105 protein-coding genes, 3 rRNA genes and 1 riboswitch (2 of these 109 only partly in view) are annotated in these 113943 nt (G+C 71.6%); of the genes, 22 read left to right on the forward strand and 86 right to left on the reverse strand.

Translation table 11 applies throughout. The features are described 5' to 3' along the window. A protein-coding gene (locus tag H9X71_RS12530) for an aldose 1-epimerase family protein (protein WP_191147389.1) crosses the window boundary here: on the reverse strand, positions 1-252 show its beginning. Its footprint begins 669 nt before the window's first position; only the first 252 of its 921 coding nucleotides appear in the window; it begins with the start codon at positions 250-252; its stop codon lies beyond the left edge, outside the window. 10 nt (positions 253-262) lie between these two features. Beyond that, complete coding sequence (locus tag H9X71_RS12535) at positions 263-1087, reverse strand: DeoR/GlpR family DNA-binding transcription regulator (RefSeq protein ID WP_191147390.1); 825 nt, start codon at positions 1085-1087, stop codon at positions 263-265. 93 nt (positions 1088-1180) lie between these two features. On the opposite strand from H9X71_RS12535, the gene galT reads away from it, so the two are divergent. From galT to H9X71_RS12555, 4 genes are read left to right on the forward strand one after another with little or no spacing between them, the layout of a single operon-like run. After that, on the forward strand, positions 1181-2323 hold the full coding sequence (gene galT, locus H9X71_RS12540; RefSeq protein ID WP_191147391.1) for a galactose-1-phosphate uridylyltransferase: 1143 nt from the start codon (positions 1181-1183) through the stop codon (positions 2321-2323). Continuing rightward, positions 2320-3480, forward strand: coding sequence for a galactokinase (gene galK / locus H9X71_RS12545; RefSeq protein WP_191147392.1), 1161 nt, complete (start codon positions 2320-2322; stop codon positions 3478-3480). The genes galT and galK overlap by 4 nt, the downstream gene beginning before the upstream one ends. A gap of 40 nt (positions 3481-3520) precedes the next feature. After that, positions 3521-4438, forward strand: a complete 918-nt coding sequence (locus H9X71_RS12550; RefSeq protein WP_191147393.1) for a GNAT family N-acetyltransferase — start codon at positions 3521-3523, stop codon at positions 4436-4438. A 23-nt stretch (positions 4439-4461) separates the two neighbouring features. Beyond that, the gene (locus H9X71_RS12555) at positions 4462-5055 is read left to right on the forward strand and encodes a gamma carbonic anhydrase family protein (protein WP_191147394.1); all 594 of its coding nucleotides are present in this window, start codon (positions 4462-4464) and stop codon (positions 5053-5055) included. A 63-nt stretch (positions 5056-5118) separates the two neighbouring features. Here the strand turns inward: H9X71_RS12555 and H9X71_RS12560 are convergent, their stop codons facing one another. Beyond that, the gene (locus H9X71_RS12560) at positions 5119-6021 is read right to left on the reverse strand and encodes a bifunctional methylenetetrahydrofolate dehydrogenase/methenyltetrahydrofolate cyclohydrolase (protein WP_191147395.1); all 903 of its coding nucleotides are present in this window, start codon (positions 6019-6021) and stop codon (positions 5119-5121) included. Next, a complete protein-coding gene (gene glyA / locus H9X71_RS12565; RefSeq protein WP_191147396.1) occupies positions 6018-7295 on the reverse strand; it encodes a serine hydroxymethyltransferase in 1278 nt (425 codons plus the stop codon). The genes H9X71_RS12560 and glyA overlap by 4 nt, the downstream gene beginning before the upstream one ends. Before the next feature lie 32 nt (positions 7296-7327). Beyond that, positions 7328-7411: riboswitch (ZMP/ZTP riboswitch) on the reverse strand. A 190-nt stretch (positions 7412-7601) separates the two neighbouring features. Here glyA and H9X71_RS12570 point away from each other — a divergent pair. Both H9X71_RS12570 and H9X71_RS12575 read left to right on the forward strand, forming a co-directional pair. Beyond that, positions 7602-9215, forward strand: a complete 1614-nt coding sequence (locus H9X71_RS12570; RefSeq protein ID WP_191147397.1) for an alpha-amylase family glycosyl hydrolase — start codon at positions 7602-7604, stop codon at positions 9213-9215. A gap of 40 nt (positions 9216-9255) precedes the next feature. Beyond that, on the forward strand, positions 9256-9762 hold the full coding sequence (locus H9X71_RS12575) for a hypothetical protein (protein ID WP_191147398.1): 507 nt from the start codon (positions 9256-9258) through the stop codon (positions 9760-9762). Positions 9763-9789: 27 nt separating this feature from the next. Here the strand turns inward: H9X71_RS12575 and H9X71_RS12580 are convergent, their stop codons facing one another. Then, entirely contained in the window at positions 9790-10647 is an 858-nt protein-coding gene (locus tag H9X71_RS12580) for a LysR substrate-binding domain-containing protein (RefSeq protein ID WP_191147399.1), read from the reverse strand. Between the two features lie 152 nt (positions 10648-10799). On the opposite strand from H9X71_RS12580, the gene H9X71_RS12585 reads away from it, so the two are divergent. Continuing rightward, entirely contained in the window at positions 10800-12269 is a 1470-nt protein-coding gene (locus tag H9X71_RS12585) for an MFS transporter (protein WP_191147400.1), read from the forward strand. Here the strand turns inward: H9X71_RS12585 and H9X71_RS12590 are convergent. Then, a complete protein-coding gene (locus H9X71_RS12590; RefSeq protein ID WP_191147401.1) occupies positions 12178-13209 on the reverse strand; it encodes an aldo/keto reductase in 1032 nt (343 codons plus the stop codon). The two genes, H9X71_RS12585 and H9X71_RS12590, sit on opposite strands and share 92 nt — an antisense overlap. Positions 13210-13313: 104 nt before the next feature. Here H9X71_RS12590 and H9X71_RS12595 point away from each other — a divergent pair, with 104 nt between their 5' ends. Further along, complete coding sequence (locus tag H9X71_RS12595; RefSeq protein ID WP_191147402.1) at positions 13314-14009, forward strand: metal-dependent transcriptional regulator; 696 nt, start codon at positions 13314-13316, stop codon at positions 14007-14009. A 22-nt stretch (positions 14010-14031) separates the two neighbouring features. Here the strand turns inward: H9X71_RS12595 and H9X71_RS12600 are convergent, their stop codons facing one another. The 3 genes from H9X71_RS12600 to H9X71_RS12610 form a co-directional block, all read right to left on the reverse strand. Next, complete coding sequence (locus H9X71_RS12600; RefSeq protein ID WP_191147403.1) at positions 14032-15279, reverse strand: Nramp family divalent metal transporter; 1248 nt, start codon at positions 15277-15279, stop codon at positions 14032-14034. A 158-nt stretch (positions 15280-15437) separates the two neighbouring features. After that, positions 15438-16358 (reverse strand): hypothetical protein, encoded by a 921-nt coding sequence (locus H9X71_RS12605; protein WP_191147404.1) that lies wholly within the window; start codon positions 16356-16358, stop codon positions 15438-15440. Between the two features lie 75 nt (positions 16359-16433). Continuing rightward, on the reverse strand, positions 16434-17747 hold the full coding sequence (locus H9X71_RS12610) for an MFS transporter (RefSeq protein WP_191147405.1): 1314 nt from the start codon (positions 17745-17747) through the stop codon (positions 16434-16436). A gap of 78 nt (positions 17748-17825) precedes the next feature. Between H9X71_RS12610 and purU the strand changes: the two genes are divergently transcribed. After that, positions 17826-18698: a formyltetrahydrofolate deformylase gene (gene purU / locus H9X71_RS12615; RefSeq protein ID WP_191147406.1), complete on the forward strand. Its 873-nt coding sequence runs from the start codon at positions 17826-17828 to the stop codon at positions 18696-18698. Between the two features lie 125 nt (positions 18699-18823). On the opposite strand, the gene H9X71_RS12620 is transcribed toward purU, so the two are convergent. The 3 genes from H9X71_RS12620 to H9X71_RS12630 all read right to left on the reverse strand — a co-directional run bounded on the left by H9X71_RS12620 (position 18824) and on the right by H9X71_RS12630 (position 27801). Next, positions 18824-22441: a S8 family serine peptidase gene (locus tag H9X71_RS12620; protein ID WP_425321402.1), complete on the reverse strand. Its 3618-nt coding sequence runs from the start codon at positions 22439-22441 to the stop codon at positions 18824-18826. Between the two features lie 307 nt (positions 22442-22748). Then, a complete protein-coding gene (locus H9X71_RS12625) occupies positions 22749-26339 on the reverse strand; it encodes a S8 family serine peptidase (protein WP_191147408.1) in 3591 nt (1196 codons plus the stop codon). Between the two features lie 247 nt (positions 26340-26586). Next, positions 26587-27801 carry an NADP-dependent isocitrate dehydrogenase gene (locus H9X71_RS12630; protein WP_191147409.1) on the reverse strand — a complete coding sequence of 405 codons (1215 nt, stop codon included), beginning with the start codon at positions 27799-27801 and terminating at the stop codon, positions 26587-26589. Positions 27802-28036: 235 nt separating this feature from the next. Between H9X71_RS12630 and H9X71_RS12635 the strand changes: the two genes are divergently transcribed. The 3 genes from H9X71_RS12635 to H9X71_RS12645 all read left to right on the forward strand — a co-directional run bounded on the left by H9X71_RS12635 (position 28037) and on the right by H9X71_RS12645 (position 29468). After that, positions 28037-28489, forward strand: a complete 453-nt coding sequence (locus tag H9X71_RS12635; RefSeq protein WP_053775213.1) for a GNAT family N-acetyltransferase — start codon at positions 28037-28039, stop codon at positions 28487-28489. 3 nt (positions 28490-28492) lie between these two features. After that, positions 28493-28813: an MGMT family protein gene (locus H9X71_RS12640; protein WP_191147410.1), complete on the forward strand. Its 321-nt coding sequence runs from the start codon at positions 28493-28495 to the stop codon at positions 28811-28813. 145 nt (positions 28814-28958) lie between these two features. After that, positions 28959-29468 carry a hypothetical protein gene (locus H9X71_RS12645; protein WP_244961621.1) on the forward strand — a complete coding sequence of 170 codons (510 nt, stop codon included), beginning with the start codon at positions 28959-28961 and terminating at the stop codon, positions 29466-29468. A 65-nt stretch (positions 29469-29533) separates the two neighbouring features. On the opposite strand, the gene H9X71_RS12650 is transcribed toward H9X71_RS12645, so the two are convergent. The 11 genes from H9X71_RS12650 to sucC form a co-directional block, all read right to left on the reverse strand. Then, entirely contained in the window at positions 29534-31342 is a 1809-nt protein-coding gene (locus H9X71_RS12650; RefSeq protein ID WP_191147412.1) for an ABC transporter ATP-binding protein, read from the reverse strand. Beyond that, positions 31339-33186: an ABC transporter ATP-binding protein gene (locus H9X71_RS12655; RefSeq protein WP_191147413.1), complete on the reverse strand. Its 1848-nt coding sequence runs from the start codon at positions 33184-33186 to the stop codon at positions 31339-31341. Before H9X71_RS12655 ends, H9X71_RS12650 begins: the two co-directional genes overlap by 4 nt. A 558-nt stretch (positions 33187-33744) precedes the next feature. Continuing rightward, on the reverse strand, positions 33745-35100 hold the full coding sequence (gene ddaH, locus H9X71_RS15045; RefSeq protein ID WP_280527972.1) for a dimethylargininase: 1356 nt from the start codon (positions 35098-35100) through the stop codon (positions 33745-33747). Positions 35101-35706: 606 nt separating this feature from the next. After that, a 5S ribosomal RNA gene (rrf, locus tag H9X71_RS12665) occupies positions 35707-35823 on the reverse strand. Between the two features lie 119 nt (positions 35824-35942). Next, positions 35943-39062: ribosomal RNA gene (locus H9X71_RS12670) — 23S ribosomal RNA — on the reverse strand. A 428-nt stretch (positions 39063-39490) separates the two neighbouring features. Next, positions 39491-41011 (reverse strand): 16S ribosomal RNA (locus H9X71_RS12675). The 16S, 23S and 5S rRNA genes sit together here, the layout of an rRNA operon. A 574-nt stretch (positions 41012-41585) precedes the next feature. Continuing rightward, a complete protein-coding gene (purH, locus tag H9X71_RS12680; RefSeq protein WP_191147414.1) occupies positions 41586-43211 on the reverse strand; it encodes a bifunctional phosphoribosylaminoimidazolecarboxamide formyltransferase/IMP cyclohydrolase in 1626 nt (541 codons plus the stop codon). Continuing rightward, on the reverse strand, positions 43208-43807 hold the full coding sequence (purN, locus tag H9X71_RS12685) for a phosphoribosylglycinamide formyltransferase (protein WP_191147415.1): 600 nt from the start codon (positions 43805-43807) through the stop codon (positions 43208-43210). The genes purH and purN overlap by 4 nt, the downstream gene beginning before the upstream one ends. Before the next feature lie 3 nt (positions 43808-43810). Next, on the reverse strand, positions 43811-45091 hold the full coding sequence (locus H9X71_RS12690) for a cell division protein PerM (RefSeq protein ID WP_191147416.1): 1281 nt from the start codon (positions 45089-45091) through the stop codon (positions 43811-43813). 160 nt (positions 45092-45251) lie between these two features. Then, positions 45252-46139 (reverse strand): succinate--CoA ligase subunit alpha, encoded by an 888-nt coding sequence (gene sucD / locus H9X71_RS12695; protein ID WP_160447835.1) that lies wholly within the window; start codon positions 46137-46139, stop codon positions 45252-45254. A gap of 27 nt (positions 46140-46166) precedes the next feature. After that, entirely contained in the window at positions 46167-47330 is a 1164-nt protein-coding gene (gene sucC / locus H9X71_RS12700; protein ID WP_191147417.1) for an ADP-forming succinate--CoA ligase subunit beta, read from the reverse strand. 248 nt (positions 47331-47578) lie between these two features. Between sucC and H9X71_RS12705 the strand changes: the two genes are divergently transcribed. Both H9X71_RS12705 and H9X71_RS12710 read left to right on the forward strand, forming a co-directional pair. Further along, the gene (locus H9X71_RS12705; RefSeq protein ID WP_191147418.1) at positions 47579-48400 is read left to right on the forward strand and encodes an oxygenase MpaB family protein; all 822 of its coding nucleotides are present in this window, start codon (positions 47579-47581) and stop codon (positions 48398-48400) included. A gap of 95 nt (positions 48401-48495) precedes the next feature. Then, the gene (locus H9X71_RS12710; protein ID WP_191147419.1) at positions 48496-50475 is read left to right on the forward strand and encodes a hypothetical protein; all 1980 of its coding nucleotides are present in this window, start codon (positions 48496-48498) and stop codon (positions 50473-50475) included. Here the strand turns inward: H9X71_RS12710 and H9X71_RS12715 are convergent. After that, positions 50447-52894, reverse strand: a complete 2448-nt coding sequence (locus tag H9X71_RS12715; RefSeq protein ID WP_191147420.1) for an ATP-dependent helicase — start codon at positions 52892-52894, stop codon at positions 50447-50449. The two genes, H9X71_RS12710 and H9X71_RS12715, sit on opposite strands and share 29 nt — an antisense overlap. 132 nt (positions 52895-53026) lie before the next feature. Further along, complete coding sequence (locus tag H9X71_RS12720; RefSeq protein WP_191147421.1) at positions 53027-54085, reverse strand: glycerophosphodiester phosphodiesterase family protein; 1059 nt, start codon at positions 54083-54085, stop codon at positions 53027-53029. A 132-nt stretch (positions 54086-54217) separates the two neighbouring features. Here H9X71_RS12720 and H9X71_RS12725 point away from each other — a divergent pair, with 132 nt between their 5' ends. Then, positions 54218-55021: a Bax inhibitor-1/YccA family protein gene (locus tag H9X71_RS12725; protein WP_191147422.1), complete on the forward strand. Its 804-nt coding sequence runs from the start codon at positions 54218-54220 to the stop codon at positions 55019-55021. Positions 55022-55122: 101 nt separating this feature from the next. On the opposite strand, the gene guaA is transcribed toward H9X71_RS12725, so the two are convergent. The 8 genes from guaA to guaB all read right to left on the reverse strand — a co-directional run bounded on the left by guaA (position 55123) and on the right by guaB (position 64312). After that, positions 55123-56703 (reverse strand): glutamine-hydrolyzing GMP synthase, encoded by a 1581-nt coding sequence (gene guaA, locus H9X71_RS12730; RefSeq protein WP_191147423.1) that lies wholly within the window; start codon positions 56701-56703, stop codon positions 55123-55125. Continuing rightward, a complete protein-coding gene (locus H9X71_RS12735; RefSeq protein ID WP_191147424.1) occupies positions 56700-57251 on the reverse strand; it encodes a DUF3817 domain-containing protein in 552 nt (183 codons plus the stop codon). Before H9X71_RS12735 ends, guaA begins: the two co-directional genes overlap by 4 nt. 9 nt (positions 57252-57260) lie before the next feature. Next, complete coding sequence (locus H9X71_RS12740; protein ID WP_191147425.1) at positions 57261-58241, reverse strand: SURF1 family cytochrome oxidase biogenesis protein; 981 nt, start codon at positions 58239-58241, stop codon at positions 57261-57263. After that, on the reverse strand, positions 58241-59779 hold the full coding sequence (locus tag H9X71_RS12745) for a cation:proton antiporter (protein WP_191147426.1): 1539 nt from the start codon (positions 59777-59779) through the stop codon (positions 58241-58243). Before H9X71_RS12745 ends, H9X71_RS12740 begins: the two co-directional genes overlap by 1 nt. Before the next feature lie 3 nt (positions 59780-59782). Then, the gene (locus H9X71_RS12750; RefSeq protein ID WP_191147427.1) at positions 59783-60316 is read right to left on the reverse strand and encodes a cation:proton antiporter regulatory subunit; all 534 of its coding nucleotides are present in this window, start codon (positions 60314-60316) and stop codon (positions 59783-59785) included. A gap of 82 nt (positions 60317-60398) precedes the next feature. After that, positions 60399-61517, reverse strand: coding sequence for a GuaB3 family IMP dehydrogenase-related protein (locus tag H9X71_RS12755; protein WP_191147428.1), 1119 nt, complete (start codon positions 61515-61517; stop codon positions 60399-60401). Further along, a complete protein-coding gene (locus H9X71_RS12760; RefSeq protein ID WP_191147429.1) occupies positions 61510-62643 on the reverse strand; it encodes a hypothetical protein in 1134 nt (377 codons plus the stop codon). The genes H9X71_RS12755 and H9X71_RS12760 overlap by 8 nt, the downstream gene beginning before the upstream one ends. Positions 62644-62809: 166 nt before the next feature. Then, complete coding sequence (gene guaB / locus H9X71_RS12765) at positions 62810-64312, reverse strand: IMP dehydrogenase (protein ID WP_043668920.1); 1503 nt, start codon at positions 64310-64312, stop codon at positions 62810-62812. A 276-nt stretch (positions 64313-64588) separates the two neighbouring features. Between guaB and H9X71_RS12770 the strand changes: the two genes are divergently transcribed. Genes H9X71_RS12770 through H9X71_RS12785 form a run of 4 tightly spaced genes read left to right on the forward strand, consistent with a single transcriptional unit; the run spans position 64589 to position 68665 of the window. Further along, positions 64589-66016 (forward strand): branched-chain amino acid ABC transporter permease, encoded by a 1428-nt coding sequence (locus H9X71_RS12770; protein ID WP_244961623.1) that lies wholly within the window; start codon positions 64589-64591, stop codon positions 66014-66016. 6 nt (positions 66017-66022) lie between these two features. After that, positions 66023-66994 (forward strand): branched-chain amino acid ABC transporter permease, encoded by a 972-nt coding sequence (locus tag H9X71_RS12775; RefSeq protein WP_191147431.1) that lies wholly within the window; start codon positions 66023-66025, stop codon positions 66992-66994. Next, complete coding sequence (locus H9X71_RS12780) at positions 66987-67910, forward strand: ABC transporter ATP-binding protein (protein ID WP_191147432.1); 924 nt, start codon at positions 66987-66989, stop codon at positions 67908-67910. Before H9X71_RS12775 ends, H9X71_RS12780 begins: the two co-directional genes overlap by 8 nt. Then, entirely contained in the window at positions 67907-68665 is a 759-nt protein-coding gene (locus H9X71_RS12785; RefSeq protein WP_104289943.1) for an ABC transporter ATP-binding protein, read from the forward strand. Before H9X71_RS12780 ends, H9X71_RS12785 begins: the two co-directional genes overlap by 4 nt. Positions 68666-69032: 367 nt before the next feature. Here the strand turns inward: H9X71_RS12785 and H9X71_RS12790 are convergent, their stop codons facing one another. The 3 genes from H9X71_RS12790 to groES form a co-directional block, all read right to left on the reverse strand. Next, positions 69033-70316, reverse strand: a complete 1284-nt coding sequence (locus H9X71_RS12790) for an ABC transporter substrate-binding protein (RefSeq protein WP_191147433.1) — start codon at positions 70314-70316, stop codon at positions 69033-69035. 178 nt (positions 70317-70494) lie between these two features. After that, positions 70495-71448: an EamA family transporter RarD gene (rarD, locus tag H9X71_RS12795; protein WP_191147434.1), complete on the reverse strand. Its 954-nt coding sequence runs from the start codon at positions 71446-71448 to the stop codon at positions 70495-70497. A 181-nt stretch (positions 71449-71629) separates the two neighbouring features. After that, entirely contained in the window at positions 71630-71926 is a 297-nt protein-coding gene (groES, locus tag H9X71_RS12800; protein WP_012039257.1) for a co-chaperone GroES, read from the reverse strand. 144 nt (positions 71927-72070) lie between these two features. On the opposite strand from groES, the gene H9X71_RS12805 reads away from it, so the two are divergent. Further along, a complete protein-coding gene (locus H9X71_RS12805; RefSeq protein WP_191147435.1) occupies positions 72071-73273 on the forward strand; it encodes a THUMP-like domain-containing protein in 1203 nt (400 codons plus the stop codon). Between the two features lie 83 nt (positions 73274-73356). Here H9X71_RS12805 and H9X71_RS12810 read toward each other — a convergent pair whose 3' ends face one another. From H9X71_RS12810 to glmS, 7 genes are all read right to left on the reverse strand, one after another. Beyond that, on the reverse strand, positions 73357-73761 hold the full coding sequence (locus H9X71_RS12810; protein ID WP_191147436.1) for a DUF4190 domain-containing protein: 405 nt from the start codon (positions 73759-73761) through the stop codon (positions 73357-73359). Positions 73762-73862: 101 nt separating this feature from the next. Continuing rightward, the gene (gene tsaD / locus H9X71_RS12815) at positions 73863-75497 is read right to left on the reverse strand and encodes a tRNA (adenosine(37)-N6)-threonylcarbamoyltransferase complex transferase subunit TsaD (RefSeq protein WP_191147437.1); all 1635 of its coding nucleotides are present in this window, start codon (positions 75495-75497) and stop codon (positions 73863-73865) included. After that, entirely contained in the window at positions 75494-76111 is a 618-nt protein-coding gene (tsaB, locus tag H9X71_RS12820) for a tRNA (adenosine(37)-N6)-threonylcarbamoyltransferase complex dimerization subunit type 1 TsaB (RefSeq protein ID WP_191147438.1), read from the reverse strand. The genes tsaD and tsaB overlap by 4 nt, the downstream gene beginning before the upstream one ends. A gap of 9 nt (positions 76112-76120) precedes the next feature. Beyond that, positions 76121-77821: an alanine racemase gene (gene alr / locus H9X71_RS12825; protein ID WP_191147439.1), complete on the reverse strand. Its 1701-nt coding sequence runs from the start codon at positions 77819-77821 to the stop codon at positions 76121-76123. Continuing rightward, positions 77818-78975, reverse strand: coding sequence for an alanine racemase (alr, locus tag H9X71_RS12830; RefSeq protein WP_191147440.1), 1158 nt, complete (start codon positions 78973-78975; stop codon positions 77818-77820). Before alr (H9X71_RS12830) ends, alr (H9X71_RS12825) begins: the two co-directional genes overlap by 4 nt. Next, positions 78972-79331: a holo-ACP synthase gene (locus tag H9X71_RS12835; RefSeq protein ID WP_191147441.1), complete on the reverse strand. Its 360-nt coding sequence runs from the start codon at positions 79329-79331 to the stop codon at positions 78972-78974. The genes alr (H9X71_RS12830) and H9X71_RS12835 overlap by 4 nt, the downstream gene beginning before the upstream one ends. 10 nt (positions 79332-79341) lie before the next feature. After that, complete coding sequence (gene glmS / locus H9X71_RS12840) at positions 79342-81192, reverse strand: glutamine--fructose-6-phosphate transaminase (isomerizing) (RefSeq protein ID WP_191147442.1); 1851 nt, start codon at positions 81190-81192, stop codon at positions 79342-79344. Positions 81193-81292: 100 nt separating this feature from the next. Between glmS and coaA the strand changes: the two genes are divergently transcribed. Then, a complete protein-coding gene (coaA, locus tag H9X71_RS12845; RefSeq protein ID WP_191147443.1) occupies positions 81293-82252 on the forward strand; it encodes a type I pantothenate kinase in 960 nt (319 codons plus the stop codon). Positions 82253-82297: 45 nt separating this feature from the next. Here coaA and glmM read toward each other — a convergent pair whose 3' ends face one another. The 17 genes from glmM to H9X71_RS12930 all read right to left on the reverse strand — a co-directional run bounded on the left by glmM (position 82298) and on the right by H9X71_RS12930 (position 96217). Continuing rightward, a complete protein-coding gene (glmM, locus tag H9X71_RS12850) occupies positions 82298-83647 on the reverse strand; it encodes a phosphoglucosamine mutase (protein ID WP_191147444.1) in 1350 nt (449 codons plus the stop codon). A 23-nt stretch (positions 83648-83670) separates the two neighbouring features. Further along, the gene (gene rpsI, locus H9X71_RS12855; protein WP_012039268.1) at positions 83671-84156 is read right to left on the reverse strand and encodes a 30S ribosomal protein S9; all 486 of its coding nucleotides are present in this window, start codon (positions 84154-84156) and stop codon (positions 83671-83673) included. Between the two features lie 50 nt (positions 84157-84206). Next, complete coding sequence (rplM, locus tag H9X71_RS12860) at positions 84207-84653, reverse strand: 50S ribosomal protein L13 (RefSeq protein ID WP_191147445.1); 447 nt, start codon at positions 84651-84653, stop codon at positions 84207-84209. 151 nt (positions 84654-84804) lie between these two features. Further along, positions 84805-85794 (reverse strand): tRNA pseudouridine(38-40) synthase TruA, encoded by a 990-nt coding sequence (gene truA, locus H9X71_RS12865; RefSeq protein WP_191147446.1) that lies wholly within the window; start codon positions 85792-85794, stop codon positions 84805-84807. A 30-nt stretch (positions 85795-85824) separates the two neighbouring features. Further along, positions 85825-86916, reverse strand: a complete 1092-nt coding sequence (locus tag H9X71_RS12870) for a GNAT family N-acetyltransferase (RefSeq protein ID WP_244961625.1) — start codon at positions 86914-86916, stop codon at positions 85825-85827. Between the two features lie 104 nt (positions 86917-87020). Beyond that, positions 87021-87584 (reverse strand): 50S ribosomal protein L17, encoded by a 564-nt coding sequence (gene rplQ, locus H9X71_RS12875; RefSeq protein ID WP_191147447.1) that lies wholly within the window; start codon positions 87582-87584, stop codon positions 87021-87023. A 51-nt stretch (positions 87585-87635) separates the two neighbouring features. Further along, on the reverse strand, positions 87636-88631 hold the full coding sequence (locus H9X71_RS12880; RefSeq protein WP_043668849.1) for a DNA-directed RNA polymerase subunit alpha: 996 nt from the start codon (positions 88629-88631) through the stop codon (positions 87636-87638). 161 nt (positions 88632-88792) lie between these two features. After that, the gene (rpsK, locus tag H9X71_RS12885; protein ID WP_012039274.1) at positions 88793-89191 is read right to left on the reverse strand and encodes a 30S ribosomal protein S11; all 399 of its coding nucleotides are present in this window, start codon (positions 89189-89191) and stop codon (positions 88793-88795) included. Positions 89192-89235: 44 nt separating this feature from the next. Continuing rightward, entirely contained in the window at positions 89236-89610 is a 375-nt protein-coding gene (gene rpsM, locus H9X71_RS12890) for a 30S ribosomal protein S13 (RefSeq protein ID WP_015491172.1), read from the reverse strand. A 155-nt stretch (positions 89611-89765) separates the two neighbouring features. After that, a complete protein-coding gene (gene rpmJ / locus H9X71_RS12895) occupies positions 89766-89879 on the reverse strand; it encodes a 50S ribosomal protein L36 (protein WP_077055107.1) in 114 nt (37 codons plus the stop codon). 72 nt (positions 89880-89951) lie between these two features. Beyond that, a complete protein-coding gene (gene infA, locus H9X71_RS12900) occupies positions 89952-90173 on the reverse strand; it encodes a translation initiation factor IF-1 (RefSeq protein ID WP_012039277.1) in 222 nt (73 codons plus the stop codon). Between the two features lie 233 nt (positions 90174-90406). Continuing rightward, positions 90407-91576 carry a mannitol-1-phosphate 5-dehydrogenase gene (locus H9X71_RS12905; protein WP_191147448.1) on the reverse strand — a complete coding sequence of 390 codons (1170 nt, stop codon included), beginning with the start codon at positions 91574-91576 and terminating at the stop codon, positions 90407-90409. Beyond that, positions 91573-92010: a PTS mannitol transporter subunit IIA gene (locus H9X71_RS12910; RefSeq protein ID WP_191147449.1), complete on the reverse strand. Its 438-nt coding sequence runs from the start codon at positions 92008-92010 to the stop codon at positions 91573-91575. The genes H9X71_RS12905 and H9X71_RS12910 overlap by 4 nt, the downstream gene beginning before the upstream one ends. A gap of 115 nt (positions 92011-92125) precedes the next feature. After that, positions 92126-93655 carry a PTS mannitol transporter subunit IIBC gene (locus H9X71_RS12915; RefSeq protein ID WP_191147450.1) on the reverse strand — a complete coding sequence of 510 codons (1530 nt, stop codon included), beginning with the start codon at positions 93653-93655 and terminating at the stop codon, positions 92126-92128. A 92-nt stretch (positions 93656-93747) separates the two neighbouring features. After that, complete coding sequence (ptsP, locus tag H9X71_RS12920) at positions 93748-95418, reverse strand: phosphoenolpyruvate--protein phosphotransferase (RefSeq protein WP_191147451.1); 1671 nt, start codon at positions 95416-95418, stop codon at positions 93748-93750. Next, complete coding sequence (locus tag H9X71_RS12925) at positions 95415-95681, reverse strand: HPr family phosphocarrier protein (RefSeq protein WP_191147452.1); 267 nt, start codon at positions 95679-95681, stop codon at positions 95415-95417. The genes ptsP and H9X71_RS12925 overlap by 4 nt, the downstream gene beginning before the upstream one ends. 158 nt (positions 95682-95839) lie before the next feature. Next, positions 95840-96217 carry a PTS sugar transporter subunit IIB gene (locus tag H9X71_RS12930; RefSeq protein ID WP_191147453.1) on the reverse strand — a complete coding sequence of 126 codons (378 nt, stop codon included), beginning with the start codon at positions 96215-96217 and terminating at the stop codon, positions 95840-95842. Positions 96218-96424: 207 nt separating this feature from the next. Here H9X71_RS12930 and H9X71_RS12935 point away from each other — a divergent pair, with 207 nt between their 5' ends. Then, positions 96425-98404, forward strand: coding sequence for a BglG family transcription antiterminator (locus H9X71_RS12935; RefSeq protein ID WP_191149188.1), 1980 nt, complete (start codon positions 96425-96427; stop codon positions 98402-98404). 67 nt (positions 98405-98471) lie between these two features. Here the strand turns inward: H9X71_RS12935 and map are convergent, their stop codons facing one another. The 26 genes from map to fusA form a co-directional block, all read right to left on the reverse strand. Next, the gene (gene map, locus H9X71_RS12940) at positions 98472-99308 is read right to left on the reverse strand and encodes a type I methionyl aminopeptidase (protein WP_191147454.1); all 837 of its coding nucleotides are present in this window, start codon (positions 99306-99308) and stop codon (positions 98472-98474) included. 3 nt (positions 99309-99311) lie between these two features. Next, on the reverse strand, positions 99312-99914 hold the full coding sequence (locus tag H9X71_RS12945) for an adenylate kinase (RefSeq protein WP_191147455.1): 603 nt from the start codon (positions 99912-99914) through the stop codon (positions 99312-99314). Then, on the reverse strand, positions 99911-101233 hold the full coding sequence (gene secY, locus H9X71_RS12950; protein WP_043584314.1) for a preprotein translocase subunit SecY: 1323 nt from the start codon (positions 101231-101233) through the stop codon (positions 99911-99913). The genes H9X71_RS12945 and secY overlap by 4 nt, the downstream gene beginning before the upstream one ends. Before the next feature lie 124 nt (positions 101234-101357). Continuing rightward, positions 101358-101936 carry a 50S ribosomal protein L15 gene (gene rplO, locus H9X71_RS12955; RefSeq protein WP_191147456.1) on the reverse strand — a complete coding sequence of 193 codons (579 nt, stop codon included), beginning with the start codon at positions 101934-101936 and terminating at the stop codon, positions 101358-101360. Further along, positions 101936-102118, reverse strand: coding sequence for a 50S ribosomal protein L30 (rpmD, locus tag H9X71_RS12960; RefSeq protein ID WP_012039289.1), 183 nt, complete (start codon positions 102116-102118; stop codon positions 101936-101938). Before rpmD ends, rplO begins: the two co-directional genes overlap by 1 nt. Next, positions 102118-102783 carry a 30S ribosomal protein S5 gene (gene rpsE / locus H9X71_RS12965; protein WP_012039290.1) on the reverse strand — a complete coding sequence of 222 codons (666 nt, stop codon included), beginning with the start codon at positions 102781-102783 and terminating at the stop codon, positions 102118-102120. The genes rpmD and rpsE overlap by 1 nt, the downstream gene beginning before the upstream one ends. A 35-nt stretch (positions 102784-102818) precedes the next feature. Next, positions 102819-103190 (reverse strand): 50S ribosomal protein L18, encoded by a 372-nt coding sequence (gene rplR / locus H9X71_RS12970; protein WP_012039291.1) that lies wholly within the window; start codon positions 103188-103190, stop codon positions 102819-102821. 2 nt (positions 103191-103192) lie between these two features. After that, on the reverse strand, positions 103193-103729 hold the full coding sequence (gene rplF / locus H9X71_RS12975; RefSeq protein ID WP_191147457.1) for a 50S ribosomal protein L6: 537 nt from the start codon (positions 103727-103729) through the stop codon (positions 103193-103195). Between the two features lie 4 nt (positions 103730-103733). Next, the gene (gene rpsH, locus H9X71_RS12980) at positions 103734-104132 is read right to left on the reverse strand and encodes a 30S ribosomal protein S8 (RefSeq protein ID WP_012039293.1); all 399 of its coding nucleotides are present in this window, start codon (positions 104130-104132) and stop codon (positions 103734-103736) included. Between the two features lie 129 nt (positions 104133-104261). Then, complete coding sequence (gene rplE, locus H9X71_RS12985) at positions 104262-104858, reverse strand: 50S ribosomal protein L5 (protein ID WP_191147458.1); 597 nt, start codon at positions 104856-104858, stop codon at positions 104262-104264. A 2-nt stretch (positions 104859-104860) separates the two neighbouring features. After that, positions 104861-105220, reverse strand: a complete 360-nt coding sequence (gene rplX, locus H9X71_RS12990) for a 50S ribosomal protein L24 (RefSeq protein ID WP_043668810.1) — start codon at positions 105218-105220, stop codon at positions 104861-104863. Between the two features lie 2 nt (positions 105221-105222). Next, a complete protein-coding gene (gene rplN / locus H9X71_RS12995) occupies positions 105223-105591 on the reverse strand; it encodes a 50S ribosomal protein L14 (protein ID WP_012039296.1) in 369 nt (122 codons plus the stop codon). 28 nt (positions 105592-105619) lie between these two features. Next, positions 105620-105916 (reverse strand): 30S ribosomal protein S17, encoded by a 297-nt coding sequence (gene rpsQ, locus H9X71_RS13000; RefSeq protein WP_063070795.1) that lies wholly within the window; start codon positions 105914-105916, stop codon positions 105620-105622. Positions 105917-105918: 2 nt separating this feature from the next. Next, positions 105919-106245 (reverse strand): 50S ribosomal protein L29, encoded by a 327-nt coding sequence (gene rpmC, locus H9X71_RS13005; protein ID WP_012039298.1) that lies wholly within the window; start codon positions 106243-106245, stop codon positions 105919-105921. Then, entirely contained in the window at positions 106245-106664 is a 420-nt protein-coding gene (gene rplP / locus H9X71_RS13010) for a 50S ribosomal protein L16 (RefSeq protein ID WP_191147459.1), read from the reverse strand. Before rplP ends, rpmC begins: the two co-directional genes overlap by 1 nt. Before the next feature lie 2 nt (positions 106665-106666). After that, positions 106667-107464 carry a 30S ribosomal protein S3 gene (gene rpsC / locus H9X71_RS13015; RefSeq protein ID WP_012039300.1) on the reverse strand — a complete coding sequence of 266 codons (798 nt, stop codon included), beginning with the start codon at positions 107462-107464 and terminating at the stop codon, positions 106667-106669. Beyond that, positions 107464-107856 (reverse strand): 50S ribosomal protein L22, encoded by a 393-nt coding sequence (rplV, locus tag H9X71_RS13020; RefSeq protein ID WP_116054425.1) that lies wholly within the window; start codon positions 107854-107856, stop codon positions 107464-107466. Before rplV ends, rpsC begins: the two co-directional genes overlap by 1 nt. Before the next feature lie 25 nt (positions 107857-107881). Beyond that, entirely contained in the window at positions 107882-108163 is a 282-nt protein-coding gene (gene rpsS, locus H9X71_RS13025) for a 30S ribosomal protein S19 (RefSeq protein ID WP_012039302.1), read from the reverse strand. Between the two features lie 12 nt (positions 108164-108175). Then, on the reverse strand, positions 108176-109015 hold the full coding sequence (rplB, locus tag H9X71_RS13030; RefSeq protein ID WP_191147460.1) for a 50S ribosomal protein L2: 840 nt from the start codon (positions 109013-109015) through the stop codon (positions 108176-108178). A gap of 22 nt (positions 109016-109037) precedes the next feature. Continuing rightward, positions 109038-109337, reverse strand: a complete 300-nt coding sequence (gene rplW / locus H9X71_RS13035) for a 50S ribosomal protein L23 (protein WP_191147461.1) — start codon at positions 109335-109337, stop codon at positions 109038-109040. Continuing rightward, on the reverse strand, positions 109334-109990 hold the full coding sequence (rplD, locus tag H9X71_RS13040; RefSeq protein ID WP_191147462.1) for a 50S ribosomal protein L4: 657 nt from the start codon (positions 109988-109990) through the stop codon (positions 109334-109336). Before rplD ends, rplW begins: the two co-directional genes overlap by 4 nt. 2 nt (positions 109991-109992) lie before the next feature. Next, positions 109993-110646: a 50S ribosomal protein L3 gene (gene rplC / locus H9X71_RS13045; RefSeq protein WP_094116588.1), complete on the reverse strand. Its 654-nt coding sequence runs from the start codon at positions 110644-110646 to the stop codon at positions 109993-109995. Positions 110647-110654: 8 nt separating this feature from the next. Then, positions 110655-110963, reverse strand: coding sequence for a 30S ribosomal protein S10 (rpsJ, locus tag H9X71_RS13050; protein ID WP_012039307.1), 309 nt, complete (start codon positions 110961-110963; stop codon positions 110655-110657). A gap of 437 nt (positions 110964-111400) precedes the next feature. Further along, a complete protein-coding gene (locus H9X71_RS13055) occupies positions 111401-112369 on the reverse strand; it encodes a DNA topoisomerase IB (protein ID WP_191147463.1) in 969 nt (322 codons plus the stop codon). A 155-nt stretch (positions 112370-112524) separates the two neighbouring features. After that, a complete protein-coding gene (tuf, locus tag H9X71_RS13060; RefSeq protein WP_191147464.1) occupies positions 112525-113718 on the reverse strand; it encodes an elongation factor Tu in 1194 nt (397 codons plus the stop codon). Positions 113719-113832: 114 nt separating this feature from the next. Beyond that, positions 113833-113943, reverse strand: the final stretch of a protein-coding gene (gene fusA, locus H9X71_RS13065) for an elongation factor G (RefSeq protein WP_191147465.1). The gene runs 2004 nt beyond the window's last position; only the last 111 of its 2115 coding nucleotides appear in the window; its start codon lies beyond the right edge, outside the window; it ends in the stop codon at positions 113833-113835.

Genomic DNA, 113943 nt, shown 5'->3' on the forward strand with positions numbered 1-113943 from the left:
CTCGGAGACGTCGAGCGCCTGGGACCTCCCGTCGAGCTCGTAGCGGGCGCCGCGGATGCGGTTCGGCCACGGCACGAGCACCATGCCGGCGCCCATGGGGGCGACGAGGTCCTCGCCGTAGGGCTCGACGAGGTCGACGCCGTCGAGGGTCAGGCCGCGGATGGCGGCCGCGAGCTGCACGACGGTGGCGCGTAGCTCGCCGGACGGGCCGGCGTGGACGAGGTGGTGCTGCTCTCCGGTGACGGGTCTCATGGGATCCACGTTACGGCCGCCCGGCCCCGGACGACCCGCCCGCCGCGACGACGCGCAGGCCCGCGTCGCGCAGCCGGGCGACCTCGTGCGGGTCGGCGTCGGCGTCCGTGAGCAGGGTGTCGACGAGGTCGAGCGGCGCGACGGCGCCGAGGTGCGTGCGGCCGAGCTTGGCGCCGTCCGCGACGACGACCGTCCGGGCGCTGGCCGCCACCATCCGCCGCTTCACCTCGGCCTCCGGCAGGTTCACGTTCGTGACGCCGCGGTCGACGTCGATGCCGTTGCAGCCGATGAACGCCACGTCGGGGTGCAGGCGGTCGAGGACGACGGTGGCGAGCGGATCCACGAGGCTGTGCTGCAGCGCGCGCAGGGTGCCGCCCGTGACGACGACGGTGAAGCGGGGCATGGCGCGCTCGAGCTCCAGCGCCAGGGTGAGGCCGTTCGTGATGACCGTGACGTCGACGAGGTCCTCTCGCGCGACGAGCGCCCGGGCCACCTGGAGCGTCGTGCTGCCGACGTCGAGCAGCACGCTCTGCCCGCTCTCGACGAGGTCGGCGGCGGCCCGCCCGATGGCGCGCTTGGCGTCGGCGGCGGACTCGAGCGTCACCTCGAGGCTCTGCTCGCGTGCGGCGAGGCCCGCGCGGAGGACCGCGCCGCCGTGCACGCGCTGCACCGCGGCGGAGTCGGCGAGCGCGTCGAGGTCGGCGCGGATCGTCACCGCGGAGACGCCCGCGTCGGCCGCGAGCTCGGAGACGGTCGCGAAGCCGCGGTCGGCGAGCCGCTCGAGGATGCGGGAGCGGCGGGTCGCCGCGGGGACGGAGGCGGTGTCGTCGGCCATCCGGCGAGCCTCCCGCACGCGGTTGCCGGAACGCAAGCGCGGCCTTTCGCGAGCGCAGATCCGAGCCGCGCGAGCCCGTAGGATCGAGGGATCATGCATGCCGACCAGACCGTCACGACGTCGCCGTCCGGGATCACGCAGCGTCGCACGCTGCTGTCCGACGGCCGCGAGCTCGTCTACTTCGACGACGCCGACACGACCCTGCCGCCCGAGCGCGCCGTCGACGCGCGCCCCGCCGCGCCCCGCCCGCCCACCGCGACGATGCGGCAGGACGTGCTCACGGGCGAGTGGGTCTCCATCGCGGCCGCGCGCCAGAACCGCGCGCACCTGCCGCCGGCGGAGCTGGATCCCCTCGCCCCGGCGAGCCCGACCAACCCGTCCGAGATCCCGAGCATGTACGACGTCGCGGTCTTCGAGAACAAGTCGCCGTCCTTCGGCCCGGCGCTCGCCGACACCGCGGGCGTGGACGCGCCCGTCGACGACGACGACCTCACCTCCGTCGGCGTGGAGCGCACCCGCACCTCAGTCGGCCGCTGCGAGGTCGTCTGCTTCAGCCCCGCGCACACCGGCTCGTTCAGCGGCCTCACCCCCTCGCGCGCCCGCACCGTGGTGGAGGCGTGGGCCGAGCGCACGCGCGCCCTCTCCGCGATGCCCGGCATCCGCCAGGTCTTCCCGTTCGAGAACCGCGGCGAGGCCATCGGCGTCACGCTGCACCACCCGCACGGGCAGATCTACTCGTACCCCTACGTCACGCCGCGCACGCGCCGGCTCGTCGAGTCGATCGAGCGGTTCGGGCCGGGCCTGTTCCAGCGGATCCTCGAGACCGAGCAGGCGTCCGAGCGCGTCGTGCTCCGCGGCGAGCACTTCACCGCGTTCGTGCCGTTCGCGGCGCGCTGGCCCGTGGAGATCCACCTGCTCCCCCACCGGCACGTGCCCGACCTCGCCGAGACGACGGACGCGGAGCGCGACGAGCTGGCGACGATGTACCTGAAGCTGCTGCAGGGGATGGACCGGCTGTACGACACCCCCACGCCGTACATCGCGGCGTGGCACCAGGCGCCCGTGGACGCGCACCGCGACGAGATCCGGCTGATGCTGCAGATCACGTCGCCGCGCCGCGCGGCCGACAAGCTCAAGTTCCTGGCCGGATCCGAGGCGGCCATGGGCGCCTGGATCGGCGACGTGCCGCCCGAGAAGGCGGCCGAGATGATCCGGAAGGCAGTGGAGGACGCATGACCGACATCCGAGACGACGTGCGCGAGGGATTCCGCGCCAGCTTCGACCGCGAGCCGCACGGCGTGTGGTCATCGCCCGGGCGCGTGAACCTCATCGGCGAGCACACCGACTACAACGCCGGGTTCGTGTTCCCGTTCGCCATCGACCGGCGCACGGTCATCGCGCTCGCACCGCGGGACGACGACCGTATCCGCCTGGCCAGCTCCTTCTCCGACGACGTCGTGGAGGCGCGCCTCGCCGACCTCACGGGCGAGCGCATCGAGGGGTGGCAGGCCTACCCGCTCGGCGTCGCGTGGGCCCTCGGCCAGCGCGGGGCCGACCTCGCCGCCGTGCCCGGCTTCGACGTGTTCATCGACAGCGACGTGCCCGTGGGCGCCGGCCTGTCCTCGTCGGCCGCGCTCGAGGGATCCATCGCCCTCGCGCTCGACGACATCTGGCGGCTCGGCCTCGACCGGCAGACGCTCGCCGCGGTGGGGCAGCTCGCGGAGAACGAGATCGTGGGCGCGCCGACCGGGATCATGGACCAGTCCGCGAGCCTCCTCGGCCGGCAGGACGCGGGCGTGTTCCTCGACTGCCGCTCGCTCGAGGCGGAGGTCATCCCGCTCGGGCTCGAGGCCGCCGGCCTCACCATCGCCGTGATCGACACCCACGTCGCCCACGCGCACGCCGACGGCGGCTACCGCGCGCGCCGCGAGTCGTGCGAGCTGGGCGCCCGCCTCATGGGCGTCGCGACGCTGCGCGACCTCTCGGTCGACGACCTGGTGCGCGCCCGCGAGGTGCTCGACGACGAGACGTTCCGCCGCGTGCGCCACATCGTCACCGAGAACCAGCGCGTGCTCGACACCGTGCGCGCGCTCCGCGAGGAGGGCCCGCGCGCCATCGGCGAGCTGCTCGACGCGAGCCACCGCTCGATGCGCGACGACTTCGAGATCAGCGTCCCGGAGCTCGACCTCGCGGTCGAGGTCGCGCAGAACGAGGGCGCGATCGGCGCGCGGATGACGGGCGGCGGCTTCGGCGGATCGGCCATCGCGCTCATCGACGTCGACTCGCTCTCGCGGCTCCAGGTCGCGATCGACGGCGCCTTCGCGGAGCACGGCTACACGGGACCGACCGTCTTCACGGTCACGCCGTCGGACGGGGCGAAGGCGGAGCAGTAGGGCGCGGCCCGCTCGGTTGGGGCGCCGTAGGCTCGGCGGCATGACACGAGCTCCCGCGGGCCTGACCGAGATCACGGGCGACCTCGACGACGCCGTCCGCGACATCGCGCTCGCGCTGTCCACGTGGTTCCCCGCCTCCACGCACCCCGGCGGATTCGCGTGGGAGGCGTCCACCGGGCAGCTGTCCGAGCGGATCGCCGTGGTGCGCGACGACGCCGGTGCGCCGATCGGCTGGGCCGCCTCCTCGCCGGACGACGCGCGCGTCGAGTGCGCGCCCGGCGACGACGCCACCACCGACCTGCTGGCCGGGTGGCTCCTCGACGCAGCCGGCGACGGGCGCACGAGCGTCGCCGTCCACCGCGGGCAGGACCGGCTGCGCGGGATCCTCGCCGGCCGCGGCTTCGTCGACGAGGCCGTCCCGCTCGCCGGCCTCCGCCACGCCGCTCGCGACACGGGCGCGCGGCCGCCCGCGGGCTACCGCATCCGCCCGGTCGCGGAGGGCGAGGAGCAGGCCAAGGTCGACGCGCACCGACGGGCGTGGAAGCCGGTCGAGCTGCCCTTCACCGACGGATCCGGCGAGGGCATCGACCCGGCTGCCGAGAGCCGCTTCGACGCGGTCGGCTACGCGGCCATGCAGACCGCGGCCGTCTACCGGCGCGACCTGGACCTCGTGATCGAGGCCCCCGACGGATCGCTCGCCGGCACCTGCACGGCGTGGCTCGACCCGGCGACCGGCTGGGCGGAGCTCGAGCCGCTCGGCGTCGTGCCCGCGCACCGCCGCAGGGGCCTCGCGCAGACCCTCGCGCTCGACGTGTGCCGCCGGGTCGGCGAGCTGGGCGGCCGCGACGTCTTCATCAACGCCTCCCCGCTTCCCTACTACCGCGCGCCGTGGGACGCGTACGTCGCCGCGGGCTTCACGCCGATGGAGCGCGGCACGCGGATGCACCGCCTCGCCTGACGCCCGCGGCCTACCCTGGCGGCATGACCGTCGACCCCCAGGCCACCGTCCGCGCGCTCCCCGGATCGCCCGCGCCCGACATCGCCCCCGACGCCCTCGTGGCGGCGGGGGCGCGCGTCGTCGGCCGGGTGACCCTCGCGGCGGGATCCAGCGTCTGGTTCAACGCCGTGCTGCGCGCCGAGGCCGCGGACATCGTGATCGGCGCGGGCTCCAACCTGCAGGACAACGTGAGCTGCCACGTCGACGCGGGCTTCCCGCTCACCGTCGGCACGGGCGTGAGCGTCGGCCACAACGCGGTGCTGCACGGCTGCACCGTCGAGGACGACTGCATCGTCGGCATGTCCGCCACCGTGATGAACGGCGCGGTCGTGGGCCGGGAGTCGCTGCTCGCGGGCGGCACGGTGGTGTTGGAAGGGCAGAGCATCCCGCCGCGCTCGCTCGTGGCGGGCGTGCCCGGCAGGGTGCGGCGCGAGCTCACGGACGAGGAGGTCGCGGGGCTCCGGGCGAACGCCGCGCACTACGTGGAGAACGCGCGGCTGCACTCCGGCACGATCCCGACGCCGGCCGTGCTCCTGGCCGCGTCGACGGACCCCGGACGCGAGGAGGGGACGGCCTGACCGGCCGTCCCCTCCTGCATCGCCGCCGCACGGTCGAGTCGAGCGTCGTCGCGGCGAGCGCCGTCAGCCGCGCAGCTCGGCGGCCAGGCGCGCGTCGCGCTCGGCGGCCAGCACCACGTTGACGAGCAGCATCGCGCGCGTCATCGGACCCACGCCGCGCGGGTTCGGCGACAGGTGCCCGGCGACCTCGGCGACGGCCGGGTCCACGTCGCCCGTGAGGCGCGCCGTGCCGGTCTCGGGATCCACGACGCGCGTGATCCCGACGTCGAGCACCGCGGCGCCCGGCTTCACCCACTCGGGCCGGATGAGGTGCGCGACGCCGACGGCCGCGACCACGATGTCCGCCCGGCGGACCTCCTGCTCGAGGTCGCGCGTGCGCGAGTGCGTGAGCGTGACGGTGGCGTCGAGGCCCTTGCGCGTGAGCAGCAGGCCGAGCGGGCGCCCGACCGTGAGGCCGCGGCCGACGACGACCACGTGCTGGCCGGCGATGGGCACGTCGTAGCGCTGGAGCATCTCGACGATGCCCGCGGGCGTGCACGGCAGCGGCGAGGTCAGCTCGCCCTGCACGCCGAGCACGAGGCGCCCGAGGTTCGTCGGGTGCAGGCCGTCCGCGTCCTTCGACGGGTCGATGAGCTCGAGCATCGCGTTCTCGTCGATGCCCGCGGGCAGCGGCAGCTGCACGATGTAGCCGGTGACGGCCGGGTCGGAGTTCAGGCGCTCGATGGCCTGGCGCACGTCGGCCTCGCTCGCGTCGGCCGGGAGGTCGACGCGGATGGACTCGATGCCCACCTCGGCGCAGTCGCGGTGCTTGCCCGCGACGTACGAGCGCGATCCGGGGTCGTCGCCCACGAGCAGCGTGCCGAGGCCGGGCACGAGGCCCTGCTCCCGGAGCGCGCGGATCCGCACGGCCAGCTCGGACTTGACGGCCGACGCGGTGGCGACGCCGTCGAGCACGACCGCGGTCACTGGGTGAGGCCCTCGTAGAGCGGGAAGCCGTCGGTGAGCGTGAGCACGCGGGCGCGCAGGCTCGCGAGGTCGCTGCCGGGCTTCAGGGTCTCGGCGATGACGTCCGCGACCTCGGTGAACTCCGCCTCGCCGAAGCCGCGGGTCGCGAGCGCCGACGTGCCGATGCGGACGCCGGAGGTGACCATCGGCGGGCGCGGGTCGAACGGCACCGAGTTGCGGTTGACCGTGATGCCGACCTCGTGCAGCGCGTCCTCGGCCTGCTTGCCGTCGATCTCGGAGTGGCGGAGGTCGGCGAGCACGAGGTGCACGTCGGTGCCGCCGGTGAGCACGGAGACGCCGGCCTCGGTGGAGTCGGCGGCCGTGAGGCGCTCGGCGAGGATCTGCGCGCCCTGGATGGTGCGGCGCTGGCGGTCCGCGAACTCCTCCGTGGCGGCGATCTTGAACGCCGTGGCCTTGGCCGCGATGACGTGCATGAGCGGCCCGCCCTGCTGGCCCGGGAACACGGCCGAGTTGAGCTTCTTGGCGAGCGCGGTGTCGCGGCTGAGGATCACGCCCGACCGGGGACCCGCGAGGGTCTTGTGCACGGTGGAGGAGACGACGTCCGCGTAGGGGACGGGCGAGGGGTGGACGCCGGCGGCGACGAGCCCGGCGAAGTGCGCCATGTCGACCCAGAGCTTCGCGCCGACCTCGTCCGCGATGGAGCGGAACGCCGCGAAGTCGAGGTGCCGGGGGTACGCCGACCAGCCGGCGATGATGACCTGCGGGCGGTGCTCGAGCGCCTTCTCGCGCACGACGTCCATGTCGATGAGGAAGGTGTCGGGGTCCACGCCGTAGGCCGCGGCGTCGTAGAGCTTGCCGGAGAAGTTGAGCTTCATGCCGTGCGTGAGGTGGCCGCCGTGCGCGAGCTCGAGGCCGAGGATCGTGTCGCCGGGCTGCGCGATGGCGGCGAGGACGGCCGCGTTCGCCGTGGCGCCCGAGTGCGGCTGGACGTTGGCGAACTCCGCGCCGAACAGGCTCTTCGCGCGGTCGATAGCGAGCTGCTCGGCGACGTCGACGAACTCGCAGCCGCCGTAGTAGCGGCGGCCCGGGTAGCCCTCCGCGTACTTGTTGGTGAGCACGGACCCCTGCGACTGCAGCACCGCGCGCGGCACGAAGTTCTCGCTGGCGATCATCTCGAGGGTGCCGCGCTGGCGGCCGAGCTCCTGCTCGAGCACGGCCGCGATCTCGGGATCGACCTCGGAGAGGGGGGCGTTGAAGGACTGGTCGACGGGCATGGGACTCCTTGAGCACGGTGGACGAATGGATGCGTCGTGGCCCAGGCGTACGGCCACCAACCGTGTGAGTCGCTCCCCGATGGTGACCCATCCGAACGCCAGTCGCGACGTCGTCGAGCCTACCCGGGCGGGCGCGCGGGCGCGAGGCGCACGGGCGTGCGACCGGTGCCCGCTCGGGCGCGCGCCTGGCCGCCGAGCGAGGAAAAGCGAAGGGCACGAATGGATGGGCCGGTCACGAGCGCCCCTCGCCCGTAGGATCGAGGGGTCGGGCGACGGTGCCCGCCGTATGCGGAGGAAGGACCGAGCATGGGGAGCGCAGCGCTCACGACCGATCCCGCGGCAGGCGGACACGACCGCGACGACGACGCGCACGCGGACGGCGCCCCCGTCGACGCGCCCCCGGTGGACCGCGACGCGCTCGCCGCCGACCTCCGCCCGCTCGTGGGCGACGAGGCCGACGCCCTCGCCGACGCGCTGGCCGCCGACCTCCGCGAGGTGCGCGCCCGACGCGCCCCCGCGGCCGGATCCCCCACCGACCTCGACCTCGACCGCCGCACCGGCGGCGTCTGCTACGTCGACCGCTACGCCGACGACCTGCGCGGCCTCGCCGCCCGCGTCCCGTACCTCCGCGAGCTCGGCCTGACGCACCTGCACGTGACGCCCGTCGCGGCGCCGGCCGACGACGACACCGACGCTCTGCTCGCGCCGGGCGTGCGCGTGCGGCCGGGCCTCGGATCCGCCGCCGACCTCGCCGACCTCGCCGACGCGCTCCACGACGCGGGTCTCACGCTCGCGGTCGACCTCTCCTCCGGGCTCACCGACGCATCGCGCGCCGACCGGATCCGCTCCGCCGCCGTCGAGGCCGTCGCCCTGGCCGCCTCGGGCGCCGACGTCGTGCGCGTCGACGCGGCCGCCGTCCTCGGCGGACGCGACGACGCCGCGGGCGCCGCCCTCCTCCGCGCGATCGGCGTGCTCGGCCGCCGCCTGGCCCCCGCCCTCGCCCTGGCGGTCGCCGCCGACGCCGACCCGCACGCGCCCGCCGCGCTCCTCGACGGCGACGCCGTGCGCCTCGCCGACGACCCCGCCCTCCCCGCGCTCGTCTGGGAGGCCCTCGCCACCCGCTCCCCCGCGCTGCTCGCCCGCGCCCTCGAGCGCCGCGGCGAGGCGCCGGCCGGATCCGCGTGGGTCGCCCGCGTCCGCAGCCACGACGCCCTCCGCTGGACCTTCGACGACGACGACGCGCGCGCCCTCGGCATCGACCCCGACGAGCACCGCCGCTTCCTCGCCGATTACCACGTGGGCCGCTTCCCCGGCAGCCACGCGCGCGGCGTCCGGCACGCCGACGGCGCGGTCGCCGGCACCACCGCCTCCCTCGCGGGCCTCGAGCAGGACGACCCGGGCGCGGTCGAGCGGATCCTCCTCGCCCACTCCATCGCCCTCAGCACCGGCGGCCTCCCGCTGATCGTGCTCGGCGACGAGGTCGGCCAGCTCAACGACTACGGCTACGACGACGTCGAGGCGCACGCCGAGGACAGCCGCTGGGTCAACCGCCCGCTCTACCCCTTCGAGCGCTACGACCAGCGCGACGACCGCACCACGAGCACGGGCGTGATCCACGCCGGGCTCCGCCGGCTCGTCGCGGTCCGCCGCGCGACGCCCGCCCTCGCCGGCACGCGGATCCTCGGCTTCCACGCCAACGACCCGCACGTCCTCGGCTACCAGCGCCCGCACGAGGACGGCACGGTGCTCGTGCTCGCCAACCTCGGCGACGAGCCCGCGACGGTGTCCGCCGAGACGCTCGGCGGGTTCGCGGAGCACGCCGTCGACCTGGTGCGCGACGAGCGCCTCCGCCTCACCAAGGGCATCGTCCTCAGCCCGCGCACCTTCGTCTGGCTCCAGGCGGCTCTCGACCTGCCGTGACACACTCGCAGTCACAGGCGGGTCGGCACGGAGGAACGGCATGAGCGACGAGGGACGCGGCACGGGTCGGCCTCCGGGGAGCCCACGCGGCGCCGGCGGCTTCGCCTGGCCCATGTGGGTCAACATCGGCTGGATCGCGCTCGGCGCCTGGCACGTGCTCGCCCCCGTGAACGACGCGTCCGGCTGGCTCGGCATGTTCCAGATCGCGGTCGGCGTCTTCGGGATCCTGGCCGCGCGTCGCCGCGCCCGCCGCCTCGCCGAGGCCGAGGCCGACGCGATGCCGCTCGACGAGGCCACCCGGGTGCCCGCCGACGTCGACGAGGAGCGCGTGCGCCTCGACCAGGCCACCGCCGCGCACGCCGAGATGGACGAGCGGCTGCGCGCCCTCGCCCTGCAGCTCGAACAGCCCGGCGACCCCGCGGCGGACCCCGACAAGCCCGAGCCCCCGCACCAGCCCGGCACCCGCGGGCGCGGACGCCGCGGACGCGCCCGCACCCGCGACGCCGGGCTCGCCGACGACGGCCTCCCGCCCGTCGCCCGCTGGTAGCGGACCCGGCGGGTCGCGCGTCCCGCGTCAGCTGGCCCGCGCCACCCCGCGCGACATGATCGCCGAGGTGAGCGCGTCGATGGAGGCCCGCGGCCCCGCCAAGTTGTCCATCAGCACGTAGTCCACCTCGTCGAGCTCCGGCAGGCCGAGGCGCGCGGTGACCTTCACGAGGTCGGTCGGGATCAGCGCCTGCGGCAGCACCGCGACGCCCATGCCGGCACGCACGGCCGCGAGCACGCCGTTCACGTCGCGCGTGCTGCACGTGATGCGCCAGGTGCGGCCCGCGCGCTCGAGCGCGTCCATCGCCATCTGCCGGCTGATGCTCGGGGCGCGGTACGCGATGAGCGGCACGGTCGCGCCCGCCTCCACGAGCGTGCGCTCGAGGCCCACCCACACCATCCGGTCGCGGCCGACGAGCTGCGCGCCGGGCTGCTCGTCGACGGTGGTCTTGGTGAGGATCAGGTCGAGCTGGCCCGCCAGCAGCCGCCGGTGCAGCGGCCCGCTCTGCGTGACCGTGAGCTCCAGCTCGATCTGCGGGTGCAGCTGCCGGAAGTGGCGCAGGATCCGCGGCAGCTGCGTGATCGCGAGGTCGTCCGCGGTGCCGAAGCGCAGGCGGCCGCTCACCGCGGATCCGCCGAAGTAGCTCTCCGCCGCCTGATGCGCGGCGAGGATCGTGCGCGCGAACCCGGCCATGGCGTCGCCCGCGTCGGTGAGGCGCATGGCACGGGTGTCGCGCGCGATGAGGGTGCGGTCGACGGAGCGCTCGAGCCGGCGCACCTGCTGGCTCACGGTCGGCTGGCTGATGCCGAGGCGCGCGGCCGCCTGCGTGAAGCTGCGGGTGTCGGCGACGGCGAGGAAGGTCCGCAGCAGGGTGGGATCGAGCACGGCGCCTCCCGGCCATTCGAATGCGTGATGCCACTCATCATGTCGAGACGGGATCCGAATGGGAAGCCCGCGGGTAGCGTCGGAGTCGGCCCACGGAGGGCCGCACCCATGCAGAACCGATCCGCTCATACGCAACGCACCCCGCAGGACACATGACACCCCCGCCGAACGCCTTCCCCCCGACCGCCCCGCTCCCGATCCAGACCCGCCGCCCGCCGTGGCGCCACACGCTCATCGCCCTGAGCGTGCCGAACTTCCGCCGGTTCACGGCCTCCAACGTCATCGCCATGACCTCGGGCTGGATGCAGCGCATCGCCCAGGACTGGCTCGTGCTCGAGCTCACCGGCAGCGTCACCGCGGTCGGCATCACGGTCGCGATGCAGTTCGCGCCCATGCTGCTGTTCGGCCTGCTCGGCGGCGTCATCGTCGACCGGTGCTCGAAGCGGATGCTGATGATGATCACCCAGGGCACCTACGCGCTCCTCAGCGCGCTGCTCGCCGTGCTCACCCTGTCGGGTGCGGTCGAGGCGTGGCACATCTTCGCCATCGCGTTCGCGACCGGGCTGGTGACGGTGATCGACAACCCGGCGCGCCAGGTGTTCGTCACCGAGATCGTCGGGCAGCAGCACCTGCGGAACGCCATCAGCGTCAACTCGTCGGTGTTCCAGCTCGGCGGCATGGTGGGTCCGGCGCTCAGCGGGGTCCTGCTGCTCGCGGTCGGCGCCGGCTGGTCGTTCGCGATCAACGCGGTCGCGTGCGTCGTCGTGGTGCTCACGCTGTGGAGCCTGAGGACGCGCGACCTCATCCGCATCCCGCCCGCCCCGCGCCGCCGCGGCCAGCTCGCGGAGGGCCTCCGGTACGCGCGGTCGAAGCCGACCATCCTCTGGCCCGTCGTGCTCGTGGCCGTGTTCAGCGTCTTCGGGCTGACCATGCCCGTGCTCCTCGCGGCGTTCGCGAGCGACGTGTACGACGTGGGTGCCGGCGGCTACGGCCTCTTCAACTCGATGGTCGCGATCGGCGCGCTCACGGGCGCGCTGCTCTCGACGCGGCGGGCGACCGTGCGGCTGCGGACCATCGTGGTCGGCGTCGGGATCACGGGCCTGCTGCAGGCGACGGCGGGCCTCATGCCGGGGATCGCGCCGTTCGCGGCCGTGCTCGTGACGGTCGGCATGGCGTCGCTGCTGTTCCAGACCGCGGCGAACTCGCTCGTGCAGCTCTCCAGCAACGTCGCCATCCGCGGCCGGGTGATGAGCGTCTACGTGCTCGTGCTGCTCGGCGGCCAGGCCGTCGGCGGTCCGCTCATGGGCGGGATCGTCGAGGCGTGGGGAGTGCACGTCGGCATGGTCGTCTCGGGCGGCGTGCCCGCCGTCGCGGCCGTCGTCGTGGCCGCGGTCCTCGCCCGGCGCGGGCAGCTGACCCTCGAGGTCGTGGTGCGGCGGCACGTGCCGCGGGTGCGGATCACGCCGCGGGCGCCCGGGGCCGGCCGCCCCCGTCCCGCCGGAGCGGACGCGGGGACGACCGGCGGCGGGATCAGCCGCGCACGTCGATCGCGCGGTGGCGCTGCTGCACGCCGGCCGGGCCGTACGGGTACTCGGACACCACGGGTGCGCTCACCGCGCTGAGCGACGCGATCTCGTCGGCCGTGAGCGCGAGGTCGGCGGATGCCATGTTGTCCTCGAGCTGCTCGACCGTGCGGGCGCCGAGGATCACGCTGGTCACCGCCGGCTGCGCCTCCAGCCACGCGAGCGACACGCGGGCGGAGCTGGACCCGTGCGCGTCGGCGATCCGCCGCACCTCGTCGAGGATCGCCCACGTGCGCTCCTGGCCGTTCCGCGGCGTGAACGCCTCCATGCCGCGCTCCGGGTCCTCGCCGAGGCGGGTGGCCCCGGTCGGCGTCTCGTCGCGGCGGTACTTGCCGGTGAGCCAGCCGCCCGCGAGCGGCGACCAGGGCAGCAGGCCGATGCCGGCGTCGAGCGACGCGGGCACGATCTCCGACTCGATCTCGCGCACGAGCAGGCTGTACTGCGGCTGCAGCGTCACGGGCGGCGTGTACCCGAGCGCCTTCGCGAGCCCCACGGCCTTCGTCAGCTGCCAGCCCAGGTAGTTGGAGAAGCCGTAGTACGAGATCTTGCCGGCGCGCACGGCGTCGTCGAGGAAGCGCAGGGTCTCCTCGAGCGGCGTCACGGCGTCCCACGCGTGCATCTGGTACAGGTCGATCGTGTCGACGCCGAGGCGCCGGAGCGAGTCGTCGAGCGCGCGGGTGAGGTGGCGGCGCGAGGTGCCGACGTCGTTGTTCCCCTCCCCCATCGGGAAGCGGCCCTTCGTGGCGACGACGAGCTGGTCGGCCTCGGCCGGGTGCGCCTTCAGCCAGCGCCCGACGATCTCCTCCGAGACGCCCGACGTGTAGACGTCGGCCGTGTCGATGAACGTGCCGCCGCCTTCGACGTACGCCTCGAGGATGCGGCCCGAGGTCTCCTCGTCCGCCTCCGCGCCGAAGGTCATGGTGCCGAGCGCGTAGGTCGAGACGACCGCGCCGCTGTTCCCGAGATTCCGGTACTGCATGTGGTTCCTCCATCGGATCCGCCCGGGGCGTCGCTGCCCGGGGTCCCGTCCAGCATGCTCCGCGCGCGCCCGGGCGGCCGGATCGCCGTCGGTACCATGGGCGCATGTCCGTCGACGAGCTCTCCAGCGCCGCGCAGGACTACCTCAAGCTCATCTGGACCGCCACCGAGTGGTCCGAGCAGCCCGTCACCGTGACGCGCCTCGCCGAGCGGCTCGGGATCCGTCCCGCCACCGCGTCCGACGGCCTCCGCCGCCTCACCGCGCAGGGCCTCGTCGAGCACCGGCCGTACGGCAGCATCGAGCTCACCTCCGACGGCCGCCGGCACGCGATCCAGATGGTGCGCCGCCACCGCCTGCTCGAGACGTTCCTCGTGGAGGCGCTCGGCTACGGCTGGGACGAGGTGCACGACGAGGCCGAGGTGCTCGAGCACGCGGTCTCCGACGACTTCGTGGCGCGCATCGACGCGCACCTCGGGCACCCGTCCAGGGATCCGCACGGCGACCCCATCCCCTCGGCCGACGGCGAGCCGCACCTGCCCGACGCGACCGTGCTCGCGGACGCCGTGGCCGACCGGCCGCTGCGCGTGCGCCGCATCTCCGACGAGGACCCGCGGCTCCTGCGCGAGCTCGCCGAGCACGGCATCGGGCTCGACGCGACGCTCGTGCGGTCCGCCTCCGCCGACGCGTCGACGCCCGCCGCGTCGACGCCCGCCGCCGTGGTCGTCACGGTCGACGGATCCGCCGGCCGCCCGCTCACGGCCGCCGCGGCGTCCGCGGTCTGGGTCTCCGACGCGGGCTGATCCGCGGGTCCGGCCGGCGGCGTCAGCCCGTGACGGTCAGCACCACGAGCGCCACGTTCAGCACCACCACGAGCGACACCGCGACCCACGCCGCGATCCGCGTGAGCGGCCGGTCGACGTGGTCGCCCATCACGCGGCGGTCGCCCGTGAGGCGGATGAGCGGCACGAGCGCGAACGGGATCCCGATGCTCAGCACCACCTGGCTCACGACGAGCGCGGTGGTCGGCTCGACGCCGATCGCGAGGATCGCGAGCGCCGGGATGAGCGTCACCACGCGGCGCGCGAGGAGCGGCACCTTGACGTGCAGCAGCCCGCCCATGATCGCCGCGCCCGCGTAGGCGCCGACCGAGGTCGACGCGAGGCCCGACGCGAGGAGCCCCACCGCGAACACGACGCCGACGACCGGCCCGAGGGAGGCCGTGATGGCCGCGTGCGCGCCCTCGATCGAGTCGGTGCCGGGCACGCCGCCGAGGCTCGCGGCCGCGATGAGGAGCATCGAGATGTTGACGGCGCCGGCCACGGCGAGCGCGGTGATCACGTCCCAGCGCGTCGCGCGGAGCAGCCGCCGGAGCACGCCGTCGTCCGTCTGGACCCCGTGCCGGTCGCGGCTGAGCGAGGAGTGCAGGTAGACGGCGTGCGGCATCACGGTCGCGCCGAGCATGCTCGCGGCCAGCAGCACGCTGTCCGGCCCGTCGAAGCGCGGGAGCAGCCCGCCGGCGATGCCGGACGCCGACAGCGGGCTCACGACGAGGCCCGTGAGGAACCCGACCGTGATCACGAGCAGCAGCGCGCCGATCACGAGCTCGAACGGCCGCTGCCCGTGCCGGGACTGCACGGCGAGCAGGCCGATGGAGACGAGGCCGACGATCACGCCGCCCGCCACCAGCGGGATCCCGAACAGCAGGTGCAGCGCGATGGCCCCGCCGATGACCTCCGCGAGGTCGGTGGCCGCGGCGATCAGCTCCGCCTGCACCCAGAACGCGCGGCGGCGGGCGGTCGGCAGCCGCCGGCCGAGGAGCTCGGGGAGGCTGCTCCCCGTGACGAGGCCGAGCTTCGCCGACTGGTACTGCACGAGCACGGCGATGAGGTTGGCCGCGACGAGCACCCACACCAGCAGGTAGCCGTAGCGCGCGCCCGCGGTGAGGTTCGCGGCGACGTTGCCGGGATCCACGTACGCGATGGCCGCGACGAACGCCGGCCCGAGCAGGAGCACGAGCCGCGGACCCGTGACGGGCCGGCGCACGCGGCGCTCGGGGGCGGTGCGGGTCATGGCGGCCTCTCCGTCGAAGTGTTAGCCGAGGCTAACATCCGTTCGCGCACACAAGGAAGGGCCCGTCCGGGATCGGACGGGCCCTCGGGTTCCGCGGCGAGCGGGGCGGGCGCGGCGAGCGCGACGAGCGCGACGGCCGCGGCGGCCGTCCGAGCGGATCAGCTCGCGGAGCGCCCCGGCGCGAGGAACGCGGAGTCGTCGTCCGCCTCGCCGCGCACGATGCGCACCCACTGCGCGAGCAGCGCGGCGCCCGCCTCGTCGTGGATCAGGTCGCCGGCCGTGAGCACCGGGTACGGCGTCGCGGGGATCCCGTCGGCCGGGCGCACGTCGACGTGCGCGACCTCGTGCCCGTTCTCGTGCAGCCAGCCGGCCATCGCGTAGTCGGTGCGCGAGTCGCCGACCGTGCGCCAGCGCAGCGGCAGCGGGCCGCTGTCGGCGAGCAGCTCGAGCGCGCGGGCGGCGCCGAGGTCCTTGCCGAGGCGGACGGACTCGACGTCGGTCGAGATGATGGTGGGATCCACGCGCACCTGCACGTTCCCGTCGGCGTCGGGCACCTCGACGCCCTCGAGCACCGAGCCGAGCCCGTGCGCCGTGAGCATCTCGACCGCGCGCGCGTCGAGGTCGGGCTGCACCCGGAGGTAGTCGGCGGAGGCGACGCTCGTGAGCTGCTCGAGCGAGACCATCGCGTGCTTGGTGGTGTCGAAGAACATCCAGTCGGCGAAGCGCTCGGCGACGAGCCGCTCCATGTCGCGCATGTACGCCTCGGGCAGCGCGAGCGACCGGTCGACGTGCACCTCCCCCGCGCCCTCGGGCGTGATGGAGAACCACGACGCGCCCTTCTCGCACACCGCGTGCACGCGCGCGCCCTGCGGCAGCCCCGCGTCGATCAGCGGGCCGACGACCTGCGCGCGGATGAAGGCGTCCGAGCGCCCGGTGTTGAAGACGATGGGCACGCCCGCGGCGGCGAGCTCGACCAGGTCGGTCGCGATGCTCGGGATGGCGAGGGTGCGGGTGATCGGGCTGGCGATGGGGCCGTCGACGTCGAGGAGGAGGCCGAGGTGCGCGGGGGTCGTGGTCACGGCTCCATCCTCCCGCAGGCGACGTGCGCCCCGCCGCGGACGACGCCGCCGCCGCGGACGACGCCGCCGCGGAGGTCAGCCGGCGGTGCGCGCGGAGGCGGCGCGACCGCGGGCGGCCCGGCCCGCGGATCCGACGACGAGCACGGCTGCCACCGCCATCACCACGAGGTACGCGCCGGGCAGCGACGCGATCCCGAGCCCGTCGAGCAGGGCTCCGCCCACGAGCGCGCCGCCGCCGATGCCGACGTTGAACGCGGTCGTGTAGAACGCGCTGGCCGTGTCGCGGAAGGACGCGTGCGCCGCGTGCAGCATGCGCGTCTGGAGGAGCGACGGGATCGCGCCGAACGCGAGGCCCCAGAGGAGGAAGCCGGGGATCGCGACCGCCCAGAGCCCGGGCACGAGCGCCAGCGCGCTGACCCCGAGCGCTGCCGCCGCGAGCCCCGCGAGCACGCCCAGCTGCGGCCGGCTGGCGAACACGGTGCCCGCGAGGAGCAGGCCGAACGCGCCCGCGATCCCGTAGCCGAAGAGCATGGCGCTCAGCTGCTCCGGGGGGATGCCCATCACGCGCGTGACGAACGGGTCGACGTACGTGTAGAAGCCGTACTGGCCGATCATGATGACCATCGCGGTGAGGCACACGAACAGCACGCCGCCGACGCCCTGGCCCGCCATGCGCTGCCGGATCCCGACCCGCCCCGACGCGGACGCCGCCACGGGCGCCTCCCGCGCCGGCCGCCCGACCGCGGGCAGGAAGCGCCAGACGAGCACGATCCCGAGCAGCGTGAGCACGCCGATCCCCGCGAAGGCCGCGCGCCAGCCGAAGGCCTGCCCGGCCGCGGTGCCGAGCGGCACGCCGAGCACGAACGCGAGGCTGCCGCCGCCGACCGTGAGCGCGACGGCCCGGCCGATGAGCGCGGGCGGCACGAGGTGCGCCGAGTAGGCGCCGACGACGGCCCAGAACAGGCCGTGCGCGAGGCCGCCGAGCACGCGCGTCGCGACGACGAGCTCGAACGTGGGCGCGAGGGCGGTGAGCAGGTTGCTCGTCGCGAAGACCGCGAGCACCGCGAGGAGCAGCGCGTGCCGCGGCACCCGGCGGGTGAGGGCGGCGAGCGGCGCGCTGGAGAGGACCACGGCGATCGCGAACACGGAGACGAGGAGGCCGACGCGCGACTCCTCGACCCCGAGGTCGCCGCTCATCTCGCTGAGGAGCCCGGTGGGCAGCGTCTCGCTCGTGACGCTGAGGAACACGCACGCGGCGAGCGTGAGGATGCCGACCCAGGGGAAGCGGAAGGCGGGGTCCGCCGGGTCGTGCGGCGGCACCGGCGAGCGCCGGCCGGCGTGCGCGGCGCGGTCCGGATCGGGCAGGAAGATCGGGGAGGTGTTCGTCATGGAGACCCACAGGACGTCGACGGCGGGAGAGCTCCCGGGGCCGGCGGGATCCGCGCAGCCAGGCAATAGCCTAGACGGATGACCGACCAGGCCACCCGCGCGCAGCCGCCGCATCGCGTCCTCAGCTTCTCCTGCGACGACCGCCCCGGGATCGTGCACGCCATCGCCGGCGCGATCGTCGAGGCCGGCGGCGACATCACCGAGTCGCAGCAGTTCTCGAGCGCCGACACGGGCCGCTTCTTCATGCGCCTGCAGATCCAGACGGCCGCCGACGACGACCGGCTGGCCGACGCCCTCGCCGCCGTCGTCGAGCGCTACGACGCCAGCTGGCACCTCGACGAGGTCGGCCGGCCGCTGCGCACGCTCGTGCTGGGATCCACCGCCGAGCACTGCGTGAACGACCTGCTGTTCCGCCAGCGCGCGGGCCAGCTGCCCGTCGAGATCCCGCTCGTGCTCAGCAACCACGGGAAGCTGGCCGACCTCGCGGGCTTCTACGGCGTGCCCTTCGAGCACGTGCCCGTCACCGACGACGCGTCGAAGCGGGCGTTCGAGGAGCGGGTGATCCGCGCGGTCGAGGAGCACGACGTCGAGCTGGTGGTGCTGGCGCGCTACATGCAGATCCTCTCCCCCGAGCTGTGCGCGCGGCTCAGCGGCCGGATCATCAACATCCACCACTCCTTCCTCCCCGGCTTCAAGGGCGCGAACCCCTACAAGCAGGCGCACGCACGCGGCGTGAAGCTCATCGGCGCGACCGCGCACTTCGTCACGAGTGACCTCGACGAGGGCCCGATCGTGGAGCAGAACGTGGTGCGCGTCGACCACTCCCGCAGCGCCCGCGAGCTCATGGCCATCGGCCAGGACGAGGAGTCGCGCACCCTCACGCAGGCCGTGCGCTGGTTCGCGGAGCACCGCGTGCTGCTCGACGGGGCGCGCACGATCATCTTCCGCTGACGCCGTCGGCGCGCCTGACACCGTCGGCGCGCACCGCGTCGTCGGCGGGCACCGCCCCGGGCATGCGAGAGGGGCGGGCGCCTCCCGGCGCCCGCCCCTCGAGCGGTGGTCCTACGTCAGCCGGATCAGCGGCTCACGTAGAGGTACTTCGGCGCGCTGGTCTTCGCCGCGTTCGCGTCGTCGCCCGCGTACTCCGCGGTCACCGCGTAACGGCCCTTCGTGTACGCCGGCAGCTCGACGCGGCCGGTGCCGGACGCGTCGAGTGCGACCTCGAACGAGTCCGAGCCGACCTTGACGGTGACGATGCCGGTGGGCGCCGCCTTCGCGCGGCTGTCGACCTTGACCGTGACGACGGCCTTCTGCGCGCTGGTCAGCACGGGCGGCTTGACGCTCACCGTCACGGTGCTGGCCAGCTTGATCACGACGGGCTCGCTGGTCGCGGTGCCCGAGGGCCCCGTCGCGGGCTTCGCGGTGACGACGACCGTGATCTCCTTGCCCGACACCGACGGCGAGACCCGGTAGGTCGCGCGCGTCTGGCCGGCGATCGGCTTGCCGTCCGCGAACCATCGGTACGAGAACGCGAGGCCCTCCTGGTCCCACGTGCCGGTCGACGCCGTGAGCGTCTGGCCGGCGACGGGCGTGCCCGTGATCACGGGCGGCGCGGTCGCGACCGGGGCCGGGATCGCGCCGGACTCGATGCGCACGTACGTCGACGCGTCGGTTCCCGCGTAGGCGACGCGGCCGAGGTACGCGGTCTCGGGGGCGAGCCCGCTCCACGAGGCCGTGTAGGTGACCGGTCGGCTCTGCACCGCGTCGAGCGGGTTCGGGGACACCGTGAAGGCGCCCTCGTCCGTCGACTCGGAGAGGTCGAACTGCGTGACCGTGAAGTCCTGCGTGGTCTGGCCCGCCGGGATCGAGAAGACCGACACGACGACGACGTAGTCGCCCGCCTTCGGCGTCTCGATGGTCACGGACTCGTCGGCCGACTCGGTCGCCGAGGAGAACTCCTCGACCGGCTTCCCGCCCTCGAGGCGGAACACCGAGAGGTCGAGGTCCGCCTCGTCATCCGCCGAGTCGAGGTCGATCCGGGTGGCGAGCTGGCCCGCCGGGACGGTCGTCTCGTACTCGAACTCCGCCTTCGCGGGGCCCGTGCCGGAGATCGGCGAGGACGCGTCGGCCGGGTTCGCGTAGACGCGGCCGGCCGCCAGGCCCTCCGCGGCGAGCGCGATCGGGCCGGTGGTGCCGGGCGTCACGGTGACGTCGACGGATCCGGTGATCCCCTTCCCCTGCACCTCGTCGGGCGCGGCGATGGAGACCGGGTTCACCGCGATCGGGCTGCGCACCGTGGTGGCGCCGCTCGTCCAGGTGAGCGATCCGGTGGCGTACGCGTCGACGGGCGCCGTGGTGCGCGTGAACGCGACCTCGAACGACTTCGTCTGGCCCGCCTCGGTGAACTCCAGCGTCTTCGGGGTCACGTCGGCCGTGACGCCCTCGAGGCCCTGGATGCTCGCCGTGTAGGTGCCGGCGCGCGTGGAGGTGACCTCGCGCGTCACGGTCTCGGAGCCGGTGAGGGCGCCGATCGCGATGCTCGCCAGGTTGAGCTCCGAGGGGTCGACCGGGTCGACGCCCGTCGCGTAGCCGGTGGCCGCGAGGTAGGCGACCCAGTCGTCGTAGCCGTTGAGGTACAGCAGGCCGGCGTCGAGGTAGCGGCGCGCGTCGACGTGGCCGGCGCCCTGGGCGAACGGATCCGTGACCGGGTCGCCGTCCGCGTCCTTCGTGTCGTACGCGGTCGTCATGAGCGCGGACTTGATCTCCGAGACGGGCGCGTTCGGGCGCTCGCCCAGGTAGAGCAGCGCGAGGCCGGCCACGTGCGGGGCCGCCATCGACGTGCCCGACAGGAGCGCGAAGGTCGGCTCGGCGCCCTCCGCGTTGTTCGTCGCCGCGATGATCGAGACGCCGGGCGCCGTGACGTCCGGCTTCAGGATGTCGCTGCCGTCCGCGAGGACCGGGCCGCGCGAGCTGAAACCGGCGACCTGGGGGGTCGGGGCGGAGACGCCCGTCGTGTTGTCCGGCACCAGGGTGACGGTGGCGCCGGGCGTGGCCGCGTACGCGGAGACCGCGGCGTAGACGTCGGCGTCGAGGTGGACGGTCGGCACGGCGTGCGTGTCGGCGTCGATCGAGTTGGGCGTCGGGTTCACGAGCACCATGCCGATGCCGCCCGCGCGCTCGACCTCGGCCGACTTGGCGACGCGATCGACGACGCCGCGCTCGCACAGGACGATCTTCCCGGCCGTCTTCGCCGGGTCGAGGGTTCCGGGTCCGCACAGGGCCGGCGTGGTCGCACCCGCCGCGGCGACGGAGGCCGCGGTCACGAAGGCGCCCGAGACGGGCTCGGTCACGGTGATCGACGAGCCCGCGAACTGCTGCCCGTCGCCGAGCTGGGCCGTGGCCTCGAAGTTGCCCGCGACGGTGCTCGCGGCGACCGTGGTGATCCACGGCGACGCGTTGTCGAGGGTGGAGGCGCCGGGGCCGGAGTTGCCCGCGGAGGCGGAGACGAAGATGCCCGCGCTGGCCGCGCCGAGGAACGCCTTGTCGGTCGCGGAGAACGTGGTCTGCGCGGATCCGCCGCCGATGGAGTAGTTGATGACGTCGACGCCGTCCTCCGTCGCCTGCTCGATGGCGGCGACGAGGTCCGCGCCGGCGCAGCCGTCGTCGTCCTGCGAGGAGTTGTCGGGGCCCGACCAGCAGACCTTGTACGCGGCGATCTTCGACGCGGGCGCGACGCCCGAGATCTCGCCGAGCGGGTTGCCGTCGACGGTGGCCTCCACGCCGGCGTTGCCCGCCGCGGTGGATCCGGTGTGCGACCCGTGGCCGTCGCCGTCGCGCGGGGAGACGTACTCGCCCGTCGCGGCGGTGCCGATGTTCTTCTTGCCGAAGCCGTCCACGAAGTAGCGCGCGCCGACGATCTTGGTGCTGCAGTCGGCCGCGGTGAACTGCTCGCCGGTCTGGCAGACGCCGGCGAACTGCGTGCCGTCGCCCTTGTCGAAGCGGATCGTGGATCCGTCGAGGTAGGGCGCGTCCCCCGCGGCGGTGCCGAGCGGCTCGCCCGCGAAGGACGGGTTCTCGGGCGCGATGCCCGTGTCGATGACGCCGATGACGGCGCCCTCGCCCGCGTTCTCCTGGCCGCCCGTCCTCGCCCAGACGCCGTCGGCGCCGGTGAGGCCGAGGAAGTCGGCCGCGGGGGTGGAGGTGGGGTGGTAGATGCGGTCGGGCTCGACGCTCAGGACCTTCCGGTCGCTGGAGAGCTCGGCGGCCTGCTCGGCGGTGAGGTCGGCGGAGAACCCGTTGACCGTCAGGGAGTAGGAGTAGTCGATGTCGGCGCCGACGCTGGCGGCGACGTCGCGCTGCTGCTCCTCCAGGTAGTCCGTGTACTCGGCGACGGGGGCGGATCCCGCGTCGAGCTGCGTGCCCGAGCGGGCCTCGGTGGCGGCGAGCCCGGAGACGCCGCCCTGGTAGGTCGCGGCGGCCTCGTCGGCGAGGGTCACGATGTAGCGGCCGTCCTCCAGCTCGGACGACGGCGTCGCGATGCTCGGCGCGGGGGCGGCGAGCGCGCCCCCCGCTCCGAACGAGACGAGGCCGGCGGCGACGAGGGCGGTGGCGGCGACGGAGGCCGTCGCCCGGCGCAGCGAGGATGCGCGGTCCGACTCCGGGTGGAGCCGAGGGAAGCGTGGGATCACGAACACGTCCTTCAGATGGGGATCAGTGGTCCGAACGCGCCCCTTGCGACGCGCACGAAACCTCAACATACCCCGGGTATTCGCCCTGAGAAAGGCTCCGTGTTACCGCCGTGTAACACTTCCAGACCGGCTGCGATCGCCGCGCTGCCGGGCATCCGCGCGCGGTTGCTCGCTGCCCGGCGTCCAGCTCCACCACCTACCACCAGGCTGTCTTTCAGCCTCTTCCGCGCCGTCCCGTGCATGGGCATCTGCCGCGCGCACGACGGAGGGCGGGTGCCACCGGCACCCGCCCTCCGTCGTCACCTCGCGATGATCAGCGCACGAGGATCCTCTGCGCGCGGCTCGTGCCCCCGCTGACGAGGTGATCGCCCGCGTAGGAGGCCTGCACCGTGCGGGTCCCCGGTGCGACGCCCGTGATGTCGGCGCCGCCCGCGCCGGATCCGTCGAGGGGCACGTCATGCGCCTCGCCGTCCACGCTCACCCGCACCACCCCGGTCGCCGCCTGCGCCGCGGCCGACGTCACCGACACCTGCACGTGCACGGTCCCGCTCGCCGTACCCCGCGGTCGCGTCACCTGCAGGTGCACCGTCGCCACGTCTCGCGCGGTGACGGTCGGGCTCGTGGCGACGCCCGTCCGCCCGTCGGACGCGGTGGCCGTCACCCGCACGGCGAGCGCCGCCCCCGCGACCGCCGGGGTCACGCGGAACGCGGATCCCGTCGCCCCCGCTATCGGTGTGCCGTTCGACAGCCACTGCGTCGCGAGCGTGACGCCCTGCGGCGTCCACTCCCCCGTCGACGCCGTGAGCGTCTGGCCGACGTCCGGCGTGCCGGTGATGGCGGGAGCCGTCGCCGCGGCGGGCGCGGCCGACGCGGCGGGCGTCGTGACGCCCACGAGGGTGGTGGCGGTGGTCCCGCCGTAGCTCACGAGCCCCACGTACGACGTCCCCGCGGCGAGACCCGACCACGAGGCCGTGTAGGTGGCCTTCTTCCCCGCGGTGACGGGGAGCTGGGCCGGCGAGACCTGGAAGGATCCCTCCCCGCCCGTGCCCTGCACGTCGTACCGCGTGAGGTCGTAGTCGACGCTCGTCGCCGAGCCCGCGAGCTTCGATGCCCCCACGGAGACGATGTAGTCGCCAGCCTCGGGCGCCGGCACGACGATGCGCTCGGACAGCGAGGCCGTGTCCTGCAGGGCGACCAGCGTGCGGTCGTCGTCGGTCGTGCCCGCCTTCTCCAGCTGCATCACGAGATCGGAGGCCCCGTCGACCGGTACCGCGTCGAGGACGAGCGCCTTCTCGCCCGCCTTCACCGTGATCTTGTTCTCGTCGCCCTCGGTGGTGCTGACGGTGCCCGTGTGACCGGTCTTCCCGTCGCCCAGCAGCTGGCCGCGCGCGAGCCCGGCGGTCGTCAGCGGGATCTTGCCCGTGATGCCTGCGTCGACGGACACGTCGACCTTCCCGCTCGTGCCGGTGACGTCGACCGTCGCCGGGGCGGAGACCGCGGTCGGCCGCACCGCGATGGGGCTGCGGACGGTGCCGGCGGATCCGCTCCAGGTGAGCGAGCCGGTCGACCACGTGTCGGACGGCGCCCCGCGCTTCGCGGTGATGCGCACCTGGAAGGACTTCGTCTGGCCCGGAGCCGTGAACGTCAGCCGCGCGGGCGTGACCTTCACGTCCGCCTGGGACACCCCCTGGACGGATGCCGTCCAGGTGCCCGCGGTCAGCGACGTCACGGTGCGCGTGACGGTCGTGGATCCCAGGAGCTTCCCCACGCCGATGCTCGGCAGGTTCAGCTGGGACGGGGCGATCGGCGCCACCGGGTGCGGCAGCGCGAGCCCCGTGGCCGCGGCGTAGGCGGCCCAGTCCTTCGCGCCGCTCGGGTAGAAGAGGCCGGGCTGCAGGAACCGGTCCGGGGCGATCTGCCCCGCTCCCTGGGCGAAGGGATCGGTGACGGTCTTGCCGTCCGCGCCGACCGTGTCGGTCGCGGTCGTCATGATCGCCGACTTGACCTCCGCCGGCGAGGCCTTCGGGTGGACGCCGAGGTAGAGGAGCCCGAATCCCGCGATGTGCGGCGAGGACATGGACGTGCCCGAGTACGCGGCGAATGCGGGCTTGCCGCCGTCGTCGCTGATCGCGGCCAGGATGCCCACGCCCGGGGCCGTGACGTCCGGCTTGATGGTGTCACCGCCGTCGACCGCCTCGGAGGGGCCGCGGGAGCTGAATCCCGCGACCTGGGGCGCGGGCCGCTCGACGCCCGTCGTGTTCCCCTTCGTCAGGGTGGCCGTGGCACCGGCCTTCGCCGCGTACGCGTCGATCGCGGCGTGCGAGTCGGCGTCGAGGTGCACCGTGGGGACGCTGTGGAGGTCGAGGTCCTCGGAGTCGGACGTGACGTTGCTGAGCACCATGCCGATGCCGCCCGCGCGCTCCACCTCCGCGCTCTTGTCGACGCGGGCGACCACGCCCCGGTCGCACAGCACGATGCGGCCGCGCACCTTGGCCGGGTCCAGCGTGCCGTCGCCGCACAGCTCGGGGGACGCGGCGCCCTTCAGCCCGGAGTCCGCCGACCGCACGAGGGGCCCCGTCACCGGGGACCCCACGGTGACGGAGGCGCCGCTGTAGCTCGCCCCACTGCCCAGCGTGACCGTCCCGGAGTAGTTGCCCGGCACGCTGCTGGCGGCGACGGTGGTGATCCACGGCTCGGAGTTGGAGACCGTCCCGGCGTCGGGGCCGCTGTTGCCCGCCGACGCCGCGACGAAGACGCCGGCGTTCGCGGCGCCGAGCAGGGCCCGGTCGTACGTGTCCTCCGGCTTGCCCGCACCGCCGAGCGACATGTTGATCACGTCGACGCCGTCCGCCGTGGCCTGCTCGATCCCGGCGACGATGTCCGACGTGGCGCAGCCGTCGTCGGTCTCCTTCTCCGGGTCGGGCCCGCTCCAGCACACCTTGTACGCCGCGATCTTCGCCGCGGGGGCGATGCCGGCGATGGTCTCCTGGACGGCGCCCGTGGTCGCCGTCACGCCCGCGTCACCCGCGGCCGTGCTCGTGGTGTGGCTCCCGTGCCCGGCGGTGTCGAGCGGGGAGACCTTCTCCTGCGGCCCGATCGGGCTGCCGCCCGCGGCCCAGCCGGCCTCGAACGCCCGGGCGCCGACGATCTTGGTGGAGCAGTCGTCGGCGGTGAACCCGTCGCCCGTCTGGCACGTCCCGTGGAAGACGCTGCCGTCGCCCTTGCGGAAGTCGATGCGGGATCCGTCGCGGTACGGCTCCGCCCCGGGCGTCGACCCGAGGGGCGTGCCCGCGAAGGAGGGGTTGTCCGGGGCGATGCCGGTGTCGAGGACGCCGATCACCGTGCCCTTGCCCGCCTCCCCGACGCCGCCCACCTTCGACCACAGGCCGTTCTCGGCCTCGAGACCGAGGAAGCGGGAGTCCGGCGTGGACGTGGGATGCAGGATCCTGTCGGGCTCGACGCTCAGCACGCGGCTGTCGTGCGCGAGCGCCTGGACCTGGGCCGCCGTGAGCTTCGCCGAGAACCCGTCGACCGTGAGCGAGTACCGGTCGGTCGGGGTGACGCCCACCGCGGTGGCCGCGGAGTCCTGGAGGTCCGTGAGGTGCTCGGAGTAGCGCTGCACGGCGTCCGACTGCGCGTCGAGTCGGGCGCCCGGATCGGCCTCCGTGCGCGCGAGCCCGTCGAGGGTGCCGTCGTAGGCCGCGGCGGGCTGGTCCCGCAGGGTCACGAGGTAGCTGCCGTCCTCGGCGCGGACGGGCACGGACGCGGTCGGCGCGTCGTCCGCCGTGGCGGTCGTCGTGCCGGCGGCGACGAGCGCGAACGCCAGGGCGCACGCGGCGAGGGGCCGAGCCGCGTGCAGCACGCGCCTCCTGCCGGGCGGGAGCGGGTCTCGATGGATGGGCATGGTCGTTCCCTCCTGTCACCGGCGGGCCGGCGTGCGGATCCGCGGTGCACCACGTGCGCTGCACGGCGGTCGCCGCCGTCGCGGACTCGCGTCGTCGACGCGATGGGGAGAACCGTAGGGAGGAGTCCACAGCCCGCGTCGGCCCTCTGCACACGCGATGCGCACCCGGGCATGCGAGAGGCCCCGCCCCCGTGTCGGGGGCGGGGCCTCTCGGCGTGCGGCGGCGTCGCGGACGACGCCTGCGGGATCAGGCCAGGCGCGCCTGCAGGTTGTCCGCGAGCGACGCGAGGAACTCCTCGGTCGTCTGGTACGGCTGGTCCGGGCCGACGAGGAGCGCGAGGTCCTTCGTCATCTTGCCGGACTCGACCGTCGTGATGACGACGTCCTCGAGGGTGTCCGCGAACTCCTTGAGGGCGTCGTTGCCGTCGAGCTTGGCGCGGTGCGCGAGGCCGCGGGTCCACGCGTAGATCGACGCGATGGGGTTCGTCGACGTGGGCTTGCCCTGCTGGTGCTGGCGGTAGTGGCGCGTGACCGTGCCGTGCGCGGCCTCCGCCTCGACGACCTTGCCGTCGGGCGTGGTGAGCACGCTGGTCATGAGGCCCAGCGAGCCGAAGCCCTGCGCGACGGTGTCGGACTGGACGTCGCCGTCGTAGTTCTTGCAGGCCCAGACGTAGCCGCCCTCCCACTTGAGCGACGCGGCGACCATGTCGTCGATGAGGCGGTGCTCGTAGGTGAGGCCGGCGGCCGCGAACTGGTCCGCGTACTCGGCCTGGAAGACCTCCTCGAACAGGTCCTTGAAGCGGCCGTCGTAGGCCTTGAGGATCGTGTTCTTGGTGGAGAGGTACACCGGGTAGTTGCGGGCGAGGCCGTAGGAGAGCGAGGCGCGCGCGAAGTCGCGGATCGAGTCGTCGAGGTTGTACATGCCCATCGCGACGCCGGATCCGGGGCTCTGGAACACCTCGAACTGCTGCGGCTCGGAGCCGTCCTTCGGCGTGAAGGTCATCGTGAGCGTGCCCTCGCCCTCGAAGCGGAAGTCGGTGGCGCGGTACTGGTCGCCGAACGCGTGGCGGCCGACGATGATCGGCTTGTTCCAGCCGGGCACGAGGCGCGGGATGTTGCTGATGATGATGGGCTCGCGGAAGATCGTGCCGCCCAGGATGTTGCGGATGGTGCCGTTCGGCGAGCGCCACATCTTCTTCAGGCCGAACTCCTCGACGCGCGCCTCGTCGGGCGTGATCGTGGCGCACTTGACGCCGACGCCGTGCTTCTTGATGGCCTCGGCCGCGTCGATCGTGATCTGGTCGTCGGTCTCGTCGCGCTTCTCGATGCCCAGGTCGTAGTACTCGAGGTCGATGTCGAGGTATGGGTGGATGAGCGTGTCCTTGATCGACTGCCAGATGATGCGCGTCATCTCGTCGCCGTCGAGCTCGACGACGGTCCCCTCTACCTTGATCTTCTCCACGAAGTCCTCCTCATGCTCGTCGGTGCCCGCCGTGAGCGCGTCTCCGTCGGCGCGCCCCGGGTCCGGCTCGTCGCCGGTGGATCCGTGGGCCAGCCTACCCGCCGGGCCCGGTCTCTCGACATCGAGAGATCGCGCGCGTCCTCATCCCGCCGCCGTCCGATCGGCCGTGCGCCCGAGCCCGCGGACGCTCCGCCGGTCCCTGGCCCGGGACACGCCCGCCCGATACCCTGTGCCCATGAGCGACATGAGACTCGAAGAGCTGAGCGCCCGGACGATCGTGGCGGCGAACACGTTGACGCTCAAGCCGGGGCAGGAGAACTACGTGGCCCCCGTCTCGCACTCCATCGCCGAGGCCTACGTGAACCCCACCACCGCCTGGCCGCGCGTCGTCATCGAGGACGAGGAGGTCGTCGGCTTCATCATGGGCAACTTCGACCCCGAGGCCCACGAGGAGATCTTCCGCAGCTGCATCTGGCGCATCAACGTCGACGCCGACGCGCAGGGCCACGGCGTCGGCCGCTTCGCGGTGCTCTCGCTCGCGGACGAGGCGCGCTCGCGCGGGTTCGACCGCCTCACCGTCGTGTGGGAGCCCGGCGAGGACGGGCCCGAGGAGTTCTTCACCCACGTCGGCTTCGAGGTCATCGGCGAGACCCAGTACGGCGAGGCCATCGGCGCTCTGGCGCTCTGACGCGTGGCCGTCTTCGCGACGCCGGGCGAGTTCACCGACCGCGTGCTCGAGGTCGTGGCCGAGATCCCGTCCGGCCGCGTCATGACCTACGGCGACGTCGCGGCCGTCTTCGGCCGCCGCGGCGCACGGGCCGTCGGCATGGTGCTCCGCTACCACGGCGCCGGCCTGCCCTGGTGGCGGGTGCTCCGCGCGGGCGGCCATCCGCCCACTGGCCTTGCCGACGAGGCCCGGCCGCGCTACGAGTCCGAGGGCACGCCGCTCCTCGACGCGCCGACGGACGCCGGGTACCGCGTCGACCTCGAGGCGGCCCGCTGGTTCCCCTGATCGGCTGACCGCCGCCCGACCGGCAGGCCAGCCGCTCGATGCCGCGCGGGGTCCTCCGTCCGGCCGGACGCGGATCATGCTGCAGGACCATGCGCGGGGCCTCGCGGCCGATGCGCCCGGGGCGCCGCTCGGCTGGACTGGGGGCATGCCCCGTCGCGCGTCCGTCCGCCCCGCCGTCCCCGTCCCGCCCGCCGCCCTCGTGACCGCTCGCGGGCCCCGGTCGGCCCGACGGCCCGCCTCCCGACTCGCCGCGGTGCCCCTCGCGGGAGCGCTCGTGCTCGCCCTCGGCGGCTGCGGCGCGGCGGGCGCCGTGGGCCGCATGACCACGCCCGCCGACGCGCGCGTCTACGAGACCGCGGCGGAGGCGGACGGCCGGATCCCCGCGTGGATCCCCGCGGACGCGACCGGCATCCGCATCAAGACCTCGCTGCGCGGCGACGGCGCGATCCTGGAGTTCCGCTCCCCCACGCCCGCGGACCGGCTGGGCTGCGACGCCGCGCCGGCCGACGTCCCGCCGCCCGCCGTGCAGGACACGTGGTGGCCGGATCCCTCGCCCGCCGCGTCCATGTCGTGCGGCGACCGCTGGCTCGCCGCGGCCGAGGGCGACGCCGTGCGCGCCTGGCTGCCGCAGGGATCGCCCGCGCTCGACCTCTGACGCCGCGCGGACGCGACGGGGCCCGGACGCCGCGCCGTCGCGCGGACGTCCGGGCCCCGTCGTCGTCAGACCAGCGACTCCCGCCAGGCCGCGTGCAGCTGCGAGAAGCGGCCGGTGCCCTGGATCAGCGCCTCGGGCGTGCCGTCCTCGACCACCCGGCCCTGCTCCATGACGAGCACGCGGTCGGCGATGGCGACCGTCGAGAGGCGGTGGGCGATGATGATCGCCGTCCGGTCGGCGAGCAGCGTCGTGAGCCCCTGCTGCACGAGGCGCTCGCTCGGGATGTCGAGCGAGCTCGTGGCCTCGTCGAGGATGAGCACCGCCGGATCCGCGAGGAACGCGCGCGCGAACGAGATCAGCTGGCGCTGGCCCGCCGACACGCGGCCGCCGCGCTTGTTCACGTCGGTGTCGTACCCGTCCGGCAGGGACTCGATGAAGGTGTGCGCCCCCACCGCCTCGGCCGCCTCCCGGATCTGCCGCCTGGTCGCGTCGGGCTTGCCGATCGCGATGTTGTCGGCGACGGATCCGGAGAACAGGTACGCCTCCTGCGTCACCATCACGATGGCGCGGCGGAGGTCCTTCGGGTGCAGGTCGCGGAGGTCGACCCCGTCGAGCGCCACGCGGCCCTCGGAGGGGTCGTAGAACCGCGAGATGAGCTTGGCGAGCGTCGTCTTGCCCGCGCCGGTGGATCCGACGAGCGCGATGGTCTGCCCGGCCGGGAGGTCGAGGTCGAACCGCGGCAGGATCGTCCTGCCCTTCCCGTAGCCGAACTCGACGCCCTCGAAGGACACGTGGCCCGTGGACTCCCACAGGTCGACCGGCTGCACGGGGTCCGGCACGCTCAGCTCCTCCTCGAGCACGCCCGAGATCTTCTCGAGCGCGGCCGAGGCCGACTGGTAGCTGTTGTAGAACATGGCCATGTCCTGCGCCGGTCCGAAGAACTGGCGCGTGTAGAGCACGACCGCGAGCAGCGCGCCGATGCCCAGCTGCCCGTCCGCGACGCGCAGGCCGCCGACCAGGAGCACCACGGCGACGGTCACGTTTCCGATGAGGATGAGGCCGGGGTCGAAGACGCCGAAGACCTGGATCACGCGCATGTTGGTGTCGCGGTACCCCTCGACGTGCTCGGAGAACTCCTCGGCGTTGCGCCTCTCCTTGCGGAACGCCTTCACCGCGCGGATGCCCGTCATCGTCTCGACGAAGTGCACGATGAGCCGCGCCGACTTCACGCGCGTCTGCCGGAACAGCGCCTGCGACTTCACGGCGAACCAGAGGCTCAGGAAGAACAGCGGCACGAGCGCGGCGAGCAGCACGAGGCCCGACACCCAGTCGAAGGAGAACAGCGCGATGGCGGTGAACGCCATGTAGAGCGCGCCCTGCACGAGCTGGTTGATGCCGCCGTTGAGCAGCTCCCGGATGGAGTCGAGGTCGCTCGTCTGGCGGGAGATGATCCGGCCGGACGTGTACGTCTCGTGGAACTCCAGGCTCAGCTTCTGCGTGTGCAGGAACATGCGCTTGCGGAGGTCGATGAGGATCTCCTGCGCGATGCGCGCCGACATCACCTGGTACTTCGCGACGAGCACGGCGCCCGTGACCGCGACCAGGACGTAGGCCCCGATGACGAGCGCGAGCAGCGTGGGATCCCCCGTGTCGAGCAGCGACGGCAGCGCGCGGTCGAGGCCGACGCCGATGAGCGCGGGCCCGGCGACGTTCGCGGCCGTGGCCACGAGGATCGTCGCGCCGGTGAGGATCAGCGTCCGCTTGACCGGCTGGATGGTGCTGACCAGCAGCCGCGTCGACCGACGGCGGATCTGCCTGCTCTCGGCGCGGGAGAAGTCGTCCCTCTCCTCGCCGGTGACCCCGGTGACGCTCATGCTGAGGCCTCCTCGCGCACGGTGTTCCCTTCCACGTCCAGGCTCGAGATGACGAACCGGTAGTGCTCGCTGGTGGCGAGCAGGTCGGAGTGCCGGCCGACCGCGGTGATGCGGCCGTCCTGCATGAGCGCCACCCGGTCCGCGAGCATCACGGTCGAGGGGCGGTGCGCCACGATGAGCGCGGTGGTGGAGGCGAGCACGCGGCGCAGCGCCGCCTCCACGAGCGCCTCCGTGTCGACGTCGAGCGCGGACAGCGGGTCGTCGAGGACGAGCACGTCGGGCGCCGCGGCCACCGCGCGCGCGAGCGCGAGCCGCTGGCGCTGGCCGCCGGAGAGGCTGAGCCCCTCCTCGCCCACCGTCGTGTCGACGCCGTCGGGGAGGTCGCGCACGAAGCCGGCCTGGGCGATGTCGAGCGCCTCCTGCAGCACGCGCTCCGCCTCGGGTCCGCCGTCGGCGAGGTCCGGCCGACCGAGCAGCACGTTGTCGCGGACGCTCGAGGAGAAGAGCGTCGCGTCCTCGAACGCCATGGCGATCCTGCTGCGCAGCTCGTCGAGCCGCAGGTCGCGGATGTCCACGCCATCGAGCTCGATGCTGCCGCCGGTCACGTCGTAGAGCCGCGTGGTCAGCGCCGTGAGCGTGGACTTGCCGCAGCCGGTGACGCCGACGAGCGCCATGGTCTCCCCCGGCCGCAGGTCGAGGTCCACGCCGTCGATGAGGTCGGGCTGACCCGCGACCGCGTCCTGGTAGCGGAAGTGCGCGCCCCGGAACACGAGGTGGCCGCGGGGCTCCGCGATGCGCACGGGCGTCGCGGGGTCGGTGATGTCGTCCTCCTCGTCCATGACCTCGAAGTAGCGGTCGATGGCCGTGCGCGCGTCGAAGGTCATGGACAGCAGGAAGCCCACCGACTCGATCGGCCAGCGCAGCACCGCCGCGGTGGCGAAGAACGCCACGAGGTCGCCCACCGAGATCTCGCCGGCGGACGCGAGCAGCACGCCGCCGAGGAGCGCGAGCGCGAAGGTCAGGTCGGGCACGAGCAGCAGCCACAGCCAGATCCCGGCGATGGCCTTCGCCTTCTTGATCTCGGTACCCCGCAGCTCCTCCGCCTGCTCGGCGAACGCGTCGTGCATGTGCTTGCCGCGACCGAACGCCTTGAGCACGCGGATCCCGTGCACCGACTGCTCGACGCTGGTCGCGAGGTCGCCGGACTGGTCCTGGCTGAGGCGCGCGACGGACGAGTACTTCTGCTCGAAGAGGTAGCCGTACACCCACAGCGGGATCGAGCAGACGAGGAAGCCGAGGCCGAGCCGCCAGTCGATGGACACGAGGAAGCCGATGCCGACGAGGATCGTGAGGATGTTCACGACGAACAGGACCAGCCCGAACGCCATCCAGCGGCGGATGAGGTTGAGGTCGCTCACCATGCGCGACAGCAGCTGGCCGCTCTGCCAGCGGTCGTGGAACGCGACCGGCAGCCGCTGGAGCTTCCGGTAGAACGAGTTCCGCATGTCCGCCTCCATGAGCGTGCCGGGCTTCAGCACGAACCAGCGGCGGAGGGCGATCATCGCGGCTTCGAGGATCCCGAGCCCGAGGATGAGGAGCACCGCGGGCACGACGGCGGCGGAGTCGCCGTCACCCAGCGGTCCGTCGACGAGGCCGCGGAGGACCTGCGGGATCACGAGCGCGAGCAGCGAGCCGACGAGCGCGACGACCATGCCCGCGATGATGCTGGGCATGGCGGGCCGGGCGAACGGCAGCAGGCGCATGAGCACCGCGATGGTGCCGGGCCGGGGGCCGTGCCGCTCGGACGGCGCCGGTTCGGGCGATGCGGACGGGGAGGTGGACACGTGTCATTCCTTCGGTGGGACCGGTCGATGCGCGACCGGACGTGCTCGGCGGCCGCGGGCGTGGGGGCGCGCGGCGGAGGATCGGGGTGGGGACGGGGGCGGAGGGACGGGCGGGATCGCGGAGGAGCCGCTGCGGCGGGGGGGCTGCCGTGATCCGGGACGGGACGACGACCCGGATGTCCTGCGGCCCGCCGCCCGTGCGTTACGGCCGAGACGACCGAAGCGTGGGGATGCCTGCGAACTCGAGATCGCCTTCGACGAGCCGGGCTCGGCGCAGTTCGCCGGACGGTCCCGCTCTAGCGGGCGCGGGACGAGCGCACGATGCGCGCGGCCCGCACGCCGATCCGGATCGAGGTCGTGCGTGCGTCTGTCGTCGATGTCGTGGTCATGACACCCTCCCTGGCTGCGTATGCGATTCACGTGGGCCGCATCGAGGGGCCACGTGGGTGGCCGCCCCAGGCAGCCTTCCAGGATAGGGACCCCCGAGGTGCGAGCACAAGAGCCCGGCCCGCATCCGAGGACGCGGGCCGGGCTCTCGGTCCGTGCAGGGCGAGGAGGTCAGCCGATGCGCACCGACAGGCAGGTCACGCAGCCCTCGAGCTTCTCGAACTCGCTGACGTCGACGGCGACGACGTCGTAGCCGAGCCCGCGCAGCAGGTCCGCGGTGCGCGGAGCGGACGCGGACACGAGGAGCGTGTCGTCGTCGAGGGCGACGACGGCGGTGCCCTCCGCCTCGGGGACCGCCAGGAACGACGGGAACAGCCGCGGCTCGTCCACGAGCGGCTCGAACCCGATGACCGTGCCGTCCGGCAGCGCCGTCACCTGCGACTTGAGGTGGAGGGTGCTCCGGACGGGGACGGCGACGACCTCGTAGCCGAGGGGCCGGGCGATCTCGCGCAGCCGCCGGATCCCGGCGGCGTTGGTCCGTCCGCTGGCACCGACGTAGAGGGTGCGGCCCACCTCCAGGACGTCACCGCCGTCGACGGTCGCGGGCAGGTCGATGGAGACGACCTCGAGGCGCATGTCGGCCAACGCCTCCTCGACTCCGGTCCGCTCGCCACGACGGGACTCCGCACCGGAGGTGAGCACCACGGCGGTGCCGCCGAGCACGACGACCGCGTCCTCCACGAAGACGGAGTCCGCGTGGTCGTCGGCGGGCGGGACCTCCCGGGTCGACCACCCGTGCTCCTCGAGCGCGAGGACGTAGCGCTCCCACTGCTGGTCGGCGAGCTCGGCGTCGACGGGCTCTCGATCGCGGTGCGTGAGCTCCCCGTCGGCGAGACGGGAGGAGGGGATGCGCACGAGGGCGACGCGCTCGCGTGTCGTCGCGGCGTCCTCCCGCACCAGCCGCTGCCACAGGCGCCGTCCCAGCAGGATGGACGCGAGGGAGACCCCGATGACGAACATGAGGTTCAGCCCCAGCAGCGTCTCGAGCAGCGGGCCGACGATGTCGCCCGTGAGCGTGGCGCCCTGTCCGAGCGCCCCGATGAGGCTGCCCACGAGCGCACCCAGGATGCCTGCCGCGACGGATCCGACGATGGAGCTCCACACCCGTCGGTACATGCCCACGCCCGCGAGGGCCGCAAGGAGCACGAACGCGACGAGGGCGTGGATGCTCCAGTAGTCGAGCAGCGTCACGAGGACCGCGGCGCCGGGCTGGTTGGCGCTGAAGAGGGTGAGCACGCTGAAGAGCAGGCCGAGCACGGCCGAGACCGCGGCGGCGACCAGGGCACCCGAGAGAGCCCGCCCGAGCGGGGTGCCCACGGATGTGGCGGGCGCGCGGCGGCCGGCGGCGTCTCCGCGGACGCTCGCCGGCGCGGCGGTGGCCGCTGCTGCGTCACCGGGTCGTGACGTGGTGGCGTCGGGATCGTGGGGCTGGACGTGGCTGTTGTCGTTCTCACGGGGATCGGTCACGAGCCACGACGATAACGCGAGGGCTCCCCACGGCGATGTGAAGGGGCTGACAAGGCGGAGCCAGGAATGCACGGATTCCCTATGACGTGCGTCTCCTCGCACGGCTCGGCCGTCGGGAGCCCGGCGCCCATCCGTCGGGAGCCCGGGAATGCCGGTGCACCACTGCACCATCCGATCGTGCACAGCCGGCGGATCCGCCCGTGGAGCGCATCGCGGCTCAAGCCACGAGCGGGGCGCGCGCACGCTCATGTCACGGCACCTCATCCCCGGCCGCCCGAGACCCGGGTCCTCCTGCACGCAGGGTGCGTGTGCCGCCGGTGGCGGCGCCGATGGCTCCTTCGAACTGCCCCGACGACACGGTCCGTGCGGCACGACGCGGGCATGAGGCCCGACCACCACCCCAGAGCTGCTGGTGGATGCGATGGCCGCGTCCGCAGAACGCCGTGGATGCAGCCCGGCATGGAGAGCCCTGCGTGCGTGCGTACGTGCGTGCGTGCGTGCGTGCGCGTTCGCTCTCGAGGGCGCGCCTGCAGGCGCACGCCGTGTTAACGCAGAAAGGCCCGTCGCACGATGTGCGACGGGCCTCCCCGATCATTCTCAAGTTAAGTCCGGCGGTGTCCTACTCTCCCACAGGGTCCCCCCTGCAGTACCATCGGCGCTGAGAGTCTTAGCTTCCGGGTTCGGAATGTGACCGGGCGTTTCCCTCTCGCTATGGCCGCCGAAACACCTCATACACACCCCACAAGAGGGCATGAAATCTGTGATGAATCGACCAGTCAAGCTGGTTGTTCAATTAGTACCCGACCGTATATCGGGAACCACATAGTGGACGCAAGCAAAGTGTTTTCAAGATATCGGCTTATTAGTACAGGTCAGCTCCACGAGTCTTTAGTCCTCGCTTCCACATCCTGCCTATCAACCCGGTAGTCTAGCCGGGAGCCTTCACCCTGAAAGGGATGGAAATCTCATCTCGAAGCCGGCTTCCCGCTTAGATGCTTTCAGCGGTTATCCGTTCCGAACGTAGCTAATCAGCGGTGCTCCTGGCGGAACAACTGACACACCAGAGGTTCGTCCATCCCGGTCCTCTCGTACTAGGGATAGATCTTCTCAAATTTCCTACGCGCGCAGCGGATAGGGACCGAACTGTCTCACGACGTTCTAAACCCAGCTCGCGTACCGCTTTAATGGGCGAACAGCCCAACCCTTGGGACCTACTCCAGCCCCAGGATGCGACGAGCCGACATCGAGGTGCCAAACCATGCCGTCGATATGGACTCTTGGGCAAGATCAGCCTGTTATCCCCGAGGTACCTTTTATCCGTTGAGCGACAGCGCTTCCACAAGCCACTGCCGGATCACTAGTCCCGACTTTCGTCCCTGCTCGACTTGTCAGTCTCACAGTCAAGCTCCCTTGTGCACTTACACTCGACACCTGATTACCAACCAGGTTGAGGGAACCTTTGGGCGCCTCCGTTACTTTTTAGGAGGCAACCGCCCCAGTTAAACTACCCACCAGGCACTGTCCCTGAACCGGATTACGGTTCGAAGTTAGATATCCAGAGTGACCAGAGTGGTATTTCAACAATGACTCCACCCGAACTAGCGTCCGAGCTTCAAAGTCTCCCACCTATCCTACACAAGCCACACCGAACACCAATACCAAGCTGTAGTAAAGGTCACGGGGTCTTTCCGTCCTGCTGCGCGTAACGAGCATCTTTACTCGTAGTGCAATTTCGCCGAGTTCGCGGTTGAGACAGCTGGGAAGTCGTTACGCCATTCGTGCAGGTCGGAACTTACCCGACAAGGAATTTCGCTACCTTAGGATGGTTATAGTTACCACCGCCGTTTACTGGGGCTTAAATTCTCAGCTTCGCACTTGCGTGCTAACCGTTCCTCTTAACCTTCCAGCACCGGGCAGGCGTCAGTCCGTATACATCGTCTTGCGACTTAGCACGGACCTGTGTTTTTAGTAAACAGTCGCTTCCCACTGGTCTCTGCGGCCTTCAAACGCTTCAGGAGTAAATCCCTACACGCCTCAGGCCCCCCTTCTCCCGAAGTTACGGGGGCATTTTGCCGAGTTCCTTAACCACGATTCTCTCGATCTCCTTAGTATTCTCTACCTGACCACCTGAGTCGGTTTGGGGTACGGGCGATTGGAACCTCGCGTCGATGCTTTTCTCGGCAGCATAGGATCACTGATTTCGTCCGTGAGGACTACCCATCGGGTCTCAGGCTTAATAGAAGACGGATTTGCCTATCTTCTGCCCTACATCCTTAGACCGGGACAACCATCGCCCGGCTCAGCTACCTTCCTGCGTCACACCTGTTAATACGCTAAACGCCCCAGCGTAGGGTCGTGTGCTAGGCCAAGACCGTCACCCCGAAGGGATCGAATCAAGGATTCAGACACTTAGCATTACTGGATTGTCTTGGGCGGTTCTTCATCGGTACGGGAATATCAACCCGTTGTCCATCGACTACGCCTGTCGGCCTCGCCTTAGGTCCCGACTTACCCAGGGCGGATTAGCCTGGCCCTGGAACCCTTGGTCTTTCGGAGGACGGGTTTCTCACCCGTCTTTCGCTACTCATGCCTGCATTCTCACTCGTGTGGCCTCCACGGCTGGTTCACACCGCCGCTTCGCTGGCCACACGACGCTCTCCTACCCATCCATACGGCTGGACCACGAAGGCCTGCCTGTAATATAAATGCCACAACTTCGGTGGCGTGCTTGAGCCCCGTTACATTGTCGGCGCGGAATCACTTGACCAGTGAGCTATTACGCACTCTTTCAAGGGTGGCTGCTTCTAAGCCAACCTCCTGGTTGTCTATGCAACTCCACATCCTTTCCCACTTAGCACGCGCTTAGGGACCTTAGATGGTGGTCTGGGTTGTTTCCCTCTCGACGATGAAGCTTATCCCCCACCGTCTCACTGCTGCGCTCTCACTTACCGGCATTCGGAGTTTGGCTGAAGTCAGTAACCTTTTGGGGCCCATCGTCCATCCAGTAGCTCTACCTCCGGCAAGAAACACGCAACGCTGCACCTAAATGCATTTCGGAGAGAACCAGCTATCACGAAGTTTGATTGGCCTTTCACCCCTATCCACAGCTCATCCCCTCCATTTTCAACTGAAGTGGGTTCGGTCCTCCACGACGTCTTACCGTCGCTTCAACCTGGCCATGGATAGATCACTTCGCTTCGGGTCTAGAACATGCGACTCATACGCCCTATTAAGACTCGCTTTCGCTACGGCTGCCCCTCACGGGTTAACCTCGCCACATATCACTAACTCGCAGGCTCATTCTTCAAAAGGCACGCTGTCACACCAACAAGGATGCTCCAACGGTTTGTAAGCAAACGGTTTCAGGTACTATTTCACTCCCCTCCCGGGGTACTTTTCACCTTTCCCTCACGGTACTTGTCCGCTATCGGTCATCTGGGAGTATTTAGGCTTATCAGGTGGTCCTGACAGATTCACACGGGATTTCTCGGGCCCCGTGCTACTTGGGATACTCTCCGGACAGGCGACGACATTTCGACTACGGGGTTCGCACCCTCTATGACTGGCCTTTCAAGACCATTCGTCTATATCGCGCTCATTGCCCTCACAGCTCGGTAGAACTGTACGGAAAGTCCCGCAACCCCGACCATGCAACTCCTACCGGATATCACACATGATCGGTTTGGCCTCTTCCGGTTTCGCTCGCCACTACTAACGGAATCGCTTTTGCTTTCTCTTCCTGTGGGTACTGAGATGTTTCACTTCCCCACGTTCCCTCTACCCGCCCTATATATTCAGGCGGGAGTCACCAGGTCACCCAAAGGGCCTGGCGGGGTTTCCCCATTCGGAGATCCTCGGATCAAAGCTCTATTATCAGCTCCCCGAGGCTTATCGCAGATTTATACGTCCTTCTTCGGCTCCAGATGCCAAGGCATCCACCGTTTGCTCTTAGAATCTTGAAATCACATGAGATTGAATCGTTTCGCCTCCCCTAGAGGAGACAGAATTGACCAATGATCTATAAATAGATCTTTGTGATCCACCGGAAAACCGGTGAATCTAAGATGCTCGCGTCCACTGTGTAGTTCTCAATATACGGGCGGTACCCCACCACCATCCATGGAAGGACGACGGAAAGGGTCCGACAAGAAACCAGACACACCAGCAAAGGTGCGGCCCGGTCCCTCAGGACCCAACAGCGTGCAACATGCCCTCGACAAACCGCACCACGTTCCCACCCCACAAGGAGGCGTACTAGCAGCACGGCACATCAGCCGGCATCAATGTCAATGTTCCACCCATGAGCGCCACCGCCAGGACGAACGCCTGACGCGTGACTTGGCACCCTTGATCTCCCTGTATACAGAGGAGAGGTGCACATGCTCCTTAGAAAGGAGGTGATCCAGCCGCACCTTCCGGTACGGCTACCTTGTTACGACTTAGTCCTAATCACCGATCCCACCTTCGACAGCTCCTCCCTTGCGGTTAGGCCACTGGCTTCGGGTGTTACCGACTTTCATGACTTGACGGGCGGTGTGTACAAGGCCCGGGAACGTATTCACCGCAGCGTTGCTGATCTGCGATTACTAGCGACTCCGACTTCATGAGGTCGAGTTGCAGACCTCAATCCGAACTGAGACCGGCTTTTTGGGATTCGCTCCACCTTACGGTATCGCAGCCCTTTGTACCGGCCATTGTAGCATGCGTGAAGCCCAAGACATAAGGGGCATGATGATTTGACGTCATCCCCACCTTCCTCCGAGTTGACCCCGGCAGTCTCCTATGAGTTCCCACCATTACGTGCTGGCAACATAGAACGAGGGTTGCGCTCGTTGCGGGACTTAACCCAACATCTCACGACACGAGCTGACGACAACCATGCACCACCTGTATACCGACCTTGCGGGGCACACATCTCTGCATGTTTCCGGTATATGTCAAGCCTTGGTAAGGTTCTTCGCGTTGCATCGAATTAATCCGCATGCTCCGCCGCTTGTGCGGGCCCCCGTCAATTCCTTTGAGTTTTAGCCTTGCGGCCGTACTCCCCAGGCGGGGAACTTAATGCGTTAGCTGCGACACGGAGACCGTGGAATGGTCCCCACATCTAGTTCCCAACGTTTACGGCATGGACTACCAGGGTATCTAATCCTGTTCGCTCCCCATGCTTTCGCTCCTCAGCGTCAGTTACGGCCCAGAGATCTGCCTTCGCCATCGGTGTTCCTCCTGATATCTGCGCATTCCACCGCTACACCAGGAATTCCAATCTCCCCTACCGCACTCTAGTCTGCCCGTACCCACTGCAGACCCGAGGTTGAGCCTCGGGATTTCACAGCAGACGCGACAAACCGCCTACGAGCTCTTTACGCCCAATAATTCCGGACAACGCTTGCACCCTACGTATTACCGCGGCTGCTGGCACGTAGTTAGCCGGTGCTTTTTCTGCAGGTACCGTCACTTTCGCTTCTTCCCTACTAAAAGAGGTTTACAACCCGAAGGCCGTCATCCCTCACGCGGCGTTGCTGCATCAGGCTTTCGCCCATTGTGCAATATTCCCCACTGCTGCCTCCCGTAGGAGTCTGGGCCGTGTCTCAGTCCCAGTGTGGCCGGTCACCCTCTCAGGCCGGCTACCCGTCGTAGGCTTGGTGAGCCATTACCTCACCAACAACCTGATAGGCCGCGAGTCCATCCCCAACCGAAATTCTTTCCACGACCAGACCATGCGGCCAGTCGTCATATCCGGTATTAGCTACCATTTCTAGCAGTTATCCCAGAGTCGGGGGCAGGTTACTCACGTGTTACTCACCCGTTCGCCACTGATCCGCCGGAGCAAGCTCCGACTTCACCGTTCGACTTGCATGTGTTAAGCACGCCGCCAGCGTTCGTCCTGAGCCAGGATCAAACTCTCCATAAATGCTTAAACGCACGACCACCCGAAGGCGACCGGCACATCTAAAGCCGGACGTGAACGGGAATCGAACACGAACCAGCAAGTTTGAAACCGACAGAACAAATCATTACTGACTTGCTTGTTTGTTTAAATGTTTTCCAAAGGAATCCGGACATCATCCCAAAGGGACGATGCCACGGGTATTTGGCATTTGACATTGTGCACGCTGTTGAGTTCTCAAGGAACGGACGCTCCCGACACCGACCATCACAGCCAGCCATCGGAGCTCACACTCCACCGCTCCCCGTGGGAGTGATCCAGACCCAGAAGGCCCAGCACTCACGTCGGAAGCAGAATCAGACCCTAGCTCAGTTGGTGGTACACACGCAACCCGTAAGCCGCGGCAACTTCTGTTTCACCAGGATCATCACCCGCCAGAACAGCTCCGGAAGCTTTTCGCTTCCCGCCCGTTCCGGCGACAAGAGGAGACATTACGCGGACCACCCCACCCCCGCAAAACAACCCGCATCCCGGGCGTGTCGCGACGGCGTCCCGCACGGGGACGCGGGCGACGACGACGTTGCCGTCGCCGACCCGCTCAGTGGAAGAAGTGGCGCTCGCCCGTGAAGTACATGGCGACCCCGGCAGCGCGGGCCGCCTCGACGACCTCCTCGTCGCGGACCGATCCCCCGGGCTGGACGACGGCGCGGACACCGGCGTCGAGCAGGACCTGCAACCCGTCGGCGAAGGGGAAGAACGCGTCGGACGCCGCCACGGAACCGGTCGCCCGGCCACCGGCGCGCTGCACCGCCAGCTGGCAGGAGTCGACCCGGTTGACCTGGCCCATTCCCACCCCGACCGATGCGCCGTGGTGCGCGAGCAGGATCGCGTTCGACTTCACGGCGCGACACGCCTTCCATGCGAACTCCAGGTCGGCGAGGGTCTGCTCGTCGACCGGGTCGCCGGTGGCCAGGGTCCACCCGTCGGAGAGGCGGGTGCCGTCGGCGGGGAAGGAGTCCCCGGACTGGACCAGGTACCCGCCGGAGATCTGCCGGGCCTCGAGCTCCTCACGGCGGTACCCCTCCGGGAGCGTCAGCAGCCGCAGGTTCTTCTTCGACCGCAGCAGCGTGAGCGCATCGTCGTCGAACCCGGGCGCCACGAGCACCTCGGTGAAGATCTCCTTCACCGTCTCGGCCATGCCGAGCGTGACCGTGCGGTTGGCGGCGATGACCCCGCCGAACGCCGACACCGGATCGCAGTCGTGCGCGCTCCGGTGGGCCGCGGCGATCGCGTCGACCGCGCGCGGCGGGGCGACGGCGATCCCGCATGGGTTCGCGTGCTTGATGATGGCGACGGCCGGCTCGGCGAAGTCGTACGCGGCGCGGACCGCGGCATCCGCGTCGACGAAGTTGTTGTAGGACATCTCCTTGCCGTGCAGCTGCGTCGCCTGCGCGATGCCCGCCCCGTCCGGGCGCCGGTACAGCGCGGCGTCCTGGTGCGAGTTCTCCCCGTATCGGAGCACCTGCGCCAGCTCCCCCTCCACGCTCCAGCTCGTCGGCCAGGCGGAGGCGTCCGGCGCGCCGTCGTCGGCGCCCACCACCGACCGCTGGAAGTACCCGGCGACGGCCCGGTCGTAGTCGGCGGTGTGCGCGAAGGCGGCGGCGGCGAGCCGCCGGCGCTGCGCGAGGGTCGTGCCCCCGGAGCCCAGCGCCTGGATCACCTCGCCGTAGCTCGACGGCGAGACGACGATGGCGACGTTCGCGTGGTTCTTGGCCGACGCCCGCACCATGGCGGGCCCGCCGATGTCGATCTGCTCGATCACGTCCGACGCGGGGGCACCCGACGCCACCGTCTCCACGAACGGGTAGAGGTTCACCACCACCAGCTGGAACGGCGAGATGCCGAGCTCCGCGAGCTGGGCCTCGTGCGACTCGAGCCGCAGGTCGGCGAGGAGGCCCGCGTGCACCGACGGGTGCAGGGTCTTGACCCGCCCGTCGAGCGCCTCCGGGAACCCGGTCACATCCTGGACCGGGGTCACCGGGAAGCCCGCGTCGGCGATGGTGCTGGCCGTGGATCCGGTCGAGACGATCTCGACGCCCGCTCCCGCCAGGGCGGCGGCCAGATCGAGGAGGCCGGTCTTGTCGCTGACGGAGACCAGGGCGCGTGCCACCGGGATGCCGTCGCGATCGCGGAACAGGGACGGGTCGTGTCGGGGTCCGCTCATGCCGGGGACAGCTCCTTGAGGTCGATGGTGCCGAGGGAGATGGCGCGCACCGTGTCGACGAGGAGCCTGCGCTCCACGACCTTGATGCGCTCGTGCAGGGTGTGCTCGGTGTCGCCCGGCTCCACGGGCACGCGCTCCTGCGCGAGCACGGGTCCGGTGTCGACGCCGGTGTCGACGACGATGATGGACGCCCCGGAGCTCGTGGCCCCGGCGGCGATCGCGTCGCGCACGGCGTGCGCGCCGGGGAACTCGGGCAGGTACGCGGGGTGCGTGTTGACGATCCGCGGCGCGAAGGCCTCCACCGCGCGCGGCGGCAGCAGGCGCATGAAGCCGCTGAGCACGACGAGGTCGGGTTCCCATCCGGCGATGGCGGCGGCGAGCTCGTCGCCCCAGGACGCGCGGTCGGGGAAGCTCGCGAACGGGACCGTGAAGGTCGGGATGCCGCGCTCCTCGGCGAACAGCAGGCCGTCCGCGTCGCGGTCGGCGCCGACGGCGATCACCCGCGCGGGGTAGTCGGCGTGGTCGGCCGCCTGGAGGAGGGCGTGGAGGTTGGTCCCGCTGCCGGAGATGAGGACCACCACGTTGAACACGCCCACAGCCTATCCGCGTCCTTCGGCGCTCCGCCGGACCAGCGGGGCCATGAGGCCGGACACGAACATGCCCGCCACGGAGGCGACGCCGATCTCGAGGAAGGCGACCAGGAGGACCCACCCGGCGGCCGGACCGACGTCGACCAGGCGCCCGGGGCCGGCCGCTCCGCCGGACAGGAGGGCGAGCAGGGACAGCACCACCGCGCCGACCACGCCCATCCCCAGCCCCGCCGCGAGGAACCACGGCCAGCGCCGCGCCTCGGGTGCCGGGACGCGGGCCACGCGCGGCGACAGGGCCACGGCCGCGACGAAGGAGACGACGACCGGCGCGAGGATGCCGAGGTACCCCAGGTCCAGCGCGCCCTGCGGGAGGATCCCGAGCACGGGCACGGACGGGATGGGCCCGACCGTGGTGCCGAGGGGCGAGACCGAGGATCCGGTGCCGAGCGCGAACCCGGGCCCGATGAGCCAGGACGAGGCCCACAGCACGAGGTTCGGCAGGAGCGCCAGCTGCCCGAGCGTGAGGGCGACGCCGCCGACGATCCCCGTCTGCAGCGTCTCGTAGAGCGTGATGACGGTGGCGTACTGGAGCCCGAGCAGCACGGCGACGACGACCGCGGAGAACCCGACGACCCCGAACGCGGCGGCGGCGCCTCCGCGGACCGCTGTGCCGGCGACGGATGCCGCGCCCTCGGGGAGCCGGTCGAGCGCATCCCGCGCGCCGCGCACGATGCCGGCGACGCGACCCGTCGACAGGGACGCCCACCAGCGGGAGGCCCGGGCACGGTCGACGCGGGCGATGCCGCCGATGAGCAGTCCGAGGGCGAGGACGAGCGTGGGCAGGATCGCGCCCCGGACGAGCGCCGGTGCGACGCCCTCGTGCTGCGCGACGAGCGCGAGCCCGAAGGAGAGGACGGCGGTCGTGACGACGGCCGCGAGGACCCCGACGCCCGGATGGTCGGTCTCCACGATGCGGCGGCCGGCGCGGATGCCCAGCAGGAGCGTGAGGAGCGCGAAGCCGAGGGGCGCGAGCGTCAGGGCGAACGGCGCGTCCACCCCGGGCAGGCCGAGGGCGGCCGCGAGCCCGGGATCGAGGGACGCGGTGAGGGTCACGCCGTGGCCGAGCAGCCACAGGTCGATCCCCGTGCGCGCGAACACGCCCCAGTCGATCTGGAGGCCGTACTGGCCCGCCCAGAGCGCCGTGAGCGGCACGAGGGGCAGGGCGACGCCGACCCCCACCACCAGGAGCGCCTCGAGTGCCGCGAACAGGGCGGTTGCGTGTCGGTTCATGCCTCGACGACCCTACCGGCCGGGCCCGGGGCGGCCGGTCCCGCGGCGGGCGCGGCGGGCATCCGGCAGGGGATCCGCCTGTGGAGGGCGGTGGCACGACGACGGCCCGCATCCACGGGGGATGCGGGCCGTCGGGTCGGCGCTCGGGAGCGCGTCGTCGCTACAGGGCGGCGAAGACCTCGCGGAGGAGGTTGGCCGTCTCGGTCGGCGTCTTGCCGACCTTGACGCCGGACGCCTCGAGGGCCTCCTTCTTGCCCTGCGCGGTGCCGCTCCCGCCGGAGACGATGGCGCCGGCGTGGCCCATCGTCTTGCCCTCGGGTGCCGTGAAGCCCGCGACGTACGCGACGACCGGCTTGGTGACGTGCGCCTTGATGTACTCGGCCGCGCGCTCCTCGGCGTCGCCGCCGATCTCGCCGATCATGACGATGGCGCGCGTCTCGGGATCCGCCTCGAACGCCTCGAGGGCGTCGATGTGCGTGGTGCCGATGATGGGGTCGCCGCCGATGCCGATGGCGGTCGAGATGCCGAGGTCGCGCAGCTCGAACATCATCTGGTAGGTGAGCGTGCCCGACTTGGAGACGAGGCCGATGGGGCCGGCCTCGGTGATGGTGGCGGGGATGATGCCGGCGTTCGACTTGCCGGGGCTGATGATGCCGGGGCAGTTCGGGCCGACGATGCGCGTCTTGCCGCCCGTGCTCTTCGCATGCGACCAGAACTCCGCGGAGTCCTTGACCGGGATGCCCTCGGTGATGACGACCGCGAGCGGGATGGCCGCGTCGATCGCCTCGACCACGGCGCTCTTCGCGAACGCCGGCGGGACGAAGATGACCGACACGTCGGCGCCCGTCTCCGTCATGGCCTCGGCGACCGAGCCGAAGATCGGGAGCTCGACGCCCTCGATCGTGACGGTGCTGCCGGCCTTGCGCGGGTTCACGCCGCCGACGACCTTGCTGCCGGACGCGAGCATGCGGCCCGCGTGCTTGGTGCCCTCGGACCCGGTGAGGCCCTGGACGATGATCCTGCTGTTCTCGTCGAGAAGAATCGACATCTATCTGTTCCTGTTCTCTCTCGGGAGTTACGCGGCGGCCAGCTCGGCGGCCTTGTCGGCCGCCTCGTCCATGGTGCCGACGACGGTGACGAGGGGGTGGGCGCGCTCCTCGAGGATGCGGCGGCCCTCCTCGACGTTGTTGCCGTCGAGGCGGACGACGAGCGGCTTGGTGGCGGCGTCGCCCAGCTTGTCGAGCGCGCCGACGATGCCGTTCGCGACCGCGTCGCACGACGTGATGCCGCCGAAGACGTTGACGAAGACGCTGGTGACCTGCTCGTCGCCGAGGATGACGTCGAGACCCGCGGCCATGACCTCGGCGGACGCTCCGCCGCCGATGTCGAGGAAGTTCGCGGGGCGGACGCCGCCGTGCTGCTCGCCCGCGTAGCTGACGACGTCGAGCGTGGACATGACGAGGCCCGCGCCGTTGCCGATGATGCCGACCTGGCCGTCGAGCTTCACGTAGTTGAGGTCGGACTCCTTGGCCTTCGCCTCGAGCGGGTCCGCGGCGGCCGCGTCCTCGAGGGCCGCGTGGCCCTCGTGGCGGAAGCCGGCGTTCTCGTCGAGCGTGACCTTGCCGTCGAGCGCGATGATGTCGCCCGACTCGGTGAGCACCAGCGGGTTCACCTCGACCAGCGTGGCGTCCTCGTCGCGGTACACCCACCAGAGGCGCTCGAACACGGGCGCGACCTTGGCGATGAGCTCCTCGGGGAACGACGCGGCGCGCGCGATCTCCTCGGCCTTGGCGGCGTCGATGCCGATGACCGGGTCGATCTCGATGCGGGCGAGGGCCTCGGGGCGCGTGACCGCGAGCTCCTCGATCTCCATGCCGCCCTCGTAGCTCGTGAGCGAGAGGTAGGAGCGCTCGGCGCGGTCGAGCAGGATGGAGAAGTAGAACTCCTCCTTGATGCGGGCGCCGGCCGCCACCATCACGCGGTGCACGGTGTGGCCCTTGATGTCGAGCCCGAGGATGGACTGCGCCGCCTCGTATGCCGCGTCGGCGCTCTGGGCGACCTTCACGCCGCCGGCCTTGCCGCGGCCGCCGGTCTTCACCTGCGCCTTGACCACCACGGTGCCGCCCAGCTTCTCGGCCGCGGCGCGCACCTCCTCGGCGGTGTCGGCGACGATCCCCGGGAGGACCGGGACGCCGTAGGACTCGAAGAGGTCCCTGGCCTGGTATTCGAAAAGATCCACGCGTGTCATCCCATCCGCACCCGCGCTCGGCGGTTACGTGCGTCGTTCGAGGCTGCGGTGCCGCGACCGTCTGGTGGCGGCACCCGGTGTCTTGCGGCTGATCGACCCGGACGGCGCCCACCGGGGTGAGCCGGCCCGCCGCGTCGACGACCGTGGAGAGCCTATCGGGTCGGGCGTCGGGCGGTCCGGGCGCGCCGCAGCCGTGCGCTCCCGCGCGGACCACCGCGCTGGGGAGGGAGACTGGGCGGATGAGGCCGAGGACGCATCCCGTGCGGCGGAGCGACGCGTCGATCCGCGACATCGCGGGCGAGGCGATACTCCTGGCCGCGGGGGGCCGGGCGATCCTGCTGCAGATCGCCGACCCGTCCGTCGCCCGGGGCGTCGCCGAGCACAGCGACTTCGCGTCGCGGCCGTTCGACCGCCTCGAGGGCACGCTCGGCTACATCTACGCGGTGGTGTACGGATCGCCCGCCGACGTCGCGCGCGCCCGGCGGATCGTGGGGCGCGCGCATGCATCCGTGCGGTCCGCGGCACCGGCCGCCGACGGATCCGCGCCCGCCTACTCCGCCTACGACCCCGGCCTGCAGCTCTGGGTCGCCGCGACCATCTACGACAGCGCGATCCGGATGGCCGAGTTCGCGTACGGGCCGCTGCCGGAGGAGGCCGCCGACCGCGTGTACCGCGAGTACGCCGTGCTCGGGACCGCGCTGCAGGTGCCGGCGGAGCGGTGGCCGGCCGATCGCGCCGCCTTCCGCTCCTACTGGGACGAGCGGATCGCCGCGCTCGAGCCCACCGCCGACGCCCGGCGGGTGGCACGCGCGCTGCTGGGCGCGAGGACCTGGCCGCGGCCCCTCCACCCGGCCATGCGGGTCGTCGCGCTCGTCACGGCCGGGCTCCTGCCGCCGCGGGTCCGGACGGGCCTCGGCATGCGCTGGGACGCCCGGCTGCAGCGGCGCTTCGACCGCATGCTGCGCGTGCTCGTGGCGGTGAACCGCGTGCTGCCGCAGGCGGTCCGGGACGCGCCGCGGTCGGTCGTCACCCGGCGGTACCTGCGCCGCGACGTCGGCTAGCCGCCCGCTCCTGCACAGGCGCCGGATCCGTCCGCCCCTCCCCGTGTCGCCGTCCGACGTCGACCGGCGGACCCGCCGGCGCGCATGGTGCGGCCATGACATGGATCCCCTCCCTCCGTCCCTCCCCTCCCCCGCGACCGCACCTCCATCCGCGGGCCGGGAGGCTGGTCTCCGCGCTCGTCGGCATGGGGCTCGCCCTCGGCCTCGCGGCGAGCGCCGTCCCTCCCGCGCAGGCGCTCAGCGCGGTCTCCCACGGCATCGGCTACGCCTCGGGAGGGGACGGTCGCTGGCTCGGCTCCTACCGCATGGACGACGGCCGGCTCGGCTTCTGCATCGACGTCGGGCTCGCGGCCCCGCCCGGCCACGAGTACGCGCCGTCGGACGACGCGGGCCGCTCCCCCGACGACCGCGCTCGGCTCGCCTACATCTCGAGGACGCGGGCGGGCTCCGCGGATCCCGACACGGCGGCCGCCGGCCAGCTCGCGACGTGGAGCATCACGGGCCTCGGCGGGCACGACCTCGCCTGGTACGCGGCACGCGCCGGGGACCGAGCCGGCGTCGTGGAGTCCCGCGCCCGGGAGATGCTCGCGGAGGCCGGATCCGCATCCGGCGCCTCGCGCTCCGTGACGGCCGCCGCATCGGTCGCCCTCGGCGACGACGGCCACGGGACGGTGCGCGTCGACCTGCGCGCCGACTTCCTCGCCACCGGTCCGGCGGACGTCCCCGCCGGATCCCGGACCGGCACGGTCACGCTCGTGGGAGCCGTGTTCGACGGCGGGGGCGCGAGCGCGCAGGTGCCCAACGGCGCACCGACGGCCATCACGGCGACGGGATCGGCCGCGACGGTGCACGTCACGGCGAGCGCCGCATTCCGCGACCTCCCCTACGGCGACGCCCTCGACGTCGTCGGGGACGGTGGCGCGTCGCAGGGCATGATCCTGGCCCGCCCTGCCGACGCGCGCGCCGAGGCGCAGGCGGATGCCCGCGCTCCGAGCCCGCTCCCCTTCGCACCGCGGGTCGTCACGCGCGCATCGCGGGCGGTCGCCGCGGCGGGCGACGAGGTCACGGATTCCCTCGAGGTGTCGGCGGACCCCGCCGCCCCGGCGTCGGGCGGGCGACCGGCCACCTCCGACGGCTGGGGGCTACTGCGACGTGAGGGCGGGAACCTCGTCCCCGTGCCCGTCACCGTGCGCAGCCGACTCCTCGGGCCGTTCCCGGAGCAGGTCGGGCCCGAACGCGACGACGCGCCTGACGGCGCACCGCAGGTCTGCGAGGTCACCACGCGCGTCGACCGCGGGCCCGGCGCCTACACGACTCCGGCCTGCCGCCTCCCTGCCGGGGGCTTCTACACCTGGGTCGAGTCCATCTCGCCGGACGACACCCCCGCCGCGGAGGGACGCGACCGCGTGCTGCCGTGGCGGTCGACCTTCGGCGCCGCCACCGAGACCACCCAGGTGCCGCACCCGCCGACCATCACGACGACCATCGGGGCGCGGGAGATCACGACGGGCGGGTGCGAGACCGACACCCTGCACGTGAGCGGCTTCGTGGGCACGGGACCCGTGCCCGTGCAGGTCCGGCTCGCGGGTCCGTTCTCGTCCGCACCCGCCGAGGGCGAGGCCGTGACCCTGCCCGACGACGCGGCCGTCCCCGCGGCCGACGTCGTGCTCACGGACGACGGCGAGGCGACCACCCCCTGCATGCGCGTCGACGCGGCCGGGTGGTACGTCGCCGTGCTCGACAGCGAGGGCCGACCCTCCGGCGATGCCGACGGAGCCGCCATCGCCCCGTTCGCGGACCTCGTGGCGCACGCCGCCGAGACGTTCCACGCCGGTCTACCGCCGGTCGCGGCGCCGCCCTCACCCGGCGGTCACGCGGAGCTCGCGATGACGGGAGGGGCGCCGGGCATCGACATGCCGGTCGCAGCCGGGCCGCTCACCCGGCTGGGCGCCGCGCAGGTGGCGCGCGCGGCCGCGGCGATCGGCGCGCTCGGCGTGCTCGGCATCGGCGCTCGCCGCGCAGGACGTCGGCGCGCCCCGGGGACCGCTATAGCTTCTCGATGGGCGCGATCTTGATCAGCAGCCGCTTCCGCCCGGCGGGACCGTCGAACTGCACCTCCGCGATGCGCTTGCGCCCCTCGCCCGTGACCCCGGTGACGCGGCCGTCGCCGAAGTCGGTGTGCCGGATCCTGTCGCCGAACGCGAGCTCCAGGTCGCCGTTGTCCCGCACCTGGCCGGTGACGGTGTTCGCCCACTGGGTCTTCGGACGCGGAGGCGGCGGCAGCGCCGGATCCTCGAAGGCGCTCGTGGATCGCGACCGCCCGTACCCGCCGCCCTCGCGCCGGGCGTTGAGGGCGCGCGGTTGAGTGCCGCCGCGGGAGGTCGCCATCCCCGGCGACTGCTTCCAGTCGATGAGCTCGGCCGGGATCTCCTGCAGGTACCGGCTGGGCATGGCCACGTTGACCTCGCCGAACTGGGCGCGGGTCATCGCGAGGGAGATGAAGAGGCGACGACGGGCGCGGGTGATGCCGACGTAGAACAGCCGGCGCTCCTCGGCGGGGCCGCCTGGCTCGTTCGCGGACATCCGGTGCGGGAGGAGATCCTCCTCCACGCCCGTGAGGAACACCGAGTCGTACTCGAGCCCCTTCGCGGTGTGAAGGGTCATGAGGGACACCGTGCCGCTGGAGTCGTCGAGCTCGTCGGCCGCGGCGACCAGCGAGACCTCCGTGAGGAAGTCGACCAGCTGACCCTCGGGGTTGTTGCGCGAGAACTCCTTCGTCACGGCGACGAGCTCCTCGACGTTTTCCGCACGCGCCTCGTCCTGCGCGTCCTTGCTCGCGCGCAGCGCCTGCACGAGGCCGCTCCGTTCGAGGAGCGTGGTGACCAGGTCCCCCACGGAGGTGCGGCCCTCCGGCCGCTCGGGATCGAGGAGCAGCGCCACCTCGTCGAGCATGCGCGACAGCGTCGTGATCGCCTGCGTCACCTTGGGCCCGAGCCCGAGCTCCGACGCGCGACGCATCGCCTCGCGGAAGGTGACGCCGTGCGCCTCCGCGAAGTTCGCGAGCGCCGTCTCCGTCGCCGGGCCGATGCCGCGCTTCGGGGTGTTGAGGATGCGGCGCAGCGCGAGCACGTCCGCCGGGTTCGCCACGGCGATCAGGTACGCCATAGCGTCCTTGATCTCGGCCCGCTCGTAGAACTTCGTGCCGCCCATGATCCGGTACGGCACGGCCGAGCGGATGAGGATCTCCTCCAGCGCGCGCGTCTGCGCGTTCGTGCGGTAGAAGACGGCGATCTCCGAGTACGCGGTGCCCTCCTCGTGCAGCTTCTGGATCTCGTCGGCGACGAACTGCGCCTCGTCGTGTCCGGAGTAGCCCGTGAAGCCGATGATCTTGTCGCCGTCGCCGATGGACGTCCACAGCTTCTTGTCCTTGCGGTCGAAGTTGTTCGAGATGACGGCGTTGGCGGCGGTGAGGATGTTCTGGGTCGAGCGGTAGTTCTGCTCGAGGAGCACGACCTTGGACTGGGGGAAGTCGCGCTCGAACTCGGTGATGTTGCGGATGTCGGCGCCGCGGAAGGCGTAGATCGACTGGTCGCTGTCGCCGACCACGGTGAGCGACGCCCCGTCGATGCCGCCCATGCCGTTCGTCGACATGCGCGTGTCCACGGGCACGTCCTCCGGAGCCACCGCGCGGGTCAGCTCCCGGATGAGCGAGTACTGCGCGTGGTTGGTGTCCTGGTACTCGTCGACGAGCACGTGCCGGAACCGCCGCTGGTACAGCGCCGCCACCTTCGGGAACGCGCGGAAGAGGAACACCGTCTGGCCGATGAGGTCGTCGAAGTCGAACGCGTTGGCGGCGGCGAGCGAGCGCGTGTACTGCCGGAAGATCTCGACGAACATGGCCTCGGCCGGGTCGTTGAAGTTCGCCGTGCGGGCGAACGTGTCCGCGTCCGACAGCTCGTTCTTGAGCTTCGAGATGCGTCCGGAGACCGACGAGACCGTGAAGCCGAGCGTGTCCGCGTCGAGCTGCTTGATGATCCGCTTGATGAGGACGCGGCTGTCGGCCGAGTCGTAGATGGTGAAGTTCTGCGTGAAGCCGAACGCCTCGGCCTCGCGGCGCAGGATGCGCACGCACGCGGAGTGGAACGTCGAGATCCACATGCCCTCGGACGCCTGGCCGAGGAGCGACTCGACGCGCTCGCGCATCTCCGCCGCGGCCTTGTTCGTGAACGTGATGGCCAGGATCTGGCTCGGCCACGCCTCCCGCGACTCGATGAGGCTCGCGATGCGATGGGTGAGCACGCGGGTCTTCCCGGACCCGGCGCCGGCGACGATGAGGAGGGCCGGCCCCCGGTAGACGACGGCCTCGCGCTGCTCCGGGTTGAGGCCCTCCAGCAGCGGATCGGACGAACCCCCGGGCCCTCCGCCGGCGCCCCCGTGTCCGTCGAGGATGATCGGCGTGCTGGAGGGGGGAACGGCGGCGGGGTCGGCACTCATGTCGGCATCGATCCTAGGCGCTGCCCCCGACGCGAGACCCGGCGCGGAGCGGTCCGCGCCACGGCAGGGGACCCGCACGCGAGGCCGCACGCGACCCCGGGCGAGGCGCCCCGGCGGAGGCCCGCGGACGCGCTAGCTCGCGGCCGCCCCCCGCTCCCCGACGAGCGCCACCGCGAGATCCGGGTGGTCGGCGAACACGCCGTCGACGCCCGCGTCGAGGAGCCGACCCCAGTGGGTGCGGAAGTCGCCGTGGGCGGACTTCGGGCCGGGGCCTCGGAGGGGTCGCGGCAGGAAGGCGTTCTCGGGGCGCAGCGTCCAGGTGAAGACCGAGAGGCCGGCGACGTGCGCGCGCGCGACCAGGTCGGAGACAGGGGCGGCGGCCTCGTCCGCGGCTCCGAAGCCCGCCGCCGGGCAGATGCGCTCGATTCCCACGCTGATGCCGTCCACCTCCGCGGCGAGCGCGGTCAGCCCACGGTCGGTCAGCTGCTCGTCGAACGTGACCGCGGCGTCGCCGTGGCGCGCGACCTCGTCGACCGCCGATCCGCGACCCTCCAGGAGGTAGACGAGCCGCGCCTGCACGCCCCTCGCCCGGACGGCCAGCAGCACGTGCCGCTCGAACGACTCGACGGTGAGGCGCGACGCGTCCGTCGCCCAGCCATGCGCGTCGAGGTCGCGCGCGAGCAGCTCGTCGAGCGGCATCCCCAGCCCCGCGAAGTGGGTGGCGTGCTTGATCTCGGCGACCATGCCGAGCGGCCGACCCCGGCGGGCGGACTCCTGGTCGACGATCCGGAGCAGATCGGGGAGCGAGAGCACCGTCTCCTCGTCGTCGTGGGACGCGCTGTCCGGCCGCGCCGCGGGGATCCGCTCCCGGCAGCGGAGCGTGCGGATCTCGGCCCACGTCATGTCCTCCGTGAACCACCCCGTGCGCTCCACGCCGTCGACGACGCGCGTGACCCGGCGGTCGGCGAACTCGGGACGCTCGGCGACGTCCGTGGTGCCCGACAGCTCGTTCTCGTGCCGGATGACGAGCACGCCGTCCGAGGAGGCGACCAGGTCCGGCTCGACGGCGTCGGCCCCCTGGGCGAAGCCGAGGCGGACGGCCGCGGCGGAGTGCTCGGGGCGGTAGCCGCTGGCTCCGCGATGGGCGATGACGAGGGGGCGGGGGCGGGGGGCGTGATCCACGCCGCGCACGCTACAGGCGCCGGGTGGACGGCGCGCGCGTACTCATCTGGGGAAATACACGGCCGACGCGAGTCGTCTCCCAGCCTGGTCAGCTAAATTGAGGCTCGATCACGTTCAACCACCACTGAGAGTAGAAGGACCATGGCCAACCCCACGTTCTCCAACAACCCGGTCTTCAACGGCCGGGGTGCGACGCCCACGAGGGATGTGACCCCGGAGAGCCTCGACGAGCTGTACAACCGGCCGTCGGCCGGTGCCTCCGAGACCGACCGGATGACCTACGAGGACACCTCCGTCAAGACGGTCAGCCTCCTCGCCATCGTCGTGGTGCTGGGCGCGGTCGCCTGGTTCTCCGGCCCGCTCGCCGGCCCCCTCGCCCTGCTCGGCGGACTCGGCGGCCTCGTGCTCGGCCTCGTCAACTCCTTCAAGAAGGAGCCGTCCGTCCCGCTCATCGTCGCGTACGCGGCGTTCGAGGGGCTCTTCGTCGGCGGCATCAGCCGGGTCTTCGAGAGCGTCGCACCCGGCGTCGCCACGCAGGCGCTCCTCGCGACCGCCGCCATCTTCGCCACCGTCCTGATCCTGTTCCGCAGCGGCAAGATCCGCGCCTCCAAGCGGGCGACCAAGATCTTCATGATCGCGATGGTCGGCTACCTGCTGTTCTCGGTGCTCAACTTCGCGCTCGTGGCCTTCGGCGTCCTCGACAGCCCGTACGGCCTGCGCACGGAGACGATCGCCGGCATCCCCCTCGGCGTCATCCTGGGCATCTTCGTCATCCTGCTGGCCTCGTACTCGCTGGTCCTCGACTTCGACTTCATCCAGCGCGGCGTCCGTGCCGGCGCCCCGCGTCGCTACGGCTGGACCGCGGCCTTCGGCCTGGTCACGACCATCGTGTGGCTCTACGTCGAGCTGCTCCGCCTGTTCGCGATCCTGCGCGGCAACAACTAGCACCACGCGGGTCCGCGGCACAGCACCGCGGACCAGCAAGACGACGAAGGCCGCTCCCCTTGGGGGAGCGGCCTTCGTCGTCCACGGCATGCGCGGGAGGATCACTCCCACTCGATGGTGCCCGGCGGCTTCGACGTGACGTCGAGCACGACGCGGTTCACGCCGTCCACCTCGTTCGTGATGCGGTTCGAGATGCGCGCGAGCACGTCATACGGGAGGCGGGTCCAGTCGGCGGTCATCGCGTCCTCGCTCGAGACCGGGCGCAGCACGATGGGGTGGCCGTAGGTGCGGCCGTCTCCCTGCACGCCGACCGAGCGGACGTCCGCGAGGAGCACGACGGGGCACTGCCAGATCTCACTGTCGAGGCCCGCGGAGGTGAGCTCGGCGCGCGCGATCGCGTCCGCCTTGCGCAGCAGCTCCAGGCGCTCGGCCGTGACCTCGCCGACGATGCGGATCCCGAGGCCGGGGCCGGGGAACGGCTGGCGCCCCACGATGACCTCGGGCAGGCCCAGCTCGCGGCCGATGGCGCGCACCTCGTCCTTGAACAGGGTGCGGAGCGGCTCGACCAGCTCGAACTTGAGGTCCTCCGGGAGGCCGCCCACGTTGTGGTGGCTCTTGATGTTGGCGGTACCCGTGCCGCCGCCCGACTCCACCACGTCCGGGTAGAGCGTGCCCTGCACGAGGAAGCGGATCGGCTCGCCGTCGGCCTTCGCCTCGAGCACGAGCGCCTCCGCCGCGCCCTCGAACGACCGGATGAACTCGCGGCCGATGATCTTGCGCTTGGCCTCGGGATCGGTGACGCCCGCGAGGCCGTCGAGGAACTGCTCGGCCGCGTCGACCGTGACGAGGCGGACGCCCGTGGCGGCCACGTAGTCCTCCTCGACCTGACGGCGCTCGTCCTGGCGGAGCAGGCCGTGGTCGACGAAGACGCAGGTGAGCTGGTCGCCGACCGCGCGATGCACGATCGCCGCCGCGACGGCGGAGTCGACGCCGCCGGACAGGCCGCAGATGACGCGGGCGTCGCCGACCTGGGCGCGGATCCGCTCGACCTGCTCGGCGATGACGTTGCCGCTGTTCCAGTCGCCGGGGATGCCGGCCGCGCGGTGCAGGAAGTTCTCGAGCACGGCCTGGCCGTGCGCGGAGTGCTTGACCTCGGGGTGCCACTGCACGCCGTAGAGGCGGCGCTCGTCGCTCGCGAAGGCGGCGACGGGGGTGGACGCGCTGGAGGCGAGGACCTCGAAGCCCTCGGGGGCCTTCGACACGGAGTCGCCGTGGCTCATCCACACGGTCTGGTCGTCGGGCTGGCCGTCGAGCAGGGTGCTGCCCGGCGTGAGCGTGACCGCGGTGGATCCGTACTCGCGCTGCCCGGTGTGCGCGACCTCGCCGCCGAGCGCGCGGGCCATGACCTGGAAGCCGTAGCAGATGCCGAGCACGGGGACGCCGAGGTCGAGGATCCCCTCGTCGAGGCCGGGCGAGCCCTCCTCGTAGACGCTCGACGGGCCGCCGCTCAGGACGATGCCGGACGGGTCCTTCGCGCGGATCTCGTCGGCGGTGATCGTGGACGGCACGATCTCCGAGTAGACGTTGGCCTCGCGGACGCGGCGGGCGATCAGCTGCGCGTACTGGGCGCCGAAGTCGACGACGAGGACAGGGCGCTGGTTCGTGGGGTTGTCGACGCTCAAGTGGTGGCCTCCGTGGTGGTGGTCGGGTCGATGGGTCGGGGATCGCGGTCGTCGCGCTCGTCGGGGCCGGTCGTGCTCGCGGCCGGGCGACGCGGCGCCTCGAGCTTCGCGATGACCTCCCGCACCTGGCGGGCGATGCGCGCCTCGACCACGAAGGAGAGGAACGGCACGACGCCGCCCGCCGCGACGAGGATGAAGCGCGTGAACGACCAGCGCATCTTCTGCCAGAGCAGGAAGTCGCTGATGAGGTAGACCACGTAGATGTTGCCGTGGACGATCTGGATGATGAGGCTGAGGTTCGTGCCCGTGAGGGTGTCGGCCGGCGACAGGGCCAGGAAGCCCGAGGGGCCGTTCAGCTCGAGCTCGTAGCCGGCGCCGGCGAGGTACTGCAGGGATCCGTCGACGAACTGGAAGCCGGGCAGGTACTTGAAGCCCATCTCCACGACGAGGAGGAGCAGGAACGCGCCGGTGATGAACGCCATGACGCGGTAGAAGCCGAGGACCCTCCGGATCTGCGGGACGTCGGAGCGCTTGAGTCCGTAGGCCATGCGTGGATCCTACCGGTCGGCGTCTGCGCGGCTCCCGCGCCGGGGAGCGCCCGCGGGGGCGGCGGCGGGGTCGTCGAGGTCGTCGTCCGGGAGGTCGTCCTCGTCGTCGTCCTCGCGGTAGCCGGGCTGCTCGCGGGTCCACGTGTCGCGGACCGTGCGGTACCAGATCACGATCGCGAAGATCGCGAAGACCGCCCACTCGGCCGCGTAGAAGATGTTGAGCCAGTTGAGCTGCACGGCCTCGCTCGGCGGCGGCGAGTAGATGGGCGCGAGGCCCGCGACCGGCGTGGACGCCACGATGAAGCCGTTGTAGACGTCGCCCACGTCGCCCTGCCAGGTGTTCACGAGGGCGGCGGTGCTCAGCCGGGTCATGCGCTGGGGGTCCTGGCCGGATCCGGGCGGCTCGGGCTGCTCGCTCGGCAGGAACCGGCCGACGACCTCCTGCACGCCCGCGCTCGGCGCGTCGCCCGCGTCGAGCGCGGCGGCGACCGCGGCCGCCTCGTCGTCCGTCGCAGCCCAGCCGAGCGCGACCGGCACGCTGACGGGGAGCGCGTCGGGCGCGGGATCCGTGGCCGATCCGTCGTCGGTGATGGCCAGGTGGCCGACGACCCAGGCGCCCGTGCGGCCGTCGTCGAGGCGATCGGACACGACGAGGAAGTCGCCGGGGACCAGCGAGCCGGTGACGGTGACCATGTGCCCCGCCGACCGGTCGGTGACGTAGCCCTGGGGCGCGGCGAGGGTGCCCAGCGGCAGCGCGGTCTCGGTGTCGCGCTCGATGACGACGCCGGACTCGACCGCGCGCGCCAGCTGCCACTGCCCGAGCGCCGCGAAGCCGGCGGCGATGACGAGGGCGAGCGCGAGCAGGGCGATCGAGCGCGGGCGGCGCGCGACCTGCCCGATGGTGGGACCGGACGCCCCGGCGGGGGCGCCCTCGGATCCCGGAGCGGCGGTGCCGGCGACGGCGGGGCGGTGGTCGGGTGCGTGCGTCATCAGTAGTCGGGTTCCCGTTCGCGGGTGGGCGGTGTCCAGGTGTCGTGGTCGGACTGCTGTCCGGCCTGCTCCGCGCGGCGGCGGTCGGGGGCGGGATGCGCGTCGTCGCCGTCGACCGCCCCGCCGTCGTCGACCCGGGCGCCGCCGCGCGCGCCCTCGGCCTCGGGTCCCGTGCCCGGCGTCGTGCCGCGCGCGGCCGTGCCCGGGCGGGATCCGGTGACCTGCAGCCCGTCGTCGTACGCGTCGACGACCGCCTGGTCACCGCGCTCCGCCGACTCGAACAGCGCGAGGGCGCCGGCCCGCTCGGCGTCGCGCGCCGCCTTCTCGGCCGCCCGCTTGGTGGCGGAGCGGTAGCGCGTGGGCAGCACGGCCGTGCCGATGCGCACGGAGTTGGCGGCGAGGAGCGGCCCCATGATCGCCATCACCAGCACGTAGAGGCCGGCGAACGGCTGGATCCGCTCGTCGAGCCCCGCCGACAGCGACAGCGTCGCCAGGATGAGCGCGAACTCGCCGCGGTTCTGCAGGATGAACGCCGTGTTGATGCCGGCCTGCGCGCCGTGCCCGTTGAGCCAGGCGACGAACTGGCCGGCGATGAGGTTGAGCGTGACCGTCATGACGACGGCGACGAGCACCGGGATCACGACGGTGGGGAACTCCCGCGGGTCGAGCGCGAGCCCGAAGTTGAGGAAGAAGAACGCGCCGAACACGTCGCGCAGCGGGATGGCGATCTGCTCGATGCGGTTGCGCACGCGCGTGGCGCCGAGCACGAGGCCGATGAGGAAGGCGCCGATGGCGTCGGTCACGCCGAGCACCTCGCCGATGCCGCCGAAGAGGATGGCGAGGCCGAAGAAGAGGATGGCGAGGCCGAAGAAGAGGACCGTGAACAGCTCGACGTCGCGCGTGCGCAGGAAGCGCGACAGGAACGCGCCGCCCTTCCGCGCCACCGTGAACATCACGACGAGGAACGCGAACGACACGGCCAGCTGGCCGACCACCGCCCAGGGCTCGGTCTGGCCGCTCAGCACCACGGAGACGATGGCGAGGTAGACGGCGATGAAGATGTCCTCGACGACGGTGACGCCCAGGATCATCGGCGTCTCGTCGTTGGCCAGCCGGTTCAGCTCGATGAGGAGCTTCGTGACGATGGCGCTCGAGGAGGTCGCCGTCATGCCCGCGATGATGAGCGCCTCGCGCGTGCCCCAGCCGAGCGCGAAGCCGAACGCGAACCCGACGCCCATGTTGATGAGGACGTATGAGCCGCCGGAGACGATGAGCTTGCCCGCGTTGCCGAAGAACTCGTCCTGGTCGAACTCCAGGCCGAGGTTGAACAGCAGGAGGATCAGGCCGAAGACGGCGATGAGCTCGATGTCGCCCGAGGCGAAGTCGAGCGGGAACCAGTCGACGTTCGGGCTCGCGAGGAGACCGACCAGCATGTAGATGGGGATCGCCGGCAGGCCGACGCGCTTGCCGAGCTGGCCGAACGCGTAGGCGAGGACGAACAGCAGGCCGAGGACGATGAGGTCGGGGCCGTGGTGCACCCGCTACCCTCCGTCCGGCGCGGAGCCGGATGCGGGACGGTGCGGGAACTCGCCCGTCCGGTAGAACGCGAAGGCCTTGGCGACCTTCTCCGGCGAGCCCGCGACCACGAGGGTGTCGCCCGGGTAGACCGTGAAGTCGTCGGAGGGCGCCGGGTTCGCGGACTCGCCGCGCACCACCGCCACGACCGTGAGGCCGACGACGCCGCGCGAGGCGAGGTCGCCGAGCGCCTGCCCGGCGATGTGGTCGTCGTAGTCGACGGTGAACCAGTCGATGCTGAGGCCGGGGATCTGGTCGAGCTTGTCGAGCGACTCCGTGATGCGCGTGCCGCCGAGCAGCTCCGCGAGCGTGTGCGCCTCGTCCTCGCTGAGCCGGAGCGAGACCTTCTGCGTGTCGGGCCCGTCCTGCTCCTCGGAGAAGGTGATCAGGTCGCTGTGGCCGGAGCGGTGGGCGATGACGCCGACCTTGCCCCCGTCGTCGGTGATGAAGGTGTGCAGCACGCCGACACCCGGCAGCTTGACGCGTCGGACCTCCGCCATGCGCGCACCTCCCTCTTCCTCTGGATCACAACGCGGGCCGCTCCCCGCATGTTCCCGGACCGCGGTGGGCGGGCCGGGCGGACTACTTGCCGTACGGCGCGACGACGACCTCGACGCGCTGGAACTCCTTCAGGTCGGAGTAGCCGGTGGTGGCCATGGCGCGGCGCAGCGCGCCGACCAGGTTGGCGCTGCCGTCGGCCGTGGTGGACGGGCCGTAGAGGATCTGCTCGAGCGGCGCGACCTGGTCGACCCGGACGCGATGCCCGCGGGGCAGCTCGGGGTGGTGCGCCTCGGCGCCCCAGTGGAAGCCCTGGCCGGGTGCGTCCGTGGCCCGCGCGAGCGTCGAGCCGAGCATGACCGCGTCGGCGCCGACCGCGATGGCCTTGACGATGTCGCCCGAGCTGCCGAGGCCGCCGTCGGCGATGACGTGCACGTAGCGGCCGCCCGACTCGTCCATGTAGTCGCGGCGAGCGCCGGCGACGTCGGAGAGGGCGGTGGCCATGGGCGCGTGGATCCCGAGGGTGGAGCGCGTGGTGGACGCCGCTCCCCCGCCGAACCCGACGAGCACACCCGCCGCGCCCGTGCGCATGAGGTGGAGCGCCGCCGTGTAGGTGGCCGCGCCGCCGACGATGACGGGCACGTCGAGCTCGTAGATGAACTTCTTGAGGTTGAGCGGGGCCGCGCCCTTGGAGACGTGCTCCGCGGAGACGGTGGTGCCCCGGATGACGAAGAGGTCGATGCCCGCGGCGACCACGGTCTCGTAGTGGTCGGCGGTGCGCTGCGGCGACAGGGCCGCTGCGACGACGACGCCGGCCGCGCGGATCTCGGCGATGCGCGCGGTGATGAGCTCGGGCTTGATCGGCTCGGCGTAGATCTGCTGCATGCGCGCGGTCGCCGACTCGGGCGGCAACGAGCGGATCTCCTCGAGCAGGCGCTCGGGGTTCTCGTACCGGGTCCAGAGGCCCTCGAGGTCGAGGACGCCGACGCCGCCGAAGCGGCCCATGGCGATGGCCGTGGCCGGGGAGACCACGGAGTCCATGGGCGCCGCGAGGAACGGGATCTCGAACTGGTACGCGTCGATCGACCACGAGACCGACACATCCTGCGGGTCGCGCGTGCGCCGGGACGGGACGATGGCGATGTCGTCGAACGCGTACACGCGGCGGGCGCGCTTGGCGCGGCCGATCTCTACATCACTCACCCGCACAGCCTAGCGGCGGGCTCCTGAGCGACCGGCCGCGCGCCGGATCCGCTCCGACCCGCGAGCCGGACGGCGTTGCACGGCGCTCGGCGCGGCGCTCGGGCTCGAGGCCCGCGGCGAGGAGGAGCGTCCGCAGACGGCCTGCGGCGAGCACGTCGCGCTCCGACACCTCGACGACCCGCCATCGACCGGACCCGTGCGCGACCTCCCCGGGGGAGGCCGCGCCGGCCGACGGGCCCGAGCGCGGCGCGGCCGCCGCCCCCGCCGCCCCGCGGACCCGCAGCCCGACGCGATCCCGCGGCCACGCCAGCGCGAGCCGCCCCTGCCCGTCCGCGGCCGCACCCACGACGGGCGGCGCGAGCCCCGCCTCGTGGGCGACGCCGCGCGCGACGGACTCCACCGGGCAGGCCGCGCCGCCGTCCGCCGCCTCGACGAGGATCCCCGCGCGCCGGCTCCACGCGCCGGGCCCGCGCAGCGCCCGCTCGGCGTCGAGGTCCGCGCGCGTCACCGGGGACGCCCGAGCCGGGGCCAGCACGTGGTCGAGCGCGACCAGCCCGTGCGCGTACCACCCGGGCCCGTGGTTCCAGGCGGCGCGCACGGCGTCCATCGCCGCCTCGTGGGACGCGGCGAGCGCCGTCGCCGCGAGGCCCGGCAGGAGCACGCCGTCGGCGGTCCGGACGAGCGCGGACCGTCCGCGCGCGGGATCCCGGAGCACGCGGGTACCCGCCCTCCTGCCGGGCGGCGCCCCCGCCACCTCGAGCAGCGTCACGAGCGCGGGCCACGGGGCGAGGCGCGGCAGCCCGTGGACGGCCGCGGCGGAGGCGCCGCCCAGGATGATCGGGGCCCGGGACATCCGGGCGAGGGCGCGGATCCGCAGCAGGTGCCGGTCCCGAGCGGACACGGCCTCCCACGCCTGCCGCTCCACGTGCACGCCCGCCCGCACCCGGACGAGCGCGCCCCGCGCCTCCGCCCGCGCGGCGACGGCCGCGTCGATCCGCTCCTCCTCGCCGGCGTGCGCCTCCGCGGACGCGCCTGCGGGCTCGGAGAGGAGCAGGACGACGCCGGGCGGGCCGAGCGCCGGCAGCGCGGGCGGATCGGCGGGCGGGGACGAGGGGAACGGGGGCATGCGGCGAGTGTCGCCCGGCGACCGCTCGCGACCGCCGCCCCGGGACGACCCCGCGGACGCGTGCCCCGAGGACGCTCCTGTGAGGGAGCGCCGCATGCACGAGGGGCCGGTGCGATCCGCACCGGCCCCTCGTCCCCACCGCGCGTCGCGCGCGCGGCTCCCTGCGTCAGCGCCGGTAGTTGGGCGCCTCGACCACCATCTGCACGTCGTGCGGGTGCGACTCCTTGAGCCCGGCCGCGGTGATCCGCACGAAGCGGCCGCGGTCCTTGAGCTCGCCGACCGTGCGCGCACCGACGTAGAACATCGACTGCCGGAGGCCGCCCGTGAGCTGGTAGACCACGTTCGCGAGGGACCCGCGGTAGGGCACCTGGCCCTCGATGCCCTCGGGGATGAGCTTGTCGTCGCTCGGGACGTCCGCCTGGTAGTAGCGGTCCTTGGAGTAGGACGTCTTCGTGCCGCGCGTCTGCAGCGCGCCGAGCGAGCCCATCCCGCGGTAGCTCTTGAACTGCTTGCCGCCGACGAACATGAGGTCGCCGGGGCTCTCGTCGCAGCCCGCGAGGAGGCTGCCGAGCATGACGGTGTCGGCACCGGCGACGAGCGCCTTCGCGATGTCGCCCGAGTACTGGAGGCCGCCGTCCGCGATGACCGGGATGCCCGCCGCGCGCGCCGCGAGCGACGCCTCGTAGACCGCGGTCACCTGCGGCACGCCGACGCCGGCGACGACGCGGGTGGTGCAGATGGAGCCCGGGCCGACGCCCACCTTGATGGCGTCCGCTCCCGCGTCGATGAGCGCCTGGGCACCCGAGCGGGTGGCGACGTTGCCGCCGATGACGTCGACGTGCGAGGTCGCCGGGTCGGTCTTCAGCCGGCGGATGATGTCGAGCACGCCCTTGCTGTCGCCGTTGGCGGTGTCGACCACGAGAACGTCCACGCCCGCCTCGACGAGCGCGAGCGCGCGCTCCCAGGCGTCGCCGAAGAAGCCGATGGCCGCGCCGACGCGCAGGCGCCCCTCGGCGTCCTTCGTCGCGTCCGGGTACTGCTCCGACTTGTCGAAGTCCTTGACGGTGATGAGGCCGCGCAGCTTGCCGTCGTCGTCCACCAGGGGGAGCTTCTCGATCTTGTGCTCCGCGAAGATCGCGATGGCGTGGTCGGGGTCGATGCCGACGCGGCCGGTGATGAGCGGGGTGCGGGTCATCACGTCGCGCACGAGCGTGGTCGCCGCCTGCACGGGCGAGACGAAGCGCATGTCGCGGTTGGTGATGATGCCGACGAGCGTGCCGTCCGACTCGACGACCGGGAGACCGGAGACGCGGAACTGGCCGCAGAGCGCGTCGACCTCGGCGACCGTGGCGTCGGGGCGCGTGGTGACGGGGTTCGTGATCATCCCCGACTCGCTGCGCTTCACCTTGTCGACGAAGGCGGCCTGGTCCTCGATGGAGAGGTTGCGGTGGATGACGCCGAGCCCGCCCTGGCGCGCCATGGCGATGGCCATGCGCGCCTCGGTGACGGTGTCCATGGCGGAGGAGAGGAGGGGAGCGGCGACGCTGATGTTGCGCGTCAGGCGGGACGTGGTGTCCGCCTCGCTCGGGATGACGTCGGTGTGCCCCGGCAGGAGCATGACGTCGTCGTAGGTGAGGCCGATGACGCCGAACGGGTCGGACTGATCCAAGTTCCCTCCAGGGGGATGAGAGGCGGATGGTGGGGCCGGGGGACCGCGTCGGCAACCGGTGTCTCGATGTTAACGGGCGTGATCGCGGGCTATTCCCGCCGTAGCACGCCGCCACGCGGCACGGGTCGGAAACATCCAGGACATAATCAGCACGTACTGTCAACCAACGTCGTCCTGACGGTAGTCGCGGCGCCTGCGCGGAACTCACCATCCGCCGGCTCCCCCTATGGAGGTCTAGTGATAGCCACTGGTTCGGCCGGAGCACGCGCGCAGCGCTTGTGGGCCCTGATTCTCGCGGTGGCGTTCGCCTGCACCGCACTTCTCCTCTCGGCCCCGACGGGCGCCCACGCGGATCCACGCGCGGCGCCCCAGGCGGTCGACCCGGCCGCCGCCGAGCAGTCGCTGCTCGTCTGGGTGCGGGCGGACGCCGACAAGACCGGCATCGCCGGGGTCACCGTCACGGTCTCGGGCGGCGGCGTCGACGCCACGGGCGTCACGGGCCCGGACGGCAAGGCCGAGGTCGGGCTCAGCGCCCCGGGCTCGTTCACCGTCCAGGTCGACGAGTCGACCGTCCCCGAGGGCGCCGGCGTCCCCCGCGCGGGCTCCAGCCCCCGGGAGATCGACGTGTCCGCGGGCAACAAGAACGTCCCCGCCTTCTTCTTCCTCTCGCCCGACGGCGCGGCGGCCGGATCCGGCGGCGCGAGCCCCGCGCCCAGCGCCAGCACCGGGGCGGGCACCTCCACCTCCACGGGAGGCGAGACCGCGGCGCCCGACACCGAGACGGGCACCGTCACCGCCACCGCGGAGCCGGTGACCGAGAACAACTTCTGGAAGATCTTCTGGCCCAAGGTGGTGACGGGCCTCATCTTCGGCCTCCTCCTCGCCCTCGCGGCCATCGGCCTCTCCCTCATCTACGGCACCACGGGCCTCAACAACTTCGCCCACGGCGAGCTCGTCACGTTCGGCGCGCTGATGGCGTACCTCTTCAGCAACGTGCTGGGCCTCAACCCGGTGCTCGCGATCGCGATCACGGTGGTGCTCGGCGGCGCGTTCGGCTTCGTGCAGGACGCGGCGATCTGGAAGCCGCTCCGGCGCCGCAGCCTCGGCCTCGTGCCGCTGATGATCGTGACCATCGGCCTGTCGCTCGCGCTCCGCTACCTGTTCCAGTTCATCTTCGGCGCCGACCGCCTGACGCTCCCCAACAGCCCGGCGCCGTTCCTGGTGGTCGGGCCGGTGAGCCTCAAGTTCACCGACGTCGCCGGCGCGGTCGTCTCGATCGTGCTGCTCCTGGCCGTCGCGTACGTGCTGCTCTACACGAAGATCGGCAAGGCCACCCGCGCCGTCTCCGACAACCGCTCGCTGGCCGCGGCGTCCGGCATCGACGTGGAGGGGGTCATCCGCGTGGTCTGGATCGGCGGCGCCGCCCTCGCCGCGCTCTCCGGCGTCTTCATCGCCTACTACCAGTCGCTGCGCTGGGACACGGGCGCGTCCATCCTGCTGCTCGTCTTCTCGGCCGTCGTGCTCGGCGGCCTCGGCACGGCGTTCGGCGCGCTCATCGGCTCGATCGTGATCGGCGTCTTCATCAACGTCAGCACCATGGTCCTGCCCGAGAACATGAAGTACGTGGCCGCTCTCGTGGTCATGATCGTCATCCTGCTCGTGAGGCCCCAGGGCATCCTGGGCCGGAAAGATCGGATCGGTTAGCCGCGCATGAACACCAACTTCATCTTCCTGGCCATCGGCGAGATCTTCTCGCCCACCACCGCGGCGTACGCGCTCGCGACGGTCGGCCTCGTGATCCACTTCGGCTTCACGGGCCTGCTCAACTTCGGCCAGGCCGGCTTCATGGCCATCGGCGGCTACGCGTTCGCGATCACCGCGGTCATGTACGACTGGCCCGTCTGGGCGTCCCTGCTCGCGGCGATCGTCGCGAGCACCGTGTTCGCGCTGATCCTCGGCATCCCGACCCTCCGGTTGCGGGCCGACTACCTGAGCATCGTGACGATCGCGGCCGCGGAGATCATCCGGCTGAGCGTGAAGACGCCGGAGTTCTCGGACGTCACCGGTGGATCCGAGGGCATCAACGGCGCGGCCATCGGCTTCAACGAGCTGAACCCGCTGCCCGAGGGCCGCTTCGGCGCCGGCGTGCTCACGTACTCCTCCGACCAGTGGTGGATCCGCATCGTCGGCTGGGGCCTCGTCGGCATCGCCTGCCTCCTCGTGTTCCTCCTCATGCGCAGCCCCTGGGGCCGCGTGCTGAAGGGCGTGCGCGAGGACGAGGACGCGGTCCGCGCGCTCGGCAAGAACGTGTACTCCTACAAGATGCAGGCGCTCGTGCTCGGCGGCGTGTTCGGCGGGCTCGCGGGCGTGGTCTTCATCCTCCCGAGGTCGCTGCAGCCCGACAACTACGGCACGCAGCTCACGTTCTTCCTCTACACGATCATGCTGCTGGGCGGTGCCGCGACGATCTTCGGCCCCGTCATCGGCTCGATCATCTTCTGGGTCACGCTGTCGCTCTCGGACGGCCTGCTCAGCCTCGCGGTGTCGAACGACTGGCTGCCCATCTCGAGCACCCAGCAGGGCCCGATCCGCTTCATCATCGTGGGCGTCGCGCTCATGCTGCTCGTGATCTTCCGACCACAGGGCATCTTCGGGAAGAAGAAGGAGACGCACTTTGCCTGACAAGACCCCGGTCTCGGCCATCCTCGACGGCGACGCCGGTCCGGGCTGCGCCAAGAAGGACCCCATCATCGTCGCGCACGGCGTCAGCCGGCAGTTCGGCGGCCTGAAGGCGGTCGACGTCGACCACCTCGAGATCCCGCGCGGCTCGATCACCGCGCTCATCGGCCCGAACGGCGCCGGCAAGACGACGTTCTTCAACCTGCTCACCGGGTTCGACAAGCCGAACACCGGCAAGTGGGAGTTCTCGGGCCGGAACCTCGCCGGGATGAGCGCGTTCCGCGTCGCCCGCCTCGGCATGGTCCGCACCTTCCAGCTCACCAAGGCCCTCGGCGGCATGACGGTGCTGGAGAACATGCGCCTCGGCGCCACGGGCCAGGGCGGCGAGAACTTCTTCTCGGCGCTCATCCGGCCGGTGTGGCGCAAGAAGGAGGACGAGATCACGGAGCGCGCCCGCGGGCTCCTGAGGAAGTTCAAGCTCGACGCCAAGGAGGAGGACTACGCGGCCAGCCTCTCCGGCGGCCAGCGGAAGCTCCTCGAGATGGCGCGCGCGCTCATGACGAAGCCCGACCTCGTGATGCTCGACGAGCCGATGGCCGGGGTCAACCCCGCGCTCACGCAGTCGCTGCTCCACCACATCCTCGACCTCAAGACCGAGGGCATGACGGTGCTGTTCGTCGAGCACGACATGCACATGGTCAACGAGATCGCCGACTGGGTGGTCGTCATGGCCGAGGGCCGCATCGTCGCCGAGGGACCGCCCTCGACGGTGATGAGCGACCCGGCCGTCATCGACGCCTACCTCGGCGCCCACCACGACACCGACCTCGGCACCCTCACGGGCCAGCGCGAGGTGGCGAAGGACATGGAGTCCGACCTCGTCAAGGACGAGATCGAGAAGGAAGCGGCAGAGAAGTGACGGTAGAGCGGGTCCTCCAGACCACCGACCTCCACGCGGGCTACCTGCCCGGGGTCAACATCCTCAACGGGTGCAACGTGCACGTCGACAAGGGCGAGCTCGTGGGCATCATCGGGCCGAACGGCGCCGGCAAGTCCACGCTGCTCAAGGCGATCTTCGGGCAGGTGAACGTGCGCGGCGGCAGCATCGAGCTGAACGGCCAGGACATCACCGGGCTCAAGGCCGACAAGCTCGTCTCGCGCGGCGTCGGCATGGTGCCGCAGAACAACAACGTGTTCCCCACGCTCACCATCGACGAGAACCTCCAGATGGGCGTGTACCAGAAGCCCCGCATGTACAAGGAGCGGCTGGCGTTCGTCACCGACCTGTTCCCGGAGCTCGGCAAGCGGCTCAAGCAGCGCGCCGGATCCCTCTCGGGCGGCGAGCGCCAGATGGTCGCCATGTCGCGCGCGCTCATGATGGACCCCACGGTGCTGCTCCTCGACGAGCCGTCCGCGGGCCTCTCCCCCGTGCGCCAGGACGAGACGTTCATCAACGTCGCGCAGATCAACCGCGCGGGCGTCTCCGTGATGATCGTGGAGCAGAACGCCCGACGCGCCCTGCAGATCTGCGACCGCGGCTACGTGCTCGACCAGGGCAAGGACGCGTACGAGGGCCGCGGGCGCGAGCTCATGAACGACCCGAAGGTCATCGAGCTGTACCTCGGCACGCTCGCGGCCGACCAGGAGAAGGCCAAGGCGGCGCCCCAGCCCTGATCCCGGTCCCGGCACCACCACGACGCGGCATCCCCTCGGGGGTGCCGCGTCGTCGTGCACGGGACGGAGCCGGTCCCGTGCGGCGTCCCCGCGGTGAGGGCGACGGCGGAGGAGCGAAGGCGTGACGGGCGGCGGAGGAGCCCCGTGGGGCGGCAGACGGCAGACGGCCCACCGCCCACCGCGCGCAGCCCACAGCCCACAGCCCACAGCCCACGAGCCTCCGCCCACGGCCCACGGTGCCCACCGTGCCCGCCCTGCCCGCCCCGCGCTCGTGGGATCCGCTGAGCGCCCGCCACCCGGATCCCCCGGGCACGCCGAAGGGCCCGGTCCATGCGGACCGGGCCCTCGGGCGTGCGTGGTGCGGGTGCTAGTCGAGCTTGCCGTAGACCTGCTCGGAGAAGGTGCGCGTGTTGCCCTCGCCGTACTTGTAGACGGAGACGTACGCCTCGGTCGGGTCGCCGTTCTCATCGAACGTGATCGGGCCGGAGAGGCCGTCGTAGTCGACGTCGGTGCCGTCGGCGATCAGCTTCGCGCAGTCGGCGAAGGTCTCGCACTTGGTGCCGCCCTCGGAGACCGACTGCAGGTTCTCCTTGAGGGTCGCGCCGTCGGTCGCCTTGCCCTGGAGCGCGGCGAGCGCGAGGAGCACGGTGCCGTCGTACGACTCGGCCGAGTAGCTGAAGACCGTGAGGGCGGGGTCGCCGTCCTCCTTGACCATGGCCTGCAGGCGGTCCTGGAAGTCGGACTTGGCCTCGACGCCGGGGTTCGTGAACTGCGCGCCCGCGATGTCGACGTTGGTGTCCTCCTCGGTGATGACGCCGTAGTTGCCGTCCGTGCCGTAGAGGTTGTTGAAGTCGAAGCCCTTGGACGCGAGCTGGTCGGCGATGGTCTTGATCTCGTCGAACGAGATGACGACCAGGGCGTCGGGGTTCGGGGCGAGCACCGAGGTGATGGCGCTGTTGAAGTCGGTTGCGGAGGGCTCGAAGACCTCCTCGGCCGCGATGCTCGCGCCGCCGGCCTCGAGCGTCTTCTTGATGTTCTCCTCGAGGCCCGTGCCGTAGGCGTCGTTCATGTAGAGGATCGAGACGTTGGTCTTGCCGTCCTGCAGGATCTTGTTGCCGAGGATGCGGCCCTGGAGCACGTCCGAGGGGGCGGTGCGCCAGAAGTAGCCGTCGTCCGCGTAGTCCGTGAAGTCGGGCGAGGTGTTCGCCGGCGAGAGCTGCACGACGCCGGCCTGCGTGACCTGGTCGATGAAGGTCTTCGAGACGCCGGAGGACGCGGCGCCGATGATGGCCGTGTTGCCGTCCGCGATGAGCGACGTGGCCGACTGGCTCGCGATGTCGGTCGTGGTGTCGCCCGAGTCCTTGTCCGTGGCGGTCACCGTGATGCCGGCCTTGGCGTCGTTGATGTCCTGCTCGGCGAGGTGCACGCCCGCGAACTCGGGCGGGCCGAGGACCGCGAGGGTGCCCGTCTGGGGGAGGATCGTGCCGACCTTGAGCTCGAGGCCGCCGTCGGCCGTCGTGCCCCCCGTGCTCCCGCCGCCGCCGGAGCAGCCGGCGAGGACGAGGGCGCCGGCCACCGCGACGGTGACGGCGCTGAGGGCGGTGCGGGCGGATCGTGAGCGGGAGGTCGAGACCCTGCCGAATGCGCTCATGGTGCTCCTTATGGATGTGTGTGGTGACGCTCGGGAATGTGGTGCATGAGGCACGCGAATGCGCGCCTCGCCTGGTGCGACCCTATGGCGCGGATGAGACGGGCACAATGCATCGGCATTTCCGTCGTGTAACGCGACCTGATCGTTACCATTCGCGGAATGCGCGACGGGATCCGCATCAGATCCCCCGGGCGACCGCCGGATCCCTCTGCGCGACCGGCAGGCGCGGAGCCGGGCGGCGCGCGTTCCGGAGCATGTCGATCGTGAGGAGGACGAGCGCCGCCCACACGATCGCGAATCCGGTCCAGCGCTCCGGGGGCATTGCCTCGTGCATCACGAACACCCCGAACGCGAACTGCAGCAGCGGCGCCAGGTACTGGGTGAGGCCGATCACGGACAGCGGCAGGCGGCCGGCCGCGAACCCGAAGAGGAGGAGCGGGCCGGCCGTCACGACGCCGGTGCTCACGAGCAGCAGCGTGTGCTCGAGGGAGACCGTGCCGATGGTGAGGCCGGCGCCCGCGCCCGTGATCACGAGCATGACGGTGGCCGCGGGCACGAGCCACGCGGTCTCGAGCGCGAGGCCGGACAGCGCGTCCGCTCCCCCGCTGACGCGCTTCTTCACGAGGCCGTAGAGGCCGAAGGACCCGGCGAGGGCCAGCGAGACCCACGGCAGCTGGCCGTAGCCGACGGCGATGACGGCCACCGCGACCGCGGACAGGCCGACGGCCGTCCACTGGAGCGGACGCAGGCGCTCGCGCAGGAGGATCACGCCGAGCAGCACCGTGACGATGGGGTTGATGAAGTAGCCGAGGGCGGTCTCGACGACGTGGCCGGAGAGCGTGCCGTAGACGTAGACGGTCCAGTTGACGAGGATCAGGTGGCCGGCGAGGCCCAGGCCGAACAGCAGGCGGGGCTGCCGGGCGATCGCGACGAGGCGCGGCCACCGACGCGTGAGCGTGATGACGAGCGCGCAGACGACGAGCGAGAACAGGATGCGCCAGCCGACGATCTCGAACGCGCCCGCAGGCACGAGCAGGAGGAAGAAGACGGGGAGGACGCCCCACAGCCCGTACGCGCCGACGGCGGCGATCAGGCCGGTGCGGGTCGAGGTCTCCGGGGCGGGGCGCGTCACCTCACGAGGCTAGCGCCGCGGCGGGCGCGCGGGACCCGGGTGCCGGGCGGGAGGCCGCGGCGCACGGGCCGCCCTGCGGACGCGATGCGGACGCGATGCCGGATGCGCGTGGACGCACGAGAGCCCGGCCGAACGGATCGGCCGGGCTCTCGGAGGTGCTGTGGTGCTGCGGCGCGGAGCGTCAGCGCTCGATGACGGCGAGCACGTCGCGCGCGGAGAGGACGAGGAGGTCCTGGCCGTCGTACTTGACCTCGGTTCCGCCGTACTTGGAGTAGATGACCTTGTCGCCCACGGCGACGTCGAGCGGGACGCGGTTGCCGTTGTCGTCGATGCGGCCGGGGCCCACGGCCACGACCTCGCCCTCCTGGGGCTTCTCCTTGGCGGTGTCGGGGATGACCAGACCAGACGCGGTGGTCTGCTCGGCTTCGACCTGCTGGATGACGATGCGATCCTCGAGCGGCTTGATGGAGACCGACACGGTTGACCTCTTCCTTCTCACTTACGGGACAAGACTGATTGGCAATCCCCCGGGGAGAGTGCCAGGTGAGATTCTACGGGCCGCGCTTGCACTCGCGCAACGCGAGTGCCAATCCGTGGGGAGGCGCCCCGGTACGGTGGGCGGATGGATCAGACCGACCTCCGCGAGGTGCTGTCGCTCGAGGGGCTCCGCCTGCTCGACTCCCTGCCCGAGCCCCGGCCGGGCGACGACATGGTGCGCGTCGTGAGCGCGCTGCGCGGCGAGGGCCACTCCCCCGCGCTCGTGAGCGCGGTGCTCACGCAGGCTCGCCTGCGTGCCCGCGCGCGCGTCAAGTTCGGCGACTTCGCCGAGCGCATGCTCTTCACCGAGGCCGGGCTCGAGCAGGCCACCCGGCTGGCGGTGGCGGCGCAGCACGCGGGCCGGTTCCAGCAGGCCGGCGTCGCGCACGTCGCCGACCTCGGCTGCGGCATCGGCGGGGACGCGATGGCGATGGCGGCCATCGGGATCCGCGTCACGGCCGTCGAGCGCGACGAGGTGACCGCGGCCGTCGCCGGCTGGAACCTCGCGCCGTTCCCCGAGGCGGAGGTCGAGCAGGGCACGGCCGAGGCGTTCGACGCCGGGCGCGTGGACGGCATCTACCTGGACCCCGCGCGACGCACCGACGGGCACGCGTCGACCCGGCGCATCTCCGACCCGGAGGCCTACTCCCCCACGCTCTCCGCGGCGTTCGCGCTCGCGGCTGGCCGGGCGGCCGGGATCAAGCTCGGGCCGGGCCTCGACCGCGACCTCATCCCCGCGGACGCCGAGGCGCAGTGGGTGTCGGTCGACGGGCAGGCCGTCGAGATGGGCCTGTGGTTCGGGCCCACCCGGCGCGACGGCGTGGGGCGGGCCGCTCTCGTGATCAGCGGCGGATCCTCCGCGGAGCTGACCTCCGCGGCCGACAGCGAGGACGCGGAGCTCGGCGAGCTGGGCGCGCACCTGTACGAGCCGGACGGCGCGGTCATCCGCGCGCGGCTCATCGGCGACGTCGCGCGGTCGCTCGACGGGCGCATGGTCGGCGAGGGCATCGCGTGGATCACGTCCGACCGCGAGGAGGCGACGCCCTTCGCGCGCGGGTTCCGCGTGCGCGAGGTGCTGCCGCTCGACGAGCAGCGGCTGAAGCGCGAGCTGCGGGCGCGCGGCATCGGCACGCTGGAGATCAAGAAGCGCGGCGTCGACGTGGATCCGGCCCGGCTGCGCACGCGGCTGCAGCTGAAGGGCGAGGGCTCGGCGACGCTCATCGCGACGCGCGTCGGCGGCCGGCGGGTGGCGATCCTCGCGGACCGGCACGCGGTCGACGCGGGCTGAGGCCGTCGGGGCCCGCGCGGCCCCGGACGCGACGACGCGGCCGCCCCCGAGGGGACGGCCGCGTCATCGTGGTGCGGGTCGAGCTACTGCGTGGTGTAGCCCTGCTCCTGCAGCGCGGCCAGCGCGATGAAGCCGACGATGGCGAGGCCGACGGCGAGCACCAGGCCCACGATGCCGGTGATGATGCCGGTGAGCCAGAAGCCCTTGGCGTCGGGGTTGCGCTTGCGCCCGAGGATGCCGGTCACGATCGCGGCGATGCCGAGCGGGGCGGAGAGGAACCAGAAGAGGATCGTCACCACGGACACGATGCCGAGGACCATGGACGTGATGCTGAGGCCCTTGGAGACCGGCGCACCGCCCTGGCCGGGCTGGTAGGGCGCCGCGTACGGCGAGCCGGATCCCGCAGCGGGGGCCGCCGGGTAGGACGGCTGGCCGGGTGCGGGCGGGAAGTCGTCGGAGGAGCGGTCCGGGTTCTGCGGATCGGTCATTGTCGTTCCTTTCGTCCCTGGGAACATACCGTGCATCGCGCTCCAGATTCCGAGGCACGCGGAATTGTCCCCGGACGGGGGCCGCGCGACGAGGGCGAGGGTCAGCCGACCTGGACGACGGTGACGGGCAGGGTCGAGTCGGCGCCGAAGGCGAGGCCCGACGGCGCCCGGCCGGACTCGATGAGGCGGGCGCCGAGGGCCGCGATCATCGCGCCGTTGTCGGTGCACAGCGACAGGGGCGGGATCCGCAGCTCGATCCCCGCGGCCCGGCACCGCTCGGCCGCGAGCTCGCGGACGCGCGCGTTCGCGACCACGCCGCCGCCGAGGAGCAGGCGCGGGATCCCGTGGTCGACGCACGCGGCGACGGCCTTGGTGAGCAGCACGTCGACGACGGCCTCGCGGAAGCTCGCGGCGACGTCGGCGACGGGGACGGGCTCGCCGGCGTCCTGGCGCTTCTCGACCCAGCGGGCGACCGCGGTCTTCAGGCCGGAGAAGGAGAAGTCGTAGCGGTGGCGCTCCATGTCCTTGGGGAGGGACAGGCCGCGGGGGAAGCGGATCGCCCGCGGGTCGCCGTCGGCCGCGACCCGGTCGATGTGCGGGCCGCCGGGGTACGGCAGACCGAGCACGCGCGCCACCTTGTCGAAGGCCTCGCCCGCCGCGTCGTCGATGGTCTCGCCGAGGAGCTCGACGTCGTCGACGAGGTCGCGCACGAGGAGGAGCGACGTGTGGCCGCCGGAGACGAGGAGCGCGATGCTCGGGGTCTCGAGCGGGCGGCCGGATCCGCCGTCGACGCTGAGGAGGTCGGCGCCGACGTGGCCGACGAGGTGGTTCACGCCGTGCAGCGGGATGTCGAGGGCCACGGCGAGCGCCTTGGCCGCGCCGACTCCCACCATGAGCGCGCCCGAGAGGCCGGGGCCCGCGGTCACGGCGATCGCGTCGAGCTCGCGGAGGGTGACGCCCGCCTCCTCGAGGGCCGCGTCGATGGCCGGGGTGAGCGCCTCGAGGTGCGCGCGGGCGGCGACCTCGGGCACCACGCCGCCGTAGCGCGCGTGCTCCTCCATGGAGCTGGAGATGACGTTGGCGAGCAGGGTCTGACCGCGGACGATGCCGATGCCGGTCTCGTCGCAGGAGGTCTCGATCCCGAGGACCAGGGGGCCGGCCGTGGCGTCGCACTCCGCCTCGTCCGCGCAGGGGCGGTCGTCGGCGGCGGGATCCGCGTCGTCGTCGGCGGACGGGGCGGGCGCGGCGTCGCGCGGCTCCGCGACGGGCGGCGCGGTCTCGGCGAGCGGGGCGCGCATCACGACGGCGTCCACGTCGTCGGGCTGGTAGTAGTGCGGGCGGACGGCGATCGGCTCGAAGCCGAGCGAGGCGTACAGGCCCTGGGCGACCGGGTTGTCCGCGCGCACCTCGAGCAGCACCTCGCGCGCGCCGCGCTCGTGCGCCGTGCGGAGGAGGCGCGTGAGGAGGGCGCGGCCGATGCCGCGGCCGCGGGCGGACTCGGAGACGGCGATGGTCTGCACGTCGGCCGCGTGGGCGCCGCGCGGGCAGGACAGGCCGGCGTAGCCGAGGATCGCGCCGTCGGCCTCGTCGACCGCGACGACGTACCAGCCGTGACGCGCCGCGAGCTCGCCGCGCATCGCGTCGACCGACCAGGCGTCCGTGACGAAGGTGGTCGTCTCCAGGTGCATGAGCGCGCCGAGGTCGTCGAGCGCGGCGGTGCGGAAGACGACGCTCACGAGGTCACGCGCTTCGGGCCGGCGGAGACGGTGACGTCGGGCGAGCGGAGGTACAGGGCCTCGTCGGCGGCGAAGGGCAGCTCGAGCTGGTCCATGCGGCGGGCGACCTGCGCGAGCGCGGCCGCGCGCACGCCGGCCGCGTCGATGCGGTGGTCGGCGGTCGGCACGTCGTCCGGCTTGCTGAGGCCGGGGCCCGCGGTGCGCTCGGCCACGCCGTCGGCGGCGGGCTCGCGGTAGACGGACCAGTACAGCTCGCGGCGGCGCGCGTCGGTGACGACCACGAGGGATCCGGTGCCGCCGGCCGCGTAGTGCTCGTGGGCGACGGCGTCGTGGCTGACCACCGGGATCACGCGCACGTCGAGGCCGGTGGCGAGGACGCGGGCCGCGGCGATGCCGACGCGCAGCCCGGTGAAGGGACCGGGGCCCATGCCCGCGACGACGGCGCGGATGTCGCAGCGGTCGACGCCGGACGCGGAGAGGCACTCGTCGAGCAGGGTGCCGATGACCTCGGCGTGCCGCATCGTGTCGGACTCCTGGCGCTCGGCGAGCACGCGGCCGTCGGGGTCGATGACGGAGACGCCCGTGCCGGCGGAGGTGTCGATCGCGAGGAGCACTGGTCGAGTCTAGGCGCGGGGGCGCGCGCGGAGCCGCCGGATGCGGACCGTGCGGGGCTCCTCGGGGGCGGCGTCCGGATCCGGCTCGTCGGCGCCGTCCTCGACGTCCGCGTCGCCGGCGCCCGTGGGCCGCGCGATCGCGAGGTCCCACCACTCCTCCGCGATGCCGTCGAGCTTGCCCTGGCCCCACTCGACCACGACGACGGAGCGCGCGAAGTCGATGTCGAGGTCGTCGAGCTCACGGGCGTCGGCCAGGCGGTAGGCGTCGACGTGCACGAGCGGCGGGCCGTCGACGAGGCTCGGGTGGGTGCGCGCGAGCACGAAGGTGGGGCTCGTGACGGGGCCGCGGACGCCGAGGCCCTCGCCGAGGCCGCGCGTGAACGTGGTTTTGCCCGCGCCGAGCGGGCCCGAGAGCACGACGAGGTCTCCCGCGCCGAGCTCGCGCGCGAAGGCGCGGCCGAGCTCCTCCATGTCGTCGGGGGTGGGGACGGGGACGAGCTCGTCGGAGAGGATCTCATCGGCTGCGGCGGTCGCGCGCTCGTCGGCGGTCGCGCGCTCGTGCAGGTGGATCCGCACCACCCGCGGGCCCACGCGCGTCACGATCTCGTCGCCGATGGTCTCGGCCCAGCCGGCCCAGTCCTCGGCGGTGGGCTCGCCGCGGTCGCCCGGGCCGAGGATCACGGCGGTGTCGCCGACCTCGACGGGCAGGTCGCCCACGTCGAGCACGAGCTGGTCCATGGCGATGCGGCCGGCGACCGGGAAGCGGCGGCCGTTCAGCAGGACGGAGGCGCGGGGGCCGGCGATGCGCGGGATCCCGTCGGCGTACCCGACCGGCACGAGCGCGAGCGTCGACGGACCGTCGGTGCGGTGGTCAAGCCCGTACGAGACCCCGTGCCCGGCCTCGACGCGCTTGACGGAGACCACGTCGGCCTCGAGCGTCATCGCGGGGATGAGCCCGAGGTCGCGGCCGGAGCGGTCGTCGAACGGCGAGATGCCGTAGACCGCGATGCCGAAGCGCACCATGTCGAAGTGCGCGGCGGGCAGGCGGATCCCCGCCGAGCTCGCCGCGAGGTGCTTCTCGGCCGGGCGCGCGCCCAGCTCCTCGGCCACGCGGACCGCCTCGTGGAAGCGGGCGAGCGCGGCGTCGTCGTCCTCGGGCGAGGCGTCGGCGAGGTGCGACCAGAGCGCGTGCAGCGTCAGCTCGCCGCCGGCGTCGGCGGCGACGGCCGCGCGCACGAGGTCGGGCCAGAGCTCGGGCGTGGCGCCGTTGCGGCTGAGGCCCGTGTCGGCCTTGAGGTGCACGCGCGCGCGGATCCCCGTGGCGCGCCCCGCGGCCGCGATGCGCTCCAGCTCCCACAGCGCCGAGACCCCGAGGTCGATGCCCTCCTCGACCGCGACGCGGAAGTCGGTGTCGACCCCGTGCAGCCAGGCGAGGAGCCGGGCGTCGACGCCGGCCCGGCGGAGCTCGACCGCGGACGCGACGTCGAGCACCGCGAGGCTCTCGGCGCCGGCTTCGAGGGCGGCGCGCGCGACCTGCAGGGCGCCGTGCCCGTACGCGTCGGCCTTCACAGCGACCATCGTGCGGGCGGGGGCGGCGAGCGCGGCGAGCGCGCGGACGTTGTGGCGGATCGCGTCGAGGTCGATCACGGCGCGGCGGCCGGGCGCGACGGGGCCGGCCGGGGCGACGGCGGCGGATGCGGGGTCGGTCATGCGGAGTGCCTCCGGGTGACGCGGCCGGCGACGCGCGTGACGATCTCGTAGCCGATGGTGCCGGTGGCCTCGGCCCACTCCTCCACGGAGGGGGCGCCGGCGGCGGGATCCCCGAACAGCACGGCGTCGTCGCCCACCGCCACGGGCCGGCCGTCGACGACGCCGTCGCCCACGTCGACCACGAACTGGTCCATGGCGATCCGGCCGCTCACGCGGAAGCGCGCCCCGTGGATCGCGACGGGCGCGCGGTTGCTCGCGAGCCGCGGGACGCCGTCGGCGAAGCCGAGCGAGACGAGCGCGAGGGTCGTGGCGCGGGCGGTGCGGTACGTGTAGCCGTAGGAGACGCCCGTGTCGGCGGGCACGCGCTTCACCGCGACGACGCTGCCGACCAGGGTCATGGCGGGCACGAGGCCGAGGTCGGCGGACGTGACGCCGTCGAGCGGCGAGATGCCGTAGATCCCGATGCCGAGGCGCACCATGTCGAGGCGCGCCTCGGGCACGCGCAGGGCGCCGGCGGTGGCGGCGAGGTGGCGGATGCCCGGCTCGAGCCCGGCGGCGCGCACCACGTCGACGGCCGCGTGGAACGCCCGCACCTGCGCCTGGTCCTCGTCGGCGCCCGCGTTGGCGAGGTGGCTGAAGACGCCGTCGAGGCGGATCGCGCCCTCGCCGACCAGCCGCGCGACCTCCGCGACGACGCCCGGCCACTCGGCCGCCGTGACGCCGTTGCGGCCGAGGCCGGTGTCGACCTTGAGGTGCACGACCGCGGGACGGCCGAGGCGGCGTGCGGCGTCGGCGGCCTCGCGCACCTGGCGGAGGCTGCTGAGGCCGAGGTCGATGTCGTGCGCGATCGCGGTCGCGTAGTCGGCGCCGGGAGCGTGCATCCACGTGAGGATCGGCGCCTCGACGCCGGCGGCCCGCAGCGCGAGCGCCTCGCGGATGTCGACCACCCCGAGCCGGTCGGCGCCGCCGGCGAGCGCCGCGCGCGCCGACGCGAGCGCGCCGTGCCCGTAGCCGTCGGCCTTGACGACCGCCATCACGAGCGGCGCGCCCGTGGCGGCGCGCAGGGTGCGGACGTTCGCGGAGATCGCCCCGGTGTCGATGCGCGCCTCGCGGCGGAGGGCCGCGGGGACCTGGACGGTCGCCTCGTCGGTCATGCGCCCTCCCCCTCGGCCACCACGAACGCGGTCGCGAGCCCCGCGTCGTGGCTCATGCTCAGGTGGATCCGCGTCACGCCCCGCTCGGAGGCGACGGCCGCGACGGCCCCGCGCACCACGAGGGACGGGTCGCCGTGGGCGTCGCGCACGACCTCCATGTCCTGCCAGCTGATGCCGCCGGGACCGCCGAGCGCCTTGATCAGCGCCTCCTTCGCGGCGAACCGCGCCGCCAGCGAGCGCGCGGGCAGGGACCGCTCGGCCGGCGCGAACAGGCGCGGCACGAGGCCCGGCGTCCGCTCGGCGCTGCGGGCGAAGCGCGCCACGTCGACCACGTCGACGCCGATGCCCCTGATCACGCGCGGCCGGTCACTCGACCGTGACGGACTTCGCCAGGTTGCGCGGCTGGTCGACGTCGAGGCCCTTGGCCGCCGCGAGCTCCATCGCGAAGATCTGGAGCGGCGTGACCGCGAGCAGCGGCTCGAACAGCGGCGCCGCGAGCGGGATCGGGATGACCTCGTCGGCGTGCGGCAGCACGAACGCGTCGCCCTGCTCGGCGATCGCGATGACCCGGGCGCCGCGCGCGCGGATCTCCTCGATGTTGGAGATGACCTTCTTGTGCAGCGCGAGCTGGTGCGTGGGGCTCGGCACGATGACGAACACGGGCTGGCCCGGCTCGATGAGCGCGATGGGCCCGTGCTTGAGCTCGCCCGCGGCGAAGCCCTCCGCGTGGATGTAGGCGAGCTCCTTGAGCTTCAGCGCGCCTTCCAGCGCGACCGGGTAGCCGACGTTGCGGCCGAGGAAGAGCACCGCGCGGGTGTCGGCCATCCACTTGGCGAGCTGGCGGATGGTCTCGCCCTGCTCCACCACGGTGGCGAGCTTCTCCGGGATCGCGAGCAGCTCCTCGGTGTTCTCGACGATCTCCTCGGCCGACAGCGTGCCGCGGATGCGCGCGAGGTGCAGCCCGAACAGGTACAGCGCCGCGACCTGCGCGACGAACGCCTTGGTCGACGCGACGGCGACCTCGGGTCCGGCGTGCGTGTAGACGACGGCCTCCGACTCGCGCGGGATGGTCGCGCCCTGCGTGTTGCAGATGGAGAGGACGCGCGCGCCGGCCTCGCGGGCGTACCGGACGGCGAGGAGCGTGTCCATGGTCTCGCCGGACTGGCTGATGGAGATGACGAGCGTGGTCGCGTCGAGCACCGGGTCGCGGTAGCGGAACTCGTGCGCGAGCTCCACCTCGACGGGGACGCGCGCCCACTTCTCGAGGGCGTACTTGCCGAGGATCCCCGAGTACGCGGCCGTGCCGCACGCGACGATGACGATGCGCGAGATGTCCGCGAGGTCGACCTCGCCGATCGCGTCGAGGTCGGGCAGCACCACGACGCCGTCGACGATGCGGCCGCGGAGCGTGTTCGCCACCGCGTCCGGGCCCTCGCTGATCTCCTTCGCCATGAAGCTCGACCAGCCGCCCTTCTCGCTGGCGGAGGCGTCCCAGGCGATCTCGAACTCGTGCGTCTCGACGGGCGCGCCGTGGAAGTCGGTGACGGTGACAGAGTCGGGCCGGATGGCGACCATCTGGTCCTGGCCGATCGCGACCGCGCGGCGCGTGAACTCCACGAACGCGGCGACGTCGGATCCGAGGAAGTTCTCGCCCTCGCCGAGGCCGATGACGAGCGGGGAGTTGCGGCGGGCGCCGACCACGAGGCCGGGCTGGTCGCGGTGAACGGCGAGGAGCGTGAACGCGCCCTCGAGCCGGCTCACGGTGTTGCGGAACGCCTGCTCGAGGTCCTGCGTGATGCCGTACTCGCGGCCGAGCAGCTGGGCCGCGACCTCGGTGTCGGTGTCGCTGTGGAACTCGTAGCCGTCAGCGAGGAGGTCGTCCTTGAGCTCCGCGAAGTTCTCGATGATGCCGTTGTGGATGAGCGCGAGCCTGCCCTCGTCGCCGAGGTGCGGGTGCGCGTTGCGGTCGGTGGGACCGCCGTGCGTCGCCCAGCGCGTGTGGCCGATGCCGGTGGATCCGTTCGGCAGCGGCGACGCCTCGAGGTCCTCGAGGAGCCGGTCGAGCTTGCCGGCGCGCTTGCGGACCCCCAGCGTGCCGTCGGCGTCGAGCACCGCGACCCCCGCGGAGTCGTACCCGCGGTACTCCAGCCTCCGCAGCCCTCCGAGGAGGACCTCGAGGCTCCTGGCCTCACCGACGTAACCCACGATTCCGCACATGGGGCCCGAGTTTACCGTCGGCGATCCCGGATCCCCTGCGCGGCCCGTGCGCCGGGCGCGCCCCGCCGACCGGCCGACCCGCCCGTAGGATCGATGGGACATGCCAGACACCGCGACGGGATCCCCGACGAGCCACGCCCACGTCTCCCCCTTCGTGGAGATCGCCCGCGCCGACTGGGCCGCCCTCGCCCCGGCCACGCAGCTCCCGCTCCGCGAGACCGAGCTCGTGCAGCTGCGCGGCATCGGCGACCGGCTCGACATGCGCGAGGTGGAGGACGTCTACCTCCCGCTCAGCCGGCTGCTCAACCTCTACGTCTCCGGCACCAAGAAGCTGCACCGCGAGACGAGCGCGTTCCTCGGCGAGCGCGCCAAGAGCACGCCGTTCGTCATCGGCGTCGCCGGATCCGTGGCCGTCGGCAAGTCGACCGTCGCGCGCCTGCTGCGCGAGATGCTGGCGCGCTGGGACGACACCCCGCGCGTCGAGCTCGTGACCACGGACGGCTTCCTGCACCCGAACGCCGAGCTCGAGCGCCGCGGCCTGATGGAGCGGAAGGGCTTCCCCGAGTCGTACGACCGGCGGGCGCTCCTGCGGTTCGTCACCCAGGTGAAGAGCGGCGTGCCCGAGGTGCGCGCGCCGTTCTACTCGCACCTCGCGTACGACATCGTGCCGGGCGCCGAGGTCGTGGTCCGGCAGCCGGACGTGCTGATCATCGAGGGCCTCAACGTGCTGCAGCCGGCCGCGTCGGGCGCGAAGCTCGCGGTCAGCGACCTCTTCGACTTCTCGATCTACGTCGACGCCCGCACGCACGACATCGCGCAGTGGTACGAGGAGCGGTTCCTGAGCCTCCAGCAGGGCGCCTTCAGCAACCCGCGCTCCTACTTCCACCGCTACGCGGACCTCAGCCGCGACGAGGCGGTGGCGCACGCGCGGCGGATCTGGTCGAGCATCAACGAGCCGAACCTCGAGCAGAACATCCGCCCGACCCGGTCGCGGGCGACGCTCGTGCTGCGCAAGGGCCCGGACCACTCGGTCACGAGCGTGGCGCTCCGCAAGCTCTGAGGCCGGCCGGGTCCGCCCGACGGCGACGCGCCAGATGGCCAGCCGCTAGATGGCGAGGCGCTCCGTGACCAACGCGGCGAGCTCCTCGGCGTGACGCTCGGCGGTCGCCTGGTCGGCGGCCTCGACCATCACGCGGATCATCGGCTCGGTGCCCGATGCGCGCATGAGGATGCGGCCGGTGTCGCCGAGCTCCGCCTCCGCGCGCGCGACCGCGGCGTTCAGCTCGGCGTCGTCGCCGACGCGCTCGCGGTCGACGCCGCGGACGTTGATCATCACCTGCGGGTAGACGGTCATGACCGAGGCGAGCTCCTGGAGGCTCTTGCCGGTCGCGGCCATCTCGCCGAGCAGCTGGATGCCCGTGAGGATCCCGTCGCCGGTCGTCGCGTGCTCCGCGATGACGAGGTGGCCGGACTGCTCGCCGCCGAGGGAGTAGCCGCCCTCGTTCATGGCCTCGAGCACGTAGCGGTCGCCGACGCGCGTCTGCAGCACGGTGATGTCGTTCTCGGCCATCGCGATGCGGAGGCCGAGGTTGCTCATGACCGTGGCCACGAGGGTGCGCTCGGCGAGGAGCCCGCGGCGGGCCATGGAGAGCGCGAGCACGGCCATGATCTGGTCGCCGTCGATGACGGCGCCCGTGTGGTCGACCGCGAGGCAGCGGTCGGCGTCGCCGTCGTGCGCGATGCCCACGTCGGCGCCGTGCCGGAGGACGGCCTCGGCGAGCAGGTCGAGGTGCGTGGACCCGACCCGGTCGTTGATGTTCATGCCGTCGGGGTCGTTGCCGATGACGGTGACGCGGGCACCCGCGTCGGTGAAGACCTCGGGGCTGATGCCGGCGGCGGCGCCGTGCGCGCAGTCGAGGACCACGTGGATCCCGTCGAGCCGGTGCTGCAGCGCGCCGAGCAGGTGGAGGACGTAGCGGTCCTCGGCGTCGGCGAAGCGGCGGATGCGGCCGACGTCGGCTCCCGTGGGGAGCAGGACGGGCTCGCTGAGCTGCGCCTCGATGCGGTCCTCGAGCTCGTCGGCGAGCTTCCGTCCGCCCGCGGCGAAGAACTTGATCCCGTTGTCGGGTGCGGGGTTGTGCGACGCGGAGATCATCACGCCGAAGTCGGCGTCGAAGTCCGCGATGAGGTACGCCGTGGCCGGCGTCGGGATGACCCCGGCGTCGAACACGTCGACGCCGGAGCTCGCGAGGCCGGCGGCCACGGCCGCCGCGATGAACTCGCCGGACACCCGGGGATCCCGGGCGACGACCGCGACGGGTCGTCGTCCGGAGTCCCGGGCGTCCTGGCCGAGCACATGCGCGGCGGCCTGGGCCAGGCGCAGGGCGAGGTCCGCGGTGATGGTCTCGCCGTTGGCGAGTCCGCGGACGCCGTCCGTGCCGAAGAGCCGGGGCATGGCTGCCGGTGTGCCCGAGCGCCTTAGCGCTTCGAGAACTGGGGCGCCTTGCGGGCCTTCTTGAGTCCGGCCTTCTTGCGCTCCTTGACGCGCGCGTCGCGGCTGAGGAAGCCGTTCTTCTTCAGCACGGCGCGGTTGTTCTCCTCGTCGATCTCGTTGAGGGCGCGGGCGATGCCGAGGCGCAGGGCGCCGGCCTGGCCGGAGGGGCCGCCGCCGGAGATGCGCGCGACGACGTCGTAGCTGCCGAGGAGGTCGAGCACCTTGAACGGGTCGTTCACGAGCTGCTGGTGCAGCTTGTTGGGGAAGTAGTCCGCGAACTCACGGCCGTTGACCGTGATCGAGCCGGAGCCGGGGACGAGGCGCACGCGGGCGATGGCCTGCTTGCGTCGTCCGACGGCGCCGCCGGACACGTTGAGGACCGCGCGGGGGGCCTTGGGGGCCTCCTCGTTCGGGGTCTCGGTCGAGAAGCTCTCGGGAGCCACGTCGAGGGAGTCTGAGATCTGAGCCACTGGGTTCGATTCCTTCTGAGGTCTTTGGTCGTCGCTGTCGGCAGCCGGAGCTACTGAGCGACCTGGCCGAGGGTGTACGGGGTGGGCTGCTGAGCAGCGTGGGGGTGCTCGGGGCCCGCGTAGACCTTGAGCTTCTTCAGCTGCGCCGCACCCAGCGAGTTCTTCGGCAGCATGCCGCGGATGGCCTTCTCGACCGCGCGCGTCGGGTGCTTCTCGAGCATCTCGACGTAGGTGGTGGCCGTGAGGCCGCCCGGGTAGCCGGAGTGGCGGTAGGCCAGCTTCTTCTCGAGCTTCTGGCCCGTGAGCGCCACCTTCTCGGCGTTGACGATGATGACGAAGTCGCCCATGTCCATGTGGGGGGCGAACGTGGCCTTGTGCTTGCCGCGCAGGAGCGTGGCGGCGTGGCTGGCGAGACGGCCGAGGACGATGTCCGTGGCGTCGATGACGACCCAGTCGTGCTGGACCTCACTGGCCTTGGGGGAATAGGTGCGCGTCATTGATCTGACTGCCTTCTTTTCGAGGTGAGATGGTCGTGGATCCCGCTCCGTGGGCGTTCTGACGAGAACGCATCCGGTGGAGGGCTCAACCTTGTACGTCGTCGCACGCAGGCGTGCAGACAACCGGTTCAGAGTACGCGATCGGAGCGGATCAGGCAATCCCGGGCGTGTCGGCCATCCGTGCGAGGTCGCTCGCGGCCTCCTCGGCGCTCGCGGCGAGCGAATCCACCTCGTGCGCCCCGCGCCGGTTGCGGGTGATCGCGTTGCGCGCCTCGAGCTCCTCGTCGGCCGGGTAGCCGACCCGCTCGAGCACGAGGCCGCGGGCGGGCATCACGGTGAACTCGCTCGTGCGCTCGCGCACCTCGAGCAGCTCGCGGAGCCGCGCCACCGTGGCCCGGCCCGACGCCGCCGCGACGCACGCGCCGACGAGCGCCCGGACCATGCTGTGGCAGAACGCGTCGGCGCGCACCACGGCCTCGAGGGCGCCGTCGGCTGTCCGCGTCCAGGTCAGCTCCTGCAGCGTGCGGATGGTGGATGCGCCCTCCCGGGGCTTGCAGTACGCCGCGAAGTCGTGGAGGCCGAGCAGCGCGTCGGCCGCCTGCTGCAGCACGTCGGCGTCGAGGGCCATGGGGACCTCGACCGTGCGGTGCCGCTGGAGCGGGTCGCGCGGGCCCGAGGCGTCGGCGATCCGGTAGCGGTACGCCCGCCAGGTGGCGGAGAAGCGCGCGTCGAAGCCGTCGGGCGCGGGGGCGCACGCCAGCACCACCACGTCGGAGCGCGCGCCGAGGACGCCGTTCAGCCGGCGGGCCAGGGCGGGAGCGGCGCGCTCCACGGAGGGCTCGTGCGGCGCCTCCCCCGCGGCCGCCTCCGCCGCGCGGCCGCGGGGCGGGCGGTCGAGGGACGCGACCTGCGCGTCCGAGAGGTCCAGGTGCGCGACCTGCCCGGTCGCGTGCACGCCCGCGTCCGTGCGACCCGCGACGACCAGGGTCGGGGCGGGCGGCGTGCGGGCGAGCAGCTGCGCGAGGGCGTCCTCGAGGACGCCCTGCACCGTGCGCAGGCCGGGCTGCTTGGCCCAGCCCGCGAACCCGGTGCCGTCGTAGGCGACGTCGAGGCGGACGCGCGCGCCGCCGTCCCCGCTCACGAGGCGGAGCCGCTCATCGGGCGGATCCGCTCATCGCTCCGGGGTCGACCGCGGACGGGTCGTGCCGACCTCGCGCTCGTGCACGGCGGTGCGGCTGGCCTGCGTGAAGCCGAGGTGCTCGTAGAGGTCGAGCGCGCCTGTGGGGCTGTCGGAGTCCACGTCGAGCACCGCGCGCTGCAGTCCCTCGGCGCGGAAGCCCGCGAGCGACGCCGACAGGAGCGCCTGCGCGAGCCGGCGCCCGCGGAACTCGCGGCGCACGCCGACGAGGCCGATGTAGCCCGAGGTGTAGCCCGCGGCCTCCCAGTCGTCCGGGGACACCTCGGCCATGGCGAAGCCCGCGACGACCGCGTCCTCGTCGTCGCCCGTCACCGCGATGACGGACAGGTCGCCGCGCGCGGTCGGCAGCGACAGGAAGGCGTCCCACCGCTCGACGCTGACGGGCTCGGATCCCCAGTGGTCGCGGAACACCTCGTTCTTGGCCTGACGGGTGCGCTCCCACCACTCCCGCGTCACGGGGACGAGGCGCAGCCCCTCCGGGACGGGGACCTCGGGGAGGTCGGCGGCGAGGTCGCGGTGCATCTCGATGAAGTAGCGGCTGACCGTGAAGCCGCGCGACGCGAGCAGCGCCGCGGCGCCAGCGGAGTCGGCCTGCGTCTCGGTGGTCATGCGCGTCGGGACGGGACCCTCGACGTGCTCGGCGGGCTGCGCGGTGGCGAGCTTCGCGGTGGCGCGCGCGACCTGCCAGTCGAGGAGGCGCGCGCCGATGCCGGTGCGGCGGAGGTCGGGCCGGACGCCGCCCGAGATGTCGGCGCGGACGACGGACTCGTCGTCGGGCTTCACGATCGCGTGGCCTTCCGCGGCGAGGCGGCCGTCGGCGTCGACCGCGACGATCCCGTCACGCGCCACGTCGACGTAGGAGAAGCCGAGCGCCATCTCGATCTCCTCGCGCGCCGCCCGGTACTCCGGGTGGTCGGCGTCGGCGATGGCGCTCTGCAGCTCCACGAGCGCGTCGACGTCGTCGAGCGACATGGCGCGCCAGGTGATGCCGTCGGGGCCCTCGGGGAGCGGGATCGGGGCGGTGGTGGATGCGTCGTCCGGCATGGTCGTGCTGCTGTCGGTCATCCGTCCAGGGTACCGGGGCGCTGACGGCGTCTCCTCGGCCGGCGGTCGGACGCACGAGAGCCCCCGTCGCGCAGGGCGGCGGGGGCTCTTGGACGGTGCGGGTGCTACTTGTCGGACTTCTCCGCGGCGTCGGCCTCGACCTCGGCGGCGACCTCGTCGGGCGACTCGGCGGGCGTGCCGTCGGTGTGCTCGACGGCGTCGGTCTCCTCGACGGGGACCTCCGCCTCCTCCGCGGGCGCCTCGGCGACCGGGGCCGCGGCGGCCGGAGCCGTCGTGGTCGCGGTGCGCGTGGAGCGGACCTTCGGGGTCACGGGCTCGAGCACGAGCTCGATCTGCACCATGGGGGCGTTGTCGCCCTTGCGGAAGCCGAGCTTGGTGATGCGGGTGTAGCCGCCGTCGCGCTCGGCGACGAGGGGCGCGATCTCCGTGAAGAGCTCGTGGACGACGCTCTTCGAGGGGATGATCCCCATGACGCGGCGGCGGGCGTGCAGGTCGCCGCGCTTGGCGAACGTCACGAGGCGCTCGGCGACGGGACGGAGGCGCTTGGCCTTCGTCTCGGTCGTCTTGATGGACTTGTGCTCGAAGAGGCTCTGGGCGAGGTTCGCGAGCATGAGGCGCTCGTGCGCCGGGCCGCCTCCGAGGCGGGGACCCTTGGTGGGCTTGGGCATGGTCTATGTCTCCGTAATGGTCGAAAAGAAGTCGGGCCGGGGCCGGACGGGTCAGTTGGTGGTGGTCTCGTCCTCGTCGTAGCTGTAGTAGTGCGCGCCGTCGAAGCCGGGGACGGCGTCCTTCAGCGACAGACCCAGCTCGACCAGCTTGTCCTTGACCTCATCCACCGACTTCTGTCCGAAGTTGCGGATGTTCATGAGCTGCGTCTCCGAGAGGGCGACGAGCTCGCTGACGTTGTTGATGCCCTCGCGCTTGAGGCAGTTGTACGAGCGCACCGAGAGGTCGAGGTCCTCGATGGGCATCGACAGCTCGGAGCTGAGGACGGCGTCGACCGGCGCGGGGCCGATCTCGATGCCCTCGGCGGCCGTGTTGAGCTCGCGCGCCAGGCCGAAGAGCTCGGTCAGCGTGCGGCCGGCCGACGCGATCGCGTCGCGGGGCGTGATGGCCGACTTCGTCTCGACGTCGACCACGAGGCGGTCGAAGTCGGTGCGCTCGCCGGCGCGGGTGGCCTCGACGCGGTAGGTGACCTTGAGCACGGGCGAGTAGATCGAGTCGACCGGGATCTGGCCGGCCTCGCTGAACTCGCTGCGGTTCTGGGTCGCGGAGACGTAGCCGCGGCCGCGCTCGATCGTCAGCTCCAGCTCGAACTTCGCCTTCTCGTTGAGCGTGGCGATGACGAGCTCGGGGTTGTGGATCTCGACGCCCGCGGGAGCGGAGATGTCGGCGGCCGTGACCTGGCCCGCACCCTGCTTGCGCAGGTACGCGGTGATCGGCTCGTCGTGCTCGCTGGAGACGACGAGGCCCTTGATGTTGAGGATGATCTCGGTCACGTCCTCCTTCACGCCGGGGACGGTGCTGAACTCGTGCAGCACGCCGTCGATCCGGATGCTGGTGACGGCCGCGCCGGGGATGGACGAGAGGAGCGTGCGGCGGAGCGAGTTGCCGAGCGTGTAGCCGAAGCCGGGCTCGAGCGGCTCGATGACGAACCGCGAGCGGAACTCCGAGATCTGCTCCTCGGTGAGGGTGGGGCGCTGCGCAATGAGCACTGTGTTGTTTCCTTTCGGCGAGGCGTCCGCTATATGACGCCTGCGATGCCCCCCGGGTGGCGGCCCGGGCGGGTAGTGAATTGGTCGAACGGACACACGGCGGATCGGCCGACGCCGTCCCGTCCTTGCGGAGCGGGACGGCAGCGGCCGATCAGCGCGAGCTAGACGCGGCGGCGCTTGGGCGGGCGGCAGCCGTTGTGCGCCTGCGGGGTGACGTCGTTGATCGAGCCCACCTCGAGGCCGGCGGCCTGGAGCGAGCGGATCGCGGTCTCACGGCCGGAGCCGGGTCCCTTGACGAACACGTCGACCTTCTTCATGCCGTGCTCCTGCGCCTGGCGGGCGGCCGACTCGGCGGCGAGCTGCGCGGCGAACGGCGTCGACTTGCGCGAGCCGTTGTAGCCGACGACGCCCGAGGACGCCCAGCTGATGACGGCACCGGTGGGGTCCGTGATCGAGACGATGGTGTTGTTGAAGGTGCTCTTGATGTGGGCCTGGCCCACGGCGATGTTCTTCTTGTCCTTGCGGCGCGGCTTGCGAACGGCCGACTTGGGTGCTGCCATGGAGATCTCCTGTGTCTACGGGTGGCGAGGGCGCTGGCCGGGGCCTAGCGCGCCTTCTTCTTGCCGGCTACGGTGCGCTTCGGGCCCTTGCGGGTGCGAGCGTTGGTCTTCGTGCGCTGCCCGTGGACAGGGAGGCCGCGGCGGTGGCGGATGCCCTCGTAGCTGCCGATCTCGACCTTGCGGCGGATGTCGGCGGCGACCTCGCGGCGGAGGTCGCCCTCCACCTTGAAGTTCCCGTCGATGTAGTCGCGCAGGGCGATGAGCTGGTCGTCGCTCAGGTCCTTGACGCGGATGTTCTTGTCGATGCCGGTGTCCTCGAGGGTCTTGACGCTCGAGGTGCGGCCGACGCCGTAGATGTACGTGAGTGCGATCTCCACGCGCTTGTCGCGCGGGAGGTCGACGCCTGCTAGACGTGCCATTGAGGCTTCTCCTGGTGATGTGTGGAGGTCTGCAGCAGAGCCTGTGCATCGGCCTCCGACCGATGGTGTCCCCCGGACCCTCGCGGGTCCCGGCTTCCGGCACTGCTGTCGTTCTCAGAGATGTGGTGCTGGTGGTGCCGTGCGGATGGTGCTGACTAGCCCTGGCGCTGCTTGTGGCGCGGGTTCTCGCAGATGACCATCACGCGTCCGTTGCGTCGGATGACCTTGCACTTCTCGCAGATCCGCTTGACGCTGGGGTTGACCTTCATGATGCTTCCTTGCTTTCGTTCTCGCTGGCCTCGTGCCGCCGCGGATGCGGGGCCGTTCCTTGTGCAGCAGGCCTACTTGTAGCGGTAGACGATCCGGCCGCGGGTGAGGTCGTACGGGCTCAGCTCCACGATCACGCGGTCCTCGGGGAGGATGCGGATGTAGTGCTGACGCATCTTGCCCGAGATGTGGGCGAGGACCTTGTGCCCGTTGCTCAGCTCAACGCGGAACATCGCGTTCGGCAGAGCTTCGACAACTCCGCCTTCGATCTCGATGACGCCGTCTTTCTTGGCCATATACTCACTGTCGCTAGAGGTGGTGTCTGCTGTTCGTGCGGATGCGCATCATGGTGAGGCGCTGGTGCGGACGGCATGCCAGGTCGGCGGCCGCGCACCAAGGGTCGAGAGTACGCCATCCCCGGGCGTGTCGCAATTCTCCCCGCGTGTCGCGGTCGGATCCGCGGATCCTGCGCTAGCGGGACGCACGACGGGCCGGGCGGTCGCCCGCCCGGCCCGTGCGGCTGCCCGTCCTACGCCCGGTGGCGCGGGGCGCTGCGGCGGTCGGCCTGGGCGGCGTCGACGACCGCGACGAGGTCGGCGGTGAGCGGGTGCCCGTCGTCGAGACCGGTGACGCGGCGGACGAGGTCCGCCGGGGTGTCCGTCGCCAGGAGCTCCTGCAGCTCGAGGGCCTGCGGGTCGCCCGCGGGGTCGAAGCGGAGCGCCTGGCCCATCGCGCGCACGAGGGCGTCGTGCGGCAGGCCGCGCTCGGCCAGCTGCGACGCGGGTCCGACGAAGCGCTCCTCCCGGGAGAGCTTGCGCAGCGGCTGGCGGCCGACGCGCTCGACGGTGTCGGCGAGGGCCGCGTTGGCGAAGCGCGCGAGGTTCTTCTCGCGGTACGCCGCCTGCTCCGCCTCGTCGAGGCCGTGCTTGGCGACGAGCAGCGCGCTCGTCTCCTCGAGGACCTGCCGGACCTCGTCGGCGACCTCGGGGATCGACATCGCGTCCGACTGGCTCACGGCGCCGCGCGCGTAGCCGTGGTAGGCGACGGTCGCGTGGCCGGTGTTGACCGTGAAGAGCTTGCGCTCGATGTAGGGCGCCAGGTCGTCGACGAACGTGGCGCCGGCGATCTCGGGCACGGCGTCGCCGAACGGGCCGCGCTCGACGACCCACTCCGAGAAGTCCTCGACCGTGACGTCGAGGCCCGCGGCGGGATCCTGGTTCGGCACGATGCGGTCGACCGCCGTGTTGGCGAAGATCGCGCGGCCGACGGCGTCGGGCTCCTCGACGAGGGCCTTCTCGATCTCGGCGCGGAGCGTGTCCGTCGCGTTGATCGCGTTCTCGCAGGCCATGACGGCGACGGGCGCGAGGTCGGCGGAGCGCGCGCGGAGGCCTGCGGCGATCGCGGGCGCCACGAAGCGGAGGATGTTCGGGCCCACCGCCGTGGTGACGATGTCGGCGGTCGCGATCTCGCGGATCAGCGCCTCGCCGTCGGCCGCGCTGTCGATGGCGCGGAAGCCGGTGACGGTCCAGTCGCGCGCGTGCGGCCCGACCTCGGTCACGCGGTAGGAGTCGGCGGCGTCGAGGTGCCCGATGAGCTCGGCGTTGACGTCGGCGAAGACGACCTCGTAGCCGGCCTCGTGCAGGATCAGCCCGACGAAGCCGCGGCCGATGTTGCCGGCGCCGAAGTGGACGGCCTTCACGCCTCGTTCACCTCGGCCAGGAGGGCGTACAGCGCCTCGGCGTCAGGCGCGTCGAGGAGCTTCTGCACCTCGTCGTCGTCGCTGAAGATGATGGCGATCTTGCTGAGGATCTCGAGGTGCCCGTTGTCCTTGCCGGCGATGCCGACCACGAAGCGGACCTCGTTGCCCGCCCAGTCGATGGGCGCGTCGTAGCGGACGAAGGAGAGGGCGGAGTCGAGGATCGTGTCCTTGCCCTCGTTGGTGCCGTGCGGGATCGCGAGCAGGTTGCCCATGTAGGTCGAGACGCTCTTCTCGCGCTCGAGCATGTAGCCCTGGTACTCGGGGGTGACGGCGCCGGCCGCGACGAGGATCGCCGCCGCCTCGGCGATGGCCTCCTCGACGGAGGACGCGGTGCCGCCGACGCGGATCTGGGCGGGTTCGAGGACGTTCGACATGGTGCTCCTTACGTGGGTGCGGATGCGCGGCGGCCGGGGCCCTGCCTCCCAGCATGGCCCCGGCCGCGCGCGCGGGTGGTGCGAGGGGTCCGCCGCGGACGGCGGACCCGCGTGATCAGCTGTCCGAGCGCTGCTTGCGGACCAGCTCCACGATCTCGTCGTATCGCGGCGAGTTCATGAAGTTGTCGACCGAGACGTGCTCCGACGCCGGGCTCTTCTGGCGGGCCCGGTCGGTGAGCTCGCGCTGCGTGATCACGAGGTCGGCCGTGCCGTCGAGGGCCGCGATGGACTTGTTGACGACGGTGACGTCGGTGAGGCCGGCCTTCTTCATCTTGTTGCGGAGGACCGAGGCGCCCATGGCGGACGAGCCCATGCCGGCGTCGCAGGCGAAGACGATGTCCTGGACGCGGGTCGTGGTGGCCGTGCCGCCGTCGGTGCCCGTGCCGGACGTGCCGTCGGCGAGGCCGCCGACCGTGCCCGCGGTGCCGGTCTCGGCGCCGAGGCCCGTGAGGATCGAGGACTCCTTGCCCTTGTTGGCCTGCGTGGCCGCGACCGCGGCGCCGAAGTCGCCGGAGCCCTTCTTGCCGGTGCGGAGGATGACCGCCGCGACGACGAAGGTGACGGCCGCGGAGATGATGACCGAGAGGATCACGCCGGGGAAGCTGTCGCTGGCGGTCTGGCCGAGCACGGCGATGATGCTGCCGGGCGAGGCCGGGGCGCGCAGGCCGGAGCCGAAGGCGACGTTGGTCGCGACGCCCGAGGCGCCGCCCGCGATGACCGCGAGGAACAGGAGCGGCTTCGAGAGGACGTACGGGAAGTAGATCTCGTGGATGCCGCCGACGAACTGGATGAGGATCGCGCCGGGGGCGGTGGAGCGCGCCGCGCCCGCGCCGAAGATCGCGAAGGCGAGGAGCACGCCGAGGCCCGGGCCGGGGTTCGCCTCGAGCAGGAACAGGATGCTCTTGCCGTTCTCCAGCGACTCGGCGGTGCCGAGCGGCGTGAGGATGCCCTGGTTGATGGCGTTGTTGAGGAACAGGACCTTGGCCGGCTCGATCACGATGCTCGTGAGGGGCAGGAGGCCGTTGTCGACGAGGAAGCCGACGCCGCCGCCGAGGACCGCGGTGATCCAGCGGATGACCGGGGTGAGCAGGTAGTAGGCGCCGATCGCGAAGATCGCGCCGAGGATGCCGGCGGAGAAGTTGTTGACGAGCATCTCGAAGCCGGGGCGGATCCGGTCGATCCAGAGCCGCTCGATGACCTTCAGCAGGTACGCCGCGAGCGGGCCCGTGATCATGGCGCCGAGGAACATCGGGCTGCCGCCGTCGAAGTAGGGCTCGCCGACCGTGCCGACGATGACGCCCATGGTCGCGATGGTCGCGACCACGCCGCCGCGGGCGTCGTAGACCATGCGGCCTCCGGTGTTCGCGATCAGCAGGGGCAGCAGGAAGTAGAGGATCGGCGCGATGAGCGTCGCCAGGTCCTCGTTGGGCAGGTAGCCCGTCGGGATGAACAGGGCCGTGAGGAGGCCCCAGGCGATGAACGCCGCGATGTTCGGCATGATCATGCCGCTGAGGAACGTGCCGAACTTCTGCACGCCGAGCCGCACGGACTGCCCCGTGCTGCGGGTGGGTGACGTCGTCGTCATGGGGGTGGTGCTCCTGTCGTGGTGGTGGCGGGCCTGCTGCGGCCCGCCTGCTGCGGTGAGGTGGGATGTGGTGCGGGAGAGGGCGGTGCGGGTCAGACGGCGGCGGGCGCCGATGCCGCGGTGACCGCGGCGCGCGCCTCGACGGCGCTGTCGGCGGCGAGGGCGACGGCGGCCAGGGCCTCCGCCTCCTCGCGCGTGTGGAGGGCGAGCTCGGCGCGCACGTCGGCGAGCGCCGCGGGCGACATGGAGAGGCTGGTCGCGCCGAGGCCGACGAGCACCACGGCGAGCAGCGGGTCGGCCGCCGCCTCGCCGCAGATCCCGACGGGCTTGCCGAGCGCGCGTCCCGCGGCGCCGACCTCCTGCACGAGGCGGAGGACGGCGGGGTGCCACGGGTCCTGGAACGCGGCCACGGACCCCAGCAGCCGGTCGGCTGCGAGCGTGTACTGCGTGAGGTCGTTGGTGCCGATGCTCGCGAAGTCGGCGTGGGCGAGGATCCGGTCGGCGAGGAGCGCGGAGGACGGGACCTCCACCATCACGCCGACGGTCTTCAGCCCGAGCTCGCGGCCGAGCGCCGAGAAGTAGCGCGCCTCCTCCACCGTGGAGACCATGGGCGCCATGACCCACAGGTCGGCCTCGGTGGCGGCGTCGGCCTGCGCGAGCGCGGTGAGCTGGTCGCGGAGGATCTGCTCGTTGGCCCGCAGCGCGCGGAGGCCGCGGAGCCCGAGGGCCGGGTTCTCCTCGTCGGCGTCATTGAGGAAGGCGAGCGGCTTGTCGGCGCCGGCGTCGAGCGCGCGCACGACGACCTTCTGGCCGGGGAACGCCTCGAGCAGGCGCGTGTAGTGCTCCTGCTGCTCGGCGACGGTCGGCGCGCTCGTGGCGTCGAGGAAGAGGAACTCGGTGCGGAAGAGCCCGACGCCCTCGGCGCCCTTGGCCACCGCGTCCGGGGCGCCGTCGGCGGATCCGAGGTTGGCGAGCAGCGGGATCGTCGTGCCGTCGGACAGCGCGCCGGGCCCGGTGGGCACGGCGACGCGGTTGCGGCGGGCCTCGATGTCGGCGCGGGCGGCCTGCTCCTCGGCCTCGCTGGGCGCGACGGTGACGGCGCCCGTGAGCGCATCCACGACGACGGTCTCGCCGTCGGCGAGGTCGGCCGCGGCGGCGACGCCGACGACCGCGACGATCGCCTTCTCGCGGGCGAGGATCGCCGTGTGCGAGGTGGGGCCGCCGTCGGTCGTGATGAGGGCGAGGACCTTGTCGAGGTCGAGGAGCGCGGTGTCGGCGGGCGCCAGGTCGCGGGCGACGAGCACGAAGGCGTGGTCGGGATCCGGCACGCCGGGGGCGGCGACGCCCTGCAGGTGCGCGACGACGCGCTGGGAGACGTCGTCGAGGTCGGTGGCGCGCTCGCCCATGTAGCCGCCCATGCTGAGGAGCAGGTCGCGGAAGCCCGCGAACGCCTCGTGCACGGCGCGCTCGGCGGTGCGGCCGGTCGCGAGGCGGGCGGTGATGTCGTCAACGAGCGTCGGGTCCTCCGCCATGAAGGCCTGCGCCTCGAGCACGTCCTTCGCGGCGCCGCCGGCCTTCTCCCCGCGGATGCGGATGTCGGCGGCGACGGCGGCGAGCGACGCGCTCACGCGGATGCGCTCCTCGTCGGCCGTCAGCGCGCTCACGGTGTCGGCGGGCTCGGGGAGCGGGTCGGGCATGCGGATGACGGGGCCGACGGCGGATCCCCGGCCGATGCCGATTCCCTGGAGGGTGCGGGAGCTCATGCGGCGTCCAGGTCGGACTCGAGGAGCGTGGCGAGGTCGGCGACGACCTGCTCGGCGTTCTCGCCCTCGGCGGAGACGACGACCTCGTCGCCCGTGTCGACGCCCAGCGAGATGACGCCGAGGATGCTCGCGGCGTTGACGCTGCGCTCCCCCTTGGCGAGCTGCACGGGGATCCCGGCCTTCGCGGCGGCCTGCGTGAAGAGCGAGGCGGGGCGGGCGTGCAGCCCGTGCGACGAGGCGATGGTGACGGTGCGTTCTGCCATGGTGGCTCCTTCGGTCGGCCCCGTCGGCGGGGCCCTGGTGGGCGGTGGTCGTGCTGCGGTGCGGTCGTGCGGTGCGTGCGGTGGTGCGGTGCGTGCGGTGGTGCGGTGCGTGCGGTGGTGCGGGGTCGGCGCGGGCCCGTGATCGTGGCGGGCGGCGGTCAGGCCGGGGTCGGCGCTCCCCCCGCGGATCGACCGGGCGCCGCGCCGAGGCCCAGCGCGCGGGCGCCGGTGCGCATCGCGGCGAGGGCGCGGTCGAGGGCCGCGCGGGCGCCCTCCGGCCGGGAGGCGTCGTCGTCGAGGAGCACGGCGGCCGCGCCCTCGTCCTCGGCCGCCGCGCGCACGACGTCGAGGCGGTCGGCGAGGTGGGCGCCGAGGAGGACCACGTCCATGCCGGCGGCGTCGAGCCGCACGTGGGCGAGGGATCCGGCGACGGCCTCGATCTCGAGCCCGTCGGCCTCGGCGAGGGCGCGGAGGCGGTGGGCGAGGAAGGTGCTGGATGCGCCGGAGCCGCAGACGACGAGGATCCTCCCGGTCATGCTGTGCCTCCTCGCGTCGTCGCTGGTCGTCCCATGGTGCTCCGCCCGCGGGGCCGGGTGCCAGCAGATCCGCTTCCGCACGGTAGGAAAACCCGTCGTGCCGGCGCCGCGGCGGGCATCGGGCGCGGCCCCGGATGGTTGACTCGGGTGCACGGGCCGTGCGGCGCCCGCCGATCCGGGACGCGCGCCGCCGCGAGGGAGACGATGATGCTGAGCGAGAACCAGGAGAGGCTGCTGGACTACCTGTCCACGGCGGACCGCTGGGTCGAGGCCGGCGAGCTCGCCGACCGGCTCGGCGTCACCACCCGGAGCGTCCGCAACTACGTCACGGCGGTGCGCGAGCGCTCGGCCGTGGAGATCGCCTCCTCCCCCGACGGCTACCGCATCGACGCCGGCAGCTACGCCCGCCACCTCGGCGCCCGGCCCACAGCGGATCCGCAGGGCACCCCGCGCGACCGCCTGCACGCCCTGGTCCGCCGGCTCGGCGACGCGCCCGACGGCCTCGACGTCTTCGCGCTCGCGGCCGAGCTGCACGTGAGCGAGTCCACCGTCGAGGCGGACCTCCGCAAGGTGCGCGCCCTCGTGGAGGACGCCGGCCTCGCGCTCCGGCGCACGGGTCCCGCCGTGGTGCTCGAGGGCTCGGAGCGCGACTTCCGCCGGCTGCTCTCCCGCATGTTCCGCGACGAGAGCGCGCAGGGCTTCCTGCCGCTCGAGACGGTGCAGCGCGAGTTCGCCTCGGACTCCCTGCGCGCGTTCAAGACGGACCTCGTGCGCGAGCTCACCGAGCGCGGCTTCTTCGTCAACGAGTACGGGGTCGACAACGTGCTGCTGCACGTGGCCATCGCGGTCGACCGGCTGGCCCGGGCGCCGCGGCGCGAGGGCCCCGACGCGACCGGCCCGCTCGACCCTCCCCGCGCCCCGGACGACGCCGTCGCCGACGACGCCGCGGACGGCTCCCCCGTCGATCCCACGGCCCTCGCCATCCGCGAGGTGCTGGCCCGCCTCCTCGCCGCCCACTTCGACGTGCCCGTGCCCGCGGGCGACGTCGCGTACCTCGCCCTCCTCGTCCGCACGCGCGTCGTCACGCCCGGCAACGAGCAGTCGCTGGCGACGGTGATGCGCGAGCACGTCGTCGAGAGCGACCTCGACGTGGTGCGCGCCATCGTCCGCCGCGTGAAGCAGGAGTACCTCGTCGACCTCGAGGACGAGGACTTCACGGTCCGCTTCTCCCTGCACCTCGGCAACCTCGTGGCCCGCGCCGCCGACCGCTCGTTCTCGCGCAACCCGCTGGCCCGGTCCATCAAGACCTCCTACCCGATGACGTACGAGATCGCCGTCTTCATCGCGAGCGAGGTGCAGCGGCGGCGCGGCATCGCGATCAACGACGACGAGATCGCGTACATCGCCCTGCACGTGGGGTCGCATCGCGAGCGCGTCGCCCGACGCGACGACCGGGTGGCGTGCGCGCTCGTCTGCCCGAACTACTACGACCTGCACCAGATCATGCGGAGCCGGATCGAGGAGGCGCTCGGCGCGGACATCAGCGTGGACGCCGTCGTGACGCGCACCGACGTCGACGCGGACGCGCTCGGGGTGCAGCTCGTCATCGACGCGACCGGATCCCGGCCGCCCGCCGACAACGTCGTGGTCGTGCAGCCCCTGCCGACCCCGGACGACATCGAGTCGATCCGCCGGGCCGTCGCACGCGTCCGCCGGCACGCGCGCCGCAGCTCGATGAAGCACGACCTGCTGCGGTTCCTCGACGAGTCGCTGTTCTTCCGCGATCTGCACGCACCCGACGAGGAGGCCATGATCCGGCTGCTCGGTCAGCGCATGGTCGAGCAGGGCATCATCGAGCCCGAGTACATCGAGGGCGCGATCGAGCGCGAGCGCCTGTCGTCGACGGCGTTCACGGACACGCTCGCCGTGCCCCACTCGCTCGCGATGACCGCCCACCGCACGGCCATCGCCATCGTGGTGAACGAGGAGGCGATGCGCTGGGGCGGCAACCGCGTGCACGTCGTCGCGCTCGTGGCCTTCAGCGCGAGCGGCCGCACGAGCTTCCAGCACGTGTTCGACCAGTTCGTCGAGGTCTTCTCCGACCACCGCGACGTGCAGGCGATCATGCGGGCATCGGGCTCGCACGGCTCCTTCATCGAGGAGCTCGTGCACGTCATGGACACCTGACCCGGCCTCGGCGCGCCGGGCCGGTGCCGGACGCGCTCAGCCGTCCGCCGTCAGCGGTCGGCGACGCTCAGGGAGCGACGGGGGTGACGCCGAGCGGCACGAGACGCGAGGCCCCGCCGTCGGCGAGCGTGAGCACCCAGATGCCGCGCGCGTGCACGGCGACGGAGTGCTCCCAGTGCGAGGCCATGCTGCCGTCGACGGTGGCGACGGTCCAGTCGTCGTCGAGGACGCGCGTCTCCGCCTCGCCGTCGGTGATCATCGGCTCGATGGCGACGACGAGCCCGGGCTTCACGGCCGGGCCCTTGCCGCGCACGCGGTAGTTGAACACCGGCGGATCCTCGTGCATGCTCCGGCCGATGCCGTGGCCCGTGTAGTCCATGACGATGCCGAACGCGCCGGCCGCCTCGACGCTCTCCTCGACGGCCTCCCCCACCTCGTTGAGGTGCGACGCGGTCGCGAGCCGGGCGATGCCGGCCCACAGCGAGTCCTCGGTGACGCGGGACAGGAGCTCGCGCGCCTCCACGACGTCCGGGCGCGCGGGATCCGGGACCACCACGGTCGTCGCCGAGTCGCCGTTCCAGCCGTCGATCTCCGCGCCGCTGTCGACCGAGACGATGTCGCCCGGCTGCAGCACGCGGTCGCCGGGGATGCCGTGCACGACCTCGTCGTTCACGGAGACGCACACCGTGTGGCGGTACCCCGGCACGAGCTGGAAGTTCGAGTGCCCGCCGAGCGCGCGGATGGCGGCGTCGGCCGCGGCGTCCAGCTCGCCGGTGGTGACGCCCGGCGCGATGAGCTCGCGCACGGCATCCAGCGACGCGGCGGTCGCGAGGCCGGGCGCCACCATGCGGCGGATCTCGTCGGGGGTCTTGTAGATCCCCGGCGTGCGGCGGAGCGCTCCCACGGGCTAGGCGCGGCCGGCGTCGGTGGCGGAGCGGACGCCCCGGGCCGCGAGGGCCTCGCGGATGCGCGCGGCGACCTCGTCGACCTCGCCCAGGCCGTCGACCTCGAGCAGCAGCCCGCGGTCGCGATACACGGCGATGAGGGGCGACGTCTCGCGGACGTACACCTCCTGGCGGTGACGGATGGCGTCCTCGCTGTCGTCCGCGCGTCCCTGCTCGGTGGCGCGGCGCGTGAGGCGGGCGACGACCTCCTCCTCGTCGGCGACGAGCTGGATGACGGCGTCGAGCTCCTGGCCCCAGCCCTGCAGCAGCTCCTCCAGGTACGCGACCTGGTCGAGCGTGCGCGGGTACCCGTCGAGCAGGAAGCCCGCCTGCGCGTCCTCCTCCTGGAGCCGGCCGGTGACGAGCCGGTTGGTCAGCTCGTCCGGCACGTAGTTGCCCGCGTCGACGAGCGCCTGCACCTGCTGGCCGAGCTCGGTGCCGTCCTTGATGTTCTGGCGGAAGATGTCGCCCGTCGAGATGTCGGGGATGCCGAAGTCGGCCGCGATGCGCTTCGCCTGCGTGCCCTTGCCCGCACCGGGCGGGCCGACGATGAGGAGCCGGGTCACTTCAGGAGCCCCTCGTAGTGGCGCTGCTGCAGCTGCGAGTCGATCTGCTTCACCGTCTCGAGGCCGACGCCCACCACGATGAGGATGCTGGCGCCGCCGAACGGGAAGTTCTGGTTCGCGCCGACGAGCGACAGGGCGATGAGCGGCAGGAGCGCGATGAGGCCGAGGTACAGCGAGCCCGGCAGCGTGATGCGCGTGAGCACGTAGTCGAGGTACTCGGCCGTGGGGCGTCCCGCGCGGATGCCGGGGATGAAGCCGCCGTACTTCTTCATGTTGTCGGCGACCTCCTCCGGGTTGAAGGTGATGGCGACGTAGAAGTACGTGAAGCCGACGATGAGCAGGAAGTACATCGCCATGTAGAGCGGGTGGTCGCCCGTGGTGAGGTTGTCGGTGATCCACTGCACCCACGGTGCCGGCGGCTGGCCGACGGGCGGCTGGTTGAACTGCGCGACGAGCGCGGGCAGGTACAGCAGCGACGACGCGAAGATGACGGGCACGACGCCGGCCATGTTCACCTTGATGGGGATGTAGGTGTTGTTGCCGCCGTAGGTGCGGCGCCCGACCATGCGCTTGGCGTACTGCACGGGGATGCGGCGCTGCGACTGCTCGACGTAGACGACGGCGGCGACGACCAGGAGGCCGACGAGGATGACCAGGAGGAAGACCTCCCAGCCGCGGCTCTGCTGGATGGCGATGAGCGAGGTCGGGAACGCCGCGGCGACCGACGTGAAGATGAGGAGCGACATGCCGTTGCCGATGCCGCGCTCGGTGATGAGCTCGCCCATCCACATGATGAGGCCGGTGCCGGCGGTCATCGTGATGACCATGAGCATGATCGCGTACCAGGCGTCGTTCGTCACGAGCTGCGTGCAGGCGCTGACGTTGGTCTGGCCGAACAGCGCACCGCTGCGCGCGACCGTGATGAGCGTCGTGGACTGGAGCACCGCGAGGGCGATCGTGAGGTAGCGCGTGTACTGCGTGAGCTTGGCCTGGCCGGACTGGCCCTCCTTGTAGAGGGTGTCGAAGTGCGGGATGACCACGCGGAGCAGCTGGACGATGATCGACGCCGTGATGTACGGCATGATGCCCAGCGCGAAGATGGAGAGCTTCAGCAGCGCACCGCCGCTGAAGAGGTTGACGAGCTCGTAGAGGCCCGAGGTGCCCTGGTTGGCCGCGAGGCACGACTGCACGTTGGCGAAGTCGACGAACGGCGCCGGGATGAAGGATCCGAGGCGGAAGAGGGCGATGATGCCCAGCGTGAAGCCGATCTTGCGACGCAGATCGGGGGTGCGGAAGATCCTGACGACGGCGCTCAACACGGAGGGTGTCCTGCTTTCTGTGGGAGGTCCGCCGGAAGGCGGGGGTCGGGCCGACCCGGTGCGGCCCCAGTAGCCGGGAGGGGCGGCCGGATTCCCGACCGCCCCTCCCGTGCGTCCTGCAGTGCTACTTGACGGAGCCGCCTGCTGCGACGATCTTCTCCGCAGCGGAGCCGGAGACCTTGTCGACAGCAACCGTCAGCTTAACCGAGATGTCGCCGTCGCCGAGGACCTTGACCTTCTCGTTCTTGCGGACGGCACCCTTGGCGACCAGGTCGCTCGTGGTGACGTCGCCGCCGTCGGGGTAGAGCGCGGCGAGCTTCTCCAGGTTCACGACCTGGTACTCGACGCGGAACGGGTTCTTGAACCCGCGGAGCTTCGGGGTGCGCATGTGCAGCGGCATCTGCCCGCCCTCGAAGCCGACGCGGACCGTGTAGCGGGCCTTCGTGCCCTTGGTGCCACGACCCGCGGTCTTGCCCTTCGAGCCCTCACCGCGGCCGACACGCTGGCGTGCCTTCTTGGCCCCGGCGGCGGGACGGAGGTGGTGGACCTTGAGGACCTGGTCGCGCTTGACCGTCTCCGTCGAGGCGACCGTGGTCGTCTCAGCGGAAGCGGCGGCGGCCGGGGCCTTCGCGGTCTTCTTGGGTGCGGCCTTGGCCGGCGCCTTCACGGGCGCCTGCTCGGCCGACTCGTTCTTCTCAGCCATCAGTCGATCTCCTCCACCTTCACCAGGTGCGCGACGGTGTTGACGTAGCCGCGGTTCTGGGCGTTGTCCTCTCGGACCACCACGGCACCGATGCGACGGAGCCCGAGGCTCCGCAGGGTGTCGCGCTGGTTCTGCTTCTCGCTGATCTTGGACTTGATCTGCGTCACTCGGAGCTGAGCCATCAGACACCTGCCTTCGCGTCGGCCTCGGCGCGCTGGGCGCGGAGGATGCGGGCCGGGACGACCTGCTCGAGCTCGAGGCCACGACGAGCTGCGACGGCGCGCGGCTCCTCGAGCTGCTTGAGCGCCTCCACCGTGGCGTGCACGATGTTGATCGTGTTCGACGAGCCGAGCGACTTGCTCAGGACGTCGTGGATGCCGGCGCACTCGAGCACCGCGCGGACGGGGCCACCGGCGATGACGCCAGTACCCGCGGACGCGGGACGCAGGAGGACGACTCCGGCGGAGGCCTCACCCTGCACGGCGTGCGGGATGGTCAGGCCGATGCGGGGGACGCGGAAGAAGTTCTTCTTCGCCTCCTCGACGCCCTTGGAGATGGCGGTCGGGACCTCGCGGGCCTTGCCGTAGCCGACGCCCACCAGTCCGTTGCCGTCTCCGACGATCACGAGCGCGGTGAAGCTGAAGCGACGACCGCCCTTGACGACCTTGGACACGCGGTTGATGGTGACGACGCGCTCCAGGAACTGGCTCTTGTCGGCATCACGGCCGCCGCGGCTGTCTCGGCCGCCCTGGTTCCGGTCGCGCCCGCCACGACGGCCCTCACGGCCCTCGTTCTGCGCGGGTGCGGTGGACGCCGCGGTCTCGACGGGCGTCTCCGCCACGGCCACGACCTCGGGCTCCTTGTTGTTGTTCTCGGCTGCGCTCACAGGCTCAGACCACCCTCTCGAGCTCCTTCGGCGATGGCCGCGACGCGTCCTGCGTAGCGGTTGCCACCACGATCGAATACGACGCTCTCCACGCCGGCCGCCTTGGCGCGCTCGGCGACGAGCTCGCCGACCTTGCGCGACTTGGCGGTCTTGTCGCCGTCGAACGTGCGCATGTCGGCCTCGAGGGTCGACGCGGACGCGACGGTGTGACCACGGCTGTCATCGACGACCTGCACGAAGACGTGACGGGCCGAACGGGTGACGACGAGGCGCGGACGCAGCTCGGTCCCCTCCACCTTCTTGCGCAGGCGTGCGTGCCTGCGACCGCGGGCGGCGGACTTGCTTTTTCCTCTAACTCCGAGAGCCATGATCACTTACCACTCTTTCCGGCCTTGCGGCGAACGTTCTCGCCGGCGTAGCGGACGCCCTTGCCCTTGTAGGGCTCGGGCTTGCGAATCTTGCGGATGTTGGCGGCCGTCTCGCCGACGAGCTGCTTGTCGATGCCGACGACGGTCATCTTGTTGACGCCCTCGACGGTGAAGCTGATGCCCGCGGGCGCCTCGACGTACACGGGGTGGGAGAAGCCGAGCGCGAACTCGACGCCCTTGTCCTTGAGCGCGACGCGGTAACCCGTGCCGACGATCTCGAGGCCCTTGGTGTAGCCGGTGGTGACGCCGACGATCTGGTTGGCGATGAGGCTGCGCGTGAGGCCGTGGAGCGAACGCGACTCGCGCTCGTCGTCCGGACGGGTGACGAGCACCTGCCCGTCCTGGACCTCGGCGCGGATGGGCTGGGCCACGGTGAGGCTCAGCTCGCCCTTGGGGCCCTTGACCGTGACGACCTGGCCGGCCACGGTGACGTCGACCCCTGCGGGGACGTCGATGGGGAGTCTTCCGATGCGGGACATGTCGTTACCACACGTAGGCGAGGACTTCCCCACCCACGCCCTTCTTCGCAGCCTGGCGGTCCGTGAGGAGCCCCGAGGAGGTGGACAGGATGGCGACCCCGAGGCCACCGAGGACCTGGGGGATCTCCGCGGACTTCGCGTACACGCGGAGGCCGGGCTTGGACACGCGCTTGATGCCCCGGATGGAGCGCTCGCGGTCCGGTCCGAACTTGAGGCTGAGCGTCAGCGTCTGGCCGACGCGGGCGTCCGCGACGTCCCAGCCGGCGATGAAGCCCTCGGACTTGAGGATGTCGGCGATGTGCGACTTGAGCTTGGAGTGCGGCATGGAGACCGTGTCGTGGTGCGCGGAGTTCGCGTTCCGGAGACGGGTCAGCATGTCGGCGACCGGGTCGGTCATTGTCATGTGTGGTGGTGCCTCTCTCGCCTGGTTTCGTTCATCCGGACACGGATGACGACCTGTGGTGGTGGCGGCGCCGGGCGGAGGTGCCCGGCGCCGATCGTGCGGTGGTGCTGGTCGTGCGGGTGGTGCGTGCTACGGCGTGTTCTCGGGCGTCTGGAACGGGAAGCCGAGCGCCTTGAGCAGCGCGCGTCCCTCGTCGTCCGTCCGAGCGGTCGTGACGACCGTGATGTCCATGCCGCGGACCCGGTCGATGCGGTCCTGGTCGATCTCGTGGAACATGGACTGCTCGTTGAGACCGAACGTGTAGTTGCCGTTGCCGTCGAACTGCCGGGGGCTGAGCCCGCGGAAGTCGCGGATGCGGGGCAGGGCGAGGGACAGCAGGCGGTCGAGGAACTCCCACATGCGGTCGCCGCGCAGCGTGACGTGGGTGCCGATGGCCTGGCCCTCACGCAGCTTGAACTGGGCGATCGACTTGCGGGCCTTCGTGACCTGCGGCTTCTGGCCCGTGATCTTGGTGAGGTCGGCGACCGCGCCGTCGATGATCTTGCCGTCGCGAGCCGCGTCGCCGACGCCCATGTTCACGACGATCTTCGTGAGCCCGGGCACCTGGTGCACGTTCGTGAAGCCGAGATCAGCGGTCAGCTGGCTGACGATCTCGGAGCGGTACTTCTGCTTCAGGCGCGGGAGCTGAGCGCCCTCGGCCGTGCCAGCGGTTGCGGTGTCGGTCATTGCTAGAGGTCCTTACCTGACTTCTTGGCGTAGCGCACGCGGACGGTCTTGGAGACCCCGTCCTTCTCGACCGTCTCGGTCCGGAAGCCGACGCGGGTGGGCTTCTTGGACTCGGGGTCGACGAGCGCGACGTTGGAGATGTGGATGGGCGCCTCGACGGTCTCGATGCCGCCGGTCTTGGAGCCGCGCTGCGTCTGGCCGACGCGGACGTGCTTCGTGATGAAGTTCACGCCCTCGACGACGACGCGGTTGCGCTCGACCAGGACGGACAGGACCTTGCCTTGCTTGCCCCGGTCGCCGCCCTTGGCCTGCGTGCGACCCGTGATGACCTGCACGAGGTCACCCTTCTTGATGTTCGCCATGACTAAATGACCTCCGGTGCCAGCGAGATGATCTTCATGAACTTCTTGTCCCGGAGCTCGCGGCCCACCGGTCCGAAGATGCGGGTGCCGCGGGGCTCCCCGTTGCTGTTCAGGATGACGGCGGCGTTCTCGTCGAACTTGATGTACGAGCCGTCGGGACGGCGCGTCTCCTTCTTGGTGCGGACGATGACGGCCTTGACGACCTCGCCCTTCTTGACGTTGCCACCGGGGATCGCGTCCTTGACGGTCGCGACGATGACGTCGCCGAGGCCGGCGTAGCGACGACCCGAGCCACCGAGCACGCGGATGGTCAAGATCTCCTTGGCACCCGTGTTGTCCGCGATCTTGAGGCGGGATTCCTGCTGAATCACTGTTGCTCCTTCATCCAAGCAGCCGGGGCTACTTGGCCTTCTCGAGGATCTCGACCAGGCGCCAGCGCTTGGAGGCGCTGAGGGGACGGGTCTCGTTGATGAGGACCAGGTCGCCGATGCCGGCGGTGTTCGCCTCGTCGTGCGCCTTGACCTTGGAGGTGCGGCGGATGACCTTGCCGTACAGCGGGTGCTTCACGCGGTCCTCGACCTCGACGACGATGGTCTTGTCCATCTTGTCGCTGGTGACGTAGCCACGACGGGACTTGCGGTAGCCGCGGTCGACCGTCGCGGTGTCCGCCGTGTTCTTCTCTTCGGCGTTCGCCATGATCAAGCCTCCTCAGCCTTCTCGGTGACGGCGGCGTCGTCGGCCTTCGCGGCCTTCTTCGTCGCCTTCTTCTTCTCGGGCTTCTCGGGGACCTCGACGGGGGCGGGCGTGGCACGGATGCCCAGCTCGCGCTCGCGGATGACCGTGTAGATCCGAGCGATGTCGCGCTTGACCGCGCGGAGGCGGCCGTGGCTGTCGAGCTGACCGGTGGCCGACTGGAAGCGCAGGTTGAACAGCTCCTCCTTGGCCTTCTTCAGCTCTTCGACGAGTCGCTCGTCCTCGAAAGTGTCCAGCTCGACGGGGGCGAGCTCCTTGGAACCGATCGCCATTATGCGTCGCCTTCCTCGCGCTTGATGATGCGTGCCTTGAGGGGCAGCTTGTGGATGGCCCGGGTGAGCGCCTCGCGCGCCGTGACCTCGTCGACTCCGGAGAGCTCGAAGAGCACGCGGCCCGGCTTGACGTTCGCGACCCACCACTCGACCGAGCCCTTGCCGGAACCCATTCGGGTCTCGGCGGGCTTCTTGGTGAGCGGACGGTCGGGGAAGATGTTGATGTACACCTTGCCGCCGCGCTTGACGTGACGCGTCATGGCGATTCGAGCGGACTCGATCTGCCGGTTCGTCACGTAGGCGGGCGTGAGGGCCTGGATGCCGTACTCACCGAACGACACGGTGGTGCCACCGGTCGCGTGGCCGGTACGACCGGGGTGGTGCTGCTTGCGGTGCTTGACTCGACGGGGGATAAGCATGGTTACGCCTCAACTCCTGCTGCGGCGACCGGCGCTGCCTCGGCGGCCGGCGCGGTGCGCGGCGCGTTGGTGCGGCGATCCCCGGTCCGACCGTCGGAACGGTCGTTACGGCGCTCGGGGCGCGACGACTTCTGGTTCGCCTGCTCGCGAGCGAGATCCTTGTTGGTGATGTCGCCCTTGTAGACCCAGACCTTCACGCCGATGCGGCCGAAGGAGGTACGGGCCTCGTAGAAGCCGTAGTCGATGTTCGCGCGGAGGGTGTGCAGCGGCACGCGTCCCTCGCGGTAGAACTCCGACCGGCTCATCTCGGCGCCGCCGAGGCGGCCCGACACCTGGATGCGGACGCCCTTGGCGCCGGCGCGCTGGGCGCCCTGCAGGCCCTTGCGCATCGCGCGGCGGAACGCCACACGACCCGCGAGCTGCTCGGCGATGCCCTGGGCGACCAGCTGCGCCTCGGCCTCGGGGTTCTTCACCTCGAGGATGTTCAGCTGGATCTGCTTGCCCGTGAGCTTCTCGAGGTCGGCGCGGATGCGCTCGGCCTCGACGCCGCGGCGGCCGATGACGATGCCGGGGCGGGCCGTGTAGATGTCCACGCGGACACGGTCACGGGTGCGCTCGATCTCGATGCGCGCCACTCCGGCGCGGTCGAGGCTCGTCTTGAGCATGGTGCGGATGCGCACGTCCTCGGCGACGTAGTCGCTGTAACGCTGCCCCTTCTTCGTGCTGTCCGAGAACCAACGCGACACGTGGTCGGTGGTGATCCCGAGACGGAACCCGTACGGGTTGACCTTCTGTCCCATTACTTGCTCGCCTTCTTCGTGGTCGACGCCACGTCCGCCTCATCCGGCGTCGCGAGGACGACCGTGATGTGGCTGGTGCGCTTGTTGATACGGAATGCGCGACCCTGTGCGCGCGGCTGGAACCGCTTGAGGGTGGTGCCCTCGTCCACGAACGCCTTGGCGATGTAGAGGTCCTGCTCCGCGAGGAAGCTGTTGGACGCGTCGGCCTTGACCCGCGCGTTCGCCATGGCCGAGGCCACCAGCTTGTAGATCGGCTCGCTCGCGCCCTGCGGCGCGAACTTCAGGATGGCCAGGGCCTCCTCGGCCTGCTTCCCGCGGATCATGTCCACGACGCGACGGGCCTTCTGGGGGGTGACGCGGATGTGACGCACGCGTGCGATCGACTCCACCATTTCTCTCCTCCTTCTCGTCGCCGCGCTAGCGGCGACGACCCTTCTTGTCGTCCTTCACGTGGCCGCGGAAGGTGCGCGTGAGAGCGAACTCGCCGAGCTTGTGGCCCACCATCGACTCGGTGACGAACACCGGGACGTGCTTGCGACCGTCGTGCACCGCGATGGTGTGACCCAGCATCGCCGGGATGATCATCGAGCGGCGCGACCAGGTCTTGATCACGTTCTTGCTGCTGGCCTCGTTCGCCGAGATCACCTTGCGGAGCAGGTGGTCGTCGACGAAGGGGCCCTTCTTCAGACTGCGTGGCATCTTCTACAACTCCTACTTGCGCTTCTTGCCGGCGTTGCGGCGGCGAACGATGAGCTTGTCGCTGGGCTTGTTGATGTGGCGCGTGCGGCCTTCCTTCTGGCCCCACGGGCTGACCGGGTGGCGTCCACCGGAGGTCTTGCCCTCACCACCACCGTGCGGGTGGTCGACGGGGTTCATCGCGACACCGCGGACGGTCGGGCGGACGCCCTTCCAGCGCATGCGGCCGGCCTTGCCCCAGTTGATGTTCGACTGCTCGGCGTTGCCGACCTCGCCGATGGTCGCGCGGCAGCGCGAGTCGACGTTGCGGATCTCGCCGGAGGGCAGGCGCAGCTGGGCGTAGGGGCCGTCCTTCGCCACGAGGCGCACGGAGGCGCCGGCGGAGCGGGCCATCTTCGCGCCGCCGCCGGGGCGGAGCTCGATGGCGTGGATGACGGTACCCGTCGGGATGTTGCGCAGCGGCAGGTTGTTGCCGGGCTTGATGTCGGCCGTGGCGCCCGACTCGATCTTGTCGCCCTGCTTCAGCTTGTTCGGCGCGAGGATGTAGCGCTTCGTGCCGTCGATGAAGTGCAGGAGCGCGATGCGCGCCGTGCGGTTGGGGTCGTACTCGATGTGGGCGACGGTCGCGATGACGCCGTCCTTGTCGTTGCGCTTGAAGTCGATCACGCGGTACTGGCGCTTGTGGCCACCACCGATGTGACGGGTCGTGATCCGACCCTGGTTGTTGCGGCCACCGGTCTTGGAGAGCGGGCGGAGCAGCGACTTCTCGGGCGTCGAGCGCGTGATCTCCACGAAGTCGGCGACGGACGAACCGCGACGACCCGGGGTCGTGGGCTTGTACTTGCGAATAGCCATTGGTGTTTTCCTAGTCCCGGTCTCAGCCGACAGTCGTGAAGATGTCGATGGAGCCCGACTTGAGGGAGACGATGGCGCGCTTGGTGTCCTTGCGCTTGCCCAGGCCGAATTTCGTGCGGCGCGTCTTGCCCTGCTTGTTGAGCGTGTTGACCGACGCGACCTGCACGCCGAAGATCTTCTCGATCGCGAGCTTGATCTCGGTCTTGTTCGAGCGGGGGTCCACGATGAACGTGTACTTGCCCTGGTCGATCAGGCCGTAGCTCTTCTCGGAGACGACCGGCGCGATGATGATGTCGCGGGGGTCCTTCTGGGTGGCGCTCATGCGGCAACCTCTTCCTTGGCCGTCTTCGACTCGACGAACGCGTCGAACGCGCCCTTCGTGAAGACGATGTCGTCGCTCACGAGCACGTCGTACGCGTTGAGCTGGTCGTAGGACAGCACGTGGACCGTCGGGATGTTGCGCACGCTGCGGAGGCTGACCTCGTCGGTGCGCTCCAGCACGATGAGGACGTGCTTGCTCGTGGCGATGCCGTCGAGCAGCGCGACCACGGTCTTCGTCGAGGGCACGTCTCCGGCGGAGAGGCTCTCGATGACGTGGAGGCGGGCGCCGCGTGCGCGGTCGGAGAGGGCGCCGAGCAGAGCCGCGGCGATCATCTTCTTGGGGGTGCGCTGCGAGTAGTTGCGGGGCGTCGGTCCGTGGACGATGCCACCGCCGGTCATCTGGGGCGCGCGGATGGAGCCCTGACGAGCGCGGCCGGTGCCCTTCTGCTTGAACGGCTTGCGGCCGGCGCCGGAGACCTCGCCGCGGCCCTTGGTCTTGTGCGTTCCCTGGCGCGCCGCGGCGAGCTGGGCGACGACGACCTGGTGGATGAGCGGGACGTTGGTCTGCACGTCGAAGATCGACGCGGGCAGGTCGACCGCGCCGGTGACTGCACCGGTCGCGTCGAGGACGTCGAGCTGGGTGTCGGTAGCCATGACTACTTCCCCTTCACTGCGTTGCGGACGAAGACGATGCGGCCACGCGCGCCGGGCACTGCGCCCTTGACGAGCAGGAGGCCCTTCTCGGCGTCCACGCTGTGGACGACGAGGTTCAGCACGGTGACGCGCTCGCCGCCCATGCGACCGGCCATGCGCATGCCCTTGAAGACACGGCTGGGGGTCGAGGAGGCGCCGATGGAACCGGGCTTGCGGTGGTTGCGGTGCGAACCGTGCGAGGCGGAGACGCCCTTGAAGTTGTGGCGCTTCATGACGCCGGCGAAGCCCTTGCCCTTGCTGGTGCCGACGACGTCGACCTTGGTGCCGGCCTCGAAGGCGCCGACGGTGATCTCCTGGCCGAGCGAGTACTCGGCGAAGTCGGCCGTGCGGACCTCGGTGAGGTGGCGGCGCGGCGTGACGCCGGCCTTGTCGAAGTGGCCGGTGCTCGGCTTGTCGGCCTTGCGGGGGTCGATCTGGCCGTAGGCGATCTGGATCGCGCCGTAGCCGTCGACCTCGGGCGTGCGCACCTGGGTGACGACGTTCGGGGTGATCTGCACGACGGTCACGGGGATGAGCTTGTTGTTCTCGTCCCACACCTGCGTCATGCCCAGCTTCGTGCCGAGCAGACCGGTGAAAGTCCTGTTAGCGGTAGACATGGGTTCCCTTAGAGCTTGATCTCGATGTTGACGTCGGCCGGGAGGTCGAGTCGCATGAGCGAGTCGACCGCCTTCGGCGTCGGGTCGACGATGTCGATCAGACGCTTGTGCGTGCGCATCTCGAAGTGCTCGCGGCTGTCCTTGTACTTGTGGGGGGAACGGATCACGCAGATCACGTTCTTCTCCGTGGGCAGCGGCACCGGGCCGACGACCGTGGCGCCCGCGCGGGTCACCGTGTCGACGATCTTCCGGGCCGAGGAGTCGATGACCGAGTGGTCGTACGACTTAAGTCGGATGCGGATCTTCTGTCCCGCCATGTGTGACTCTCTCTCTTTCGTGCGTCATGCGGCCTCGGACCGTATTGGACGCGTGTGTCCCTCGCTCGGATCGGCCCGCCTCGTGGCGTGCTCCTCCGTGGTGCACCCGGGCGCGCATCGTGGGACGCGGCCTCGGGCAGCTCGTGCACCTGCCCGCATGCGGGCGCGGACGAGCGGTGCTCATCCGGTGGGTGTCGGGCTTGTGCTCTGCTGCCCGCGGCCTAACCTGCCCAGGGAGCGACGTGCGCTCCGGGCGGCTATGCACTGCCTGGCAGTGATCCGGTGTCTCGCGCGCTGGGCGCCGTGCACCGGAATGTTGAACTAGACGAGTTTGTCATAGTCCGGCCACACGTGCAACCCGGGCGTGTCGCGCCCACTCCCCCGTGTTTCCGGGGCTCCCGCCGCGTCCGGACGAGCGGCGGAGCGGGCCCGTCGCGTCACCGGAACAGCAGGTTGCGGAGCTCCGTCTCGCCCGAGCCCAGGCGCTGCGGGTCGATCGTCCGCCCGTGGGCGTACTCGTCGACGAGGCGCGGATCCACGTAGCTGTTCTTGGCGATGGTCGGGGTGTTGCTGAGGACCTCCGCGGCGTCGCGGTAGGCCTGCGCCAGCGCGCGCTGCCGCTTGCCCTTGGTCTGCTCCGGACCGTGCTTGGCGAGGCTGATCGCGGCGGCGACCGTGCCGTGCAGCGTCCGGAAGTCCTTCGCGGTGAACTCGCCGCCGGTGCGCTCGCGCACGTAGTCGTTGATGTCGGCGGCGCCCAGCGGGTGCCACTCGCCGTCGTCCTCGTACGCCAGCAGGCGCGCGTTGGGACCGCGGTCCTGGAGCCCGCGGACGACCTGCACGAGGTCGTGGTCGCGGATGTCGCTCGACCACTCCTGCCCGCTCTTGGCGGGGAACTCGAGGTGGACGACGTCGTCGTGGACCGTGACGTGCGAGCAGAGCAGCGTCGAGAGCCCGTGGCTGCCGTTCGACTCGGTGTACCGCTCGCTGCCGACCCGGAGGCTCCCGGTGTCGAGCATGCGGAAGCCGGCCGCGAGGGCGCGATCGCGCGTGTAGCCGTCCTGCCGGAGGTGCATCGTCACCTGGCGCCGGGCGGACGGCAGCGACTCGGCGAGCTGGAGCGCGCGGTCGAACTTGATGCGGTCCTTCTGCTCACGCCAGGTCGGGTGGTAGATGTACTGCCGGCGGCCGGCGCTGTCCATCCCCGTGGCCTGCACGTGGCCGTTCTCGTACGGCGCGATCCACACGTCGGTCCAGGCGGGCGGGATGCCGAGGTGCTCCATGCGGGCGCGCAGCGCCTTGTCGGTCACCCGGTTCCCGTCGGAGTCCAGGTAGGTCCAGCCCTTCCCGGCCCTCTTGCGCGTGTAGCCCTTGCCGGTGGCGTCGCTGCGCCGGAGTCTGACCATCATTCGAACCTACGCGCCGCCGGTCCGATCGTCGGTGCACGACCGATCAGAGCCCGGCTTCCGCAGGAGCCCGTGATCTCCGCCCTGGTTAACGGCCGACAGGGCCGGGCCATGACGGCCCGACCCTGTCGGAGGTGGTGCTGGTGGAGCTGGTGCTACTTGACGATCTTAGTGACCGTGCCGGCGCCGACGGTGCGGCCACCCTCACGGATGGCGAAGCCGAGGCCCTCCTCCATGGCGATCGGCTGGATCAGCGCGACGTTCATGTCGGTGGTGTCGCCGGGCATGACCATCTCGGTGCCCTCGGGCAGCGTGATGACGCCGGTGACGTCGGTGGTGCGGAAGTAGAACTGGGGGCGGTAGTTCCCGTAGAACGGGTTGTGACGGCCGCCCTCCTCCTTGGAGAGGATGTACGCGGTGCCCTCGAAGTCGGTGTGCGGCGTGACCGAACCCGGCTTGACGATGACCTGGCCGCGCTCGACGTCCTCGCGCTTCGTGCCGCGGAGCAGGAGACCGCAGTTCTCGCCGGCCCAGGCCTCGTCGAGCTGCTTGTGGAACATCTCGATGCCCGTGACGGTGGTCTTGACGGTGGGACGGATGCCCACGATCTCGACGTCCGAGTTGATGGCCAGCGTGCCGCGCTCCGCGCGACCCGTGACGACGGTTCCACGACCGGTGATCGTGAAGACGTCCTCGACGGGCATGAGGAACGGCTTGTCCTTGTCGCGGACGGGCTCGGGGATGGACTCGTCGACCGCCTCCATGAGCTTGACGATCTGCTCGACCCACTTCTCGTCGCCCTCGAGCGCCTTGAGGCCGGAGACCTGGACGACGGGGGCGTTGTCGCCGTCGAAGTCCTGGCTGGAGAGCAGCTCGCGGACCTCGAGCTCGACGAGCTCGAGGATCTCCTCGTCGTCGACCATGTCGGACTTGTTGAGCGCGACGAGCAGGTACGGCACGCCGACCTGCTTCGCGAGCAGCACGTGCTCGCGCGTCTGGGCCATCGGGCCGTCGGTGGCGGCGACCACGAGGATCGCGCCGTCCATCTGGGCCGCGCCGGTGATCATGTTCTTGATGTAGTCAGCGTGACCCGGGGCGTCGACGTGAGCGTAGTGACGCTTGGGCGTCTCGTACTCGACGTGCGAGATGTTGATCGTGATGCCGCGCTGGCGCTCCTCGGGAGCGGAGTCGATGGACGCGAAGTCGCGCTGCACGTTGGTCGCCGACGGGTACTTGTCCGCCAGGACCTTGGAGATCGCTGCCGTCAGCGTCGTCTTGCCGTGGTCGACGTGACCGATCGTTCCGATGTTGACGTGCGGCTTGGTCCGCTCGAACTTGGCCTTACCCACTGTGGGTCCTCCTCAGGACTCGGTGGCAGGGCGCCCGGTTGTTCCTCGGACGCCCTGCGGATTGGAGATGGTGCTTATGTTACTGAAACGGCGGATGCCGCTCGAACTGGAGGGCTACTCGCCCTTGTTCTTCTGGACGATCTCGTCGGCGACAGCCTTCGGGACCTCGGCGTAGCTGCCGAAGCTCATCGAGTACACCGCGCGGCCCGAGGTCTTGCTCCTCAG

Origin of the sequence: Clavibacter zhangzhiyongii, from assembly GCF_014775655.1 — a bacterium.
GTDB classification, from domain to species: Bacteria; Actinomycetota; Actinomycetes; order Actinomycetales; family Microbacteriaceae; genus Clavibacter; species Clavibacter zhangzhiyongii.

Coding starts and splice junctions, on each gene's coding strand:
- rplO (WP_191147456.1), bottom strand. CDS start 101,936: ATGGCTGAGAAGAACGAGTCGGCCGAGCAGGCGCCCGTGAAGGCGCCG.
- H9X71_RS12610 (WP_191147405.1), bottom strand. CDS start 17,747: ATGACGAACACCTCCCCGATCTTCCTGCCCGATCCGGACCGCGCCGCG.
- purU (WP_191147406.1), top strand. CDS start 17,826: ATGACCGACCAGGCCACCCGCGCGCAGCCGCCGCATCGCGTCCTCAGC.
- rpsH (WP_012039293.1), bottom strand. CDS start 104,132: ATGACAATGACCGACCCGGTCGCCGACATGCTGACCCGTCTCCGGAAC.
- H9X71_RS12935 (WP_191149188.1), top strand. CDS start 96,425: ATGCTGAGCGAGAACCAGGAGAGGCTGCTGGACTACCTGTCCACGGCG.
- rplV (WP_116054425.1), bottom strand. CDS start 107,856: ATGGTGGAGTCGATCGCACGCGTGCGTCACATCCGCGTCACCCCCCAG.
- H9X71_RS12735 (WP_191147424.1), bottom strand. CDS start 57,251: ATGGCCTACGGACTCAAGCGCTCCGACGTCCCGCAGATCCGGAGGGTC.
- rpmD (WP_012039289.1), bottom strand. CDS start 102,118: ATGGCTCAGCTCCGAGTGACGCAGATCAAGTCCAAGATCAGCGAGAAG.
- rplC (WP_094116588.1), bottom strand. CDS start 110,646: ATGTCTACCGCTAACAGGACTTTCACCGGTCTGCTCGGCACGAAGCTG.
- rpmJ (WP_077055107.1), bottom strand. CDS start 89,879: ATGAAGGTCAACCCCAGCGTCAAGCGGATCTGCGAGAAGTGCAAGGTC.
- H9X71_RS12555 (WP_191147394.1), top strand. CDS start 4,462: ATGACCGTCGACCCCCAGGCCACCGTCCGCGCGCTCCCCGGATCGCCC.
- H9X71_RS12790 (WP_191147433.1), bottom strand. CDS start 70,316: ATGAGCGCATTCGGCAGGGTCTCGACCTCCCGCTCACGATCCGCCCGC.
- ptsP (WP_191147451.1), bottom strand. CDS start 95,418: ATGAGCTCCCGCACCCTCCAGGGAATCGGCATCGGCCGGGGATCCGCC.
- rplW (WP_191147461.1), bottom strand. CDS start 109,337: ATGAGCGCCACCCAGAAGGACCCCCGCGACATCATCATCGCGCCGGTC.
- glyA (WP_191147396.1), bottom strand. CDS start 7,295: ATGCCCGTCGACCAGTCCTTCAACGCCCCCCTCTCCGAGGTCGATCCC.
- sucD (WP_160447835.1), bottom strand. CDS start 46,139: ATGTCGATTCTTCTCGACGAGAACAGCAGGATCATCGTCCAGGGCCTC.
- galT (WP_191147391.1), top strand. CDS start 1,181: ATGCATGCCGACCAGACCGTCACGACGTCGCCGTCCGGGATCACGCAG.
- rpsK (WP_012039274.1), bottom strand. CDS start 89,191: ATGGCAGCACCCAAGTCGGCCGTTCGCAAGCCGCGCCGCAAGGACAAG.
- rpsM (WP_015491172.1), bottom strand. CDS start 89,610: ATGGCACGTCTAGCAGGCGTCGACCTCCCGCGCGACAAGCGCGTGGAG.
- rpsJ (WP_012039307.1), bottom strand. CDS start 110,963: ATGGCGGGACAGAAGATCCGCATCCGACTTAAGTCGTACGACCACTCG.
- rpmC (WP_012039298.1), bottom strand. CDS start 106,245: ATGGCGATCGGTTCCAAGGAGCTCGCCCCCGTCGAGCTGGACACTTTC.
- H9X71_RS12750 (WP_191147427.1), bottom strand. CDS start 60,316: ATGGCGGAGGTCCGACGCGTCAAGCTGCCGGGTGTCGGCGTGCTGCAC.
- H9X71_RS12570 (WP_191147397.1), top strand. CDS start 7,602: ATGGGGAGCGCAGCGCTCACGACCGATCCCGCGGCAGGCGGACACGAC.
- H9X71_RS12910 (WP_191147449.1), bottom strand. CDS start 92,010: ATGTCGAACGTCCTCGAACCCGCCCAGATCCGCGTCGGCGGCACCGCG.
- alr (WP_191147440.1), bottom strand. CDS start 78,975: ATGACCGACGAGGCGACCGTCCAGGTCCCCGCGGCCCTCCGCCGCGAG.
- H9X71_RS12645 (WP_244961621.1), top strand. CDS start 28,959: ATGCCCCGTCGCGCGTCCGTCCGCCCCGCCGTCCCCGTCCCGCCCGCC.
- H9X71_RS12705 (WP_191147418.1), top strand. CDS start 47,579: ATGAGGCCGAGGACGCATCCCGTGCGGCGGAGCGACGCGTCGATCCGC.
- rpsS (WP_012039302.1), bottom strand. CDS start 108,163: ATGCCACGCAGTCTGAAGAAGGGCCCCTTCGTCGACGACCACCTGCTC.
- H9X71_RS12810 (WP_191147436.1), bottom strand. CDS start 73,761: ATGACCGATCCGCAGAACCCGGACCGCTCCTCCGACGACTTCCCGCCC.
- H9X71_RS12725 (WP_191147422.1), top strand. CDS start 54,218: ATGGCCAACCCCACGTTCTCCAACAACCCGGTCTTCAACGGCCGGGGT.
- rplX (WP_043668810.1), bottom strand. CDS start 105,220: ATGGCGAACATCAAGAAGGGTGACCTCGTGCAGGTCATCACGGGTCGC.
- rplD (WP_191147462.1), bottom strand. CDS start 109,990: ATGGCTACCGACACCCAGCTCGACGTCCTCGACGCGACCGGTGCAGTC.
- H9X71_RS12715 (WP_191147420.1), bottom strand. CDS start 52,894: ATGAGTGCCGACCCCGCCGCCGTTCCCCCCTCCAGCACGCCGATCATC.
- H9X71_RS12870 (WP_244961625.1), bottom strand. CDS start 86,916: ATGACCGACAGCAGCACGACCATGCCGGACGACGCATCCACCACCGCC.
- H9X71_RS12650 (WP_191147412.1), bottom strand. CDS start 31,342: ATGAGCGTCACCGGGGTCACCGGCGAGGAGAGGGACGACTTCTCCCGC.
- H9X71_RS12925 (WP_191147452.1), bottom strand. CDS start 95,681: ATGGCAGAACGCACCGTCACCATCGCCTCGTCGCACGGGCTGCACGCC.
- H9X71_RS12760 (WP_191147429.1), bottom strand. CDS start 62,643: ATGCCCCCGTTCCCCTCGTCCCCGCCCGCCGATCCGCCCGCGCTGCCG.
- rplM (WP_191147445.1), bottom strand. CDS start 84,653: ATGACGCGCACCTATTCCCCCAAGGCCAGTGAGGTCCAGCACGACTGG.
- rplF (WP_191147457.1), bottom strand. CDS start 103,729: ATGTCCCGCATCGGAAGACTCCCCATCGACGTCCCCGCAGGGGTCGAC.
- H9X71_RS12600 (WP_191147403.1), bottom strand. CDS start 15,279: ATGACCCGCACCGCCCCCGAGCGCCGCGTGCGCCGGCCCGTCACGGGT.
- H9X71_RS12805 (WP_191147435.1), top strand. CDS start 72,071: ATGGATCAGACCGACCTCCGCGAGGTGCTGTCGCTCGAGGGGCTCCGC.
- H9X71_RS12550 (WP_191147393.1), top strand. CDS start 3,521: ATGACACGAGCTCCCGCGGGCCTGACCGAGATCACGGGCGACCTCGAC.
- H9X71_RS12590 (WP_191147401.1), bottom strand. CDS start 13,209: ATGCAGTACCGGAATCTCGGGAACAGCGGCGCGGTCGTCTCGACCTAC.
- rplR (WP_012039291.1), bottom strand. CDS start 103,190: ATGGCTCTCGGAGTTAGAGGAAAAAGCAAGTCCGCCGCCCGCGGTCGC.
- H9X71_RS12625 (WP_191147408.1), bottom strand. CDS start 26,339: ATGCCCATCCATCGAGACCCGCTCCCGCCCGGCAGGAGGCGCGTGCTG.
- H9X71_RS12775 (WP_191147431.1), top strand. CDS start 66,023: ATGAACACCAACTTCATCTTCCTGGCCATCGGCGAGATCTTCTCGCCC.
- H9X71_RS12535 (WP_191147390.1), bottom strand. CDS start 1,087: ATGGCCGACGACACCGCCTCCGTCCCCGCGGCGACCCGCCGCTCCCGC.
- H9X71_RS12740 (WP_191147425.1), bottom strand. CDS start 58,241: ATGACGCACGCACCCGACCACCGCCCCGCCGTCGCCGGCACCGCCGCT.
- glmS (WP_191147442.1), bottom strand. CDS start 81,192: ATGTGCGGAATCGTGGGTTACGTCGGTGAGGCCAGGAGCCTCGAGGTC.
- alr (WP_191147439.1), bottom strand. CDS start 77,821: ATGACCGACCCCGCATCCGCCGCCGTCGCCCCGGCCGGCCCCGTCGCG.
- H9X71_RS12635 (WP_053775213.1), top strand. CDS start 28,037: ATGAGCGACATGAGACTCGAAGAGCTGAGCGCCCGGACGATCGTGGCG.
- rpsC (WP_012039300.1), bottom strand. CDS start 107,464: ATGGGACAGAAGGTCAACCCGTACGGGTTCCGTCTCGGGATCACCACC.
- rplE (WP_191147458.1), bottom strand. CDS start 104,858: ATGACCGACACCGCAACCGCTGGCACGGCCGAGGGCGCTCAGCTCCCG.
- glmM (WP_191147444.1), bottom strand. CDS start 83,647: ATGCCCCGGCTCTTCGGCACGGACGGCGTCCGCGGACTCGCCAACGGC.
- rpsQ (WP_063070795.1), bottom strand. CDS start 105,916: ATGGCGAACGCCGAAGAGAAGAACACGGCGGACACCGCGACGGTCGAC.
- rplP (WP_191147459.1), bottom strand. CDS start 106,664: ATGCTTATCCCCCGTCGAGTCAAGCACCGCAAGCAGCACCACCCCGGT.
- H9X71_RS12585 (WP_191147400.1), top strand. CDS start 10,800: ATGACACCCCCGCCGAACGCCTTCCCCCCGACCGCCCCGCTCCCGATC.
- H9X71_RS12915 (WP_191147450.1), bottom strand. CDS start 93,655: ATGACGACGACGTCACCCACCCGCAGCACGGGGCAGTCCGTGCGGCTC.
- H9X71_RS12575 (WP_191147398.1), top strand. CDS start 9,256: ATGAGCGACGAGGGACGCGGCACGGGTCGGCCTCCGGGGAGCCCACGC.
- rplQ (WP_191147447.1), bottom strand. CDS start 87,584: ATGCCCAAGCCCACCAAGGGTCCCCGCCTCGGAGGCGGCCCGGCGCAC.
- galK (WP_191147392.1), top strand. CDS start 2,320: ATGACCGACATCCGAGACGACGTGCGCGAGGGATTCCGCGCCAGCTTC.
- H9X71_RS12710 (WP_191147419.1), top strand. CDS start 48,496: ATGACATGGATCCCCTCCCTCCGTCCCTCCCCTCCCCCGCGACCGCAC.
- H9X71_RS12930 (WP_191147453.1), bottom strand. CDS start 96,217: ATGACCGGGAGGATCCTCGTCGTCTGCGGCTCCGGCGCATCCAGCACC.
- rplB (WP_191147460.1), bottom strand. CDS start 109,015: ATGGCTATTCGCAAGTACAAGCCCACGACCCCGGGTCGTCGCGGTTCG.
- purH (WP_191147414.1), bottom strand. CDS start 43,211: ATGAGCGGACCCCGACACGACCCGTCCCTGTTCCGCGATCGCGACGGC.
- infA (WP_012039277.1), bottom strand. CDS start 90,173: ATGGCCAAGAAAGACGGCGTCATCGAGATCGAAGGCGGAGTTGTCGAA.
- H9X71_RS13055 (WP_191147463.1), bottom strand. CDS start 112,369: ATGGTCAGACTCCGGCGCAGCGACGCCACCGGCAAGGGCTACACGCGC.
- coaA (WP_191147443.1), top strand. CDS start 81,293: ATGCCAGACACCGCGACGGGATCCCCGACGAGCCACGCCCACGTCTCC.
- H9X71_RS12595 (WP_191147402.1), top strand. CDS start 13,314: ATGTCCGTCGACGAGCTCTCCAGCGCCGCGCAGGACTACCTCAAGCTC.
- H9X71_RS12690 (WP_191147416.1), bottom strand. CDS start 45,091: ATGAACCGACACGCAACCGCCCTGTTCGCGGCACTCGAGGCGCTCCTG.